Here is a 115,343-nt window from a genome sequence, read left to right on the forward strand (position 1 = left end):
GATATCCTCTATATGACAAGAGTACAGAAAGAACGTTTCTTCAACGAAGCAGATTACATCCGATTAAAGGATACTTACATACTGGATAACAGCAAGATGGCACTTGCCCGTCCGGATATGTGTGTCCTCCATCCGCTGCCACGAGTAAATGAGATTGCTGTTGAAGTAGATGACGATCCAAGAGCATGTTATTTCCGTCAGGTATTAAATGGTAAATATGTCCGTATGGCATTAATTGCCACACTGCTTGGTTTAGCATAGGAGGTACAAACAGATGAACATAGACAGTATTCAAAACGGTATCGTACTTGATCACATTGCCGCAGGCAAGGCACTCCAGATCTATAATGACCTGCATCTCGACAAGCTGGACTGCTCCGTAGCCATTATCAAAAATGTCAAAAGCCAGAAAATGGGTAAAAAGGATATCTTAAAAATAGATCAGGATATCGACATCAACCTTGATGTCCTTGGTTATATCGATCCGGATATCTCGGTTAATATTATCCGCGACGGAAAACTGGTAGAAAAGAAAAATATCGAACTTCCGGAACGTCTGGTAGGCATCAAGAAATGTACCAATCCACGTTGTATTACCTCAACGGAACAGGGTATCCAGCACATATTCAAGCTTACCGACAGAGCACACAGGATTTATCGTTGTATTTACTGCGAAGCAGATAAATAATTTTACTTACTATTTACTTTTTGCAAAAATATGCTATAATCTAGAAGTTATCTGTGCGGTAAAGCATCGAAAAAACTCACCGGCACGATAACCAGACTTTTTAAATATGCTGATTAATATTTAGAGGTGCAATTAGTATGGAACAATATGTGATCAAAGGCGGTCAGCCTCTTGAAGGAGAGGTAACAATTGCAGGTGCAAAAAATGCGGCACTCGGTATTCTTGCTGCTGCTGTTATGACCGACCAGAAAGTTATAATAGAAAATGTACCAAATGTCCGAGATACACGGGTTCTCCTGCAGGCGATCGAAGGTATCGGCGCAAAAGTCCGTTACATAGATGAGCACACAGTTTCTATCTGCGGAGCCTCCATTAATCCGAACAGCGATCTATGTGTAGATGACGAATTTATTCGTAAGATCCGTGCTTCTTATTATCTGTTAGGAGCACTGCTTGGAAAATATAAGCGCTCTCAGGTAGCATTACCCGGCGGCTGCGATATCGGAGCCAGACCGATCAATCTTCATATAAAAGGATTTGAAGCACTTGGTGCACAGGTTGATATTACAAATGGAACTATCTCCACTTATGCCGAAGAACTGATTGGAAGCCATATTTATATGGATGTTGCATCCGTTGGTGCAACGATCAATATTATGATGGCTGCAGTTCTCGCTGAAGGTAAAACCACCATTGAAAACGCAGCAAAAGAACCACATATTGTCGATGTTGCCAACTTCTTAAACAGTATGGGCGCAAATATCAAAGGTGCAGGAACTGATGTCATCCGTATCCGTGGTGTTAAAGAACTTCATGGTACTACTTATTCCATCATTCCGGATCAGATTGAAGCCGGTACATTTATGGTAGCTGCTGCTGCAACAAAAGGAAATGTTCTGATCAAGAATGTCATTCCAAAGCATCTGGAAGCTATCACCTCCAAGTTGAACGAGATTGGTGCTCACGTTATTGAATATGATGATTCTGTAAGAGTCATGTCAGATAAACGTTTGAAGTCTACTAATATCAAGACACTTCCATATCCCGGATTTCCGACTGATATGCAACCACAGATGGCTGTTACACTGGCTCTTTCAAACGGAACAAGCATCGTAACCGAAAGTATATTTGAAAATCGTTTCAAATATGTTGCGGAACTTACAAGAATGGGCGCTCATATCCGTGTGGAAGGCAACACCGCAATTATCGATGGTGTCGAATCCTTCACCGGAGCGAATGTTGCCGCTCCTGATCTCCGAGCCGGCGCTGCCCTTGTGATTGCCGCATTGGTAGCCGATGATTTTTCAGTTGTATCCGATATCAAGTATATCCAGCGCGGATATGAGAAATTCGACGAAAAACTTCAGTGTCTTGGCGCAAAGATTGAAAAAGTAGATACCGAAAAGGACATTCAAAAGTTCAAGTTAAAAATCGGATAATCCGATTACTGATATACCCAAAAATGGATTTTGCTTATATGCAGAATCCATTTTTTTTTACGATTTTTCATAGTTTTTTGAGAAAAAAGGGTTTTGTTTTTTTCAGATTATGGTAAACTGTTTTTCAAGAGCGTTTTCGCGTTCTTTTTATGTTTTGAACCCTGAAGGAGAATACACATGACAAACAAAAAGTCTTATACCGGATCGGGATACACCTGTATGTTTCTGCTTACAGCACTTATTTTCAGTCTCCTGATCTGCTTATTTATAAACAACGGCATGGCCGATGCTGCCGGAAAGGAAGGATATATCTCCGAGGGACGTACAAATGTCTACTTCAGAGAATCCCCCGGCGGAAATCCTGTTCAGGAAAACGGAAGTAACATTATGTTAAATGGGGGGCAGGCATTAAACGTCGTTGACACCTCTAACGGTTCCTGGTATAAGGTTACTCTGGTATATAACGGAACAACTTATACCGGATATGTATCTTCATCATTTATCACCCTCGGGAAAAAAGAAGATTCATCGGATACCGAAGCTACAACAGCAAGTGCCGGCGGTTCCGATTCCGACTTTGAAGCATATCTGACCAAACAGGGCTTCCCGGAAAGCTATAAACCACAGCTTCGTGATCTGCATGCCCTCCATCCAAACTGGACATTCAAAGCTATACAGACCGGATTAGACTGGAACACGGTTATCGACAATGAAATCAACAAAGCAGGCCAGATTAAAAATCTGGTTCAGGGAACCAGCGGAGCCCCTCATTATAACTGGCGTTCTACCACAGTCGGATATAACATCAAGACGGACAAATGGTCCTCTTACGATGGCTCGAACTGGTTTGCTGCTTCAAATGATTTTGTCACTTATTATCTGGATCCACGAACTTACTTATACGAGCGCTTTGTATTTGCATTTGAAAATCTTTCATATGAAGATACCCAGACCAAATCCGGCGTAGAATCGATTCTTTCCGGTACATTTATGTACAAGTCCAAACCATCCGGATACAGTTATACATATTCCGAGTTAATCATCAAAGCTGGGCAGGCAGTCGGTGTCAGCCCATATCATATTGCGTCCCGTATCAAACAAGAGGTAGGTTCATCCCTGAGCTCGGTTACTAACGGAAAACACGCTACATATCCGGGTATCTATAACTTCTATAATATCGGTGGCTATGACAGTGCCAGCGGTAATGCTGTAACAAATGCTCTGCGCTGGGCAGCGACCAGCGGTTCCTACGGAAGACCATGGAACAATGTCTACAAGTCCATTTATGGTGGCGCACAGTATATCGGCAACAACTACATTTTGAAAAAACAGAATACTTTGTATACACAAAAATTTAACGTTACAAATACATCCAACCTGTTCTCTCATCAATATATGTCAAATGTACAGGCTGTATCATCAGAAGCATCGAAAGTATTTAATGCCTACGCAGGCTCCGGTACCTTAAATGATGCGATCACTTTCAGCATTCCGGTCTATACCGATATGCCGGACACAAACACGGGGAAACCGGCAGACAGCGGCAATCCGAATAATTATCTGAAGTCTCTTACGATCGATAATTATTCACTGACACCGACTTTTGCCATCAACTCAACAAAGAAATATTCCCTGATCGTATCTGAGAACACAACCTCGGTTAAGATCTCCGCCACCCCGGTAAACAGCCATGCTTCTGTATCCGGAACCGGAAAGATCTCCCTGTCAAAGGGAACAAATACAGCTAAAGTTACAGTTACAGCACAAAGTGGTGCAAAACGAACTTATACCATAACTATAGTCCGCGGTAAGTCAACCGGAAACGGAGGATCTGATCCTGAATTTGACGGAGACTACATCATCTCCGACGAAACAATCAGCGGAGTAGCTCCATCAACTACTGTCTCCTCTTTCCTGTCAACTCTAGGATGCACAAACGGAACGATAAGCATTACAAATGCTTCCGGTAAGAAAAAGACATCCGGTAAGATCGGAACAGGTGACATTGTAAAGATCACAGTATCCGGTAATACAAGCACTTATAATGTTATTATCTTTGGTGATGTAACAGGTGATGGTGTGATCAATGCACTGGATCTGTTAAAGATTCAGAAACATATCATCGGCGCCTCCTCATTAAAGGGTGCATTCCTGCAGGCAGCCAATATCAAACGAAGCGGCGGTCTCTCTGCACTGGATCTGTTAAAGGTTCAGAAATTCCTGATGGGTGCTGCCAAGATTTCACAAAAATAAGCCTTTTACAAGGTTATGATAGGAGATATTACTATGAATAAGCTAAAAAAATGTACAGCGATGATTCTGGTTCTGATCATGGCTCTCAGCTGTTTTGTGTATGGAAATGCGATAAAAGCGCAGGCCGCTTCTACCCAGTTCTCCATTTCCCTTTCATCTTCAAGTGTATCAAAGGGAGGTTCGGTAACAGTAACCGTATCAGTAAGCTGCTCCGAAGCACTGGGTGCATACAGCTATTGCTTGTCCTATGATTCTTCCGTTCTGGAATACACTTCCGGTGACGGATATGGCGGAGGCGGTACAATTTCCTGTGCCGGATACGGTGACGGAAATATCAAATCTGCTTCTAACAGCTTTACATTTTCTGCTATCGCAAGTGGCTCTTCCTATGTAGGTACAGGAAGCTCAGACGTATATACCTGGGGTGAGGAAAGCTGCTCTGTCTCAAATGCCGGTGCTACGATCACTGTAACAGCAGCAGGTAGCGGCAACAACGGTGGAGATTCCACCACTCAGGCTGCAACTACACAAGAACAGGGTTCCACCGAAGCCGGAAGTACCGAAAGCGGAGAATCTACAGAAAGCACCGAAGAAACTTCCGAGGAGACAACCGAAGAAATGTCCGATAATTGTTTCCTTTCATCCCTTCAAATCACACCGGGCGAATTAAAGCCGGAATTTTCAAAGGATGTATATTCATATGAGACAACTGTTCCGGGTGAAACAACAAGTCTTGCCATCAATGCTTTACCGGAAGATTCCAAATCATCTGTATCTATTGACGGAAACGAGAACTTCGAACCGGGCAAGCAGGCACATGTTACGATAAAAATTACCGCCGAGACAGGCGACACCCACATTTATGATCTTACGGTAAATGTTGAGGAAATCGTTGATACACGGGCTGTTATCAATGTAAACGGAACCGATTATTATTTCTCTCAGGATTATAGCAAGATCAGTGTCCCTGAAGGGTTTGCCCAGTCAAAAGAAAAATTTGATGGCACCGATGTAATCTTATATACTTCTCCTAATGGTCAGATCAAATGTGCATATCTGACGGATAAAGATGGAAAAAACGGGGCATGGTACATCATTGATCTGAATGCAAAAACAGCAGTTCCGTTGATCAATGTGCAGTCGGCATATAAGAATTTTATTATTCTGGAACCATCTGACAACGTAAGCAAGCCGGAAGGTTACAGCTCATTCTCTTATGATTTTGGTGGAAACACCGTTACTGCTTACCATGTAACAGAAAATGATGAAGTTATCTTGGTATATGCTATGAGTCCGGATTCTGACCCAAGCTGGTACAGATACGATACCGTTGAGAAAACATTTGTCCGATATAATGCAGATCCTGTAACGGAAAAGCAGGAAGAAGCTGCATCAGACGGTTCATTCTTCGACCAGCATAAGGATAAGGTTCTGACAATCTGCATCATTGTCGTTGTAGTTATGTTCTTCCTTATCATCATCCTTGCATGCATGCTTGTACGTGTGATCCGAAAGGGTCTGCCTGAAGACGATGAGCCGGATGATCCGAACGATCCTGATAAAATGACCGATGAAGATATTGATACTGGCGCTATAGACGACGCCGGCGATAATGTCGAATCTAATGCCAACGAAGATATTCATGCAAATGCTATTGATAACGCCGGTGATAGTGTTGAGGCAAATGCCACAGATGATGCCGGCGATAGTGTTGAGTCAGATGCCACAGATGATACCGACGATAATATTGAGGCAGATACCACAGATGATGCCGATGATGCAAATGTTGATTCTGAGACATCAGAAACCAGTAGTGTTACCGACGTTGCAGACAACTCAGAAATTATGGATGACTCTGCTAAAGCAGACACTATAGACGATACTGCGGATTCAGACAGCTCCGAAGATTCCGAACAGCTTGTCTTAAACGAGTCTTCTGACAAGGATTCTATTGAGGCATCTTCGATCCCTGAGATTAAGGCCAAAACAGAACCTGCTGAAGCAGATACGACCGATTTACAGGCTACAACAGAGGAAGCGGTTGCTACAGATACCACTGAGGCAGAACAGCCTAAACCGGATGCAAATGCTTCTGTAAAAGAAACAGCCGCTGCTACTCACGATGGAATGACGGAATTAAAAGCAGAACCTGCTACCAAGGCAGAAAACATTACATCTACCAGATTAAGTGCTGATGCAAAGAAGGAACAGGAATTAACACCGGCAGAAGAGATCGTGAAGAAAGCTGCTCAGTATTCATCTATGAATACCGCAGACCTGTCAGAGGTATTCAACATGGCCGAAGCGATCATCAACCATGAAGATCCTAAGAAGAATGCCGGTTCCTTACAGTTCAAGCCGATCAAGCAGAACGCACCGGAGGATAAAAAGGAAAAATAAGATTTTAATAATAGCAAAATAAGACCTGACCAGAATTGTTTGTTATTCTTTATTAAGGTTTCTAATCACGTTTGCCTACCTTTGTTTCACTCAATTTTATATGCACATGTCTCTGCCGCGATAAAAACTTTTGCGGCGACGACATGGCACAAAATTGAATGAAACTCAGTCGGCTACACTATGGATTATGAAACCTTAATCAGAAATAACAAACTCTGTCAGGTCTTATTTTTATTTTTACAATAGCGCCAATATTAAACAAGCAAACGTGATTATAAACCTTATTCAAGAGCTGCAAACTTCCGACAGGCTTTTTATCTATACCTTTTATAAATATGCCTTTAGCATATCAACTTTGTCGAGCTTCTCCCACGGAAGGTCGAGGTCAGTTCTTCCAAAGTGTCCGTATGCTGCTGTCTGCTTGTAGATTGGTCTTCTGAGGTCAAGCATCTTGATGATACCGGCCGGGCGAAGATCGAAATGCTCACGAATGATCTCAACCAGCTTCTCATCGGATACCTTTCCTGTTCCAAATGTATCTACCATGATAGATGTAGGTCTGGCAACACCGATCGCATAAGACAACTGGATCTCACATTTATCTGCAAGTCCTGCTGCTACAATGTTCTTTGCTACATATCTTGCTGCATATGCTGCTGAACGGTCAACCTTTGTGCAATCCTTTCCTGAGAAAGCACCGCCGCCGTGACGGGCATATCCGCCATAAGTATCTACGATGATCTTACGTCCTGTAAGTCCACTGTCACCATTCGGTCCGCCGATAACGAATCTTCCGGTCGGATTAATAAAGAACTTAGTATCTTCGTCTACCATATCAGCAGGAAGAACCGGATCAAATACATACTTCTTGATATCTTCGTGAATCTGTTCCTGTGATACTTCCTCGCCATGCTGAGTTGAAAGAACTACTGCATCGAGCCTCTTTGCTTTTCCATTCTCATCGTACTCTACTGTTACCTGAGTCTTACCATCCGGTCTAAGATATGAAAGTGTTCCGTTCTTTCTTACTTCTGTCAGCTTTCTTGCAAGCTTATGTGCAAGTGCAATCGGATATGGCATATATTCCGTGGTCTCATTTGTTGCAAATCCGAACATCATACCCTGATCTCCTGCACCGATCGCTTCGATATCATCATCGCTCATCAGATGCTCTTTTGCTTCTAACGCCTTATCAACACCCATTGCGATATCTGCTGACTGTTCGTCAATTGCTGTGATAACACCGCAGGTATCGCAGTCAAATCCATATTTTGCTCTGTCGTATCCAATCTCACGGATCGTCTCACGAACGATCTTCTGAATATCTACATATGCTTTTGTTGTAATCTCACCCATTACAAGTACAAGACCTGTTGTAATAGATGTCTCGCAAGCCACACGGCTCATTGGATCCTGTTCCATCAACGCATCCAATACCGCATCTGAAATCTGGTCACAGATTTTATCCGGATGACCTTCTGTTACTGATTCTGATGTGAATAATAATTTTTCCATCATTTCCTCCTTGTATAAATACTGTCTATAGCTATAGCCATGCGTATTCGTTCACATGGCTTTCTGATTTTTCTTTTTTCAGGCAGGACGTCTCTACCTGATTTTAGGCAAAAGAAAAATCCGCTCTGAGCGGATTGATAAAATCAAACCTCTCATTGTTCGACGTCTGCATATTACAGACTCGCTCAGGAAGGCACCTTCCATACAGGTATTTCTTTCACCTGTTCCGGGGTTGCCATGGCTTCACAGTCCCTTATGACTCCACCATTCTGAATAAGAGCATTTATAAATATTTACTTGTATTCGAACTGCAATGCAGTTCAGAAACAGCTATACTCTAACTGATAAATCTTCATAAGTCAATAGGAAATTTATATTTTGCGACAAAAAATCAATAATTTTACATAGATCACAGCACTGTTTTTTAATTTTTAGCATTTTCTGGATAAAATAATATTTCATCTTAAAAAAGTTATACTATAAAATCACTCTGCCAAGCAGATATAAAATGAGCAAATGTGCCGGATAGAACACATAGAATGCATATTTAAGAACTTTATTCTTCCGACCATACTCTCCGTTATACAGACTGATCGGCAGGATCGCCAAAACAGCATAGAGCTGTCTTATTCCGTAAAATAGAAAATACAACACCGCCGATACGATCGCAAATCCCATATTCTGACGCAGTTTCCTGCTAAATGGATAATGTCCCGTCACAAGACCAGCATTTCTGAATGCATGTTCCGCTGTGCCATCTTGGGTCGAATAATACATTAATACGATCAGAAGGATACCGGCAATTCCATAATCAAAATGCAGCGCTTCTGCAACTACCATAATGACAACAATTCCGATGACTGCTCCCATCTGATTCCATTTTGCTACCTTTCCGAGATAAAGCACGATCAGCCCTGCTGCAAGCGTAAAGAAAATATTCTGCTTCTGCAGATCAAATACCTGTCCGGTCGATGCCAGATCAAATGGAACTTCCGAAATCAGCGCAAACAAAAAAAGCCGGATAAAATATTTTCTGATATCCGACGTATGTCTGTATCCTTCTACCAGCAGGAATGCAAATATAGGAAATGCGAGCCGTCCTACAGCCCGCATTATCCAGTTATTATTCATTAGAACAAATCCTACATGATCGCACAACATAAAAATACATGCCAGAAGCTTTAACTGATTTGAAGTTATCCCTGTCTCTGCCCTTTTATCCATGTTTTCCTTAAATTCTCTTACGAAGTGCCTTTGACAACTGATCCAGTTCCTCATTGTCTGACTGACCCGGAACCCATGTAACTGTAACCGTATCCTTAATGAATCGCGGTACAAGATGCATGTGAAAATGGAATACTGTCTGTCCTGCAGCAGCGCCATTGTTCTGAATAATGTTCAGTCCGTCAGGATTTAATTCCGCTTTCTGAGCCTTGGCAACCTCTGTCGCAATCGTAAAGATCTTTGAAGCAGTATCCGCGTCCATGCTATATATATCATCATAATGTTCTTTTGGTATAATTAAAGCATGACCTTTATTTGCAGGATTTACATCAAGTATTACTCTACATATGCTGTCTTCATAAACTGTTGCTGATGGTATCTCACCATTTGCAATCTTGCAAAAAATGCAATCGTCCTTACCCATAAAAGTTTCCTCCTTAATTGCTTTTTCCATTTTACTCCATTATGTGAGATTTTACAAGCTTTATGTGGTTTGGGTTCCACCAAGCCTATATAATTCATCTAATTTATCCGAATATTCTGTATTCATGATTCTGCGACACGCCTCTGCTAATTCATCCGGTGTCTCCCATACAAAAGGTTCCATGTCTCTTTACCCCGTAAATTATTTATATAGATAATATTTTATCTTTTTATTCTACATTTTTGTTGTAATAGACAATATATTATCCATATTTATTATATGATATCATCTTATTATTTTTAATTTATATTTATTCAAAAATAAAATATGCTTACAGCCTGTCGAATAAAAATGAAGCATATCATGTATTTTTCATGCCGATCCGACTGACTGTAAGCACATTTCATCAATAAAGCGTCTTATAAAATGTATTCTTTCTGTCATTTGCCTGTGGAAATTCTGTTCTTGCCAGTCTGACTCCCCCGGAATCAATATCTGCAACACGCAGCTTCTCACTAACCCGAACCGATATATCCCGTCCAAGCCAGTCATATACATGAGAGCCCGGAATATAGTGAAGCCCGTCTCCATCTCCGACCCGGTTGACAGCGATCACATATGCCTGATTCTCGATCGCCCTTGCTTTTAAAAGTGTTTCCCATTGTTCCGCCCTTGTTTCCGGCCAGTTTGCGATTACCATGACAGCCTCATACCGGTCTCGCATTGCAGAGAAAATCTCCGGGAAACGAAGATCATAGCAGATATATCCGCCTATCCGGATATCCTTTACCTGTGCCTGTACAAGCTTTTCTCCTGCCCGATATGCCTTATCCTCACCGCTATATGAAAATGGATGAACCTTAGCATAATCAAGCAATACATTTTCTCCATCCACAAGCACCAACCGGTTCTCGTAAGCCTTTTCTTTCATTTCATCATACACCCGGCTGCCATAGGCCATAACTGTATGAATATATCCAAATGCCATAGGCATCTTATATTTTTTGCTGTTCTCCATAAAAAATGAAACACTGTCAGGGATATTATCCGCATCCCCGCTTTCCCCATGTAACCATGGGCGCATCGTAAATCCTGTCAGTGTCATCTCCGGAAATACCAGAAGCTCTACTCCATTTGCACAGGCTTCTTCCATAACTTCAAGACAGCGTTCCTTTGCTTCTTCCCTATTCTCAAATCCAATATCCAGTTCCGTAACACCAACTCTAAGCATAGCCGCTGCCTCCTACCTGTTTTTCTTTATTATATTCTTATATAGTATATTTATATCTGCTTTTTTTCAACCCTTAAGCCTCCCGTTTCAATTGTCAACCTTAATGTTTGTTTTATGGTTGACAATTAAGAATATACCATCTATAATGTTATCCAGTGGGTGCCATTTAATAGTTGACATTCAATTTGTTATCTGGAAGCGGATAGCTTAGCCCTGCTATCCGCTTCATATTTTTGTCAATCCCCCTTAACCTCATCCAATCGAGGAATGGCACCCATTGTATGTATATTATTTATCAACAAGGAGAACACACAGATGAAAAACAAATTCACAACCGTGGAGATTACAATGATGGCTGTATTTGCAGCAATCTTATGCGTATCTGCATATTTAAGCATCCCAACTCCACTCCCAAATGCAGCTCACATTACATTATTGAACTTTATGATCATGCTCATTGCACTGGTATTTGAAGTCCGCGACTCAACGATCATCGTTGCCTTATGGATGATCCTCGGTGCAGTCGGTGTTCCGGTATTTATCGGCGGCGGCTCCGGTATCGGTTATCTGACAGGAGTATTTGGTGGATATACATTCTCATTTATTATCGTTACTATCTTTGCAGGTCTGACAAAGGGTAAGAAATATAATCGTATCCGTTATACGATCGTTGCTATTTTAACAGCAGCACTTATCGACATCATCGGTATGTTATGGTGGAAATTCAACGGAAACTTAACCTGGAAAGTTGCTTTCCTTTCAGGCTTTGTTGCATTTATTCCACTTGATCTTGTAAAAGCTATCATTGCTGCACAGATTGTTCCATTATTCAAAAAACTTATGCCGGAAGCAAATGCAAATACAGGAGCAAAAGAAGTAACCGAATAATTCTTCAATAATTACTATACGCAAATAAGCAGGAAACTTTTAAAGTTCCTGCTTATTTGCGTTTTTGTATTAATTAATATAACTCTACAGATTCCGGTGCAGCAGACGATGTTCTTTTCCCGCAAGGAAATGATCGTACAACTGACGGATTGCCGGGTTTTCCTCGGAGAAACGGACATTGGAGCTTGCGTCTGCATTGTACATACCTTCCATACGGCTCCGTCTGGTTCTTGGGCCTGCGCCGGATGGCTGACCGCCACCCATGATACATCCACGTCTGCACGCCATAACTTCAACGAAATCATAGCTTGCTTCGCCGGATCGGATACGGTCAAGCAACCGTCCTGCATTTGCAAGACCATGTACAACTGCGATCTTCACTTCTCTGCCATCTAAATCGATCGTTGCTTCCTTCGTTCCTTCAAATCCCCGGACACCTGTATAACTGATCTCACGGATCGTGTTATAGGATTTGTCCTCCGCAAGACGACGGAGCACCGCTTCCGTTACACCACCTGTCGTTCCGAAGATCTTGCCTGCACCGGAAGCCACGGAAAATGGTGCATCTGCGGATTCATTTTCCAGTTCGGTAAACTGCAGTCCCATCTGCTTGATCATCCGCACAACCTCTGTCGTTGTGATGACATAATCGGTATCCTGTCTGCCATCCGTGAAATTATCCGGTCGGAGGATCTCTCCCTTCTTTGCTGTACAAGGCATGATCGATACAACCATCGTTCTCTTACCATCTTCTTTATCTTTCTCTGCAAAATAATCCTTGATCACTGCCGAGAACATCCCCTGTGGAGAACGGCAGGTTGACAGATTATCTGCAAATTCCGGATATTTTTCTTCACAATATTTGACCCAGCCCGGACAACAGGATGTAAATAATGGCAGCTTCTCATCCGACGCAAGACGCGCCGCAAATTCTTTGGATTCCTCCATAACCGTAAGATCGGCGCCAAAGCTTGTGTCAAATACCATGTCAAAGCCCATGATACGAAGTGCTGATACCAGCTTGCCAAAACAGTTCTCGCCCTTTGGTATGCCGAAGTTATCTCCAACTGCCACGCGGACTGCCGGTGCGATCTGTGCGACCACCCGGATGGACGGATCTTCGATCGCATCCCAGATATCGGTTACATTGGTACGGATCGAGATCGCTGCGGTCGGGCAGACAACTGCACATTGTCCGCATCCTACACAGTCTGTCTCTGCAAGCGGCTTGTCAAATGCCGGCTGCACCTTCATTTTCGAACCACGGAATGCAAAATCGATAACACCAAGTCCCTGAATCTCATCGCAGGTACGCACACAGTCACCGCACAGGATACATTTATTTGGATCCCGGACGATAGACGGCGAACTCATATCGATCTTTTCTTCTTTTTTATTATTCAGGAAACGAACCGCATGCACACCAACCTTATAGGCAAGTGACTGGAGCGCACACATGCCATTCTTCTGGCAGGTCGTACAGTCTCTGCAATGAGAGGATAACAACAGCTCGATAATAAGCTTTCTGTACTGCTGCACTTTCTTTGTATTCGTATAGATCACCATGCCCGCTCTCGGTGTCTCGGAGCATGCCGCAAATATTTTTCCTCTGTCATCTTCTACCACGCACATACGACATGCGCCATAGATGGATAATTCTGAATGATAACAGAATGTCGGGATATCGATCCCCGCCTTTCGGATCAGAGACAGAACATTCTTCTCGCCCTCGATCGGCACTTTGATTGAATTGATCGTAATATAATCCATGTTCGTCTCCCTCCTTAATTCTCTGTATATACTGCATGGAACGCACAATTATCGATACATGCACCACACTTGATGCATTTGGCTGTATCAATGACAAATGGTTTCCGGATCTCACCTGTGATCGCACCGACCGGACAGTTTCTCGCACATTTGGAACAGCCCTTACATGCTTCCGGATCGATCTTATAGCGAACCAGTGCTTTACAGTTTCCGGTTCTGCATCGTTTGTCAACCACATGCTCGATGTATTCCTGACGGAAATTCTTCAGCGTACTGAGTACCGGCAGGGCTGCGCTCTTACCAAGTCCACAAAGGGCCGTGTCGGTGATCGCCTGGCCCAGTTCCTCTAACAGATCCAGATCCTCTAACGTACCATTTCCGGCAACGATCCGCTCTAGGATCTCAAGCATCCGCTTGGTTCCTTCACGGCATGGAACGCATTTGCCGCAGCTCTCGTTCTGTGTAAAGTTCATAAAGAAACGGGCTACCTCAACCAGACAGGTATTCTCATCCATAACAACCAGACCACCTGAACCGATCATCGCGCCTTTGCTCTTTAATGAATCAAAATCCAGACTGACCTCCAGATCATCCGTCACCAGACAGCCACCGGATGGTCCACCGATCTGAACTGCCTTTAATGGGATGTCATCCTTTAAACCACCGCCGATATCATACACGATCTCACGCAGCTTTGTTCCCATCGGTACCTCGATCAGTCCCGTATTCTTTACACTTCCGGTCAATGCAAATGCCTTGGTTCCCGGACTTTTCTCCGGTCCGATCGACTTGTACCAGTCTGCACCATTTAAAATGATCATGGACACATTTGCATAGGTTTCTACATTATTCAGAACCGTCGGCTTGGCAAATAAGCCCTGCTCTACGGTTCTTGGCGGCTTGGTTCTCGGCATTCCGCGCTGTCCCTCGATCGATGCCGTAAGCGCACTTCCCTCTCCGCAGACAAATGCCCCCGCGCCACGATTGATATGTATATGGAAAGAAAAATCGGAACCTAAGATATCCTCACCAAGGAAGCCCGCTTCCTCTGCCTGTGCTATCGCTGTCTTCAAACGGCTGACTGCCAGCGGATATTCTGCTCTTACATAGACATATCCCTCCTGCGCACCAACCGCATATGCAGCAATGATCATACCCTCTAACATCTTATGCGGATCGCCTTCCATCACGCTTCGATCCATGAACGCACCCGGATCTCCCTCATCACCATTGCAGACAACATATCGGATCTTCTCCGCCTGTCTGGCAACCTGCTGCCATTTGTATCCGGTCGGGAAACCACCGCCTCCACGTCCACGCAGATTGGAGTCACTGATGACCTGAATAACCTCCGAAGGCTCCATGGTAAATAACACCTTACGAAGTGCCTGATATCCACCGACCGCAAGATATTCATTGATATTTTCTGCATCGATATGTCCGCAGTTTTTCAGTACCAGTCTGGTCTGTTTCTTATAAAATGGAATTTCTTCCTGCTGTCTGTAGACAATACCATCCTTGTGATACATCAGACGCTCTACCGGTCTTCCGTGCAGGATCGTCTCGTTGAAGATCTCCTCGCAGTCTTCTTCCTTTACTTTTATGTAGATATAATTATATGGCTCGATTCGCACAAGCGGCCCCATCTCGCAGAAACCATGACAGCCGCTTTTCTTCACGCCGACATGACAGGATTCTTTTATAACTGTCTGTCCCGCTGCAGAATTCTCTGTTTTACTAATGTCTGTTTCAAATTCTTCTGCTATATCCGGCTTTTCCTGTTTCTCCGTCCCTGTATACTCTGCCTCCGGGACAAATTCTACCTTCACGCCCTCCGACTGCTTCGCCATCTCGCAGAACCGGTCGTATATTTTCTGAGAGCCACCCGCCAGACATCCGGTTCCTGCACAGACAAGGATCCTGTGCGAATCTGCATGCAACATCTCTTCTGCCTGTTTTACTGCTGCGTCAAGCTCCGATACATTTGTTATTCTATTCATCCGCACCCTCCTTCAATTCTGCTATCAATGCAGTTACCTTCTCCGGTGTCATAGCCGGATGAACAACATCGTTTACCGTCATGACCGGTGCGAGTCCGCATGCGCCAAGACATGATACTGTCTCTAATGTGAACATCATATCATCTGTTGTGTGTTTCTCTTTTGACAATCCAAGTTCTTTATACAATTGATTTAAGATATCCATGGATTTTCTGACATGGCATGCGGTTCCATCGCACACCTTAAGAATGAACTTTCCTTTTGCATCAAATGAAAAGTTCTCATAGAATGTTGCTACGCTATAAGCTTTTGCCTCTGTAATATTCAGTTTGTCCGCCACATATCGTAATAATTCCGGCGGAAGATACTTATATTCGCTCTGAATATCCTGAATGATCGGGATCAGAAATCTTGGCTCTGTCCCATATGCAGCAATAATCTTATCAGCCTCATCGTAGTAAGATTGTTCCAGCATGTATTACCCTCCGTGCTTTGCCCCATTGTTGGGAATTTTTATCAATACCTCATATATAGATGATAACATTTTTCAATAGGATTTGCACGAAGATTTTGGATTGAAAAATAAACCCCCGCCTGTCTCCGGCACGATGGTGGATAGTGTTTCAACTCATTGCACTTTCTATTCGGTTCGCACGCTTATTTGTCAGCAGTCGCCCAAACTCGCCTTATCAGGCTCAAACATGGGCTTGATGCTGACAGCTAGTGCAAACCTCATAACGAAAGTTCCACTGATGTTGAAAACACTATCCACCATCGTGCCGGAGACAGGCGGGGATTTTTATATTGCTAACATTTTACGATCAATAGTTTTTCACCCGGTGTTACCTCGTCGCTTTCCAGATGGTTGATGGTTCGGATGGAATCCAGGCTGGAGAAATATTCTTTGGCAATGGACCAGATACTGTCGCCTTCTTTTACAACATATCCAACCATACCCGGCATAGCTGCCTTCTTATTCCAATCGATCGGTAGGATATTCATATCGGTAATGACGTCCACAGAACCCGGTGCAAATACCGTAACATTCATATTGATCACCGCCTTGATCTCCACCTCATCGGAATTCAACATCTGGGCTGTAATCTGGTCAACGGATGGATTGATACGGATTGAATCCTGATTGACAAATGGTACGGATTCCACTTGATAATTGAATGGTATCGCCGTTTCAATCTGCTGTAACGGCTTGCTATCCTCCGCTGATACATAGAGTATTTCAGCTTTTACCGCACCTGATATATCAATGCTGTCCTCTCCTGCTTTTACCTCATCGATCTCAACTGTTCCGGTTGCATATACGATCTGCAGTATCTTCGGGAAGCTGCTCTTGATCCGCTCTTTATGTACGACCTTTGTCTTGGCATTATTTTTTATCTGAAGATTCTCAAATGGAAACTGTTCACAGATCGTTTCTACATTTGCCGACGGAGAGAACATATCCCCGATGATAGAAAGCTCCATATCTTCATAAATCTTCATATCTGTATGGAGATTATATTCAACCTGAAGCACGCGGTCCTCTCCGTCATTGTCGGCACGCACACCGACTTCTCCTTTTCCCATCGTGATGCGGTCATCCAGGATCATGCCTTCATTTGCTTCTTCGCAAGGGATCAGACCTTCAAATTCCCGGCTCTCATTCAGATACTGCATCGGTACGCCGGGCTCCTCCGCCAGATAGATTACAAACAGGTCCATCTGTCCTTTAATATTTATTCCCCCATCTACAACCTTTGTCTCGATGCCATAGAAGGACACCCGGCTCCAAAGCACCCGACCGATGTTTGGTTTATTGGCAGCGATCTCGAAATCTTCTTTTACCTTCAATATATCTTTTACAGATGCCACATTATTTGTAAATGGAATCTGCTCATTCCTGCATTCGATTCCCGATCCGTTTAACAGTCCGGTTGCCCCGGACAGCTCTACGGAATCCATAGCCCACAGTTTCATGCCAACCAGCCCGCGAACTTCAAATTTTCTTGAATTGATCATGGTTATGTACAGATCTTCCAGCACGCAGCTGACATCGACCTTATCACCGGCAAGTATGCCATCCATATTGATGGATTCCTCAAATGGAACATCACCCTCATAGGTTTCAAACCGAACATCTTCACCAACTGTCTGATACAGGACTTTAAATACAACTGTTCCTGATATCCGCACCTTATTCTCCAATGTCTCTACATCATCTAAAAGGACATTTCCTGTACTTGCAATGATCCGTTCCATATCGTCTTTTGCATCCGGTACATTAAAATCATCATTGATAGTAAACTGCGAATACTTAGAAGTCTTTAAAATCGTTGTACTGAGTTTATTTTTTACAAGTTCCATATGATACCCCCATACTATTTTCTAATTTTTAAATACAACCGGTGTCGTTGTCCGTGCGATCCGAAGAACTATATATGGATACGATACCGTATCCTTACTTACTGCATCTGATGGTGTCGCCGTCTGCCTAAGAACCGATTCGATGTAAATAGCATTTTCATCCATATACATCTTATCTACAACCACGCCAACATCATCCCGATTCTGCCTGCCGCTGCAAATCACAATATATGTGTAAGTGTTGTTTGAATATGTCAGATTAAACGGTTCTTCTTTTTTACTGTTAATGACGCTCAACAACTCCTCCGGCAGCATGGTGTCGTCACAGATATCGTAAGTCAGCGCTTCACCATCTTCTTTCACCTTATAAAAACTGCATCCAGCAAACAAACTCAGCCCAACTACCACAGTCAACACCCCTGCCAGAATACGCAGCCATCTTTGTCCTCTCATCTCACCGCTCCCTTCACAATGTCATTTTTCGGCTCTATCTTTACCCTTGTCAATCTCTATACCATTATTTATATGTCCTGCTTTGCAAGTCTATGCATGGAAATTTTGCCGGAGCTTTTAGCCTGTCTTTTCTCATTTTTTCTTATTAATTTATATTTCAACTAAAAAAGTCCGGATACAGCATTTCTGCCATATCCGGACTTCCACTAAAATATACATGTTATCTGTTCTGCTTATGTTCTTATCCTATAATTGCCTTGATTTCAGTTTCACTCATTTCGGTTACATCCATGATCTGCTCTAAGGAATAGCCTTTCTTATGCATTTTCAGAATAATATCAGCTCTTTCTTCTGATCTTCCTTCCAACTTTCCTTCTAATCTTCCTTCAGATCTTCCAATGACTTTGCCAGCGGCTTCGCCCTTGGCATATCCCATTTCTTCTACGCCTTCACTCAGATTACACATGATTTTCACCTCATCTCTTATACCGCGTCTGTCTACCGGTATGTCATACTCCTGTTTCATAAGCTTCAATTTTTGTTCTGCTGTCATTGTCTGCGACAATAGTGCTCCTAACAATCGATGCAGTTCATATCTTTCTTCCTTTGGTGGAATCTCCTTTGCCAGACCAATCATCACGATATTTGAAATATCCAGATTGCCCTTCCAGTCCTGATCACCAAGCAGATCATCTTTTACCATATGGATATGACTCAGACTGTTCTCTTTCATATTCATACAGATCCAGATAGAATACACCTGTTTGATCTCGTTATAATCGGAACCGGTAAATTCCCGCTCTTTCTGGGATGACACCAGTCTTGCCGTATAGAAGATTGCCCGATTTAAGATAAAATACTTTGTCGGTTCATTCTTCTGGGCTTCCAAATTAATGATCATTTTCGCCAGTCCATCCCGCATCCGTACATAGAAGATAATATCAAAATATATCTTTCCCTCATCAATTTCGGAACTTTCTGTATTCAGTCCGACAATCCGTTCACCGGTTCTGGCATCCACCGTTTCTTTGTTCGTTAATCCCGGTTCAACCGGAATCTGGCTGATATACGGTTCACCTTCAATCAATGATGCAACCGTATCTGCATCCATACCTTTAAATTCTTCTACTACCCTGATCAGTATATGCGCCAATATGATCTTCTGTCCAAGCAAGCGCTTGGCACTGGCATCATACTGTGCTTTCTGATCAGTTGCCTTGGAGGAATATACAATTTCGTTATCCATGTCCCATCTCCTTTCCCGATAGAACAGAATAACATGCATATTTTAGCTTTGTATATTGCCTCCGTCTCTCCAAGTTTGATTGTAACGGATATCAGAAAGGAAAACAAGTTTAACCATAAAAAAACTCTGCCTGCTATAGATTCATATGTTTCTATGTAAAAAAAAGAGTCGTCAATATGCCAGAGGAAATTAATAAAAGAATTTTCCTATAAATAAATGTCTGAGAATTTGGGCAACTGCTGGTTCATAAATGTGCGAACCGAATAGAAATATTGCGAGTCTTACTGTTTGTATGTGGCCTGAATAAGATGGTATAGCAAATAACAGAAAATCTCCATCAAGTAGTAAGATGAAGTCAGGAAAACAACATATAGGTTCCCGCCATCAACCCACACTGGACAGCCACAGGCAAACTGTTTATAATGGATTGTGTATGCGTATTTGTGCATTTAAGATGGAGAAAATGATATGAATTTAAGGACTTTAAGACTTTTAGAATATAATAAAATAGTAGAAATGCTGACCTCCTACGCGGCATCCCCGATGGCAAAACGAAAATGCGAACGCCTGAAGCCCCGCAGGGATCTGACACTGATCCAGACCCTACAGCAGGAAACAAGAGATGCTCTGATCCGGCTGAATACACAGGGCAACCTATCATTTGCCGGACTCCGTGATATCGGCGCTTCGATCAAGCGGCTGGAGGTTCAGGGAGCACTCGGCATCAAGGAACTGTTAGATATCGGAAGTGTCCTTGATATGGCACTATCCGCCAGACAATATGGCAGCGGCGATGATAACGAGGAAAAAGCACATGACAGCCTCTACTCCCGCTTCATGGAGCTTGTTCCGCTGGAACATTTAAGTCAGGAGATCCACCGCTGTATCCTGTCAGAATCCGAGATCGCAGACGATGCATCGTCCGGTCTGAAGGCAGTCAGACGGAACAAAAAACTGACAAATGAAAAGTTACATAACCAGTTGAACAAACTTGTAACCGACCAGAGCAAGCAGACGATGTTTCAGGATAACCTGATCACGATGCGTAACGGAAGATACTGTATCCCGGTAAAACAGGAATATAAGAACAGCTTTCCGGGTATGATCCACGACCAGTCTTCCAGTGGAAATACTGTATTTATCGAACCTCTTGCGGTAGTTAATCTGAATAACCAGTTAAAAGAGCTGGATAATCAGGAGCTGGCAGAGATCGAAAAGATTCTTGAGAACCTGTCGGCACGGGCAGCATCTGAATACGAAAATATAAAATTTGATTTCGAGACATTGACCGATCTGGACTTTATATTTGCCAGAGCGAATTTTGCAAGATCCTATAAGGGAACCGAGCCGATCTTCAATACGGACGGCATTGTGGATATCAAGCAGGGCCGCCACCCACTTTTAGACAAACATACCGTTGTTCCGGTCGACATCAGACTGGGTGAGGACTACAACCTGCTGATCATTACCGGTCCGAATACCGGTGGTAAGACCGTATCCTTAAAAACACTGGGTCTGTTTACTCTGATGGGACAGTCCGGACTTCATATTCCGGCACTGGATGGTTCCAGACTGAATGTATTTGATGATGTATTTGCCGATATCGGAGATGAACAGAGCATCGAGCAGAGTCTCTCGACCTTCTCCTCCCACATGAGTAATGTCGTATATATCATGAACCATGTGACACCGAATACGCTGTGCCTTTTCGATGAGCTTGGCGGTGGAACCGATCCGGTCGAGGGTGCTGCACTTGCAATCGCGATCTTAAGCAGCTTAAACGATCAGGACATCCGCTGCATGGCGACCACACACTACAGCGAACTGAAGTTATTTGCCATGTCGACTCCGGGCGTTCAGAATGCAAGCTGCGAATTCGATGTAGCAACACTGATGCCAACCTACCGGCTCATTATCGGTATTCCCGGCAAATCAAATGCATTTGCAATATCGAAGAAATTAGGTTTGTCCGACGATATTATTGAACGGGCAAAGACAAATATCGACAGCAACAAAGTTGATTTTGAAACACTGCTGTCCGATCTGGAAAACAGCCGAAAAGAGATTGAACGCGACAAAGCGGAGATCGCACGGTTCAAGGAAGAAGCCAGACAGCTTCAGGAACGCGCAAAGGCAAAGGATGATGAACTCTCTGCCAAGAAAGCTCAGATCCTAGCGGATGCAAGAGAAGAAGCGGCTGATATTCTGGAAGAAGCAAAGGAAATGGCGGATTCAGCCATTAAGAAATATAACAAATGGACAACAAATCCTCATAAGGCAGATGCGAGCACGATGGAGAATGAGCGAAAAAAGCTCCGTACCAAGATGGACGATTACCGGAAGATGACACCGGAAAAACGCAAATCCATGACCTCCCATCATACGGCAAAGGATTTCAAGGCCGGAGACACCGTGCATGTTATCAGCATGGATACAACAGGAACGGTTACTGCTCCTGCTGATTCAAAGGGAAATATCAAAGTTCAGATGGGCATCTTAAGCTCTCTGCTTCCTGCTTCTGATCTTGTGATCATCGAGACACCAAAGCAGAACAACGCTCAGGTATCGATCAACAATAAACGTGGAATGGGCAAGGCTTTAAATATTCAGCCGGAGATTAATGTACTCGGCATGACTGTAGCTGAAGCTACCTCATTAGTCGACCGTTATCTTGATGATGCCATGATGGCTCACCTGCACAAGGTAAGGATCATCCATGGAAAAGGCACCGGAGCACTCCGGAAAGGAATCCATGACTATCTGCGCAAGCAGTCATACGTCAAATCCTTCCGTCTGGGTGAATACGGTGAGGGTGAAGCCGGCGTTACGATCGTAGAATTATAAAACACACAACAACAAGGAGAACTATATGGACAAAGAAAAAATATTGATCGTTGACGATGACGAAAACATCGCCGAACTGATCTCCCTTTATCTGAATAAAGAATGTTATGAAACACAGATTGCCGCAGACGGAACTTCTGCCCTGGAAGCATTTGTCGAATTTGCGCCAAATCTCATCCTCTTAGATGTCATGCTTCCGGGCATGGATGGATATCAGGTATGTACCGAAATCAGAAAGCAGTCAAATGTACCGATCATCATGTTATCTGCAAAAGGTGAAGTATTCGATAAGGTTCTCGGACTTAAGATCGGTGCTGACGATTACATCGTAAAACCTTTCGATTCTAACGAACTGGTTGCCCGTGTCGGTGCATTGCTCCGCCGCTGCAACTCACGGACAGATAACTCCCAGAACTATAATCCGACAAATGCCGATCATATCGGCACCTATGTCGAGTATGATAATCTGGTCGTTAATATTTCAAATTATACAGTTACATTAGAGGGCAAAAATCTGGAAATGCCGCCAAAAGAACTGGAACTGCTGTATTTTCTTGCAAGCCGTCCAAATCAGGTATTTACCAGAGAACAGCTTCTGGACAAATTATGGGGCTACGAATATGTCGGCGACACCAGAACCGTCGATGTGCACATCAAGCGTCTTCGTGAAAAACTGACAGACAAATATAACTGGTCTATTTTCACAGTATGGGGAATCGGTTACAAATTTGAGGTTAAATAACCATGAAAAAAACCATTTTTGATAAGATTGTTGTTGGCTTTGTCCTGCTGGTCATTGCTATCTTCAGTGTTCTTGCGTTGTACACTGTCCATATGACTCAGTCAAGGCTTCTTAACAATACAGAGAAAAATCTGAATACCGAGAGTAAACTGATCATCGACACAACGATTCATGATTACCTGAATAATACGATCGATCAGTATACTTTCTTTGATCGATTGGATGATCATGCCGATACGATGAATGCTGAAATCTGGTTTTCCACACCGGACAATAATATTATTTATTGCTCAAATAAAGACAGTGTGGCTGCAAAGGATCTGATCATAACCGATTTTTATGAGCGTACGGAATTATTTACCAAAACGATCAAAACCGGAACCTTGAACGGATGCTTTAACACTAAAACGCTGAGTATCAGTACTCCGGTTTATCAGGATAATACATACGCAGGTTTATTATCGATCCACTTATCCCTGCAGTTCATTAAAGATATTGCGCAGAAAACATTTGCATCCACTTACATGCCGTTTCTCGTCATCGTTGTATTATCTCTAATCGCCCTTATGCTGATCTCGAATAGCACCTTAAAACCGATTCGTGAAATTATCGCAACATCCAAACAATATGCTGCGGGTAATTTTAATGCTAGAATCGATGTCCATACGGATAATGAATTTGGCGAACTGGCACGATATATGGAGGAAATGGCAGACGAACTGAGCCGGTCAAATGAATACCGAAGATCATTTATCTCTAATATCTCCCACGACTTCCGTTCCCCTCTGACCTCCATCAAGGGATATATCGAAGCCATGATCGACGGAACGATTCCGCCGGATAAGCACGAGAAATATCTCCAGATCGTTCTGAGCGAAACTATGCGTCTTACCAAACTGACACAAGGGCTTCTGGAACTTAACAACTTTGATTCCTTTGACCTTCAGCTTGATAAATCGAATTTTGATATCAAGAGCATCATTCTTCCTACGATCAACACCTTTGAAGGCCGTTGTCAGGACAAAGGCATTTATCTGCACGCGATCTTCCATACCGACAATACCATTGTCTATGCCGATCGAACAAGAATCCAGCAGGTTATCTATAATCTGGTTGATAATGCGATCAAATTCACCCCGGAGGGTCGCCAGATCACGGTTCAGGTCACGGAAAAATCTGATAAAGTCTATGTCAGTGTCAAGGATGAGGGTGTGGGAATTCCACCGGAATCGATCAAGAAAGTTTTCGACCGTTTCTATAAGACGGATCCGAGCCGCGGAAAGGATAAGACCGGAACCGGTCTCGGACTTGCTATCACAAAAGAGATCATCAAAGCGCACGGCGAGAACATTACCCTCACCAGTAAGGTTGGCGAGGGAAGTGAATTCATCTTCTCTCTCCCTATGCAGAAGGAAATGCAGGTTCCGATCAAAGCCGTGCATGTGAAGAAGGAAGAAGCCGATACACAATATATCTCCAATGGAAAGTTCCGTATTAAGAAGGACTAACCAAAGCCCCACCCGTTCTTGCCACTATGCTGGGTAGGAATTGAAACATCAGTGAAACTTTCGTTATGAGGTTTGCACTAGCTGTCAGCATCAAGCCCTTGTTTGAGCCTTATAAGGCGAGTTTGGGCGACTGCTGACAAATCAGCGTGCGAACCGAATAGAAAGTGTAGCGAGTTTCAACTCCTACCCAGCATAGTGGCAAGAGCGGGTGGGGCTTTATTTTATGTCTTACTCATAATGTCTCCATTAATAGGAGGCATTATTTATATCTCTCTGCCATCTCATTTACAGCATTGCGGATGCGTTCACGGAGATCTGCAGGCTCTATGACTTCCACGCTGGTTCCGTACTGCATCGCCCAGTGGAACATGGCATTCTGGCTGCAGGTCACACGGATAAATGCCTTATTGGCATCTGCCTCAGGATTAAAGTTATCTGGATAATTGTTCTGAACAAATTTTGGTGACAACACTTCAAAGTTCTTATCAAACCAGTCTACAATATCACCCATATTCCCTTTCTGAACCTTTAATACAATCGTAGCTGCGGAATCACTGAACATGTAGAGATGTTCCGCCATATGCTGTGGCAGATTCAGTCCATGCTCCATCCCTTTTACCAGACTTTTATCCTTGACCTTTTCATCCAGTATCTCAATCTCCGTCATACGGTCGATCCGGTAATTCGACAGATTGTCATATTTATCATAATTGCAGATCAGATAATATTTGCCCTCATTTGCAACCATCTGATATGGATTTACAATATACTTCGTATCCTTTCTTGGATGAAGATGTTTATCGATACCATAGGTGTTATAGAGAAATGCAACCTTCTTGCCCTCACTGATCGCATCATCGATCATCTCAACATTTAACATGGTCTGACGGTTATCGGTATGTGATAACCCCGGCAGATTGCACACATGCTGTACCTTCGCACTGAAATACACATTCGAAAGCCCCTTGATCTTCTCGATCAGCTCCTGTGCCTGATTTCTCGGTATCGTCTTTGAAAATAAGATACTGTCGATCAGCATTCGAAGTTCTGCATCATCAAATTCGTGATTGTAATACCAGTCCTTTGTCAGGATCTCGGTCTCTCCGTTTTTATTTTCACGTTCAATCTCCGTACATTCCAGATTATAACCAAAATCCACCAGATTCATCAGATTGCTCTTGACAGATTTCCGGTCAACCTTCATTCCATATTCGGTTTCCAGTTTCTTTATGATATCCTTCTGATCCATTGTATGTTCGGAATCCGTGTATTTCCGAAGAATCTCAAGGATACAGATATTCATCATTTTCTTTCCATCTACCATGTATGTACTCATAAATACTCCTTTTTACCACTCATAATGGTGAAGCTGTCCCTTCGTCTCAAGCTCCGGAAAACCCTGCTGTCTGAGTGCCTCATATAACACGATTGCTACAGAATTTGCCAGATTCAGGGAACGGATCTCCGGGAACATCGGAATCCTGACTGCTGTTTCCTTATAGTCTAACAGAATTTCCTCCGGGATTCCCGCGCTCTCTTTTCCGAACATGATATAGGCATCTTCCTCATAGTTTACATCCGTATATTTCTGTTTAGATTTGGTCGTTGCCATATAGATCTTTGCGCCCGGATTCTTTTTAAGAAAATCATTAAAATCATCATAGATCGTTACATCTAATTTGTCCCAATAGTCCAAACCTGCACGCTTTAACTGCTTCTCGTTGATCTGAAAACCCAGAGGCTCGATCAAATGAAGTCTTGCACCTGCTGCCACACAGGTACGTCCTATATTTCCTGTATTTGCCGGCATCTCCGGCTCATGAAGTACGATATTTAACATGTTTTTCTCCTTTTTTATATAGCTGTATATTCGTAAGCATCGCTCACTTCTTAACCAAGCTTATATCCTTCATTTTTTACAATTTTAAAAATATCTCGGTTAAATCTCGGTTAAATCTCGGTTAAATTGTCTCGACAACACTAATTATCAAACAAATTATTTGGGTTAAAATCAGGATTTTAACCAAGCCCTACTTAAGTATCCAATTAGATATTTGTTGATTATCCGAATCTAATTGTATAATATTGCTCTTTTTCATTGCTGTTAGAATATTATGAATCTTATTTTCCTTCTGTTTATCAGACAAAGAATCCGGTAATTTTTCCCACAATAATAACTTAATATCTCTACGTTTTGCCTTATGATATTTTTTCAAATACTCAACAATCAAATCTTTATAATATTTGTCATTAAATCCTTTATTCTTGATATAGCCTGCACTATCATCCATACTTTTTGATGCTGACGCTGATAAAAACAAACTTGTAATTCTTCCCTCAACCAATTTTGCAGCTCTTAATTTATCTACATCCGCTTTATCAAGTGAAAGTCCCTTCTGAACTCGATCCAAAAGAAATACCGTCTGTAAATCCAGGTCCTGATGATCATATAATATATGCATGTAATTATCATCTAATATTTTTCCATAAACAGTAACCTCAACCTGAGTTCCTGATGAAATATTATAATCTGGCATAGGAAAATATTTCGCTTTTTGAATATTAAATGCTCTTCTGATACCTAAAGTTGCAGTATCAATCATATGAAACACAACCATCGATTCAGCTAATAACTGATTTCTGTAAAATGGTGGATTATAGCTCACTTCCAATACATTTTCAATCTTTTGCGGAATAAAATCTCCAGGGTTTGTAAATTTAATTTTATCCTCAAATTCATTTACATATATTCTCCCACCAAGTTGATAATTTGTGTGTGCAATACAATTATTTAACAACTCTCGAATAAGCCAACTGTTATATTGTTCCGTTTCCATAGGAAAAAGGGTCAATTGATTCGGCATATATCTGTATGTAAGATTACGCACCTTCGAAAACACCTTATCTACAACATTTATAAATGGTATCTTAAATATTTCATAATCCTTATCACTTCCATCCGCACCATATAATCTCCACATAATACTTGGAGCAGATGTCATTAAATAATCATAATCTGCTGACCCAAGTAACAACATGCCAGCATTCGTAACCTTACCACCAATCAATAACTTTACTTTCGTCAAGAACTCTTCATCTGTCATTTCATCGACTTCTTTTGATATGTGTTCCTGATTCATTTTCTCTTTATACTTTTCTCTAGCCAAATTAATAGCCGTTTTATCTAAATTATCAATAGTGGCTACTTCAATCACCTGTTTTGACCAGTCTTTTCTTTCCTGTGATCGAATTGCATCAATCTTATATTGTTTTAATGGAACAAGACTCTCACCCGAACGCTCATAATAATTGGTACGCCAATCTGTAGGAATACCCGTTGCTGCGGCTGGAACTTTAAACATTAACACCCTTAATCTTTTACCATTTACAATAGGAAATATCTCTTTAATTTCATAAAAAGTCATTCCATTTGTAATATCTCTTGATATCTCATACTTAAATTTTTCAAGAAGACTCTGTTCCCCCTGCTTGTATGCAGTTCCAACAACATGTTTTATCTTATCTCGTTCACTTACACCAAAAATTAGCCATCCGTACTGTTGCTGCTTCAGATTAGCCTCATTACTTAATGCTGAAAAATATCTTCCTATTTTATCCGTATCATAATTACTTTTTGCTTCTTTAAATTCAACCGTTTCATACTCCCAACGTTCCATCAAGTTCTCAAGTATTTCATAGTATTCAATATCTTTAACATTCTTCTCATAATGAAAAAAAGCCATTTCACCTTTAACCCCCTATTACAAATTTTCACATTCTTCCCTTATGATAATACCACAACAAGTGGTCAAAACCATTTCTACTAATTTTTTCATCTGCTGCATTCCTAATCATATCAACAGCATTTCTATACTGCTTATAATCACGGAGATCATACCGCTCAGTAATATTAAAATAAACCAAATACATTGGTAAAACTGTTCTTAAAATATTATCATATATTGAATAATTATCCTGATATTCTGTATTTTCAAATAAATAAAAGCATGCGTAATGACAAAATTTACTCGCAAAGGACAAATTTGTTCTTGCCCTAAACTTGGCAGATGTTACTCTTGCAATTTCATGAACTAACTTCATGTCTTCATATTCCGGATTTCTCAAACATTCAATCAGTTCTGAACAATCAAATGCGCAAATACGCCTTACTATTTCTGTTCTTCCACATTTATCAGCATTCAAATGTGTACTGTTTTCTCTATCTACAGCCTCAACTGCACCTTTTATTAATTCCTCATAAGTATAATTTACTTCTTTATTTTTAATTAGAACACTTTTCAACATGGTCATCCAGTATGCTGATGAGCCACCATATACAAGTTGATTCTTTCTATCAAATTTAGGTCCCGCCGATATATCTGTTGATTTTATATAGGCAGAATCATTACGTATCATAGCCTCTACAATAGCGACATTATCCGTTGTTAATTTAACAAGTTTTTTGTTATTATAAGTAACCTCTTCAAACATTTTTGTCTTTGCAATTCTAAGCTCTTTTTGAATAATATTACCCATACTATATTTCTCCTTTATATCCCCATATAGGCTATATGGCTAGTCTTAAATATATTGTGAACTAAACTATGGTGTCAAAAAGCTTTCCTCTCCATCGTGGATGATCACGCGATCATGTCCGATTGTTGTTCTGCCGATCACAGCAGCTTCAAATCCGGCTTCATACAGACGATCGCTTAACAATCCACCATCTGCCGTGACAAATAATGCCGCTCCGCATCCATCGATCCGGTATGGATCATCCCCGGTAAATTCACAGATCTCGATGGTTTCTTGCATGATCGGTATATGGTCATGGCTAATCCGAAGCCCGACATTTCCAGCCTCTGCCAGTTCCCATAATGCGCCATATACTCCTTCTGTTGAGATGTGGCGTACGTATATACTGCCACATGCCATCGCAATATCTCCTTGATCCTTCACAAGTAATAACCGGTCAAATTGCTCTGCTGTGCGAAGGTATTCCTCAGAATATCTGGTCAGAAGCTCTTCTTTTCTTTCCCTGACCCGAAGCAGGGTTCCAAGGATGCCGGCCTGTCCACACATAACGATATCCATATCCGGCTTGATCTTTGCATTTTTCTCGCCCTGCGATATCCTTCGTCCATACATCGTTACAGTTACCGCAGGCTCCTTGAATATCCCGCTGATCGCGGTATCTCCATACACAACATCCATGTGAAACTCCTTCGCAAGATCAGAAAGCTCCCGCAGAATCTTTTTCATACGCTTCTCATCATTTTCCGGCATCATGACCGTATCTGTAAGTGCAAATGGCTGATACCCGCCAAGCCGTAATTTATTATATTGTTTGATAACATCCGAAGTCACCGTCCCCAGTGCATTTGCAAGGCAGAGCCCTTCCGTTACTGCAAGCTCACTATCCAACAACACAAGCCGGCTATAGTCATCTCCTATGCCGGCTTGTGTTATGTCAGAATGTTCCTGTTTATTCAACGATCTTAAGATTGACCGCTTCTGCTGTATAAATCGAAACTTTTCTTTATTCATCCCTGATACCTTTTAGAATGCATATGCAAGCATACCGATTACCATAGCTGCTACCAGGATTCCAACTATAATTGCGGATGCTACCTTTTTACCCTTTGAACTGCTTAAATTGATCATTTCCCATTTCTCCTTTATATTTTAAACTTATAATTTTCTGATATTACCTGCCCACACATCAGATCTTTTTCCGTCTTATGCAGGACATCATGTATAGATTAACGCTGAATTTTCACTTTGTCCAGATATAATAGCATTATTTTATAGCAATTTAGCATTTGTGCCAGATTCTGCCAACTGCTTATTCCGTTACATTTGCCGATGGGCACACACGGTTCAGCGCGCATTCGGCACATTTTGGTCGTCTGGCGATACAGATCGTTCTTCCAAGTGTAATGATCTGAATATTATATAAGATCCACTGTTCCTTTGGAAGCTTTTCCATAAGCTCATGCTCGATCTTCACCGGATCATCACTATCTGTCAGCCCAAGCAGCCTGGAAATACGTTTTACATGTGTATCAACGACGATACTTGGCTCGTGGTAGATATTGCCACGAATCACATTTGCGGTCTTTCTTCCAACACCGTCTAATTTCGTCAGGCTCTCGATATCACTCGGCACTTCTCCGCCATATTCACTGATGAGCTTCTTTGCACAGCCAATTATATTCTTCGCTTTATTCTTATAAAATCCGGTCGAGTAAATATCCTTTTCCAGTTCCTTGATATCTGCATCGGCAAATGCCTGCAAGGTCGGATATTTCACGAACAGATCTTTTGTTACGATGTTTACTCTGGCATCTGTACATTGTGCCGACAGCATCGTTGCGATCAGAAGCTGCCATGCATTTTCATGATTCAGATAACACTTGTAATCAGTTCCGTATGTCTCATTCAAGATCCGGCAGATCTCAGCGACCTGCTGCTTTTCTTTTTTTGTCATGCTACATTACTCCTGTTTTCCTGCCAGATAGTTGATAAACTGCTGTGCTGTACGGCCGGAGATTCCACCATGCGACAGCTCCCATTTGTTTGCTTCCGCACACAGTTCTTCCTCTGTCATATGAATGCCGTTCTTCTCTGCCAGACCTACAACGATCTGGAAATATTCCTTCTGTGACGGCTTGCTATAATTGATCGTAACACCAAAACGATTGACCAGTGACAGCTTCTCCTGCATTGTATCGCTCTTGTGCATACCATTGTTATTCTCAAGATCGGTACGATCTGTCCATGTCTCACGGATCAGATGACGACGGTTCGATGTTGCATAGATCAGGACATTATCCGGTTTGATCTCCAGACCGCCTTCGATGACTGCCTTCAGATATTTGTATTCTGTCTCGAATTCCTCAAAGGACAGGTCATCCATGTAAATGATGAATCGATAGTTTCGATTCTTGATCTGGGAAATAACCTGTGACAGATCCTGAAACTGATGCTTATAAATCTCGATCATACGAAGTCCCTGATCGTAATATTCATTTATGATCGCCTTGATCGTTGTTGACTTTCCGGTTCCGCTGTCGCCAAATAACAGCGCATTATTTGCCTTACGTCCTGCAACAAAGGCTTCTGTGTTCTCCACGATCTTCTGTTTCTGGATCTCATATCCGATCAGATCATCCAGACGAACATCCTCTGTGTTATTGATCGGAACAAACTGCATATCTCCATTTGTCGGATGAACGATACGGAATGCCTTGTTCAGTCCGAACATTCCAACACCATATGCCTTATAGAAATCCGTCACGATCTTGAAGATATCATTTTCATCCTTTGCCCCTTCGATCGCACGGCTGATATCCTGTACCTTTGTGCTGACATTCTTATTATACATACGTTCTTTCTTGCCGATGGCTTTATAATTATTCACGATCGTGAAGCAGTCAATATCCAACGCTTCCTCGATCTCAGAGAAATCAAAATCAAACAGCTTCTTGAAGATCTTGAAATCATTTTTTGCAAAATAATTAACGGTTCCGTCATTAGCACCCACTTTTTCACTCGTCATAGAGAATGAATTCTCATTTGTGATAAGGATAAATGCCAGATAATTGTGCCACAGATTTGTGTCAAATCCATAATCGGTAGCAAGATCCAGCAACCGCTTGATCTGGTCGTAGATCCTTGCAACCAGCTCCGCATTCGGACAGTCTCCGCGATCAAAATCCTCAAATATCCCGGACAGCTTCATCAGAATACTGTTTTCACCCAGATTTCTATATAATACTAATTTCGCTATATCTCTGTACATCTTAAATTATCCTTCTTTCTTCATTTGTCTATATAAACAGGCATTTGCCCTGTTTTATCCAGCTCGTTTCTCTCAGGCATTTTCCTTGCTTCTTTTCTCTTTCATGCGTCTGGACTGTCGTCTCTGCTGCCGCTTCCGGGGTTTCTCCCTCCAGCGATCATCCGACGAAGCGTAAGGTTCTCCGTACTTTTCCCATGCGACTCCCTTTTCCCGCAATCTCATAAGTACGAATTCCTTCACCAGTGCATATAAGACAGAGGATAATGGTACAAATATCAGCATACCGAGAATTCCCATCAGATCTCCGCCAATGATAACGGCAACCAACACCCATATAGATGGAAGTCCGACGGACCCGCCCACCACATGCGGATAGATCAGATTTCCCTCGACCTGCTGCAATACGATAAACAGGATCAGAAATACCAATACCTTCTTCGGATCGTCAACCAGAATGAGAAATGCACCGACACCACATCCAATAAATGCACCAAAGACCGGAATCAATGCCGTTACCACAATCGTAACACTGACCGTCAGTGCATATGGAATACTAAGGACGCTCATGGATACAAAGAACATCAAGCCCAGAATACATGCCTCCAGACACTGTCCGGTTATAAAATTTGCAAATGTCTCATCTGCCATAACGCAGGTCTTGATGATCTTATCTGCTGTTTTCTCTTTAAATAACGCATATATCAGACCCTTTGTCTGACGCTTCAAGTTCTCCTTCTGTGCCAGAATATAGATTGCGAAAAATAATCCAACCACAAAATCGACTATACCGCTGACAACAGAGGTTGCAAAATTAAATGTTGATGACAACAGGCTTCCGCTTCCATTCTTTATCAGATTGATCGCACTCTCACTCACCTTATCCCATGCAATATCAATCTCCATGATCCGGTCAACGATATCCGGATACCCCGCTGCCAGATTCACCGCCCAATTCTTAATTGCCTCCATCGTAGACGGGAACTGCTGTCCGATCGCTGTAACTGTCCGGCTGACCTCCGGTATCAGCATCGTGATCACAAAAGCAATCACCAAAACGACGCAGATAATGGAAAGCACCATACAGACCGGTCTCCGGAACCGATACCATCTACTTTTTTCATTTCGGAATAACAGATTTTCAAATCCCTTCATCGGCACATTCAGAATGAACGCAATCGCAAATCCAATCACGAACGGCATAAGCAACCCGATGATCCATGTACCGCAGGCATAGATTTTATCAAAACGAAATACGCAAAATACGACTAATACAGTTATAATGATCAGTTTTATGAGCTTTTTCATATTCGAATTATTCAGTTCCAAATTCAATTTCCTCTGCTTTCTTTTTACATTTTTTTGAGCAGGCACATAGAACGTGTCTGCTCAATCATGCCAAGACCATTTATTCCGGCAGATTAATGTTTCCAAATACATCACCTATGGAATAGGTCATATTCTCTTTTGGTTTATAAGCATTCATAATCGGAGCCATGATCTTCTCAAACTTCTCCCTGTCCTTTGAAAGAACGAATACTTCTGCTGTATTTCTGGCATCCCACAATGCATCATGCTCTTTTCCCTGAAAATCTTCTCCCAGATAGAATACCGCATCTGACAGTGCCAGTCTTCTTCTGGTTCCAAGCATACGTGCAAATTCCTTCTGGAAATCCTTCCATTTGGATGCAAGCTTCTGTGCATCCGGGTTATTGTAGGATTTTAACTTGCGTTCCCGGTTGAACTGCCGCAGATCATTCTCACTCCATGCATAGATCACATCCGCGCTTAAGCCCCATGCAATGAACCGATCCATCGCAATCGCAAAATCCGGTGCATCGTCTACCATCTCATTTGTGATCCCGGTAAGATTTGTTATTCTGGATGTCACAGGCGTAATTCCCGGCTTTACATAAGTCTTGAATGAATCAATCTCCTTATATGTATCGTCCAGCTTAACAGCTCCTATTTCAATTATTTCATTTTTGCAAATTTTTAATTCATCGGGATGAGAATTATCGATCTGATTCATCTCAAAATCCACAAATATATACTCCATGTGTCACAACCTTCCTACAGCTGTCTTCCGGATGAAAGCCACCTGCCGAACATGGCTTCCACCATCACAATCTTACCTTAAAGCATACCATTCACAGTCAAAAATGTCTATCTTTTTCTTAGTGGAGATTTTCTGTAAATGCCCTGTTAAAAATTGTAGCTGTCTCGGCTTTATTTACCGTAACTTAAAAGATTTCGGATAAATAAAGCTGGGACAGCTACAGTTTTTTACAGGATATCTATTCTCCATAGCCAAAAACATTATTCATTATAGCTATTTCCTACCTGTTTTTTACACATATGAATCGCCACAAGTATAAACGGCAATGAAAATACCCCTGACAGTACATCGGAGATTCCCTGTGTAAGAGCCACGCCTGTTTCCTGAAAACACATTGGAAGAAGCCAGATCAATGGCAGGAAAAAGATTCCCTGTCTGGTGGATGATATGAGAATGGCTTTTCCGATCTCCCCTATTGCCTGAAATAACATACCGCTGACCAGGCACACCGCCATAAATGGCAATGATACCGCATGCATCCGAAGGGAAAGCACGCCCAGATCAAGTGCTGCATTTTCACCAAATAACGAGATGATCGGAGATGCAAATATCCACACAAGAACACCTGCAACAGCCGATGCGATGATCTGGCTTAGAAGTGTAAACGTGATTGCCTTTTTTACCCGGTCATTTTCCTTTGCCCCATAGTTGTAGCCAACCACCGGCGCAAATCCCTGACCATAGCCAACCATAACAGCAAACAATATGGCAAATACTTTATTCGATACCGATATTGCAGCAACCACATCATCCCCATATTCTCTCGCCGCCCGGTTCAGCAGGATCGTTGCTACGCAGACCAGCCCCTGACGGAAGAAAGACGGAATACCTGTTCTCGTAATATCGGCTGCCGTCTGCCTGAACGGCTTCCCTTTCTGCCCCCTGAATCCGATCACGCTTTTCCCGCTCAACATTACGATCAACATAATAGCAAGGCTTACGCTCTGCCCACAAAATGTCGCAATTCCAGCTCCGCGGATTCCAAGCTCCAAACCCGACACCAGAATCGGATCTAAAACTGCATTTAAGACAGCACCGCTTCCAATTCCAACTAACGCCCAGACGGGCATTCCTTCCGCCCGCAGAACATTGTTGAGTACATACGACACACACATGACCGGAGCTGTAAGCAAGATCCAGAATCCATAGTCTAATGCAAATGTCTCGATCGTATCCGTCGATCCCAGAAAATCAACCAGCGGTTTCTGCCACAGGAAACCTGCTCCCATCAATATAAGCCCGGCAATCAGAGACATTAAAACCGCAACCAGTGCATCTCTGCCTGCCTCCTGTTCCTTCTGCTCGCCTAAAAATCGGGATATTCTGCTACCTGCACCCATGCCAAATGTATACCCTACCGCCTGTATCATGGCAAGCACCGAAAATAAAACCCCAACTGCCGCAACTGCACTGTTTCCAAGATCTGAAACAAAATACATATCCACGATATTGTATGTCGTTCCGGCAAGCATACTGACAACGGTCGAACAGGACAGCCGCAGAATAAGAGAAGGCACAGGAGTCTGTGTCATTTTCACATGATTCTCCTGTGCCTTATCCTTCGTATTGTCAGTTTTACCTTGAACACTATTATTTTTCATATGCAGACATCCTGCCTTATAGCCGTAGTAAGAAACCGACAAATAAATATTTCTGTATCCATCCAAACTCTGATACCAAAATCATAACAATCTTTTATATCATCCGGATATTGATGCATTATTTCAGAAATTCAGCCACTTCCTCGATCTTATTCTGTGCATCATACACGCCCAGATCGTACATTGCCTGAATCTTCTTATCATCCTTTTCCGTTCTTGATATATCGATCTGTACACTCGGACGGATAATAAGAACCTCGCCCTTCTGTTCCAGTTCAGCCAGCTTCTCCAATGTCTTATTATAATACAAATGCCTCATGGCTATTCGTTTCACATACTCCGGATATTCCTTATACCGGATTGCTTCCAGCTTCAACATGCTGTCTTCTTCCTTGACATAGCCTTCCGGTCTGGTTAAAACTACGATATCTTTTCGATATCCCATTCTCCGGAACTGGAAGATTGGAATGCTGTCTGCCGTTCCGCCATCCAATAACTTCTTGCCATCTACTTCTACAATCTGTGACACGATCGGAAGTGATGCTGATGCACGAAGCTTGTCCATATCCTTTCGAAGATCCGTACATTCCAGATACTCCGGCTGCCCGGTTTCTACATTTGTACAGCATACATAAAATCTCGTTGGATTCTCCTCAAATGCATCATAATCGAATTTGTATAATTCATTTGGTAGCCGATCATAACAAAAATCAACTCCAAATAAATTTCCCGTTTTCAACAATGACTTCAAACTCATATATTCCTTATTGTTTCGGTATTCCAAACTGTATGCAATATTTCTTCCACGCTGCTTGGACAAAAAGGATGCTCCATGAATAGCTCCCGCCGATACGCCGATCACGCCATCCACTGTAATATTATGATCTAAAAATACATCCAGTACGCCAGCAGTATAGATGCCACGCATGCCACCGCCTTCTAAAACCAATCCTGTCTTTGTCATATATCTTCAACTTCCTTTCAAAACGAATTTGCCATCTTTTGTTTTTACTATGATAACGCAAATCTGGATTTTAGCAAGAGGAATTTTGTGGATTATAATATTACATAAAAAACAACATCAACATGCTAGCCATAAGACTACCTTCGGATAATCTTATTTTTAACACATTGATGTTGCTTTTATATGTTCTCTATTCGATTATTTATTACTTATTCTTCACCCAGATATTTGTCGATGCTGACTAACTTTACACAAAGAACAAAGATCTTTGAAGCTGCTTCCATCTCCTCAACAGATGGGAAGGATGGTGCGATACGGATATTGCTGTCTTTTGGATCTTTACCGTATGGATATGTTGCACCTGCGCCTGTCAGAACAACTCCTGCATCCTTACACATTGCTACGATCTTCTTTGCACAGCCCTCTAATGCATCAAATGAAATGAAATATCCACCAACCGGTCTAATCCATGAACCGATCTCAAGTCCTGCAAGCTCCTTATCGAATTCATTCAGAACTGCTTCAAACTTTGGTCTTAAGATATCTGCATGCTTCTCCATATGAGCCTTTATGCCATCGATATTCTTAAAGAATCTTGTATGACGAAGCTGGTTGATCTTATCATGTCCGATTGTCTGAACAGTAAGCTGCTTCTTGATAAATTCAACATTTCTCGGAGATGTTGCAAGTGCTGCTACACCGGAGCCAGGGAATGTAATCTTGGAAGTAGAGCCAAACATGTATACCATATCCGGATTTCCGGCTTTCTCACATTCATCTATGATATTTAAAATCTTTGCCTGCTTGTCCTTATATAAATGATGGATGCAGTATGCGTTATCCCAGTAGATTCTGAAGTCTTCTGCTGCAGGCTTTAATGCTGCAAAACGTCTTACTACTTCATCTGAATAAACGATTCCTGTTGGATTTGAATACTTTGGTACACACCAGATTCCCTTTACTGCAGGATCGTTATTTACATATTTCTCTACAAGATCCATGTCCGGACCATCCTCTAATAAAGGAATATTGATCATTTCAATTCCGAAGAATTCTGTGATCTTGAAATGTCTGTCATATCCCGGTACAGGACAAAGGAACTTCACCTTGTCCAGCTTACACCATGGAGTAGAACCATTTACACCATGTGTCATGGAACGGGATACTGTATCATACATTACATTTAAGCTGGAGTTACCATATACGATGATATTCTCTTTCTTAACTTCCATCATATCTGCCATAAGCTGACGGCACTCACCGATACCATCCAGATCACCATAGTTTCTGGTATCGTTTCCTAACAAAGTTCTCATATCCGAAGAACTATTGATCTCATCCAACATTCCCATCGACAATGCAAGCTGTGAGAATCCAGGCTTACCTCTTGCCATGTTCAGACTCAGACCTTTTGCCTGTTCTTCCTTATACTCCTCCAAAAGAGCGGCTTTTAAAGTCAATAATTCATCTTTACTCATATCTTTGTATTTCTTCATTCTACATACCTGTGCCTTTCACTTATTCTATTCCGGTTAAATCAGTTATGTCCTGTAAAATTCCTATTAGCTATTTTAAAACATTTTTCAAAAAAGGCAAGCCTATAATTGAAAATTCTTGTCTATTTCGTTTTAAATATCAACTATTTTATTGAATTTTCTTTATTTTATTCAGTTTTTTCTGCAAAAATCGTATTTTTCTCCATTATTTTCATATATGACTTGTTTTCATTAAGTAATATGCAAACAAAATGACACCGGTCAGACTCTTTCCGACCGGTGCCATCTTATATGTATTTACGAATTGATACTTTTATAAACGTTCATCCTAGTATATGGAACTAAAATCCAGATACCACTTTCCAGCTCGCTTATATACATACATTGTGATATCTTCTTCGACATCATCATCTTTGCCTTTTACCTTAATGGTAGCTTCTACACGTGCAACCTGACTGACCTTGATATCGTATTCATCTTCATAGTCTTCCTTCTTATCTTCCAGCTTGCTGCCCTTTAACTTCTTAACCTTCTTGAACTTAACCTTGATACTCTTTACTTTACCAACCTGATTCTCCAGAGCCTCGCCTGAATATTCCATAACGTCGTCTAACTGTTCGATCATATCTTCTTTGTCGATATCATTTTCATCCTTAATATATTTAATGATCTTCTTATCGATCAGCTTATACATCTTCTTACCGCTCTGCTTTTCTACTGCATTTACATAAGCCTTAATAACTGCCTTTGGGCTCTGTTTGCCGTGGCTGGCAATTCCACCGATAATGTTAAAGATCAGAATCAATGCAACAACTGCTGCCGCCGCAATAATAACGATCTTCTTATTATTCACAATCGCATTCTTTACCTTATCAAATCCGCTGCCTGCCGGCTTATTACCCTGTGGCTGCTGTCCATACTGTCCACCATATGCCTGCTGGTTTGGATCATAATACTGCTGTCCGCCGTATGCCTGCTGGTTCGGATCATAATACTGCTGTCCGCCATATGCCTGCTGATTCGGATCATAATACTGCTGTCCGCCGTATGCCTGCTGGTTCGGATCATAATACTGCTGTCCGCCATATGCCTGCTGGTTTGGATCATAATACTGCTGTCCGCCGTATGCCTGCTGATTTGGATTCATATTCTGAGCTGCTCCATCCGGCTGTCCGGCATTCATGCCATTTTGCTGATTTCCATTCATATTCTCGTCCATGTTACTCTCCTTTATAATTCAGACTAAATTTCATCTGACAGCCTCATCTGCCAGATAGCCCATCGATAACACAATATATTCATTATCGACAAAATTTATTCTACCATCTAAAATCTCAACAGACAATATATTTCTAAAATTTTTGCTAAAGAAATGTCACACTTGTATATGCTCCAACCCCCAAATTCAGATACAACATTTCTGCTCTGTCTGGATTTCCACGAAAAAAAGAGATAACATAACTGCTATCTCTCTTTTCTTCGGCAATCTCCTACCAGTCATTCAGGCTCTCCATCTTGTCGAGCTGGTTCTGGATCAGTGAAACTACCATATCTCTTATCTCATAGGTCTTCATATCTGCAAATGTCTCATATGGGATCGGTGGCAGAAAATGAAGCTGTGTAATAACCTTTCGGAAAGATTTTCCTTCGAATGGTTTAAATGAATCATATAATACAACCGGCACGATCGGGCATTTTGCCTTCTGTGCGATCTTGAAGCTTCCCGGCAGGAAACCTCTCAGAGAATTATGGTTATGGTCATATCCGCCTTCCGGGAAAAGAATATATCGTCTTCCCGCTTTGACCTCTGTCGCAACGTCATTAATTACCTGAACCTGCTGCCTGAGATCGGTTTTATCCAGACGCTTTGCCTTTAACAGCTCACACAACTGCGTGACGATAAACAAATGTGATCGCTTCGCATCCATTACATATGTGCATGGCTTTTCATGTACGCTTATAACACCAAGTGCATCGTACTTGCCCTGATGATTTGCAAACATGATATATCCGCCTTCTGTCGGCAGATTCTCCATGCCGGATGCAACCGTCTCGATACGCCCTCTTTTCTTTACATGCTCGATCATAACCTGTGCCATTCTGTAGCATGTCTCCTCATCATATTTCTCACCATGTCTGGCATAATATGACATCTTCGGAACATAATACAAAATCAGAAAAAAACAGGAAATGATCACTATAAAAAATCTAACCATCTACCTAAATCCCCTGAATTTACAACTCTCTGTCCAAAAGTACTGCAATATCCAACAACTGTTTTTTTGATCCGGTGCGATCCGCACCGGATCCGGCCATTTATAAATCTCTACCCGTTACCTTTAATCGCATTAACGCTCTGGAAAGAGATGCTTCTGTCTGTTTGTACTCTTTCAGACTTTCCTTCTGCCTCAAACGCTCTTTCGCACGTTCAAGTGCCTGTTCAGCACGGACTCTGTCGATATCCTCCGGACGCTCTGCAGAATCCACCAGCATCGTTACACGGTTATTTACGATCTGGGCAAATCCTTCCCCGACAACACCAAGGATCTTCTTTCCATCCGGTGTATCAATTCGGATCTCCCCGATACTGGTTGCAATGATCATATTCTCATGGTGAGGAAGGACTGCCATCTCACCATCTTCCAAAGGCAATACAAACTTCGTAACCTTATCATCAAAAAATACTTTATTACTTGATATGACTCTCAGGTAAAATGTATTCATGTCTGTCTGCCTCCTTTATCCTACTGTCCCTTTGCGGCTTTTTCTTTGACTTCTTCGATTCCGCCTACGTTAAAGAATGCCCACTCAGGATATTCATCCATCTCACCGTCTAAGATAGCCTTAAAGCCCTTTACTGTTTCTTTAAGAGGTACATATTTTCCCGGAACACCTGTAAAGTTCTCTGCTACATGGAATGGCTGTGATAAGAACTTCTGCACCTTACGTGCTCTTGTAACCGTAATCTTATCTTCCTCTGATAATTCTTCCATACCAAGAATTGCGATGATATCCTGTAATTCTCTGTATTTCTGAAGAATCTCCTGAACGCCTCTGGCTACATTATAATGTTCTTCGCCGACAACGTCCACCTCCAGAATACGGGAATTGGATTCCAGAGGATCAACAGCAGGATAGATACCCTGTTCTACGATCTTTCTGGAAAGAACGGTTGTCGCATCCAGATGTGCAAATGTAGTTGCCGGAGCCGGATCTGTCAAGTCATCGGCAGGCACATAAACTGCCTGTACGGAAGTAACGGATCCTGATTTTGTAGAAGCGATTCGCTCCTGCAATTCACCAAGCTCATTTGCCAGAGTTGGCTGATAACCAACTGCGGATGGCATACGTCCAAGCAGGGAAGAAACCTCTGATCCCGCCTGTACAAAACGGAAGATATTATCTATAAATAATAACACATCCTGATGATTTACGTCACGGAAATATTCTGCCATCGTAAGTCCTGTTTCCGCAACACGCATTCTTGCTCCAGGTGGCTCGTTCATCTGTCCAAACACTAAGGCTGTCTTGGACAATACCCCTGACTCTTTCATCTCTGTCCAAAGGTCATTACCCTCTCTGGAACGCTCACCGACACCAGTGAAGATAGAATATCCGCCATGCTCTGTTGCTACATTCTGGATCAGCTCCTGGATCAGAACGGTCTTACCTACACCGGCACCACCGAACAGACCAATCTTACCACCTTTGGCATATGGGGCAAGAAGATCGATAACCTTGATACCTGTTTCGAGAATCTCAACAACAGGGCTCTGATCCTCAAATGACGGAGGATCTCTGTGGATGACCCAGTGCTCTGTATCTGCCAGATTCGGTCCACCGTCCAGAGTGTCACCGGTTACATTAAATAATCTGCCAAGGGTATCTGTACCAACCGGAACCTTGATTCCTGATCCTGTCGGAACAACCTCCATATCTCTGGATAAGCCCTCGCTTGCTGCCAGCATGATGCATCTGACGGTATTATTTCCGATGTGCTGTGCAGCTTCCATTATGCATTTCTTTCCATGATTATCAACTTCCAGAGCATCCTTGATGTTTGGTAAATCATTATCCGGAAATTCTACGTCTACAACAGGTCCCATGACCTGTACTATTTTACCGTTTTTCAAAACATCAGACCTCCTATTTCTTATTCTGCAGAGCCTTCGCACCACCAACTACCTCGGTAATCTCCTGCGTGATCGCAGCCTGTCTGGCTCTGTTGTATTTAATACTGAGATCAGCTAACATATCTTTCGCACTTCTGGTTGCAGAATCCATTGCCATCATTCGGGAATTCTGTTCACTACAGAAGGATTCAACCAGTGCTCCATATATGAAACCTGTAATATAATTCGGAACAATTCGATCCATGACCGCTCTCGGAGAAGGTTCAATGATGATCTCCTCATGATAGACATCCGCCTGTGAGATCTTGAAATCTATCTTTCTGAACGGAAGAAGCTGGATCATCTCCGGCTCTGCCGTTACACTATTTATCATCTTCGTATAAATGATATAGACTTCATCGATCTTACCGCTTTCATAGTTTTCCAGCATCTTATCCGCAATAACCCTTGCTCTGTGAAGACTTGGGTTCTGTGCTGTATACTGGAAATGAATATCAACCGGCACATTCTTCCTTGCAAAATAATGTCTTCCCACCTGTCCGACAACATATAATTCGCTGTCCGGGTGATTTGCCAGTTCTTCTTCTGCGATCTTAATGATATTATGGTTATATGCACCTGCCATGCCCTTATCGGCTGTAACCACAATATAACCTCTTTTCGGATTTTCCTTCTTTTCATCGTCTTCATTTTCGAAATAAAGATGATCCATATCAGGAAGATGTCGTAACAGTCGTGCCAGAGAAACCTGTAAAGTATAGAAATACGGTTCCGTATTCTCCAGATCCTTCTTCGCTTTTTTCAGTTTGGAAGAAGAGATCATGTACATGGCATTTGTGATCTTCATTGTATCCTTAATGCTTTTTATTCTGTTTTGGATTTCTTTGGTACTTGCCAATTACTCCACCCTCTTCATAAACTCTTTTCCTGCTTCAAGAATATGTTCTTTCAGATCATCTGTAAGAACCTTTCCTTCTTCAATCTCTTTGATAACATCCGGTTCTGCATCCTTGAAATATGCAAGCATATCCATCTGTGTCTGCTTTACTTTCTTGATATCTACATTTAAGAACAGCTTATTTGTTGCTGCAACCAGTGTAATAACCTGCTCTGCCATACTAAGCGGATGACATAACGGCTGTTTTAACAACTCCATCAGTCCCTTACCATAAGTAAGCTGCTCCTTTGTATTCTCATCCAGATCGGAACTGAACTGGGTAAATACTTCCATCTCACGGAACTGTGCAAGATCGATACGAACGGTACCGGTTGCTTTCTTCATAGCCTTGGTCTGCGCTGCACCACCGACACGGGATACAGACAATCCTACATTTACCGCAGGACGCATACCGGAGAAAAACAGATCACTCTCAAGGAAGATCTGACCATCCGTGATGGAGATAACATTTGTAGGGATGTATGCAGATACATCACCTGCCTGTGTCTCTATAATAGGAAGGGCTGTGATCGAACCACCGCCTAATGAATCCTTTAACTTACTGGAACGCTCAAGCAGTCTGGAATGCAGATAGAATACATCACCGGGATATGCCTCACGTCCAGGGGAACGTCCAAGTAACAGGGACAGTGTTCTGTATGCTACTGCATGCTTTGACAGATCATCGTATACGATGAGCACGTCTTTTCCCTTATGCATAAAATATTCTGCCATCGATGTTCCTGCATATGGTGCTATATACTGAAGCGGTGCAGGATCACTGGCTGTTGATGCTACAATGATCGTATAGTCCATTGCATCGTTTTTCTCAAGTGTGGAAACAATCTTTGCAACGGTGGATGCCTTCTGACCGATCGCTACATAGATGCAGACAACATCCTTTCCACGCTGGTTGATGATCGTATCAAGTGCGATCGAAGTCTTACCGGTCTGACGATCACCGATGATCAGCTCACGCTGTCCTTTACCGATCGGGAACATGGAATCGATTGACAGGATACCGGTCTGAAGTGGTTCATTGACCGACTGTCTGTCTGCGATACTTGGTGCTTCCTGCTCAACCGGCATGTAATCTGCCTCTTTGATCGCTCCCTTACCATCAATTGGTGCACCCAATGCATTGATGATTCTTCCAAGGAATTCTTCACCTACCGGTACGCCGGCTCTCTTACCTGTTCTGGTAACCTTTGTACCTTCTTTTATTCCGGTATCTTTTCCGAACAGGATACATCCGATCTCGGTTCTTCTGATATCCTGTACCATACCCTTGATACCATTTTCAAATACTACAATCTCACCATACATGGCATTATCAATACCATATATCGTTACTATTCCATCTCCTACCCAGATGACAGTTCCTACTTCTTTGTCCCGGGTGTCGAAGTCAAAATTCTCTATCTCACTTTTCAGTATGGAGATAATATCTCCTGAACTTATTGAACTCAAATCTTATCACCTCGTAACCAATCTTTGTGTAAGCCGCTTACATCTGCCTGCCAGACTCCAGTCATATTCCTTATTTCCGACCTTAATAATAAAGCCTCCAATCAGACTGTCGTTCTTCTCCAATGTCAGTTCCACATCTGAGGTCTTATATTTCTTTTTCAGAAAATCTTCAATCCCCTTCTTCTGTGCCTCCGTTGGAGGTGTCACATAATAAAGGGTTGCAAGAAGGACATCCGCCTTCTTCTTTATAAGAACTCTGTATTCTCTGCATATCTCAAAGAACTGATCAAAATCAGAATTGTTGCAAAGTACCTTTAAGAATTTTACCGTAGTCTTTGAACCGTCGAATATCTTATCGATGATTTCTGATTTCTTTTCTCTGCTGACAACCGGACACGTAAGTGCCTCCTGTAATTCAGGATTCTCCCTGACAACTGCTTCCATGTCTGAAAGCTCAGCCGCATCAATATTCAGCTCGCACAAAACTTCAGCATAATTAATTGCTTTCTGTGTCATGGGCCTCACCTGCTTTTTCTATAAACTCATCATATAGTGACTGATTTTTCGCGTCATTTGAGTCTTCACCCAGAATCTTAGCCGCTGCCGACATTGCAAGCTCTGCAACCTGAGATTCCATATCGCTCAAAGCCTTTTCACGCTGTACTTCTATAGTTTTTTCCGCATCCTTGATCATACGGTTTGATTTCTCGCCTGCATCTGCCACAATCCTGTTATATTCATTCTGTGCAGCCTGTCTGGATTTATCCCGCATGGTATCACATTCATCCTGAACACCTGCGAGAGTATCTTCATATTGCTGCTTCAGTTTCATGGCATCATCCTTCGTCTGATTGGCATTCGCGATCGAGGATTTGATCATCTCTTCACGTTCTGCCATGATCTTATTGATCGGACCGATCAGGAATTTCTTTAACAGAAGAAACAAAACTATAATATTAATTATGGTTATGGCTATGGACGAGACACTTAAATTTATCATTTAATGACCTCCTGCCTTTCTGTCTGTTTTCGTTATCCGACAATTACGATTCCTTAATATCTATTATGATATAGTGTCGCAATCATCATATTCTTATAAATATTATTTCAGAAGAAGAATGATCAAAAGACCAATTACCAGACCGTAAACGGCTGTTGCCTCTGCAAGTGCTCCACCGATGATCAGAAGCTTTGTGATCTTACTGTCTGCTTCCGGCTGTCTTGCTACTGCTTCTACTGCCTTTGATGTTGCGATTCCAAGTCCGATACCTGCTCCAATACCTGTTAATACTGCTATAGCAGCTCCAATTGCGATTACTGTATTCATAATTATTATCTCCTTTTCATTTTCCTTATTTTAATCTTAGTCTTCTCCCAATCCTTCCTGCATGTAGAGTGCAGTTAAGAATGTGAATACAAATGCCTGAAGTAAGCCATCAAAGATATCAAAATAAAGGCTTAACGGAATAGGCACAATGACAGGCGCTACCGCCTCAATTAATTTCATTACAACAAATGCACCTAAAACATTGCCGAACAATCGCATACATAACGACAATGGTTTTATTACAATCTCCATTACATTTATAGGTGCTACTATTGCTACCGGCTCTGCAAAGCTCTTAAGCCAGCCTTTCGGTCCCCTGCTTCTGATACAGACAACCTGAACCATGACTATACTCATGATCGCCAGTGCTGCTGTTACGTTCAGATCCTTGGTTGGTGGTTTAAATCCAAATATACCTGCGATATTTGCCATTCCGATATACAAAATGACAGTGATCAGATACGGTATATATGCCTTACCTTTTTCTCCCATAACGTCACTAAACAGATTATTAAATGTCGTAATGATCGACTCCAGAGCAAGCTGTTTCTTTCCCGGATTCTCAACTTTCAGATTCCGGACAAGTATAACGGACAACAGAACAAGTACCGCCATAATGATCCATGTTACCACGATTGATTCCGAGATCGGGATTCCACCAAAAATTGGAATGGTAAAGAGAGTCTCGCAATTCAGCTCCTCTGTTAACTTTTCTGCAAGGTCACCCGTAGGTCTTCACTTCCTCTCATGTAATTTTTTCAAAGGGCATACTAACTGTTAAGGATATTTATTACTTCTCTTGCATCACTCTCGGAAAATCCTTTTACCGTATTCTCCGTATTGATCCAGTAATCAGCAAGTCCAACTCTGTCCCAGTCTGAATCCATGTCATCTAAGATCACCAGCCTGTCCACATCGTGTTGGTCTACATAGTCCTTAACCTCAAAGCACCGTCCATAATCCTCATACTTGCCGGATATATGTTCCTGCGGCGGAGTTACATCGGATATAACGAGACCTTCCTCCTTAAGCTTCAGGATCAGCTCCTGTGCTCTCTCGTCACATACCGGATCTTTCATAACCTCTTTCCGCCAGTTAAAGATCGCTACCAGCTTCGCATCTGTTGCCTTTACAACATCTGCAAGGTTTTTTACATTTTTTCTGTCAACGGTTTCACCCGGATTGTTACAGATGAATTTGTTTGAATTTAACACACCGTCAATGTCGAAAAAAATGGCTTTCATTTGAATTTCCTCCTGCATTCTTCCATGTGCTTCCAGTTGTCCTTTAAACAACAACGTATTATAGCACACCATTTTTTATTTTTCACCTTTTATTAATTTATTAATAAAAAATATATTTCTAAACTTTTTATAAAAAAATCATAACTGATTCTACTCTGTAAAGTAAAATAGCCCCATCCTTTTCAGGCTTTCTTCTGTTTTTTACGTTGTCTATAAAACAGAAGAAAACTCTTACCGGAGAATGGGGCTTTATTTCTGAATATCTATGTTCTATTCAGCCCCACCTGTAATGATCCATGGTGCCGGCTGAGCAACAAATACATTTTCTTTATTTGTTTTGGATACGTTGATCTGTAACGCTTCCATATTCTGAATACCGAATTTGTCAAAAATCAGCTTGGTCTCTGCAAGGATACCAAGATCTAATGTGTAGATAACAAACTGCATCTGCGGATTGATCGCAAGCAGGCGTTCAATATCAGATTCCAGATAATGATTCGCAACGATAAATGCAAGTCTTGGTACCGGAATCTTACTTAAGGATTCTTCGCTCATATCCGGAATGATCTGCACGTTATGAACTCCAAACTTCTCAACATTTTCCTCCATAGATCTTCTGGAACCGCTGTCCGGCTCTACTGCAATGATCTGACCTTCGCTCGCTGTGATCGCAGCTTCGATAACGATACTCTCTGCCATCAGAGCAAGAATCGTGTCATGAGTATCTACACCGAGAATACTCATGATAACCGCGCGGATCTCATTGCATACATAATGAACCGATCCCTTTGTAAACAGATCATTCTTCATACCGTACCGTACGGATTCTCTGGTCTTCTCGTTTACGATAAATATAACCGTCGGTTCGGATATCTTCTTATTAATAACATTCTTGAGCTTTGCATTTGTAAGTTCACTTCCCGGCTCTGTTCCTTCGCCAATCCAGATATCATATTCGCCAAATCCCGCTTCCCATAATGTATAGAAGAGATCTTCATGACTGGCATCAGTATAGATCAGAACCCGCTTATGTGTATCAATCGTTGGCACGACATTTTTCTGTCTGCCGCAGATATTAAGCATCTTTATCTTCTCCGGGCTGACATCCATCTTATTTGCAAAGAAGCCAAGCCAGTTCAACATGCCTGAATTACTGAACGTATTTTTCATTGTTTTCTACCCCACTTTTCTATCGTATTTTCCAATCAGATAACCTTCTCCAATCGGATTGTCGTTTTCTAAAACAGTCTTTATAATTATACAATTTTTCTCGTTAACTGTAAATTCTTTTGTGCGTTTTTCACACATCTATCCACGAAGTGTTTCATCAATTCCGAGTGCGATCGCATTCACGATATCTTCAAACCGGTAATCAAACAGATAATTATCCTTATCACTGTCAATAAATCCAGTCTCGATCAGAATTGCCGGCATCGTTGTCCGGCGCAGAACAGCCAGATTCTTCCGTTCCTCAACTCCCAGATTCTCAAATCCGATCTTTGCAAGCTCTGCATCCACATTTTCTGCCATTTCATATGCAATCCCTGATGTATTATAAACCAAGGTTTCCACCCCGCTATATTTGTTCGGATACGGTGCAGCATTCCGGTGCAGGGAGATAAAATAATCCGAACCGCTCTCATTTCCGATCTGTGCTTTTCTTGTCGGTGAATCATAGACATCTGTCGTTCTCGTAAATTCCACGTCATAACCAAGCTCCGACAACGCATCACCGAGTGCCAAAGCCAGATTCAGGTTGTCATTCTTCTCCGTTCTTCCATTATAAGATGCCCCATTGTCAAATCCACCATGTCCGGCATCGATCATTATTTTTATAGCCATAAAAAACCTGCATACTCTGTTTGCTACAGTATATGCAGGTTTCTTGTTATATGTACTTAATTAAGCCAATACTTTCTTGATGGCTGCGAGCAGTTCATCATATGTCTCATAAGCCGGAAGATCAGGATTATCTGCTTTGATCTGATCGGTACTCTTAAAGAGGAATCCGGCCTTGCTTGCACGGATCATTCCAAGATCGTTGTGGCTGTCACCACTTGCGATCGTATCATAACCGATAGACTGAAGTGCCTTTACGGTTGTGTATTTGGATTTCTCACAACGCATCTTAAAGCCTGTGATCTCTCCATTTTCTGCTACCTCTAATGAGTTGCAGAAGATTGTCGGCCAGCCAAGCTTCTTCATAAGTGGGCTTGCAAACTGTGTAAATGTGTCACTGATAATGATAACCTGTGTCATGGAACGAAGCTCATCTAAGAATTCCTTTGCACCTGGGATCGGATCGATCTTTGCGATCGTTTCCTGAATCTCTTTTAAGCCAAGTCCATGTTCTTTTAATATACCAAGACGCCAGTTCATTAATTTGTCGTAATCCGGCTCATCTCTTGTTGTTCTCTTTAACTCCGGGATTCCGCTTGCCTCTGCAAATGCGATCCAAATCTCCGGTACTAATACGCCTTCCAAATCCAAACATACAATGTCCATTTCGGGTTCCTCCTGTTATCTACATTCTCGCTTCATTATAATATACCGCCTGCCATTCTGCAATACCTTTGCCAGCAGAAGGACTGACAGGGTTATATTGCAACATGACCATCCATATAAAAAGATTCGCTTCGTTTCCTACTCGATACATATGCCTGATACGCTCATGCTCCTGTGCAAACTCGTCCTTCGGACTCAGACATGCACCCGCATTCGCTGGCAATATGTATCTCATCACGGAAACTACACTTAATATCTTTTCTATATGGGTAGTCATATTGCAATTATTACCCTGTCAGTCCTTCTTGCTGTATTTTTTATATATTCGAATGGCATATATTAGTTTCTACAACCAGCCGCACCCATATACAGGAATTGCCTATATTCCACGTTTTATTCTTCTACCAATATACGCAGAAAATCCTGCATATTTGTAAGATACAAAATTTCTCGGATATCAGCTGCAATGCTGCACTGGCTTCCTTGTTTGATAAGATATCCGGCTTTTTTCTGTTATGAGATACATATTGCCGGCGAATGCGGGTGCATGTCTGAGCTCGAAGAGCGAGTTTGCACAGGAGCATGAGCAGATCAGGTATATGTATCGAATAAGAAAAAAGCGTATCTTTCAAACAAAGAAGCCAGTGCGGCATTGTAGCTGATATTCAAGATATTCCCCCCACAAATATGCAGGATTTTCCCTCTTATTAATCAGAAGAATAAAATCTTGTGGCCCTGGTCGATCTGATAGTAGGAGATTTTGTGCTGTTGGGCAAATTCCTTCTCTGTCTCCGTCTCACCATGAAGATTGGAGCGAAGCATCCATGATAACAGTATGCCTGCTGCAACCAGACCGCCACAGACGAGCCCTTGTATAACAGAAAATAGTTTCCATACGGACAAAAAAATATTTATCGTATCCATGTCTTATCCTGCCTTTCTTTTACATATTCCTTCGTTGTATCGGAGGTCAGTCGTTCTTTATCATGCTTATACTTTCTATATTTACGGAGATTTTTGGTAAAAAAACCTGCTGCCAGCACAAAAGGCAACACAACAAAATGTCCGCCAAATTCAGAAAAGAACCCATAACCACTTATAATTCCCTGATTCACTTCGGTAAATAAAATCACCCCAATTGTACAGCATATCACTCCAAGTATCACAGCATCCGAGATAAAGCTCCGCTTATTGACCGGAATATTTCCAACTACCTTTCCGGTCTGCCCATTTACCAGAATCGTATAAAGCTCATGTTTATACCAGAAGGTCATGAACCATGCAGGAAGGAGTGCATACTCAATTTTATCCACGCTGTACTGTTCAATGCTCCTCTCTATGTAAGTCGTTCCTGTATCTTCTATCATCGCTTTGTCCATCGCAGCACTGATTCTCTGATGAATCTCCGGTGCCGCTTCTCTGGATGGTACATCATATCGATCTGCATAGAATCCCGACAGGTAAGATGGATCAAATGGTTTCATTTCCGTCATATAATATGGTTCCAGTCGACCGGATAGCCGATCATCTAATTTTCTGGATGCATCAAATGTAACCCGGTCAAAATTACCATATGCATCTGCATACATATCGGTTCTTTGATTTATCCCCGCAGAAAAGCTTCTCTTCTCTGATTCATATTTCTGATTCTGAAATGATCCCGGATACATACCTACCTTCTTCGTTGTCTGCAGCATCGAATAAAAGGATTGATCTCTGTCTGCTCCGGCATTAAAGATATTTGTCGGCTCTTTCTTCTCTTCATCACTTGATACTAAATGCAGATTGGCCTTTTTTCTCATATATGCTGTATACAGCCAATATGGAATATAGATTCCACGGATCTTGTCAATCTTCGGATGCTTGATCTCTCTTGGCACATATCTGCCTGTACCAAATCTCTCTTTGATCGCATCCACTGCCTGCTGTTCCGTTATGGAAAATGGAATGATATAATCCGGCCATACTTCCTTCGATTCACGGTCAAATATAACCGTCGGCTGTCCACAGAACGAACAAAAAGTTGCCCGCTCATTTCCATGGATCATAATCTGTGCTCCGCAGGAAGTACAGCGGAATATCTGAACCGACATCAGTCGTTCTCCCTGCATCTCTCCCCGGTCACCTGTATAAGCAGTGTCTTGTGCCTGCTGCTCTGATTTTTCTGATATATCTTCTGCTTCCGTCCGTTTTGATGCAGCCGATATATCTTCCGGTCTGTTATTCCGCATCTCAAATGCCAACAGATCTGCATCCCAGTCAGGATTGATCTGGATTTCCTTCTCTCCATGCCACTTCTGATCTTTATCAAGACCAAACCACAGATCATCAAATGATCGTTTTCCGTCTTCTTTTTCCTCTGTATCCGAATCAGCATCTTTTAACGTCATCCGAAATCTACGTTCACTTGTTTGACCACATTGTGTACATTTCATTTTTCCGAGATCCGGATCATATACCAGCACACCCCCGCATGCCTCACACTTATAGATCATATGTTTCTCCCCTTGAAATTCATCAAATTTTATTATGATATTTTAAGATGTTTCTATTATCCTTTCATGCACGCTTTCACCATTTCCCAGCAAGAAATCTAGTTTCCATATAATCCGCGTCATGTTAAAAGTTTCCATAAATACTCGATTCATCTTTAATTTAATTAATATTTTTTCGATACAGGACTCGTTGCCTGCTCCAACCATATACGTTCTTCCTCCGTCAGATGTGGAGCAATCTTCTCATACACATTCTTGTGATATTCATTCAATCGTTGGAGCTCACGATCTGTCATCAGTTCCGGTATCAAAGCTTCGGTGTCAAACGGAACCCAGGTCAGCGTTTCAAATTCCAGAAATGTTCCATTTGCTTCCGCTTCTTTCAAGAATACCTCCGGAAGCTTGCCTGTCGGTTTCCCTACTTTCTTACAAAGAACCAGATTCTCATGACGGATACCAAACCTTCCTTCTATATATAAGCCCGGTTCATCTGATGTGATCATACCTTCTTCGAATACTGCTGTCGGTCTGCGTTCTTCCATGATTCGGAAGTGTATCCTGTTTGGTCCTTCGTGTACATTTAACAGATATCCGACTCCATGACCGGTGCCGTGATTGAAATCCAGGCCATACCGCCACAGTGGTTCACGCGCCAGATAATCGAGATTCTCACCACGCGTTCCATGCTTAAATCTTGCTGCTGCCAGATTCAGATGTCCGATCAGCACCAGTGTATATGCCCATTTCTCTTCCTCTGTCAGAGTTCCGAGCGTGATCGTTCTGGTGATATCAGTCGTTCCCTCCATGTAATGACCGCCACTGTCTACTAATAAGAAGCTCTCCGGTTTTAATTCGACATTTGTCTCCTCTGTCGGTTCATAATGTACGATCGCGCCATGTGGACCATATGCAGATATCGTTTCAAAGCTCGGCTCGATATACCCCTTTTGCTCTTTTCGAAAAGACTCTAGCTTCTCTGCTGCCGAAAGCTCCGTGATTGTCTCTGTTCCGATATGATGCTTGAGCCAGTAGATAAATTTCGTTACAGCAACTCCATCCTTAATATGCGCATTCCGTTCATTTTCACACTCTACTGAATTCTTCTGTGCTTTCATCAACTGAACAGCAGACGGTTCATCGAACACTGATATACCATCCGGTATACAACTTCTTAATCTATAATTGGTCTGGCAGCCATCCAGCAATACCGTCATCTGCTCTTCCTGTTTATGCGTATGAATAATCTCCGGCAACCGCTTCAGATCCGTATAGATTTCATTATACGGATAAATCGTAATTCCATCAACGACAAGTTTGCGGATGATTTCATTGTTTAAAATCGCATCATTGATATATAAACGGCAGGCTTCATCTGCGATCAGCATATATGACAGGAATACCGGATTACAGTCTATATCATTGCCCCGCAGATTCAGAAGCCACGCGATCTCGTCCAGCGCAGAGATCACCCGGACATCCGCGCCTGCGGATCTTATTGACGCTCTGACACGCGCAAGCTTATCCGCACGGGTTTCACCTGTGTATGAAAACGGTAATTCAAATACCGGCTCATGTGACAGCTCCGGTCTGTCCGCCCAGAGTTCATCGACCAGATCCAGGTCACCATTTAAAGTAACCTTTTTATCGCCCAGTTTGCCAAGCATCCTGTCAGCAAAATCCAGACTGACGGTTCTTCCGTCAAATCCTACAACCTTTTCCGGTTCCAGATGGTCGTACAAATATTCCTCGATCGTTGGAACGCCCGGCTGTCCACTCTTCATCAGTTCGATCGTACTGCCTGCAAGCTGTGCTTCCGCCTGAATGAAATACCGTCCATCTGTAAACAATGCCGCCGTATCAGGGAGCACAACCAGTATTCCGGCAGATCCTGTAAACCCGGACATATATTCTCTTTCCCTGAAATATGCTCCAACATATTCGGACGCATGAAAGTCATCCGTTGTGATCACATAAGCATCTACGCCTGTTTCATTCATTTTCTCACGCAGCCCTGCAAGCTTCTCTGTTGTCGTCATCATATTCACCTTCTCATGTTCTATATATTCAGATCTTTTTTATGTGTTCAAACAATGTTCTGTATATTTGCAACGATCAAAACCATATCTCTGTCTAAAGTTTCCGATTACTAATATCAAAATATCCAGACATACACATGGTCGTTCACGAATGTCTAATCGACCGGTTTCAGGTAAATTCCGGAAAATGCCGGAAGGTCAAATCCGAAATCTCCATTTACACCTTTGATCGTCTTTTCTGTATCTTTTGTGCTTCCCCCAAATTTATTCCAGTCACTGTTGATTAGTACCTTCATTGTATCACCATTTCCATAATTAAAGTGATAATTTTTATATACAAGTCCCGACAGGTTTAATACAACGATCACCTTATCTTCATTTACTTCACGCTGAAAGATATAGACAACATCATTTTCCTTACCGCAAAGGATCCATGCAAATCCGTTCGGATCATCATCCCATGCAGATAATGCCGGCTCTTTCATATAAATCTTATTCAGTGCTTTCATGTACTGGTGGAAGGAATCATGGTTCGGATATTTCAAAAGATCCCAGTCCTGCTCGCGCTTCTCATCCCATTCACGGAACTGTCCGATCTCATTTCCCATAAAGTTCAGCTTCTTGCCCGGATGCGCATACATATAAGCATATAATGCCTTTGCCTGTGGGAACTTTTCTTCATACATACCCGCCATCTTCTGAATGATCGTTGCCTTTCCATGTACAACCTCATCGTGTGACAAAGGAAGCAGATACCGTTCGTTATAGTTATACATCATCGAGAATGTCAGGTCATGATAATGCTCGCCGCGGACAAATGGAAGTGTACGGAAGAAATTCAGTGTATCATTCATCCAGCCCATATCCCATTTGTAATCAAAGCCCAGTCCACCATATTTTGTTTCTTTCGTTGTACCCTTAAAGTCTGTCGAGTCTTCGGCACACAGGATGATCGAAGGATGACGATCCTTTAACCCCTGATTCATATTCCGGATAAAATCAACCGCCCGGTCATTTACACCACGGCTCTCATCGCCCATCCAGTAGATGATACGGCTGATCGCATCCATACGAAGTCCGTCAAAATGATACTCTGACAGCCAGTAATTCGCCGCAGACTGTAAGAAGCTCCGCACTTCTCCTTTGGAATGAATGAAGTTCATGCTTCCCCACTCACTGTATCCCACATCGTTGCTTGGATATTCATACAATGCCGTGCCATCATATCTGGCAAGTCCATAGCCATCAAGTGCGAAATGAACCGGAACAAAATCAAGAATTGTGCCAATATTATGCTGATGCAGAATATCGATCATTTCCTTCAGGTCATCTGCTGTTCCATATCTGGATGTCGGACTGAAAAATCCGGTATTCTGATAGCCCCAGGACTGATCGGACGGATGCTCGGAGAGCGGCATGAACTCTACATAATTATATCCCTGCTCTTTCACATATTCCGCAAGCATCGGAGCGATCTCCTTATAGGTATACCAGCTCTCCTCTACCCGGTTGCTCTCTGCGATCTCCTCCGGTGTCAGCGGATTTCCCTGTTCATCAAAGACCGGTTTTGTGCGCCAGGAACCCAGATGAACTTCATAGATGTTAAGTGGACTTCCCTGACATACACTACGGTTCTTCATCCATTTGGCATCATGGAAACGATAAGTATCCATATCCCGGATAATGGATGCAAATGCCGGACGCAGCTCCATGCCGAAGCCATACGGATCACAATGCTCCATGCTGCTGCCGTCTCTGTGATAGATCTTATATTTGTACATCATGCCCGGTCTTGCTTCCGGCACAAATACCTTGAAAAAGCTGCCGTCATAACAGCGTTCCATGACCGTCTCGTTCCAGTCGTTGAATTCACCGATCACATTTACCCCCAGTGCATTCGGTGCATATGTAACAAATTCCACACCACTGACAACTGTCTTCTTTCCTGTGATCTCTTTCTTCACATGCGCCCCTAGTTCTCTATATGCATCAAAGCTTCTTCCGGAATAAAATTCGTAAATGTCCATACTCTTCTCCTTTGTATTTATACAGATGATTCCTGCACGGGCAGTTTGACCTTACCAACTAGTGGCATTTGAAGCCGCCGGTCCTTAGATGGCGCATAAGCGGCATCTTAGTACCGCTGCAGGCTGAAACGAGCGAGAGCGTCCACATGTTGGCAAGGTCGAACTGCCCGTGTAGGAATCATCTGTTTTGTTTCTTTATTGACTATAGTAAATTTATAGATTAAAATAGACATGTTTATTATATGAGATTACAAAAGCTGACACCATAGCCAATAATTGAATAACGTCAATTTATTGACCATAGTCAACAAATAGTAAATCAGGAGATCGCAATGGATTTAAGAATACAGAAAACCAAGAACAGCATTTTCAGTGCTTTTATAGAATTACGTGCGGCAAAACCGCTCGAAAAGATTACGATCCGGGAGCTGACCCAGAAAGCAAATATCAGCAAACAGACATTTTATCTTCATTTTAAAGATATCTACGATCTATCGGAATATCTGGAAAATGATGCGATCACGTCACTGGTTGCAGACATTCCAAATCCGGATCTTATCATCACAGATCCGGCTGCCGCAGCCAGACTGCTCTGTACCGCATTTATCACACAGGGACATCTGTTCAACATTCTTTTCCCGGATGATGACAGAAGCTGTGGTGTGCTCACCAACAAACTGGAAGCCCGCATTAAGGAACTGATCTTTATCACGCATCCGGAATTCAAAGACAATCTGGAGAAAAATATCACAATTTCTCTGCTGATTCAGGGAAGCGTACATACTTTCTTAAAATATAAGGAAGAAGATACCGAGCAGGTGATCGAGATTCTTGCCGATACCATCGGAAGGATTGCCGACCATTCTTAATATATTAACGATAAAGAGCTGCCACCAGTATATACGCCTATTATTCCGCAAAGCACTTGCGTTCTATTTTCACGTAACAGTACTAAACTCCCTGCGTCTGAGCTGTGTATATGGCTTTGATGCCCGTATCTTTTTTACGGTTGACAGATCTGCGTCTACATATACGATCTGCTCTGTATCATCAGCTTTTGTAAGAACATTTCCATGCGCATCAACCACGATCGATTCTCCGGAAAAGTGCATCTCATCCTCTGCCCCGACACGATTACACATAGCAGGCATAACACTGTTCTGAAATGCCTGAACACGCAGCTCCCACTCAAACATCTCGGAAGGTTCTGCCTTTGTATTAACTGTCGGGATCAAAATAAGAACCGCACCTTGCCAACCCACGCATGCTATTGTATAGTTAAAATAACAATTTCTTGGAAATGGGGAATGATTGTGAATTACTCATTTACAAACGGAAAATCTTGAACGGAACAAAAGATATGCAGATACAGGAAGGGCTCTGTATTCTGGTACAGGAAGGAAAAATTACGGATATGATCGTTACCGCAAAGAATCCTCTGGAAGATCTGCGTGCTCTGCGCAATCTGGAAATGGTTGTCACAGGCGGCACGATCATCGATCATCCAAAGATCAAAAAAAGAAAACAGGTAGAAGCCGAGCTGGACAAATTCCTGTAGAGCATATGATTTCTAATCATTCCTCAAATATTTTGACCTATACTCTACCGCTTCATTGCCTTGAGTGCAGCTTTTTCCTCCGGTGTGATACGGAAGGATTCCTGCATCTTCTGGATTGCTTTGTTAAATGTGAAATCATCCAGATGGTTATTATTTAAAAATACCTTCGTCGGCTCCGGACATTTTACATAGGCTTCTGCAAGTCCCCATGCAACACCCATTTTCAGATAATAGCCATCATTCTTCATATGATCGTATGCATATAACACCTTATCAATATAGGCATCATTCAGATAATAATTCAACATCATAACTGCTACAAACCGCAGTTCAAACTCACGATTTCTCTCGTTAGCAGGCTTGCCATCGATTACTCCCTGCTCGTCCAGATATGGCATCAGGAAATCCCACACTTCCTGCTGATACTGGTTTGCAATCTTAAACGTATTACAGCAGGTATCGCAGATCGACCAGTCATCGATCTTTGGTATGAACCGTCCCATGTATGTGAGAATGTCGTCGATCTTTCCTCTGGCATAGCCAAGCACAATGCCCTGTAGCATGACTTCTTCAAAGGTATCATCCCTTGCGCCATCCAGATACTCCTTCCAGTTTACAGACGCGATCTCTTTCGCCATTTTGCGCAACACCGGAATCCGAACGCCGATGATATTTCCTGCTCCCGGTGACAGACTCGCTGTAAATTTTCCATATTCAACATCCATATTTTTATACAACTCATCCCGTACCAGATCGTGAACTGTATATTCATTCGTATCTCCCATTTTTTCTCCTGCACCTGCGCCCATATCGTTTAAAATTTAAATACCTTGCCGACCTCCGGTGTATAGCCATCCAGATAAGAAAGGATCTCATCTGTATCTGTCATCACCTGATAGATCTCGTTTGTTACATGGTTCATAAAACCCTTCTCGACACATTCATCCATCATCTGAAACAAAGAATCAAAGAATCCATCCTTGTTATAGACGATGATCGCCTTGCCATGCCGTCCAAGCTGCTTTAAAGTCAACACCTCAAAAAATTCCTCAAATGTTCCGATTCCACCCGGCACCATGATAAATGCATCACTCCGATCCTCCATGATCTGTTTCCGCTCACGCATCGTCTCTGTCCGGATCAGCTCTGTACATTTGTCATATATGATGCCGTCCACATTAAAAAATGTCGGTGCAACGCCAACGATCTCACCATTTCCGGCACTTGCTCCTCTGGCGGCAGCCCCCATAAGTCCTCTTGCACCCGCACCAAATACTAATGTGTGTCCTCTCTCTGCCAGCTTCTTTCCAAGATTAAAAACCGCATCCATGTATGCCTGATCAATGTCATTGCTGGATGCACCAAATATACATATATTCATACTGCTACTCCATTTTCCTTTTATCACTGTTCATCGCTCTGCGAGCGACCTTATCCTATAGTATGCTATAGAGTTCACTGAAATTCAAATTATATTCTTATAAACCAGTCCAGTTCTTCCACCCGGTCGAGATTCTCATCCGAATGTTCGATCTCTCTGGAATACCGGTACACCAGTTCGATCAGATCAGCCATCTCTAACTTCTCACTGCACTTTATCCATCTGGCGAGAAGCAGCAGGAAGATTACTGTCACATGTCCCACCGCGGAATCTATTTTACCAAGAATATTCCCATCATAGACCGCACCTAACAAATAGATCGAAATAAAATAAACAACGATCTGCTCCAGCACGATCTCAAGTGAAGGCAGGCTGCTGTTTCCCCACCATGACAGAAATCGTTTCTTATTCTCTGTGAAACCGGCTTCCCCCAGATCAAACAAAAGCACTTCGGATTCCACCAACACATCATCCCAGTCCTGATATAACAGCTCCAGCTCCTCTGACAGGAATCTCATATGCTTCCGGAACAGTTCATATTCATCTTTCACGCAGACTTTATCTGTATCCTCACATTCACCCCAGTCGATCAGATCCCCTTCTTCATAATGTCTCTGTGCGGAAGCACCGATCTGCAATACTTTTCTGATCCTTGCTTTCAGACTTTCTTCCCGGTTCTGGGTAATCTTCAAAATCTCCTCCCGGATATCCTCAAGATTGGAAAACAGGAAATAATCATAATCCTCAAATACTTCTTCCTCATCGTCTTCTTCACAGACAAATGTTACCGGATCTGTCTTCTGCATCAATATCCTTGCCACCTCCGGGCAGGAAAGCGATAATGAAATCTCTCTTATATTTTCAAATTCTTCCGTATGCCTTGGATATTCCCGACAGGTTGTGCATAAGCTGTCTTTTCCCATATGCTTATACATATCACACAGTCCATCATCCCGCAAAAATGCACATTTGCCCTTCCGGTTATGTCCGAATACGCCTTCTTCCCACTGTATATTCCGATGAAGTGTCTGCCTGTATTCTCCTGCGTAATTTCGATATTTTTCCAGTGATTCATCATCAATCACGATCTGCCAGTCAGAACAGCAGGTGTCCGGGCATTTGTCCGCTATACATCTAAACTTTTTATAATAATCCGGATAAGAATAAATCATATCTCTGCCTCACAAACATTTATTTATCGTCACTGAGAATGTTACTCTCCCATGTTCCCTTATGCCGGTGCCGAAATGCCAACGATCATTTTATCCTTCAATCAAATGATACGAAATCTGAACACGGCAATTTCTATTATATTAGACCTGCATAAATGAATCAAGCTCACAATCCATAGAAATTATTGACAAACGATAATTTTAATGATATTTTGAAACTGTAATTATTGTTTTTCGATAATTTTTAGATAAAATCAGCTATCAGAAAGGATATAACCATGAATCAGATTTTTACAACTCCGTTTGAATGGATCGCAGTATGGCTTCGAAAGCTTTCATTATCCGGAAGCTCCGGTAACTGTATCGCGATCATACTTTATATCATTATCTGCTGTCTCCCGGCAATCGCATTTCTGCTTCTTTGTCTGAGGAAAAAGAAGATCCGTGCAGACTATCTGTTACTCGTATGCTCTGCTGCCCTCTTTATCGGCATTTACCTGATGATAAATCCGGGGCTTATGACCCCCTATTTTCGTTATTCGATACCTATGATCGATCTGGCAATATCGACAACCCTGTGGTCCATCTTTATCTGTTACATCATTCTCCGGGTTCTTGCCATGATCCGGCATGCAAATGAGATCAATCTGGCAAAGATCGCTCAGGTTTTCATCATTCTTGTAATGATCATAACAATCATTAATATCTGTTTCATAAAGCTTCCAAAACTATGGGCTTCTGCAGATCAAACAGGTCCCGACCTGTATTCCCGGATCATATCATCAGAAGATGGTGCTGTTATGCTTGATAATGGCAGCATGGGATCATTTCAACCTGACCGCATTCCGTTACTCCTCTGCGACCTGGTTCCATCCCTGTTATTCATCTGGGTATTGATCGCATCTTTCCGGCTGTGTCGTTCTCTGAAAGACAATCATTTCACCGATCAGACGATCCAGGATGCAGGGGCACTCTCCCATCTGTGTGTAAGAGTTCTCTGCATTACGGCAGTACTTGAAGTTGTTCGGAACATCCTGCAGCTTCTTATGCTTCCGTCACTTTCAGATACGACCTTTACCGTATCTCTTCCTATTATAGAGATACTTCTGACCGTAACGGCATTTATCCTTGCAAAGAAATTCGAGACAGCACACACGCTGGAAGAAGAAAATGAAGCATTCATTTAATACGGAGGTTTCATATGGCAATTAAGATCAATCTGGAAAAAGTCTTAAAAGAAAATAATATGACTTCTAAAGAATTATGCAAAAAGATCGGCATAACCGAAGCAAATCTTTCCATTTTGCGAAGCGGAAAAGCAAAAGGTGTCCGATTTACAACCATCAATAAAATATGTTACTACCTGCACTGTGATGTAGGCGATATTCTGTCATTTGACGGAAATCTTGATGAGGAGGAAGAAGCATGAAGAAATTTTTATCTATAAGTATACTGACCCTTTTAGTTCTGACTGTCCTTTCCGGCTGTCAGCTTGCAAAGAAAGAAAATACCCCATCTGCAGTTACCAAGCATCTGGTTGGTATCTATTGTACAGCAACACCTCTGGATGATCAGGAAGAACCGACTTCCTGCACATATGATCAGAAAACAGATACTTTCAAACCGAATAATCCCGATATCTCCGGCTGCTATCTGGCTGCAATTAAAGTTGATGTATCCAAAGAAGAAGGAAATTTTTATTATTCGTTCTGTTCCGATATGATGGCTGAACCATCTATAAACATTTCCGGTTCCGATGGAACGAGCACTACCTCCTATGAGTCTTCATCCCATACACTAATCGGTCAAAGCAATTATATGTATCCACCCGATGGTACCACAGAAGCTTCCTTATCCCTTTCCGGCACTCTCTATGTTGATCCGGACAAAACAGATTATTCCACAGATTCAGATCTTTATTATATCTATCTGAATCTAATCTATCAGAAAGAAAATGGTGATCTCTTTATAACACCCGGCTCTCCTGTTTCAATCATGAACGAAGGCGAATCAACGACTCAATCCTTCTCTGAAAGCTACACAGAATCGGGCATCGATTCCAATGCCACTACAACGAATACGATCTCCCTTACGGTACGATCCATTTCTGATCCTGTAGACAGCTACACCTTCTATGGTATGTCCGATGACAATACCGTACTTTGGAGCGACACACAAAAAGCAGCCACCCTCACCGATGAACCGATATCCTTAAAAGGTGCTTCCTATCTGCTCATAAAGGAAGTGTCCACCAAAGGCATCGTATCCTACGATGTCCTTGCTCATACGGATGATGACGCAGAAACCACAGATCCTGACTACCGCAACCGCTATATCGCAACCGACAGCTTTTACTATCAGCCTTCAGAGATCCATATAGTGAAATAGATGGACGAAAAATATAGCCGGCTGTCCGGCTCAGATACTTTTCATTCCGCAAGACGCTCCCGCTCTATTCTCATGTAACGGTACTAAGCTCCCACTTCCGTGGATCGCTAAGAACCGACATTTGAATAGGCTTGCTTCATGAAAATATCTGTTGCCGAACAGCCGGCTATATTTTTCTGTCTTTGACTCTTCCACAAACAGAAAACACCACGGTATATACATTTCAAGAAACAGAACTCAGGCTGGGCTTGTATCTATTATTACGCAAAACGCTTTCGCTCTATTCCTCGGCGTAGCGGTACATAAGGCTGCACAAGGCGCAGCCTAAGTACCGACGCTCGGAAAGGTTTGCTTCATAATAATATAAGCCCAGCCTGAGTTCGTCACTTGACCATACACCGTGGTGTTTTCGTCTGCTACTTTAAAGTCTCTCGACAACCTTGTTGAGGACCTCAATCTCTTTGGCCTTTGCGGTCATGATATACTTCTCAAAACGATCAAGGCAGTTCACATTTCCTGTGATGGATGTCTTGATCAGAAGGTTTCTTGCTGTCAGCATATTGTTGACAACCTCCATGTACTCGTCAAGAATCTCATTATCATAAGCCAACACACCTTTTGCCATCATATACTTCAGGCGTTCATTCATCAGAACCTTATGATCGTATAACAGGTGAAGTGCACGGATATCAAAATCAGGCTCATCTCCTGAAAGCTGCTTTTCGATCTGCTTATATACTGCATCGTATACATTTACACCGAATACTGTATCTGAGAAACGATTTCTCATCATACGGAAATGATTCTTGGAATCCTTTGCGTCCAGATATTCAACCAATGTATCCTTAATATATGCCACATCCAGATCATAATACATCTCAGCGGTATTCTTCTGGATCACATATAAACCACGTCTGCCTTTATAATCATCCTTAAACATATGATCTTCGGATGCTGTTATGATATCGTAACCCCGTTTAACATCCTCAAAGGATACAGTTGAATAAGAATAATGCTCACCAAACGTAAAATCACCAACATGAAATTCTTCCTTATCCTTATCATAGCCAAAGATAAATAACTCATGTGGGAATTTGTAATCTGCACCGGAATCGCACAGAATCTTTGCCTCGTCAAATACACCATAGACATATCCGTTCAGGTCGATCGTTTTAATAATGAAGTTAATGATATCTCCACAGTAGCTCTCTACCTGCTCTTTTGTCATCAGTGAGAACAGAAGATATGGACACTCCTTCAAAGAACTGCTTCCCGGCATCATATCTGCCAGAAGCATCTCATCTCCTGTGAAAATCTCCTCAATATTATAACATCTAAGCTGGATGTAATTGCTGAAGATCCAGTTCTTAGCCTTTTCGTCATCCCCCAGAATTGAGAATAATGTTGCATGCCACTGCCATGATGTAATCATTGGGTAGCTGACCGGCAATATCTTTTTATTGCTCATGATTATACCTCCCTTATCTTCTCTAGTTCAACTTGGCTGCAACAGCGGCAACCACATCATTCATATCATAATACAAACCCAATGCGAGTTCTGAATCCTGAAATTCAATATTGAAATCATTTTCAAGTTCTACGATCAACTGAATAATCGATACAGAATTAACCCCATATTCTTTTGTCAACTCGGCTGTCATGTCAAGCTTGCTGATGTCAATCTCCGGCATAACACAAGCTACAGCCTGTAAAACCTTTGCTTCCAAATCCTTTCTGTCCATTACTGACCTCCTATCTGATATTTTGGAACCCGAAAAATTATATCGTCAGGTTCTTTTTGTTAATATTTACCAAATACCGTTATAAACATTGTATATGTTTTAACATTTTTTTCAATAACTTCTTACTTATATTAATAGATTTTATTCTTTCCCTGCATCCAGAATCAACTGCCGGACTGCCTCAACTGCGGTCTTTACTGCCATGTCCGTATCGTATGCCAGTGGATTCTCAAGTCCCGCTGCTTTTCGCTCCTGATTTCCAACCACCAGATAACAGGCTCCGACCTTCACACCCAGATAAGCCCCTACGATAAATAACGCCGCGGACTCCATCTCGGACGCCAGACAGCCCATCCGCTTCCATGCCTCCCATTTGGCTTCCAGTTCATAGGACACCGGCTTGGTTCCCGGCTCATGCTGTCCATAGAAGGAATCCTTGCTCTGAACAACTCCGGTATGGTATCGGACTCCCGTCGTCTCGCAGGCTTTTGTCAGTGCCTGAATGACCGGATAGCTTGCAACAGCCGGATATTCGATCGGAGCATATTCCTTTGATGTACCCTCCATCCGAACAGCACCGGTTGCCACCACGATATCTCCTCCCATGATATCTAACTGCATCGCGCCACAGGTTCCAACCCTTATAAATGTATCTGCGCCACAATGCACCAGTTCCTCCAATGCAATCGCTGCTGATGGTCCGCCGATACCGGTCGATGTTACACTGACCTTCTCGCCCTCCAGATATCCGGTATATGTCACGAATTCCCGGTTGTCCGCAACCAGCTTTGCATCATCCAGATAAGCTGCGATCTTCGCTGACCGCTTCGGATCCCCCGGCAGGATCACATATTTTCCGATCTCGTTCTTCCCGGTCTTTATGTGATATTCCCGTCCTGATTCTTCCTGATAGATCATACTTCCACCTCCGTTTCTGTCTGCTTTTGTTCCGATCAATCCCTGTTTTTTTACAGCTATTTGTACAAAAGCAGATACATATCAACTGCTATTTACCTGTATTATACCGAAAATATACACCAAAATCACCAATTTCTCCTATTTTGTACAAATTTTTCATAGCAATTTGTAACACCATTACAGTTTTACTACATATAAATGAATATCCTTAACTAAAAAATGACGATTTTTGAATTTCTTTAAGCTGAAATTTCTATTCACTTTAAAAAATTTTAGAAATTGGTAATAATTTTGCTTTTTGTTCACACTTTCATAATTTGACTTTAGCAAAAAAAAGGATTATAAATTGTTCAACAAATCAAGGAGGCGAGTTTTATGGCTAAATCAACTGACATTAAAGTAAAATTAAGCAGCGTTGATGAAGTAAAGCAGTTTGTAGATGTAATGAGAGGATATCATGGCGATGTCGATATATCAGCTACAAACAAAAACTATATGGTAGATGCAAAATCTATTCTTGGTGTTATCAGTCTCGATCTGAGAGATGAATTAACCGTAAAATTCTATGATGGTATTTCCGATTCATATATGTCAACACTGAAGCCTTTCATTGCTGAACCAGCAGTCGCATAAGGCAACTTACATTTAATAAAAGGAATATACGACAAACAGGAGCTATAAGAGCAGTCGTAAAAAAGGATATCCGGTCACAATATTCGGATATCCTTTTTTTCATTTTCCTGCATTTTTTTGTGTAAAATAATAATCTCTTATCTGTTTTATATATTTTAAACGCACGGAGGCAAGTGTGCGTAAAACTCTTATTGACGTAGCCGGGAAACCATCATAAAATAAGTGCAGTTTCCAGTATAGTAGTAGTGTACTGCCACATAATATCAACAGTCTATTCTATAAGAAACAAATATAAAGAATGGTTTGGGAAATACAAATGAACTTATTAACTATGAAAAATATCCACAAGGCGTATACAGATAAAGTGCTTTTCAAGGGAGCTGATTTCTCCGTCAACAGTGGTGATAAGATCGGTGTAATCGGAATCAACGGAACCGGAAAATCAACCTTATTGAAAATGATCGCAGGTTTAGATACCTGTGACGCAGGGCTTGTAGTGCGTGGGAACAACATTGTTGTCAATTATCTTCCACAGAGCCCGACATTTGACGACAATGAAACAATATACGAACATGTTATAACCGCCAACAGCACGGAAGAAAATAAATGGAGCATTGAAGGTGATGCCAGAGCAATTCTTGATCAGCTCGGCTTTAACGATACCGGTATTCCGGTTTCCACCCTCTCCGGCGGTCAGAAGAAAAAAGTTGCACTTGCTGCCGCTCTGCTGTCCAACTGTGATATTCTGGTCTTAGACGAACCAACGAACCATCTGGACAACGATATGACGGAATACCTGGAAGAATATCTGAACAATTATAAAGGTGCACTGGTCATGGTCACTCATGACAGATATTTCCTTGACCGTGTAACAAACCGGATCGCAGAGATCGATAAAGGATACATCTATCGTTATGAAACAAACTATGAAGGCTTCCTTGCCCTTAAGGCAGAACGGGAAAATATCGCTCTGGCCACTCAGAGAAAACACCAGACAATCCTTCGTAAAGAGCTTGCATGGATCCAACGCGGCGCAAGAGCCAGAGGCACCAAACAAAAAGCACATATTAAGCGATTTGAAGTTCTATCCGCCGAGAAACCGATCGAGATGGATAAATCCGTAACCTTAAATTCGATCACGACCCGGCTAGGGAATAAAACGATCGAGCTGCACGACATATCAAAGAGTTTTCCGGGAATGTCTCATCCATTGATTGAGCATTTTTCATATAACTTTTTAAGAACCGACAGGATCGGTATTACAGGTCCAAATGGCTGCGGCAAATCCACACTGATGAAACTGATCACGGGTATTCTGGAACCGGACAGTGGCTATATCGAGGTTGGAGAAACGGTAAATATCGGTTATTTCTCTCAGGAGAATGAACCTTTAGATGATAATAAATGTGTATTGGAATATGTAAAGGAAAAGGCAGAATTCATCCGAACAATTGACGGATATATGCCTGCTTCTACCCTATGCGAAGAATTTTTATTTGACTCGACCCTTCAGTATCAGAAGATCGGTAAATTATCCGGTGGTGAAAAACGAAGACTCTATCTGTTAAAAGTACTTGCCGGTTCTCCGAATGTTCTGATCTTAGATGAGCCTACCAATGATCTGGACATATCAACTCTTTGCATTCTGGAAGATTATCTGGACTCATTCCCCGGTATCCTGATCGTTGTATCGCATGACCGTTATTTTCTGGATCGTGTTGTCAGACGTTTATTCGTCTATGACGGAACAGGACACATCAACCAGTTCGAAGGAAGTTATACCGATTATTATCTGGAACATGGTTCATTTGCAAATTCAGCGAAATCTGTAAGTGACACTGAATGTGCAGGCAAAGCAAATATTACGGCTTCACGAAAGAATACACCATCAGTCACAGAAAGATCAGATGCTTCCAAAAAAGAAGCTGCACCAAAACGCACAAAGACCAAATTATCCTTTAATGAGCAGCGTGAATATGACAATATTGAAAACGATATCATGATCTGCGAAGAAAAGATAGACGGATTAGATCGTGAGATTGCAGCTGCCGCAACTGATTTTACAAAGCTGAATCACTTGATGGCTGAAAAAGAATCGGCTGAAATGAAGCTGGAACACCTGATGGATCGATATGTATATCTGACCGATCTGGTGGAATCCTTCAAAAAGTCGCCGGAGGATCACGCGTGATCACAGATCAGGCGCTCTCTCATTTCAGACTGCATCCGATTCTTATATAAAAAGCACACATTGTCTGATAGTATATTTTATATATACTTCTTCAGCCAACGTGTGCTTTTCTTACATCTGCTTTCGAACTACTTTATATTCATCATCCAACTGGAAATACGGACAACTTTCATATGAACTGGTTATAAATCTGGCATAATCATCCTCATCCATATTCACCATACACTCTGAAAAATCATCTTCATCATCATACACGTAATGTGCACATAAATCACAACTTGATGCTCCCATATCAGCACTCCTTCTGTAACATACTCATTATTTTTACTCTATGTTTAGTCAATATTACACATTTTTCATTCCCATTTCAAGCGTTAGTCCGAAATCTATTGGGCAGGCTTACAGAAAAGCGTTTTTTACTGGTAATAATTTCCACTCTGTGGTAAAATGACAAAGTATAAATTTATAATCTTTTCATCGTAAAAGATATGGATCGGGGTGTGTTTATGAGAAAGAAATTACTACTATTTCTGATGACAATTATCCTTGTATTACCGAATATGACCATACTTGCCGCGGATAATACAACGGATGATACGACAGAAGAGACCAATACCTATGCAGATATTGATACAACGAAGTATTATTATAACAGGTTTGACAATGATGCATACAAAAATGTATATAATCAGCTACAAGAAGCAGCTACCGCCTACCACGAATCCAATCAGAATGCGGAGTATCGTGAATCAGGCGAAACTCATTATTACAAAGCATTCACGATTAATGTAACCAGTAAAAACTGGGAAGTTATTGGCGCATCTGGTATGCAGAGTGTTGTAAATGCAGTTCTTGCAGATAACCCAATGTATTTCTGGATGTCACCTGATTTCAAATACAATGCTAAATCCTTAGATGGCGGTTCGGTTTGCTATGAAGTACAGATCATCTGCTATGATGATTATGCAAACGGGAATACCCGGGAGATTATCCGAAATAATGCAAATATTGTCATCTCCAATTATGCAGATAATTTAGATAAAGATCTTCCTGACTACCAAAAAGAATATCTGATCCATAATGCAATTATTGATGATACTTATTTTGATACGGAAAGCGAAGCTTCTCATTCCGGAGATTCATGGTGCTACAGTTTAGACGGAGTATTTAACTCCAAACATAAAAGTGCGACTTCATTTGGATATGCTAAAGCATTTAAAGCCGTTATGGACTATCTCGGTGTTAAATGCATCTATGTAGAAGGAAATGTGACATCATCTTCTGAAGAAGACAAGGATTCTGAAACCTATAATTCCCACGCATGGAACATGGTATGTCTTGATGATGGCTGGTACATTGTCGATCTTGCATATGATGATCCTGAGACAACGTCCGGTAAAAATGTCCTGATCTACGATTATTTCAATATTACAAGTGAACAGGCAAATAATCTGACGCCAGCATCTGACTGGCTGCCGGGAATCCCAACCTGTAAAGGAACAATGCACAGTATAAACAGTATCCAGTCAACTCTGGAAAAGGAGAATATCTGGCAGGAAGATAATTACAATCTTTTTGATAAGATTTTGGATCGTTATGGCTTATCTGTTGTTCTGATCAGTATCGGTGTTATCTTATTATTGATCATCACTCTGATCAAACATATCCATAAGCGTCACCGGAAGAGACGTGTAGAAAAAATCAAGAATACAAAGACGATCGCTATCGATCAGTCCGAACTGGACAACGAACTTCGTCGTCCACCATTATCATAATATATAAAAAAATATCAGGAGCGCAGAGCTATGGTCACAACCAGCCTGATGGTATATTGACATTAACGAAAATTTCGTTATGAAATACATATTGCCGGTAGATACGAGTGCATGTCTGAGTCCGAAGGACGAGTTTGCACAAAAGTATTTACCGGCAATATATATTGAATAGAAATTGCAGTACGTCAATATACCATCAGGCTGGTTGTGACCATTGCTCTGCGCTCCTGATATCTTTTTTATTTCAACTTTGGCATATAGTAGAATTTTGTAGTTGTATCTCTGGTCTTATCTTTTACTTCATTTTTCAATTCAAAGCCTGCCTTATCAAATAATTCACTAAATACCGGATGATAATATGCGATCCAGATATCACGGTTTCTTGTCTTCTGACTTTCCTTGATTTTCTCTATAACCTGCTCAAAAACGCTTCTACCAAAAGGATTGTAGAAATAGAAAACATCGAAATCAGCATATCCGTCAAAATCCACAGCATTTGCATTTATCAATCTTACATCCATTTTTAAAATAGACATATTCTTCTTTGCGATACCTAACAAGTGCTTATCCAGATCCAGACCGGCAACCTTGCCATATCCGCTTTCAACCGCACATTTCATACAGATTCCTTTTCCGCATCCTACATCAAGGAATGAACATTCACTTGGATTGACCGGGATGGCCTTCAGCATACGTTTCATGTCTTTCTCATCTGTCATACTGTAGCCATGAAATTCTGCTACATTTTTCTGGATATCTCCGACATAGACCATACTGAAATCGAGACCACGCATTCTTTCTTTTATATAGTTAATTGAAAATCTGATCCATCTCTTAGTGCGCACTCCAAAACTATAGTTACTCATTTTAATTCTCCTTTGTTTTGCTTTTTATTTATCATCCATTTATCCGATCAACATCTTCAGACCGTATAACACCAAAAGGTGAAGCGGGTAAAAAAGATAATATCCATACTGTATCCATTTGCTTTTCTTACCAAGCTTGCCGTTGTACATCAGCAACAATGGGATTGCCAATAACGATACCAGTCTGATCCATGGTATTCCGTGTGAACTTATAACCCAGAACTCTGCAAGGTAACACAACGTAACGATAAAAAACGCTGTATATTTCTTCCGGTTACTATCTCTGAATACACCAAATGCCATTATCCACAGAACGATAATACAATTCAGATTGCCGGGGAATGACAAAATGCAGCAAATACCGACACCGAACAGTCTTAAGATCAGTGGTATTTCTTTCTTATTAAATATCACTAATGCCAGCAAACCTAAAAACAGACACCACATAATACTTGTCACTTTCCAGAACTCATATGGTGAATATCCAAATGCCAGTGCATGAGGTATATGTGAGATCAAGGTTGCTACAAACAAACGCATCAAATACTTTTTGATATTTGATGTGTGATAGTATCCTTCTACTATCATGAAACACATAACAGGCGCTGTTATTCTTCCTACCGCATACAAGGTCCAATGTAGTGCGTTCTCTGTTGGATAGAACACAATCGTCGCATGCTGTATGACCATGGCTATTACCGCGATCAGTTTCAGGGTATTTGCATTCAATCCGGTATTCTTTTGTAAATTATCTGCTTTCATTTTCTCCTCCGCATTTTTCACTTATATGTTGTAATACTACACATATACAGGAACTTTTCTTCCTGCCATTATACAGTTATAGTTCCTGTTTGTCAATTTAAATAAGAAGTATAATTCCTATATATAGATTACAAGGAGGTAATTCTGTGATAATATCCGATTTTCATGTGATAGGAAACAAACTGCTTCAATTCAGAAAGAAAGTACATTTGACACAGATAGAAGTTGCTGAATTAGCAGGATTGTCAGATCGAACCTATGCTGATATTGAACGTGGAAATGTAAATATGAGACTTGATACTTTGCTGAGAATATGCAGCGTACTTCATATAACGCCAAATGATATTTTGACAGAAGAACCGCCGGCATTTCAAGAATATAAAGATGAGATTCTATCGCAGTTAAATGACAGCCCGCCTAAAGTGCAGGATACCGCACTTAAGCTGCTGAACATCTATATGTCATCTATAGAATAAAAAAATCAGGAGCGTGGGGCTACAGCCGCAACCAGCCTGATGGTATATTGACATTAACGAAAATTTCGTTATGAAATGCATATTGCCGGTAGATACGGGTGCATGTTTGAGTCCGAAGGACGAGTTTGCACAAAAGTATTTACCGGCAATACACATTGAATAGAAATTGTAGTACGTCAATATACCATCAGGCTGGTTGTGGCTGTAGCCCTGCGCTCCTGATATCTTTTTAATTTCCTATAATTAACCATGAAGTCAGAATTCCCAGCAGACGTTCGTCCGGGTGTCCTGTCTCGGTCAGGAAGATCAATCCGATACGTTCATGATCTCTCCTGCTTTCTTCATAGTATTTTTTAATATTGGATACCTTTTCGTCATATGCGACAAATCGGAAGCGTTCTGATGGGTGTTTCTCCAATTCGATATATTCCTGCAGATCTCGAAACCGAGTTTTCTCATCGATGTGGCAGTTTGTATCACCCAGCAGATAAGGAAAGATACAGTTATCACTGAAATCTCCCACCACTCTTTTATCCTTTAAGATTGGCACATGGGAAATATTTCTGTCATTCATGATCCGTATAACCGGCATAACCGGATCATCCAGAGATCGCCATACCAGATCATTAAATGGTACTGCGATATCCATACACCGTACAGGATTCTTGATGCGATCCAGAACCATATCCAGAAGCTCAATCATTTTCTTCCCCGGCTGCACGGCGAATTCCTCATCCAAGCGTTGGTTATGCTGCAGAAGATTTCGAACCTCTCGACAGTAGTTAAGTTCAAATCGAATATCTTTGAACTCACTTCTCTTTTCCAGCTTTGCAACCGCCGAACCATCCGGCGGAAGCTTGAATTCATTGATTGCCGCATTCTCAAGTTCCTTATATTTGTCTAAAAATAACTCTGTATTATCCATACGATACCCCTCCAAAAGAATACTATAGCGTCTCTGCCACCAATGATTATTCCTGTATATTGTAATTGAAGTAGGAATAGCCGCCTATCTCCATCCATGAACCATTGCTCTGGATTGACTGGATCAGATTCTCATCTGCCTCGATTCTGGTGCAGCTGTTATCAGCACCTGCTTCATATACATTATCACTTCCGATCAACACATAACCGGTTGTATCATCTTTTTCCATATAATATACACCGCTGTCTGTTACAGCACTGCTAAATTCCCGGTTATATTCCCTTACCGCCAGCGCCACAGCCCTCTGATCATCTGTAAAATCAAATACACCGATCGTAATCGTCTTGGATGCTGAATTATTTCCCCAGTCAATCACGCGGAGAGTATACTCTGCATATCCGCCTTCACTGGTGTCTATTTCCTGATCGATCGTGAGCTTTTCTGCCAGATTCGGTTCAGAATCATTTACATTATAATATTTCAACAGATCGACCATCTCCCCTTTGAGCACGCCAATTTTCTCAGGTCCCGTTATATCCGGGAAATCATGATCCACAACCTCTATCGTAACTATATTATGTTTCTTTAGCCTGCCGCATCTAACTGTATATTTCACCTTATAAGGTCCGACCTTATCCGGCTGAAAATCAGCTTCATCACATTCTACTGTTGCTTTATCATTTACCGGCTGCACATAATTCTTTATATCAAACGGTGTTCCAAGTGCATATTCACTTCCTATCTTTGTCACCTTCATATAGCGATTCTGCATGATCTTACTGACTGTAAATACCAGAATGATTCCGACAACAACTGCCATTATCACTATAAACTGATTTGCCGTCATGCCTCTGCGTCTTTTTCTACCCGAGGATGGCCGCCTGCCGTTTTTTGCAGTGTTTTGATTTGCTTTCTTTTTTCCTGCTGCATTTGAAACTCGCTTTTTTTCTCCCATTATCATACTGCTCCTTTTCTTTTATACATCAATATCCCTTTGTTTTTAAATCATGAACCAGCTTCACATAAAATTCCCGGACATCAAATCCCGGAATATTTTCCCGGTTTAGATCGATCACATCTCCATGCGAGATTCCACGCTTCCCCTCCACTGTCAGGTATTTGAAATCTGCTCCCCATGGGAATGATTTTTCGCCTACCAGTCCATCATTTGCTCCATCAAAATATTTTACCAATCGATATGTATAATTCAGCGGAAATCTGCCATTTCCTGCCACATTCTGCCTCGAACCAACGCTCTGATATAACACGCCCTGTGCATCATGTAATTTATCATTTAGGGCTTTACATGCCGAAGCTGTCAGATCTTTTACTCCCAACAGAAAATCCGGCGAATCATCGCCCAGTTTTTTAAATACTGCATTATACGCTTTTGCCACGCTCTGCTGCTCTTTTTCCGGAACAATATTTAACAGATAATCTGCAAATTCACATCCCCGGTGCGGTGTATTTATCGTTGTTAGTGATGCAACATACCGATCTGTACCAAGTTCTGATAAGGCATAGCGCATATCCAGACCACCTTTTGAATGTGCGATCACATTTACTTTTTCACAGCCCGTTTCAGTTACGATCTCCCGGATTCTTGCATCCAGCTCCTGCGCACATGCCGGAACCGATGCTGCCGACTGGTGATTGCCATAAAAAAGAACTGCACCATTTGTCTCCAGTTCCTTTGGAATTCTTCCCCAGTAATTTAACAATTTGAAATCCCGGAAGAAGATACCATGCACCAGCAGAATCGGGTATTTTGTTTTGCAGATCTGCTCTTTATTCCGTTCCCGATTCAATCGAACCTTATCATTTTCAAATGAAACCTCTCCTATCGTCAAGCGAAGTATCTTCCCAAGTACGACCAGATTTACAACCGGTATCATGCCACATACAGCTCCGATCCCTCTCCATTTGATACCAAGCTGTTCTGACGTCAGATATATCCGGATCATTCCATTCCAGAACACAACTGCTTCCACAAGAATCGCTGTCAATATATGAAATACCCACATTTTCCCATTTGTCGGTATATATTCAGCCGGAAGAACTTTTGCCATACATAAAACGGTATATATAATTGTAAGCACTGTGGATACACAGAATACAAATAGCTGCATACAGCCGTTTCTGCATTTGCTAAGTCTTGGTGTTTCCAGTTTTCCGCACAATACCGTCGGTATTACACAGACCATCCCCGTAACAAGCCATGGAACAATATCGTACAACACGCTATTATAAACTCTGCCTGACAATACCGTACAGGCAGCAAGCCCGACTGCAAGGCTTCCAAAGACTGTAACAACCGCCAATCTCCCTTTTCTCATGTATATCCTCCGTTTTATACACTCTCCTTTTTTGTAACCATACTAATTATACCAAAGCATGTGCTGCCTTGCTACAATTATTTCATTGCATTCTCTATAAAAAAATGCGATAATGACTTTTAGTATTATCCTATTCACAGGAGGAAATTGAAATGTCAATTAATAATATCGGCCCTTTCACAAAGAGCCATCTGGATATGTGTATCAAAAACAATAGCATTGACGATGCCTTATATGAAAAATATGGTGTAAAACGTAGTCTCCGTGATTTAAACGGTATCGGTATCAATGCCGGAATCACGAATGTCTCTCTCAGTAAATCATTTACAACAGATGAAAACGGCAATCGTGTTCCATGTGCTGGAGAGCTCTACTATCGTGGTTACGAAATTCATGATCTGATCAAAGGATTTTTTCTGGATAATCGTTTTGGTTTTGAGGAATGTACATATCTCCTGTTATTCGGCGTTTTGCCGGATGAAAAGGAGCTTCAGAACTTCAAGCAGGTTTTAAATATCAGTTATGATCTGCCGCATCATTTCATCCAGGATGTGATCATGAAAAGTCCGACTGCCGATATTATTGCAAATATGACAAAGAGTACACTGGCTCTTGGTTCATACGATAAAAAGATGGGTGACAACTCTCTGGAAAATGTATTACAGCAGTGTATCCAGTTGATCAGTATGTTCCCTCGTCTGGCTGTTTATTCCTATCAGGGATACCGCCATTACGAACTTGGCAAGAGCTGTTATATCCATAAGCCGCTTCCTGAATTATCGTTTGCCGAAAATATATTAAGTACCCTGCGTTCCAATCGGAAATACACCCGTCTGGAAGCCCGTGTACTGGATCTGGCACTGGTACTTCATATGGAACACGGCGGTGGAAGCAACTCAACCTTTACAACGCGTGTTGTAACCTCTTCCGGTTCCGATACATATGCAACAATGGCTGCTGCCCTCTGTTCCTTAAAGGGACCTTTAAACGGTGGCGGTGACTATCAGGTTATGGGTATGATGAAAAATATCCGTGACAATGTATCCGATATCACAGATGAGGAAGAAGTTGGCGAGTACATTCGTAAGATCGTCAACCGGGAAGCATATGACAAGACCGGTATCGTATATGGTATGGGACATCCATTCTATTCCATATCCGATCCCCGTGCTCTGGAATTCAAGAAATATGTAAAGCTTTTGGCAGCCGAAAAGGGTATGGACGAAGAATATGCCCTTTATGAGATGATCGAGCGTATTGCACCTGAGATCATTGCCGAAGAACGTAAGATCTACAAAGGTGTTTGTATCAATATTGATTATTACAGCGGACTTCTCTACAAAATGTTAAAGATTCCTGCTGAGATGTTTACTCCGTTATTTGCAATCGCACGAGTAGTCGGTTGGAGCGCACACCGTATGGAAGAGCTTGTTAATTCCTACAAGATCATCCGTCCTGCCTACACCAGCATTGCAGAGATTAAAGAGTACGTTCCTATCAACGAACGATAATATAAAAGAGACTGTAGCAGCTTACAGCTAATCAGTCCTGTCCAGGTGACTTTGAAACGAAATGGAAAATAGCATTACATATTATTCCGCAAGGCGTTTGCACTCTATTCTCACGTAGCAGTCCTAAATTCCCCACCTAACGGTGGCTCATTAACGACTGACGTGAGAAAAGGCTTGCTACATAACAGTAATGCTATTTTCCATTTCTGCTTAATCTGGCATTATCTGGACAGGACTTTATTAATTGTATGCTGCTACAGCCTTTTCTCTCTGTCGTTCATCTATCTCGATCCTATATTGTTATGAAGCAAACCTTTCCGAACGCCGGTACTTAGGTTGCGTCTTTTGCAACCTTATGTACCGCTGCGTTGAGGAATAGAGCGAAAGCGTTTTGCGGAATAACAAGTATAGGATCGAGATAGTTAGACGCAAGCCCTACCACTCGAGGACGATCGCGCCATAGGTTAAGCCGGCGCCAAATGCTGACATTGCAACCTTGTCACCACGTTTTAAGCCGCCATCACGCACCAGACTGTCGAGCATGACAGGTACACTGGCAGCACTCATATTTCCGGTATATCCAAGTGTCATCGGGAACTTCTCGATCGGCGCTTTTAACCGCTTTGCTACTGATTCGATGATACGGACATTTGCCTGATGAAGAACGAAATAATCAATATCATCGGCTGTCATATCTGCCTTTTCCAATGCTTCGAGCAGGCACTTCGGGCACTGTCTGACTGCGAATTTGTATACTTCCTGTCCATCCATATGCAGATAATCATGTTCGATCCCGGCTTCCGTAAATATATTGTGAGTACGTCTGCTCTCGCAGTTCAGAACCATTCCCTTCTTACCGATCGATCCCTGTACTACACTGATAATTCCCTTGTCGGATTCTTCCAGATACGCTGCACCTGCTCCATCTCCAAACAACACGCAGGTCCCACGATCGTTCCAGTCGAGGATCTTGGATAATGTCTCCGCACCAATTACCAGTGCATTCTTAACAAAGCCTGTCTCGATGTACATTTTTGCCACATTGAGTGCAAATACAAATCCTGAACATGCAGCATTTACATCAAATGCAATGGCATTGTCTGCACCAAGTTCCGCCTGAACCTGACATGCGGCACTCGGTGTATAATAATCCGGTGTTACTGTTGCAAGCACGATCAGTTCTACATCAATTGCTTCTTTTCCTGCCATCTCCAAGGCTTTCTTTGCAGCCTCTGCTGCCATTCCTGCAGTCGTTTCATGTACTGCGATTCTTCTATTCTTAATTCCGGTTCGGCTGGAGATCCACTCGTCCGAAGTATCTACATATTTCTCAAGGTCTGTATTTGACACATTTTTTTCCGGTAAAAAGCTTCCGGTTCCCATTATTCTTATTGGCATAGGTTTTCCCCTTTGTATTTTTTTATTGTTATATATCCCTCATTTTAGGCTTGTTTTCATTCGGTCTATATATCTTCCTGCATTGTTTAATCCCGCTTAGTATAACATAACATACCAATTCCAGCAATTCCCTGTAAAGAATCTATGTGCATTCCTTTTATAAGTCGCTTAGGTCTATTTCATATATCATCTGATCTGGCTCTTTTTCCTGATGAAAAAAGATGACCATATACCAGGGCAGATATGTGATCCCATTCTCTGACTCTATATTTCCTTTTGAAAAGACAACCGACTCTTTAAATTTCCAGTTTTCAACCTGTAATGCACGATCCAACGCTTTATGTTTATGGTAATCATTTCCAGATTTTACTTCTACAAGCTCAACCGACAAACCTCTTTGTAATACAAAATCTAACTCTCCAATCTTTTTTGAATCATAATAATTCAAATGAAAGCCACCTGCCTGAAGGTTCTGTGCAAACGCATTTTCAAGAATACTCCCCATATTAACATCCACGTTTCCCATTAGCAGATCGAACTGAACATTTTCCATACAAGCCGCACACAGCAACCCGACATCACCCATATACAATTTGAAAAGATTTCTCTTTTCGCTTAACTGCAATGGCGGCTGAGGTTCTGCTACGTTATAACATGCCAGTGCGACTCCTGCATCTGTCAGCCAGTTAAAGCAATCCTCGTATCGTAACATTCTGGCATCCGGATGGATACTACTAAGTTTAAATCTGCGATTTTTTTCATTTAACTGGGATGGAATGCCATCATATATTGCTTTGATCTTTGCTTTCTCATTCTCTGATGCGTATTTTGCAATATCCAATCGATATAAATCCAAAATACTTCTCTGGTTCATAACAACCTTTGCTATATCATGTGTATCTACATAAATCTGTACATTCTCCGGCATTCCACCTACCACAAGATAACTATAAAACAGCTTGCTTAATGTTTCATGTATGGAATCTGAAACCTTCGTTGTATTATCATAACACCCTTTCAAATATTCAAATGTTGATGACTGTATACCATTTGCCCACATGTACTCCTCAAAATCAAGAGGATACATCTGTAATATCTGTTCAAAACCAACCGGATATGAACTGATTTCTTTATACCGGACTCCCAACAGCGAACCTGATTCTATATAATCAAATCTTCCATCCTCCACAAGAAATTTTATTGCGGCTCTTACCTGTGGGCATTCCTGCACCTCGTCAAATAAAATCAATGTCTTTCCCGGTTCCAGACGTGTCTGTAGATAAGCTGTCATATTCGTTATGATTGTTTTGACAGTCAGCTTTCCATCAAATATTTTAAAAGCATTTTTATCGGTTACAAAATTAATTTCTGCAAAATATTCATACTCATTTGCTCCAAATTCACGAATTAATGTTGTTTTTCCAATTTGCCTTGCACCAATTACACATAATGCTTTTCCTTTTTTACTATTTTTCCACTTCAACAGTTCCTGATATACTTTTCTTTGTAACATTTCTTTCTCTCCATAAAATAAACATTATATATATTATTGTAACGTTTTTCTTTGTTTTTGCAAGGCAATTTGTAACGTTTTTCTTTATTTTTTACATGTTTATATAACATATTTCGCATTCATTTGTATATTTCGGTAACATTTTTCTCATTTTTACAGGTCGATTTGTAACGCTTTTCTTCATTTGCAAAATTACTCTATAAATTAAAAAACCGGTGCTTTTACGCAGTTACGCAAAAGCACCGGCTTTTTTGGGGTCTTATATGATTAACATTTCCTTTCAGAGGAATGCGTGTGTTACTTTGCTATTCCGTCTGTACAGAGAATAGAGCATTTTATCCTTCGATTGAAATATATTTACTTTCTTCAACCTTTGGCTTCTCTTCTTTCTTTGGTACGCTGATCTTTAAAACACCATCTTCAAATTTTGCCTTGATGTCTTCCTTTTCAACTGCCTTACCAACATAGAAGCTACGGCTGCAAGAACCACAATATCTTTCACGGCGGACATATTTGCCTTTCTTGTCCTGATCGCCTGTTTCTTTCTTCGTTGTACCTGTGATGGTCAGATAACCATCCTTCAATTCTGCCTTTACATCTTCTTTCTTGTAACCAGGCATATCAATATCCAGTTCAAATGAACCTTCGGTCTCTTTTACATCTGTCTTCATAATATTAGCAGGCTGTGTATAACCTGTTGTCACTTTATAAGGACGTGCAAAATCATCAAATAAATCATCAAATAAATTTTCTCCAAAAATACTAGGCATCAACATAAGTCATTCCTCCATTCAAATACATACATTTTATTCTTTTGTGTGCTGACCATTGTCAGAACACGTAATTGTTATTTTTCCGGAACTCCAGAACCTCCATCAGTCTCTATCTGATGTCCTCTCCTTCGTTCTGATTATGTTATACCACTTGTATTAGCACTCGTCAATAGCGAGTGCTAATAATTTTTGTGAAAAATCTGTGAAGTCTTGTAGATTATTCTCCTGCACACATTCCCCGCTCTGCCTTAAGCTTTTCATTTGCCGCTTCCACATTCATTCTGGAAAGTATAAGCAGGATTAGTATATCAAATATCAACGGCAGCCACAGATACATGAACTGCATCATATCAAGAGCCGACTGTGGCTGAACCGCCATCGTTCCTTTATAACCGGACAGTTCAAGGAGCCAGCCGACAACCGCCGTTCCGATTCCTCCTCCGATCTTTACACCAAGCGAAGTACAGGAGTACATAGTTCCGTCAACCCGCTTTCCCTGTGTCAGGTAGGTATATTCGGAACAGGAAGCAATAACCGCATTCATATCTCCCTGCCAAGGTCCCTGGCCTAGCGCTGCAAGAGCTGTAAATGCCAGCATAAGCGGGATGTTTCCAATATAGCCGGCAACAACAACCAAGGCTCTGCCAATAACCGCTATGATATATCCTCTAAGGTTCAGCTTATACATGCCCTTCCATTTGCCAACCAGCGTCGGTGTAAATATCAGTGCTATAATGAGGGGAATATTTACTGCCCAGGCAAACTGCCCGAACAGATTCTTATTCTTAAGAACCCATGTCATATAGAACAGACCCGCACCGATCATGGCACTGTAAAGCTGCTGCAAGATGTAAGTTCCACAGATCATAATATAATATTTGTTCTTAATAAGGAGCTTAAATGCCTGAACCAGACTATACTTCTCCTCGGTTTTCTTCGGCTCTCCATCGTTTAATTCTTCCTCCGGAAGCTCCTTCACAGACAGACCGGAGATCGTATTTACCACAAGACCAACTATCGCATAGATGATTGCTACTAATCTCCATGCCGCCGCATCTCCACCGCACCAGTCCACGAATCCGACCGTGATCGTCTGGATCAAAAGGCTTGTTGAAAATGCAAATATAAACCGATAAGAACCCATCTGAACTCGTTCTTTGCTGTTCTTTGTGATCAGTGAGGTAAGTGCCGAATACGCAATATTATTTGCCGTGTAAAACACACCATTTAACAATGTGTATGCAATGAAAAACCATGTATACTGTGCAGCCTTACCCATACCGGCTGGAACTGCAAAACATGCAACCAGCGTGATTGCACAGCCAATATATCCATAGATCATCCATGGTCTTGCCTTTCCCAGTCTGCTGTGTGTCTTATCAATCAGGGATCCGAAAAATACATCCGTAAATCCATCGAATAATTTGGATACCGCGATCAGTGTGCCGACAATGCCTGAAGCAAGTCCGACCGTATCCGTCAGGTATACCATGACAAAGGATGTCAGAAACGCATATACCACATTTCCCGCGATATCTCCCGAACCATAACCTACTTTATTATACCATTTTAAATATTTCTTCTCTTCCATCCGTATCTCCTCCTAATTAACCCCTCACAAACGGTACCAGCGCGAAATCAAACCGGAACTCATTTTCACTGAACCTGTATTCATCCGAAACAACCGGGCCACAGCTGTTCGAACCGATTCCATTCTGTGCATGATCAATACAGAGCACCGTACTGTCGGCTTCCGTAAGCTCATAATTGTGTTTCGTCTGCGTAAGCACTTCCTGAGTGTAATAAGAGGCATTAAATGAAAATGTATGTTCTGCTGCAACAGCCATTCCATATCGTTGATTTGTCAGTTCCACATAATCACAGTCATAGTGGCTTCCATTCTCCTGCGGCATGATATAGTCCTCATGAAGCTCCTGCACAGAACTTCTGAACAAGCCGTGGCTGGCAGCCCTGTGCTTGTCGCGGTAGCTTTCCTGTGGTCCCATGCCATAATAGGCAGCCTCAGAAAGCTTCTTATCCAGAAACATTCTTATACCAAATCTTGGAAGATCCGGGAGTTCTTCATCTTTTACTGCTGTTATTCCCGCAGCAATTCTGCCTGCGCCATCTATTTTCCACATAATCTCTACATCGATCAGCTTTTGAACGGTTGGAGCTACCACACCTGCATGGCACATAATCATTACTCCGAATTTGTTCTGAAGGATCTGTTCACTATATGCTCTTGTGTATGCCTCATCATAATGAGCCTTCTCCCATTCTGCCCGGATATACATATCGTTATCTGTAGGCGCACGCCAGATGTTAAGCTCCATTGGATGATTCAGATATTCCCTGCCTGCATACTGAAGTCCGCTGAACAAGCCGGTACGCTTATCCAGCCGATATGTGAAGCCATCACCATTTAACACGATCCATGCATCGTCTTCCTCTACCCTGATATCGGATACTGCCACATCCGAAGCCGTCCATTTGGCAGCTGTCTGGTTTCTTCCATCTTTATTCTCAAGCAGAAGTTCATCAAAGCCCAATACATGACCCGCAGAAACTAACGGAAGCTCTTTCTTTAACTGATAAGAAAGCTTCAGATATACTCTGCCTGCCGTAGGAACATCGATATCAAGCCCCACGGTGCAATCACTGTGCGGAGCAGCCGAAGCACCCACTACCTTGCCCTTCTGAACACTTAAGCCATCCTGAGTTACCTCATAACAGATATCCACAAAATCCTGAATATCATCAAAATCCATATAGTTATGAAGGGTAAGCGTTCCTCTCTCCTGATCAAATGACCGAACTCTGACCGGGCGGTAGACATTTTTGTATTCGAGCAGTCCGGTATGCGGGGTTCTGTCCGGATACACAAGACCATCCATACAGAAATTACCATCATGTATCGCCTCTCCATGATCTCCGCCATAGTAATACTTCGTCTTTCCGTTTTCCGCTTGATCATGCGCAACTGCATGGTCGCACCATTCCCATACAAATCCACCGCACATGCGGTCATCACTGTGGATCATTTGGAAATAATCTTCAAAATCTCCGGGACCATTTCCCATGCTGTGGCAGTATTCAACCAGCAGAAATGGTTTGCTTCCGTCCTTTTCCAGATATTCCTCGATCTCTGACAGCGCTGGGTACATACGGCTGTACAGATCCAGATTCTCATAATTATAGGTCACATCATAATTTCTGTATCTTGCACTTTCATACTGGGTAATACGGGATGGATCATACTGCTTCGTCCATGCAAGTGCCTTTTCAAAATTGCAGCCATATGCACTTTCATTTCCCATCGACCACATCACGATACAGAAACGGTTCTTATCTCTCTCGACCATCCGCTTCACCCGGTCAAGAATAGCCGCCTCCCATTCCGGATTGTCTGCAATCTTCTCATTCCACTTTTTGAACCGGTTGTAGTCAGTATCCTCTTTGCGATATAACATATATGGGCCATGTGCTTCTATATCCGCCTCGTCGCATACCATGAAGCCATATTTGTCACACATCTGATAAAAATACGGTGCATTTGGATAATGACTGGAACGGATCGCATTGAAGTTGTGCTGTTTCATAAGGGTAAGATCCTTTTTTATCTTCTCCACATCCACTGTAAAGCCGGTTACCGGATCAGAATCGTGCCGGTTGACACCGCGGAATTTGATCTTCTGTCCATTGAAGTAAATAACTTTATCCTTTATCTCTATCGTTCTGACAGCGATATGATCAACGATCGTCTCATTTTCACTCTGCAAAATGAGGGTATACAGATATGGATTCTCGGTGTTCCAAAGTGTCGGCTGTATAATCTCAAATGTGAAAGCTCCGTCATGCTCTGCCTGTTCTTCCGCTACAACCACACCATTCCTGTCTTCGATCGTAACCTTAACCGCTGTCTCCTGATAAAAGCTCAGATCGAGCTTCACCTCAGCCTTTTCCTTTAAAACAGAGGTCGTGATACGGTAGTCGCGAATGGCGCACTCCGGTCTTTTCAGAATATATACATCATGGAAAATTCCACTCATCCGAAATTTATCCTGATCCTCCAGATAAGAACCGTCACACCATTTCATAACAAGGACAGCGATCGTATTTTCTCCCTCTTTTAAAATGTCTGTCACATCAAACTCACCGGTCATATGGGATACCTGACTGTATCCGACATATTCCCCATTTATCCACACATAGAAGCAGCTATCCACACCTTCAAAATTCAGAAATGCCTTTGCCGCATCCACATCCTTTGCATAAGAAAAGGTATGCACATAAGCTCCACACGGTATATCCTGTGGGACATATGGTGGGTCAAATGGAAATGGATAGCGGATATTTGTATACTGGTGTGTATCATATCCTGCCATCTGCCATACGCCCGGAACCTCGATCTCGTCAAATGCTCCGGTGTCATATCCCATCTCATAAAAAGCATCCTTCACATCATAAATACTTTTAAAATATTGGAATTTCCATTTTCCATTTAATAACTGTAACCGATCTGATCCTTCTCTGTGCTCGACCAGATCATCCATCCTACAGGAAGCCGGTACATAGTATGCCCTTGCAGGCTGTGTATTTTCATGTAATACATTCAAATTCTCATAATAACGTGGCACTATCATAAGTAATCCTCCCTTATATGTACTTTTTTGTTTTCAACTATTCTTATGTTTTTGATATTATTTGCAAATATTATCTTGTTATTTCGTTTTGTCTGTATTTATCATACACTTTAACAGCATTTCTGTCTATGAACCGGAATGGACAGAATATGGACAAAATGATACAATATCAATAAATCTTTTTATACTACAATCCTACAAATAAAGGAGAGCTTCATCATGTATATAAATACCGGATACCTGAATCATTCCTATCTTGATTTCAAGGACAAGCGCAGACCGCTTATTGTCGGAAGCTGCGGAACATACCGCTTAAGTGGCGACCCGAAGATGCCTACCTATCGTCCTAAGGGCAGACAGGACTACCAGATCATCTATATCGCATCCGGGCTTGGACATTTTCATTTTGATAAAGCTGAGAATGAGACGATCGTTCCTGCTGGCAATATGGTACTCTACCGCCCGAAGGAACTACAGAAATATGAATATTACGGTGCAGATAAAACAGAGGTTTACTGGATTCATTTCACCGGCTCCGATGTGAAGAATCTTCTGAGGAAATATGGATTTAAAGATAACCGGAGAGTATTCCCTGTCGGTTCCTCTCTGGAATATGAACATATATTTAAACAGATCATCCTGGAGCTGCAGCGTTGTCAGGATGATTATGAAGAAATGCTGGCTTTACTGCTGACCCGCCTTTTAATCGTATTCAAACGGGAGCTGTCACGCGAACATATCCTGAAAAATGAATATCTGGATCGTGAAATGGACTATGCAGTTTCCTACTTTAATGAAAACTATAATAAAGACATCAGCATAGAACAATATGCCGAATCAAGAGGAATGAGCGTGAGCTGGTTCATACGGAATTTCAAGAAATACACCGGCATGACCCCAATGCAGTTCATCGTGTCCCGCCGGATCAACAACGCCCAGCTTCTCTTAGAACAGACGAACTATTCCATAAATGAAATAGCCAGGATCGTAGGATATGATGATCAGTTATATTTCAGCCGGCTGTTCCGGAAACAGAAAGGCTTCTCTCCCTCTCAATATCGGAAAAGAGGGATAGAAGCTATTAAATAAAAAACAAATATTTCTCTACTTCGGTCAGGGAATCCAGAATGACATCCGACAGCTCCTGCATTTCTTCCGTGACCGGTGCAAGATCCGGCACCATGATCGGATGCAGTCCCGCTGCATGTGCAGAACGGATACCATTATAAGAATCCTCTATGGCGTATGCCTGCTCCGGCATCACATGGATCTGTCTGCATGCTTCCAGATAGATATCTGGCTCCGGTTTGCTCCGCTTTACCATATCCCCGCAGATTACCCGATCGAAATACGGAAGGATACCTGCATCCCGAAGCTCCTGTTCGACAACTGCCTTTCTGGTAGACGATGCCAGCGCAACCTTTCTTCCATTCTTCTTTAATGTCTGCAACAGACCGGTAACTCCCGGCTTCATCGGAAGCTTTCCTCCCGCCGCCTGTTCATGGAACAGTGCCGACATCTCTGCCTTATACTCATCATAAGGGAAATCTGCTCCATACACCCCAAGCATCAGTTCCTTTGTCGCATCCTTATTCAGTCCCAGACATTTGTGACAGGTGTCTTCTATGTTTTTGATTCCATATTTATCTGCAACGACCTGCCAGCACTTTATAACCAGCAGCTCCGAGTCGAATATAACCCCATCCATATCAAATATAACCGCTTCAAATCGTTTCATTGTTCTCACCAAACCTTTTCAATATTTTACTCATTCCAGTAATCTAATGTTTCCTGCTGCACAGTCTCAATCCCAAACAATTTCCACATAAAATCTTCTCTTTCATGATAAAGATTAACTATACGAATACATTCATCCTCTATACGATAAAATACATAATTATGAGAAATAAAAAGGAACCGATAATCTGTATCTACACCAAACATCTGTGAAACTGCCGGTCCCTTTTTTTCATTCGTGCCAAGCTCCCTTATAGCATCTGTTATTTTCTTAACTATTTCTATTGCTTTGTCCGCCCCATAACTTTGTGTAATAGCCTTTTTTAATTCTCTCAGCTTGTCTGCTGCGTCCGGCGTATATTTTATTTTTTTCAATCACGCACCCCCAATTCTTTCTCAAGATCATCTGCATCAATCCAGCCTTCCGCATCCGCACGAGCTTCTGCACGTTTCAAATCAAGCATTACCATAGCCAATGCCTGTTCTTTTAGTGCTTCCTTACTGTTCGTAGTCACGATAAATGGCAAACCCTCGACATTCAAGGACTGTTGAATAAATGTATTAAAAGCATCTGTCAGTGTCATACCTGTTTTTGCATAAATATCTTCAACGGCTCTCTTTATCTCAGAATTCATTCTCACCTGAAAGGTCGAATCCTTTGGTGCCATTGCAACATTTAAATTTGTGTTCATATCATACACCTCCTTTGTTTCAACATATCACAGCTTTTATCATCTGTCAATACATTGTCATTACGTCATCATTGCAGATTAAGTTTTATAATACACGATGTAATTTTTCCTATAACACAACAAAAAAAACAGACAAATATGTAAATCCTACATACTTGTCTGTTTTTCATTCGATCGGCAACAGATAATTACTGCGCCTTTGCTGTTTTCTTCTTCTCTACTGCTTTCTTATTGTTCTTGCCATTCGCAGCATCCTTCTTCTTACCAAATCCGGTCTTGAAGTAGTACCACAATGGACCAGTTACACAGATAGAAGAATAAGCACCGATTACGACACCGGCCATCAGAGTAAATGCGAACTCTTTGATCGCTGCTACACCCATTACATATAATACGAAGATCGTAACAAATGTTGTTAAGGATGTATAGATATTTCTGGTGATCGTCTGATTAATACTTAAATTAACAATCTGCTTGTAATCTTTCTTTGTTCCTGCATTTGCGATATTCTCACGGATACGGTCGAATACGATGATCGTCGCATTGATCGAGTAACCGAAGATTGTCAGCATACATGCGATACAGGTATTACCAACGGATAACCGAAGTAAGATATACAGAACAAATACCATAGCTACATCATGGCAAAGGGCTAATACCGCACTTACACCAAACTTCACATCCTTGAAACGGATTACAATGTAGATCAGCATCAGAACGGCTGCAAGTGCTACAGAAAGGAATGCATCCCTTGTCATATCGCTGCTGGCTGAACCACTGATATTATCGGAATTTGTTACTGTCGCACCGAGCTTCTCGCTGAGTGCAGCTGTTACCTTTGTCAACTGAGAATCATCACCCTGAGTCGTAAGCTCTGTGGTCTTGAATACGATCTCATTTGTACCGGAAACAGTCTGAACAGAGATATCTGCCTCACTGATGCCTGCTGCCTCAGCGATAACAGGAACAATGTCCTTCTCTGCCTCAGATAATGAATATGCTTTGTCAAATTCTGCTGTGATTGATGTACCACCTGCAAAATCAATACTTAAATTCAATGCACTTCCCTTTGTCTTTGCAAAGATCGGCATAAAACAGAAGCCGATCACGATGACAAGAACAGAAGCGATAATACAATATTTACCACCCTTTACGAAGTTGACCTTGCCTGGCTCTTTTGCCTTGCCAAAGAACTTCACATCATTTACACCAAGTGTAACAAGTGCATTTAATACAAGCTGTGAAACAACAAGTGCTGTGAATACGGATAATACGATACCGATTGCCAGCGTGATCGCAAATCCCTTGATCGTACCGGTTCCGAAGATACCAAGCACAAGTGCTGCGATCAGGGTTGTCACGTTACCATCGATGATCGCTGATAACGCATTATGGAATCCGGCTTTTACAGACTGCTTAACAGAAGCACCTGTTGCCAGTTCTTCTTTAATACGTGTAAAGATAACGACGTTCGCATCGACCGCCATACCTACAGAAAGGATGATACCTGCAAGACCCGGAAGTGTCAATGTAACATTGAACAGGTTCATAACAAGTAAGATCATAAATGTATAAAGTGTCAATGATAATGATGCGATCAGACCCGGAATTCTGAATACGCAGATCATGATAATGAAGATACAGATAATACCAATGATACCTGCTTTGATCGTTGTTGATACTGCTTCTGAACCAAGAGTTGCTCCGACGATATTAGAACGTACCTGCTTCAGTGTCAGTGGCAATGCACCGATACGGATCGTAGTAGCAAGGCTGTCTGCCTCTTCATATGTTGAAATGCTGTTGATAACAGCGTTTCCGTCTGTAATTGCCTGCTGTACAGTTGGTGCACTTACAACTTCACCATCATATACGATATAGACGATCTTTCCTACATTTGCTGTTGTTACATCTGCAAACTTCTGAGCACCTGCTGTTGTGAATGACAACTGTACTACATTGTCATCACCGGTCTCTGTAGAATCAATCTTGGCATCTGCACCCTTAATATCATCACCGGTAAGAGCTGGAGTATAATCCTTGCCCTGTGACCATAATTCATAATTCTCAGGATCTAAGAACTCTAACTTACCTTCGATACTCAGGTCTTCCAGAATTGCATCTGCATCTGTTACACCCGGAATCTCGGCAGTGATCTTACCATTTCCCTCTGAATATACGTTATGCTCTGTTGTATGGGAATCAATACGTTTCTGCAGCTTATAGATCGTATCCTGAACATCTGCATCACTGTAATCCTCATCCTGAATCTCATAGGTTACACTTAAGCCACCCTTCAGATCAAGTCCAAGGCTGATATACTTTGCTTTTCCTCTGTCGCCTACACCAAACAATGCAACGTAGATGGAACCCGCAAGCACAAGCAGGAACAGGATCAATACCCATATGGCTTTTTTTCTTGCTTTCTTCATCTTATTTACCTTTGTCCTCCTTATTGATTTTCTTCTTCATCTGCTAATGCGGCTTTGATCATGATCGCACATTCGATACGCTTTTTCTGAAGTTCACATCCGATATCATACGCATCTAATATATTCCCATGGAATTTATATGAGTTCGCCGCACAGCCACCGCTACAATAGAATCTTGCAAAACAGTCCTTACACTTGTCCTTTGCATAGACATTGCAGAGCTTAAACTCATCAACAAGTTCCGGTTTCGTAATACCTTCATTTACATTTCCGATGCAGAACCCATCCTCACCGACAAACTGATGGCACGGATAAAGGTCGCCCCATGGTGTAACTGACAGATATTCTGTACCTGAACCACACCCCGACAGACGTTTGGCCACGCATGGTCCCCCTGTCAAATCTATCATAAAGTGGAAGAAATTGAAGCCCCTTCCTTCTTTATGTCTTTTGATCATCTCTTTTGCAAGGATATCATACTGATCTAACAGATACGGAATATCCTCTTCCTTTATCGCATAAGGCTCGTCCGGCAGAGATACAACCGGCTCAATGGAGATCTGGTCAAATCCAAGATCTGCCATGTGTAATACATCCTTTGAAAAATCCAGATTGTTATGCGTATAAGTGCCTCTTACATAATAACTCTTTCCGGCACGCTTCTTTGCAAATTCCTGGAACTTTGGAAGTAACAGATCATAGCTTCCCTTTCCATTTCTGGTCGGACGCATGTAATCATGAATCTCTTTTCTTCCGTCGATGGATAATACGACATTTGCCATCTCTTTATTGGCAAATTCCATTACCTCATCATTTAACAACACACCGTTTGTTGTCAGTGTGAAACGGAATTTCTTATTATGCTTCTCCTCCAGGCTTCTTCCATATCGAACGGTCTCTTTTACGACATCCCAGTTCATAAGTGGCTCACCGCCGAAGAAATCGACCTCAAGATTTACACGGTTACCGGAATTGGCAACGAGGAAATCCAGAGATTTCTTTGCTATGTCAAGTGGCATCAGACCTCTGTCACCCTTGTACTCACCTTCTCCTGCAAAACAATATCTGCATGCAAGATTACAGTCATGTGCAATATTGATACACAGAGCCTTTACCACTGTTTTTCTCTTTTTAAAATCAATGATATAATCTTTGAATATGTCTTCTGTAAATAGTGTTCCGTCTTCTACCAGGCCGGTTACCTCGTCATAGGCTTCCGATACTTCATCCTTATCATAGGATGGCAGCAATTCCATTACCTGCTCTTTTGTATGATTTTCGTAATTTGCAATAATATCATACACAAGGTCATCCACTACGTGAACAGACCCACTACATACATCGAGTACGATATTATATCCATTACTTTTGTACTGATGTACCATACAAATTCTCCCATCTTGTGAATTAATTTTTCTGACACGCAACGAAAGAGGACTGCCATTTGTTTGACGGTCCCCTTTGTGGTTGTCTGTCTACAATGATCTCTTACTTGTTCTCAGCATTCTCACAGCTCTGATTTCCGACTGTGCATGATGTCTTACAAGCTGACTGACATGATGTCTGGCATTCGCCGCATCCACCTTTAACCATTGTGTTCTTCATTGTTCTGTTTGTGAGTGTCTTTATTCTCTTCATAGGTACACTTCTCCTTTTTATGTCATATAGCGAAATTATAACACAACATGCTTTAAAGTCAAAGTATTTTTACGAAAAACTTGTCTCTAACCTAGCATTCCGCCAAGCATTCCGGCTGCGAGACACAGGATCACATTCGTTAATGTTCCTCCGGCAGAGATGTGGATCGTACCGTTCATAATGAAAGATACAATACCGATCACCAGCACATAGCACACTCCGAGCATCAATCCCCAGATATACTTTTGCTCCTTCACCATCTTGCCGGTAAGAAAACCGCCAAGGAACACAGAGATGCCATGAATGATGATAATACTCAGATGAATCGCCGTTTCACCCAGCCCCAGCTTGTACATGAGGAGTGCCGTTACAAGCAGCAGGATCGCTGTTATTATGTAAGATACCGCAAGTGCCTTTAACAGGCTGAAAATTTTCTGTCCTGTAATCATAGAAAAACCTCCTGACACTACTATATGCCGAAAGGTTTCCTTTCATTCCAGAGATCAGCCTCTATTCTGCTATATCGATCATTTTCAGATGTCATTTTCGAAGTCAAACTGCTTCATCAGTCTTCAAATAATTCCGTCAGTTCAAATATATCGTTGCTGATACGGTCTGCTTTCTTCTTTGTTTCCTCATCCGGCTGGATCAGATCGATCACCATAAGGGTATACAGTCCTGCATCGTGGGAGGCTGTCACACCATTAATGGAATCCTCTACTCCAACTGTCTCCTCCGGCTTCGTACCAAGCTTCTCACAGGCTTTCAGATAGATGTCCGGGTATGGTTTTCCACGCTCGATCTCATCCCCACAGATCACATCATCAAAATACGGAAGCAATCCGCTTCGAATCAGTTTATCCTCTGCCCGTTCCCGATCCGTCGAGGTTGCAACCGCCATCTTGATTCCTCTTGCCTTTAAAGTCTTTAGTGTCTCGATCACGCCATGCTTTAATTCAACGCCATGCTCATTCAGATATGCTTCGACCATATCCACTGTGCGTTGTCTGAATGCAAGATAGTCAAAATCTTCGCCCATTTTTTCTTTCATCACATGCGCATTTGTCTTCTTGGTTCCACCTGCCATCCGGTCACAGATCTTCGACATCTCATTCTCCGGGATACCGATGGACAATCCATTCTTCAACCAGCACATTCTGTATACCTTCTCGGAATCGATCAGGACTCCATCCATATCAAATGCTACCGCTCTTAATGCCATTTATGTCACCTCATTGAAAGACCACGCCTGTTTGGGCGTGGTCCCTTTCTTTCTATGTTTTAATTTACTGCTGTGCTTTCTTGCGCTTTCTGAGTATGATCCAGATTATGATTCCTGCAAGAATAAGAACTGCAAGAATGATCAGAATGATAACAACCGGTGAAAGCTTCTGTCTTAGCTGGAAGGAGAATACTTCTCCCGTCTCAGCATCAAAAGTTGATGATACGTTACCGGCCGCATCTGCTGCTGTTACCTTCACTTCATATTTTCCATAATCAGATACCTGGAAGTCATATGAATTTGTATCCTTATACAACGTTGGATCAATAGTCTTGCCATTGATCACAATCTCCGTGATCGTATCATCCGGGTCTTCCAGTCCGATCGACATTGTAAATGGATTTCTTACAACGCTCTTATCGTCCACACCACTTATAATGATTCGAGGTGCAGTTCCGTCATAGGTGAAATCAAATGTATTCGTAGTCTTATGTCCGACCTCATCTGTTACTTCAATCATCATCGTATGATATCCGTCTGTCAGATCGGAGAAATCAACGAAGTCGATTCCATCCAGCTTAACACTTGCTGTAAATACAGAAGTATCATTTACAGTCCAGAATGCATCATAGCCTTTATCCTTGATATCCGAGAAATCTTTGCTGTTCAGCAACAGATCTCCATTCTCATTTCTACGGGCTGCAAAGCCTTCCATCTTCTCTGTATTCTCAACCGATGGCGGGGTATTATCTACCGTGAACGCCATACTGTAATCCTTTGCCTTATTACCAATCGCATCCTGTGCTGAGATCTCAACTGTATAGACACCATCATCTTCAAACCGCTGGCTGCCTCTGCTGACCTCAGAACTGCTGCTGAAGTTCTTAAAGTAGCCGGATGATACATCTTTACCATCCTTATGAACGGTGATCGATACTTTATTTGTAGCAAAGAATGTCTCCTTTACTTCCAGATTCATATCTACATAGTCTTTTGAATCATCAGAAGCACCACCGACGATCTGGTATTCGCTTATATTTGACTTCTTGCTGTTTACTGCCGTTACAAATAACTCAGGCGCATTCTTATCTACCTTGAATGTCTTCGTTACGGCAGCCGCTGTATTGCCAACCATATCCTTTGCATTAAATGTGATCGTATATTCACCATCTTCTGTAAAGGAATATGTAGCTGTATGTGGATTACCACTTGAGAAATTGCCTGTATTCAGTGTAGCTATATTTGTTGTTCCTGCTCCGTCTGTCTTCTTTGTGATAGTTGCCGTAACATCTGTACTGCCAAGTGACGAACCATCATAAGAAAATGGGAATGCCTCATTTACGGAAAGAGTCGCTGTACAATCCGTTGTCTGAGAATCCGCAACACCTGTAATTGACAGAACCGGTGCGGTCTTATCGATTCGGAAGGTTACATTTTCTGCAATCTTCTTATTTCCGGCTTTATCCTCTGCAGATACGGAAATCTCATAATCACCTTCATCGGTAAATACAAGATCCGGATTTGCGGTAGTTGTCTTCCAGATTTCTTTTCTGTAATCCTTATTATATACAACTGCTCCGGAAGCATCCTTCCTTATCACATGTACGATGTATTCTTTTCCTTTATAATTATCTGCAATATTTACATTTAAGGCTACATTCCCATTGTTCAGCTTGCTTACGGTCGCTATACCGATCGTCGGAGCCGACTTATCAACAATGAAGCTAACCTTATCTTCCGCAAGGTTTCCGAATGCATCCTCTGCTTTAATCTTCAGGTTATAGATGCCTTCTGCATTTCTCTTAACCTCGAATGTACCATCTGTACCATTTAAGACAAATACATCATCCGCATCTCCGTTCACAGATTTATTCTTATCAGAAACTGTTATCTTATGCTTCTTTTCAAACTGCTCTTTTACATTGATCTTGAATCTTACGCCCTTGTTATAATATCCGTCATTCTCATCCGGATAAGGTGTGATCGTAATCTCCGGTGCTGTTCCATCCACTTTGAATTTGGATGCATTCTGATCATAGATCACTTCATTTCCGGCCTTATCTTTTCCGACCACTGTGAAATAATATGAACATGCCTTGCCATCCATCTCATCACAATTAGCGGTTGCCGTCAGCTCATTTGCACTGGTCTGCTTTACTTTAACGGTTTTCTTCTTATACTTTGTGCCATTGTAGTATTTATAATGCTGAATAACAGTGAAGTCATCCTTATCAAGTGCCTCATTATCTGTAATTGTGATCGCAACCTCTGTACCTGTCGACAAACCATCTTCCGGCACACCATCAATCTCTGCCTCCGGTCTTTCCTTGTCGATCGTGAACTGCATCTCGGTTACGGCATCTTCATTGCCTGCTCCGTCTACTGCAACGACAGTCCAGTCATAGAAGCCTGCCTTGCTTGCAGAGAATTCAAATGTCTTCTCACACAGATCGTCAAGTGTATATGTCTTGATCGCTTTCTTCTTATAATCAGAAGCCTTTGTTGCAAGATCATAGTCTTCTGTATTCAGAAGATATACAACCGTTCCAAGTGCAAATTGCTCTTTTACATTTGCTTTAAATGTAACCTTATCATTGTAATAATAATCTTTTTCCTCTGATACGATATCCGGTGTTACTGATATCTCCGGATTCATATCATCGTAATAGAAGGTCTTACTTGTTGTGCTTGAAACATTCCCTGAATTATCAGTTGTTTCCACATTGAAATAATATTTCATCGGCTTACCGTCAATAACCTCACAGGAATTAACAGTTGCCTTTGTTGTCTTAATATCTGTATTTTCCGAAAGAACAGTTAGCTGTCCCTTTGTACCGTCATAAGTTTCATAGTATTCAGTAATCTTTACCTTATCAGCGCTGATTCCATAATCATCTTTTACATTGATCGTGATCGGATGTTTTGAATCATTTCTGTATATTCCATTGTCAGGAATACCGGTAAAGCTGATATCTGCAGGCTTTCCGTCGATCACAAAATGACAGGTCGCTGTATTCACATTTCCGACTTCATCATATGCGTATACTGTCACTTCATACGTGCCGGCTTCACTATATGTAAATGCTGCAGATGCATTCTTACTTGCTGTTACCTGCTGTTCCTGCTCAGCAACTGCCTTTCCATCGCAGATTGCTTCCGCGTTAAATGATGTAATGAAATGGTTATCCTCCGCTGATGCACTTACCGTAACCGCCGAACCATTCCAGTAGCTCTTAAGATTCAGACTTCCGTCATCTGCCATATCGGCGATCGCAACGCGATCAGGGCTAATGCTGTCGATCTCAAACTGATATGGAATACCTTCATCAGAAACATTCTTTGATATACCGTTTCCAGCCATATCATCGATATAGAATGTGATCGTATATGGCTGATTCTCCTGAATACCTGCTGTCAATTCAAACGTCTGCTCTAACTCTTTTTTCGGATCCGTCGATAAGTTTTCAGACACGATCTCCTGTCCGTTCTGATCTGTAATCTTATAACTCCTGATTGCAATGCTGTCCTTTGCAGCTATCTTGATCTTAGGAACTGTAGTTTTTGAATAATAATATACATTATCGATACCGGCTTCATAGTCTACAAATTCCATCGTTGTAACAGATGGAGCACTCTTATCGTACGCGATCGTACAGCTCTTTTCTGTTGTATTTGCATCACTCTCAAGATCTATATAATGATGCTTTGTCTTGATATTGAAAGAATAGACTCCTTCTTTTTGTAATGTATAAATAAGAGTAAGGGTTGTATTTATACCGGAACTATTCTTCGCAATCGTCGGTGTGATCTGTTCACCTGTAGTACCTGTTACATCCGAATCCCTTCTTACCACATTACTGATCACATCGTTCTGATCAAGATCAAGTCCTGTAACCTTGTATGTTACTGTAACATTATTGCCACCTGTATATACAAGATCGGAGAGATCTAACGGTGTACCATCCGCATTTGCCGTAATTTCGTCCGTAAGTGTTTCATTATTTACGATAACCGTAAACTTCTGTGCAGCTTCATTTCCGGCTTTATCTGTGACAGTCACAACGACATCATATACGCCTGCATCTGCAAGTGTCAGAGTGTTGTCTGCCGCTAATGCTTTCTCACTTCCGTTTACTGTAACCTTTGTACTTGCTACGCCACTTCCTGTTCCGACATCGTTTCCCGGATCTGTAGCTGTAACAGTCAATGTCTCTCCTGTTGCCCCGCTTACTACATATTTCTCATCCTGTGCTACAGCTGCATTCTTAACTGCACTCGTTACTGTTACTACAGGCTTTGTTGCATCCAGATTAAATGTGACATTTTTGATGCTGTCCAGTTCCATACGATTCGTTACTGCATAAGAGATTGTATGTACACCATCTTCCAAATCTACTGTATCACTATCCCAATCTGTATATGTATAAGTATATTTATTTCCATTTGCGGATACTTCTATATTCCTATCAAACGGTGCGCCATCAAATGTTGCTACAACAAAGTCAATCGGTGAATGATTTTCTTCTGTCTTTACATTCTTAACTGCAAGTCTGCTATACCATCTATCAGAATTATAGCTGTATGAACCAAGGCTTGTAGATGCGGATACTGATGTTCCCTGATATGTGTTTACAACACCACTTACGAAATCCGGTTCATCATCATCGATAAATACGATCGCACCGTTTTCGTCAAATGTATATGTAGAGACTTCTGTATAGTCTGAATCGCATACACTGATCGCAACTTTATAATCTTCTCCGGTTGCTGAAGACTTCGGAATCGATACACTTGCTTTATAGCAGCCTGCATCTACATCCTCTGTCATATCTGCTTTCTGCCATTCTCCCCATACAGCACCATTTGCCAGTCTGTATTTCAGGGTCAGCGGCATAAGGCTTCCATCTACTGTCTCCTTTGCAGAGACAGTTACTTTGATCGAAGCATCTACCTTATTCAGAAGTTCCTGAATCTTGTCTCCAACCTTCTTTACCGTTGTATTCTCACTTGCTGTTACATCTGTAATCTGAACTGTCGTTGGATAAAGGATCTTTACAGCCGATACACCAGACTCTCCGCCGCGGTTTGTAACCGTGAATTCATAAGTTCCGGCTTCATTAACTGTTAATGCATAATTACCATCGTCATCTGCATCTATGATCGTCTCTGCACCACCATCCACAGTATAAGCTACCTTTGTGATATCAGCAGGGTCTTCTGATTCCTGACGGATATATGTATCATCTGTACCATCAGCAATCGCCAGCTTAATATTGACAGATGATCCCGGTTTTGCATAATAATAACCTGTTTTAGCGATCAGCTCATCGCTCTCTGTTACAGACGCCTGAATCGTCGGAACCGGTACTGCCGGAACCGGATCATTACCTTCGTCACTATATACGGCAACGATACCGGCAAAGTCATATATGCCCTCTTCCTTCGTTGTCTTATATACAGCGAACCGGTACTCATCATCCACCGTTTCAACCTTTACTTTTTTGATCTTGGACGCTTTCTTTGGTGCATCCTTCTCATCTGCATCACAGGAAGTTGCTACCTTCTGATCCTCATTAGCATCGTCAGCATCGAGTGCTTCCATCAGATAGTCGCCCTTAAATGTAACTGCCGACTCTAACGGAACCGTAATCTCAATCTCCTTAACACTGTCAATCTTAACGCTTCCGTCTTTTGCTTCTTTATACTTTACTTTCTTTGGAATATAATCTTCCAGATCAATGACCTCTTTTGAGAACTCATCTTTCGCCGCTATTCCAAATCTGTTATCTATCGCCACCAGTGACAACAGCATAACAGCCGTCATGACCAACGCGATCAATCGATGCAAATACTTATTCTTTTTCATATTGGTCATTCCCTCCTTATATTGATTCATCTGTATGTACTACGACGATATCTGTTACTATCTTGAAACCTGCACGATCCTTTATTTCCGGCTTCGTTCCATGAACCGCCTCATTTAAAAGAACGTTCGTTGCTTCTTCATCCGATGTCAGAACATTAGTTGCTTCCTCATCATCCACCGCTGCCAGAATATCGGTTGCTCCTTCTGCATCATCTTCCATCATCAGAACATCGGTTGCTCCCTCCATATCATCTTCCATCGTCAGAACATCGGTTGCTCCCTCTGTATCATCTTCCATCGTCAGAACATCGGTTGCTTCATCTGCATCATCTTCCGGCGTCAATACGTCAGTTGCCTCATCGTAATCTACATCCGCCGATAATATATCGGTTTCTCTCTCGTAATCATCCGGTTCTGTTAAGATATCTGTCTCTTTCTCGTAATCATCCGGTCCCTGTAAGATATCTGTCTCACGCTCGAACTCATCCATCCGGCTCTGCTGTTCTTTCTTAAGCTCATTGACTGCCTTTTGATACCGTTCATTACCTTTCTTTTCCAGTTCTTCTGAACGGGAGGTCTTCCGTTTGATATCTCTTACCTCGATCTTTCCGGTACTATCCTTAGACTTGATCGCGTCCTTCTTGGAAGCACCGCTTCCCTGAACACTCTCATATCCCTTTTCCCGGATCTCCCTGATCTGCTTTCTCGCGGTACTTCCGGACAGATCACCGATCACCTTTGGTATATCTAACTTTACAAACAAAATAACTGCAACAACCGCAAATACAACTGCAAGAGCTATGCCACCGAATAACATTATATTGCATATAGTTTCATTCATTGTTATCACCCTCACTCTCACTTAGCAGCTGCTGTGCCATCAATTACTCCGGCAATTGCAGAATTCACGATTAACGAGTTCCATTCATTGTTACCACGATTTGCAAGTATATTAATCTTCTTACCTGCATTGTAAACTGCCTGTACCTTGGATATTCCTTCACTTCTCCACTTCTTTGGATTAGATCCGTATTCTCCCGAATATCTGTCGTACAGATAATTCAGATGACTTACATATATGTCTGCCGCAAAATCCTCTGTACCCATGCTGTCTTCTGCCGTCTTATATATCTTTTCAGCTGAATCATAATAATCTTTCTTACCGCTAGAAACTGCAAGTGCTATATATGTCTCAGCTTCTTCCTTCATATATTTGACATAAGATTTCTTTGTATTGTCAGAAATATTCTTGTCTGTAATATCGATACTTGCAAGATAACGATTCAATGCGTCAACTGCTTTCAGATAGAAGGATTCCCTCTGATCATCAGTTGTTGCATTTTCTGCTTCATAGGAATATACCGAATACAGGATCCTTGCGTACTGTGCTGTATAATACTTTACGTTTCGATCCTCAGGGAACGCATTTGATAATGCTGTACTGTTCTCGTCCAGTTTCTCATTTGCTTCCTGCAACAGGGCAATCGTCCGTTGTGGCATATCGTCTGCTTCACTTCCAAGATTATCAACATATATTGAAGCGATATTCAGATAATTCACATATTTACTTGTATTGGTATCTTCCAGATTGCTGCTATTATATTCTTCAAAATTAAACAGGTTCTCTTGGCTGTTCGCAAAGTTGGAATTCTTCTTGATCTTATTCTCACAGATAGCGGAATAATAAGATGCCTGTGCAGCTTCATCCGGGAAGTTCTCTTTATCGTTTACCTGATTAAAATACTGCATTGCAGCTTTGTAATCCTGAATTTCATTGTAATAAAGGATTGCTACCTCATAAACAACATCATCCTGAACCTTATCAATATACTTGGTTACATACCGCACACCAAGCTTAGCTCCACTGTCCATGCCTTCGGATGATGTCTTCTCAGCATCTTGTGTGGCATCGTAATAATAAGCATATGTATCTAACAAACCAAGATATGCATCTGAAGATGTCTCATCCAATGCGATCGCATCTTTATAGATTTTGATTGCATTATTTACATCATTATCCTGTAATGCATTCTCTGCCTCTAAGATCTTATTGCTGTAATTCTGTTCCTTGATCTCATTCTTCTTCACGCCGCCGATCACTGCACATGCAACAGATGCCAATGACAATCCACCCATCGTACAAAACATGATCAGTTTCTTCTTTGCCTTTGCCCGGTACTCATTATCCAATTCATTGTAATGATCCAGCGCATACAGTAACTCTGAACAGGACTGATATCTGTCATTTGGATTTGGCTGACAACATTTGATAATGATCTGCTCAAGTCCTGATGAAAGCATCGGATTCCACTGTCTGATCGGCTTGATCTCATACGGCGGTTCACATGGATTCTTTCCGGTTACCAAATGATATAATGTCGCACCCAGATTATAAATATCTGTTCTTGCATCTGTATTATAGATACCATGTCCCTGTGCATCACCGAACTGTTCCGGTGCAGCATAACCCCTTGTTCCAAGGGCTGTCGTATCTGCATTATTCTCTATTACATATTCCTTTGCTGTTCCGAAATCAATCAATTTCACAGATCCATCCGGCTTTAACATAACATTGGATGGTTTCATATCTCTGTAAATAATAGGTGGATTCATAGAATGCAGGTAATCAAGTGCACTGGCAAGTGCGCGTCCCCACTCAATTACATCCGACTGCTCCTGCGCTCCCTCTGCCTTCAGGACTTCATTCAAAGGTTTTCCCTCAACAAAATCCATGATTACATAAATCGTTCCATTTTCATTTATGATGTCAACGATTCGCGGCAAAACCGGATGATCTACATTTTTAAGAATATTTGCCTCTCGTTCAAGACCCTTTAACAGAGTCTCAACGCTTTTGGAACCATCATTTTTGATCTCCTTAACCGCCCACTGTTTATTCAGTCGATTATCCATCGCCAGATAAACAATTGACATTCCACCCTGACCAACTTTTTTCAGTATTTCGTATTTTCCATCTAATACTGTACCTAATTCTGTCATCTTATCTCCCCACTACTCTGTCTTAATTAACAATACCGTGATATTATCAGTTTCCTTTCTGTACTTATCCAGTTCTGTAAGGAAAGCGCAACCCTCACGCATGGCATTTTCATCCAGCGCCGCTTTCGGTCCGATACGATCCAGCATCTCATTCTCTGATATCTTATGTCGGAATCCGTCTGAGCATAACATGTAGCAGGCATTTTCTTCGATATATCCTCTGATAAAATCAGGCTCTACCACAGGTGATGCACCGATACATTGTAATAAAATACTTCTTCTGCTGTCCTTCTCTGCCTGCTCCGGTGTCAGTCTTCCGGCAGCAACCTCACGCGCTACAAGCGTCTGATCCTTCGTAAGCTGTGTGACCTCTGTTGTTAATTCATATACACGACTGTCTCCTACATGGATAATGTAGTAATGTTCTCCATACATCAACATTGCAGACAGAGTGGTACCGATCATGATCCCCTGTGCTTCTCCGTATGCTTTTAATTTCTCATTTTCATTAATTGCTATCATATCCCACTGTTGTTTCAATATGGAAGCATTAAATGTTCCGGAAATCACCAGTTCCGGAAAATCCTTCTCGAACCAGTCGCAGTATGCACATATCACTTCTTTACTGGCAAGCTCGCCTTTTGCAAGTCCTCCCATACCATCACAGATAATTGCAAATACCGCAGATCCCTTCGGCGTCTCTGCAATCTTAATTGCCAGAGAATCCTGATTATTTTTCTTTTTTATTCCTACGTCTGTGTAATACGCTGCTTTATACTTCATACTTCTCTCCTGCTCTGTTGTCCCCACGCTTATCTTATATGATATACAAATTCTTCATCTCCCAATGAAACCTTTGCATTGTTTGTTAAAAATACATTTTCCTGCCCTGCTATATTTTTTCCGTTTACATATGTACCATTGGTTGACTGATTGTCTTTAATATAGCTGACACCATTCTTTCTCTCGATAATACAATGGATTCTGCTGACATCTGAATTATCGGTTACAGTATAGTCTGCCTTTGTTGTCGATCTTCCGATTGCAAATTCCGGCTTATTTATATAGATTTTTTCATTTGTTGCTGTTCTTAACAGATAAGGCACCGGTGCCTGTGGCTTCGGCGCATCTGTCTTCTGTTCCGGCATCGGTGGTACCGGTGCTGCCTCCGGCTTCTTCTCCGGCATCGGTGGTACTGGTGCTGCCTCCGGCTTCTTCTCCGGCATCGGTGGTACCGGTGCTGCCTCCGGTTTCTTCTCCGGCATCGGTGCTGCACCATTCATCGAAGATACCGGCGGTACTATCGGCTTGCCGTCCGGTCCCATCTGCATTGGCATCGGACGATTCGGCATCGGCTGACCGTTTGGCATCGGTGCTACCGGCTTGCCGTCCGGTCCCATCTGCATTGGCATTGGGCGATTCGGCATTGGCATTGGGCGATTCGGCATTGGCTGACCATTCGGCATCGGTGCTACCGGCTTGCCGTCCGGTCCCATCTGCATTGGCATTGGGCGATTCGGCATTGGCTGACCGTTTGGCATCGGTGCTACCGGCTTGCCATCCGGTCCCATCTGCATTGGCATTGGGCGATTCGGCATTGGCTGACCGTTTGGCATCGGTGCTACCGGCTTGCCGTCCGGTCCCATCTGCATTGGCATTGGGCGATTCGGCATTGGCTGACCGTTCGGCATCGGTGCTACCGGCTTGCCGTCCGGTCCCATCTGCATTGGCATCGGGCGATTCGGCATCGGCTGACCGTTCGGCATCGGTGCTACCGGCTTACCGTCCGGTCCCATCTGCATTGGCATTGGGCGATTCGGCATCGGCTGACCGTTTGGCATCGGTGCTACCGGCTTGCCGTCCGGTCCCATCTGCATTGGCATTGGGCGATTCGGCATTGGCTGACCGTTCGGCATCGGTGCTACCGGCTTGCCGTCCGGTCCCATCTGCATTGGCATTGGGCGATTCGGCATTGGCTGACCGTTTGGCATCGGCATCGGACGTCCCGGCATCGGCTGACCGTTCGGCATCGGCATCGGACGTCCCGGCATCGGCTGACCATTCGGCATCGGCATCGGACGTCCCGGCATCAGCTGACCGTTCGGCATCGGCATCGGACGTCCCGGCATTGGCTGACCGTTTGACATCGGAGATACCGGCTGTGACATCTTAGCCTGATTCTGCATGACTCCGACACGACTTACCTTATCAGCTGCCGTTTTATTTTCTTTTACTTCCTGTTTTTTCTCTTCTTCGATGTGGATACCCATATCAAGCAACAGATTATCCACATACTTCTTCATATCACTGATAGAAAATGTTCCTCTGCGATTTGTGAATGAAATTAAACGTGCAACATAATTATCTCTATCCATCTCAAAATAAGTTGCATCACAGATAATAGCTTTTACGAAATCCCGGACTTCATTCAGATCTGTTATCTCTTTATCAACTGCAGCGACGATAAAGGAAACCTCCAATGTCTCAGGATTGACAAATATATACTGAATATCCTTAGCCACATAGCTCAGGGATATCATATTCATTCCAAATGTTTCAAGCGCAGACAATACATTATACAACAATGTAAGCATCTGTTTCTTATTGATCTCTTTTTTCAGAAACTCTGTCATCTGCATCCGTTCACCGATCTGATATACAAATGTTCTCTGTCCTTCTTTTTCCTCAAGTGTATATGGAATGATCTGTGGAAATCTTCCGGACATACCCATATCCACTTTTGTATCAACAACATCTGCAGCATCTAGCAGATACTTGCATGTATATTCCTCGCCGGTTCTTGTAAGTATTACTTTGTTTTTCTTCATAACCCTTTTCTCCATTCTATCTTGTTATACACCAAAAGCAGGTATTGCTACCTGCTCGTGTTCACCCCTCCCCGAGGTGATAAATTTATTAACTTAATTTGAAAATAAAATCTTCTCCGCCGATCGTGATCATAGCATCATTCTTCAGTTTTACTTCCTGACCTTCCTCAAGCTTCACACCATCTACTAATGTAGCATTGGTTGCTTTGTTGTCTTTCAGGTAGCAGCCATCATCTCTCTGATAAATGATCGCATGAACTCTGCTGATCGCACCATTTCCGTCGATTCGGAAATCAACACCACGATTTGCTTTACCAAGCTTGAATACCGCTTTGTTAACCATCACACGTTCTTTCGTGTTTACTCTAATAATATATGGCATCGCCTTTGGTATGCCCGGTGCAGGCTTCTTCTCTTCCTCAGGTGTCTGATCCTTTATAACACTCATTCCACCTGTAAGCTCTACTGTGGTTCCGGTTGATGAACTCTCCTCCTCCGGCTTCTCCGTAGGCACAACCGGTGTCGTGAGTGTCTCAGGTTCTTTTGCATCTGCCTCATCTACATCACCTGCGCCTCTGATCTGCTCTGTCGGATTATCAACTGCTTCATCTATTTCCGTCTCATCTACTGCCTTCTGTATGATCTTAGCACGATTGATTCTAATATTCTTTATTACCGGTGGATTCTCGATCAGATTATCAAGATCCTGTGTATCGATCAGAACCGGTTTTTCTTCCTTCTTCTTTTCTTCTGCCATAATCTCAGTTACACCCTCTGCTGTATGGGCAACTTCCTTTATGTCAAATGCCTGTTCTGACTCCTCAGCTTCGGATGCCAGCATCTCTGTCATACCTTCTGCTTCTCCGTCATCCTCAGGAGTCTCTATCTTGATCTCTGTTGCAGCTTTGATCTCACCCGCAGCTTCTTCCGCAACTTCCGTCTCCTCTGCAATTTCTTCCGATTCATCGTCTTCAATCTCTGTATCTTCGTCTAAAGTAAGCTCCTCAAGATTGCTCTCATCAAAGACATCCATATTTACCGAGCTTCCGATACTGTCAGTATTCTCATTCAGATCCAGATCCTTGAATATCGTATTCTCCTCAGTAGGTTCTTCATCGTACATCTCAAGTCCATCATCATCGTCGTCAAACAGAATATCCTTGAACTCAGGAAGATCATCCAGTGATGTATCTGACTGCGGAACTTCAACTGACTGTGATACTTCCACACCTGAATCACCGACATCCATAAATTCTTCTTCCACCTGCATACCTGCAGATTCCATTAACTCTGTCAATTGCCCGACAAATCCCCTGATCGTGAACTTCTCTACATTCAGCATATTTATAAGCTTAGCAACATAATTACAATCTTCATCGTCCGCATATGTTGCATTCAGAATCAGGCCTTTTACAAAAGCCTTAAATTCCGCATTTGCTGCCACATCCGATCCTACCGGAATACAGATCATCTTTACATCAAACGTTACAGGATTTACATATGTAAAATCCTTATTCAGAATAACATATGAAACAGGGATTCCCAGATCACGCATATTCATAATTCCTGATGCAACCCCTCTGATTATACCCAGCATCATCTCTGCATGTACCGTGCCTGAAAGGAGTGCTCCAACTGTTGTTCTGTCCGTTATATTGTATGTAAGATAATCATTCTCATCATCTTCTTCATAAATGATATCAATGAGTTCTGCAATTTTATTATCATCAAGGTAATCAAGCAACTCTTCATCCAGATCTGTCTCATCATCCAAAACATAAGACAAATACTTTTCAGAGCCTATATTTCTTACTTTGAAATTCACTTTTCTCATCAAACAATCCTCCTATCACACGTTCTGCTGTGCATATAAGGTAACAAATTATCCCATTGTTCATGCATACTCTATAAGTATATATAATTTCACCATATATCGCAAGTCTTTTTAAAAAGAAATCGGCAATCTGCCCAATACATTACTGCGTATTAATATGTTCATCATATGTGGATGAGAAGATATGGCTTCCATCTCCGGCATCACTGGTATGATAATACAGATAATCGTTCTCATCCGGATATAATACAGCCTCTATCGATGCCTGACCCGGATTGCAGATCGGTCCTACCGGAAGTCCGGTATTTTTATAAGTGTTGTATGGTGATTCGATCTCCAGATCATCATAAGTAACCTCTGACTTATCATACATTCCGTCTGTCAGAGGGTACAGAACCGTCGGACACATCTGAAGCATCATATCGATCTTTAAACGATTATAGATAACACCTGCAATGATCGGTCTCTCACTGTCAATCTTTGCTTCACGTTCCACGATTGATGCCATGATCAGGATCTGATAATCTGTATATCCAAGATCTGCTGCCTTGGCACTGTATTCTGAGGTATAAACGCTCCGGAATTTTTCCAGCATCGTATCAATCAGACTTGCCGCAGTCGTATCTTCATAAATATCATAGGTTGCCGGAAACAGATATCCCTGAAGGTCGTACTTCGCACCATCTGTATTCATGTCTCCGGTACTGAACGGGATCTGATGATTTCCGTTCTTTACTTCATTCAGGAATTCCTCCGAGCTGCAAATATCCTGCTCCTCACATTTTGCTGCGATCTGTTCGATACTGTATCCTTCCGGTATCGTCAGTGTATCAACAACTTCCTTGACAGGTTCTACATAACAAAGTTCTTCTATCATCTCGAGTGTACTCATTCCGGTGTTCAGTGTAAATGTACCGGGCTGGATCCGTCCTCTGTATTCTGATTCTTTCACTCGTAATACAAATGCATATTCATACTTGATCAGTCCGGCGTCATGCAGGATCGCTGCCACCTTCTTTGACGATGCTCCTTCCGGAATCTCGATCGTTACATCTGTTCCCGATGCGCTCTCCGTCCCCTTGTACTCATCCATAAAGCCATCATAGACATTTTTAATCTTTAATCCGCCTATCACAACAAGGGCAATAACGACGACCAATACAATAATTACCTTAATACCTTTTCCGTTCTTCACTCTGCGTTTCTCCTTTTTCTGTTTGTAACTTTTTATTCCCCAATAAAAAATATACCCCAACCCAAAACAATGCATCCAACATTGACTTTGTAAAGCCTGTAATGATATGATAGCCTCATCATAAATGAAAGGATGCGATTTATTTTGGCAAATCCAATAGTAACAATTACAATGGAAAACGGTGATGTTATAAAGGCTGAGCTGTACCCGGACATTGCTCCTAATACAGTTAATAACTTTATCTCACTCGTAAAAAAAGGCTTTTACAATGGTTTGAACTTTCACCGTATCATCAATGGTTTCATGATTCAGGGCGGATGCCCGGAAGGAACCGGAATGGGCGGACCAAACTATAGCATTAAAGGTGAATTCTCACAGAATGGCTTCAAGAACGACCTGAAGCACACTGAAGGTGTTCTCTCCATGGCTCGTTCCATGCGACCGGATTCTGCAGGTTCCCAGTTTTTTATCATGCACAAGGCCGCTCCTCATTTAGACGGTGCATACGCTGCATTTGGCAAAGTAATCGAAGGAATGGATGTTGTAAATAAGATTGCAACAACCCGAACAACTTACGGTGATCGTCCTGTAAAAGAACAGAAAATGGCTTCCGTAACTGTTGACACATTTGGTATTGATTACCCGGAACCTGAAAAAGCCTGACTAAAATTCAGTATAAACTAAAACAGCCATTTTGGGAACAAATATTTCTCCAAAATGGCTGTTTTTTTTGCTTTTTTCTATAACCCGGCACAACGATTCTCAACCGTCTCAGGTGAACTTATTTTTCGTTCAGATCCACATTCCAGAAGCCGTCTAATGTAGCAAAATAATCATCCGGTGTCTCTGCCCTGCGGATCAGTTTGGTACTGCCGTCTTCACAGAGGAGAACCTCTGCGGATTTCAGCTTGCCGTTATAGTTATATCCCATTGCAAAGCCATGTGCACCTGTATCATGAATTACCAGAATATCTCCCATATCGATCTTTGGAAGCATACGATCAATCGCAAATTTATCATTATTCTCACACAGCGAACCTGTTACATCGTATTTGTGGTCGCATGGTTCATTCTCTTTACCAAGAACTGTAATATGGTGATATGCACCATACATGGCAGGCCGCATCAGATTAACTGCGCATGCATCTACACCGATATATTCCTTGTGTGTATGTTTCTCATGAATCGCTGTTGTGATCAAATGGCCATAAGGAGCCAACATGAATCGTCCAAGCTCTGTGTAAAGAGCTACGTCACCCATTCCTGCAGGAACCAGGATCTCCTCATATACCTTTCTTACGCCTTCGCCGATCGCAAGGATATCATTCGGCTCTTTATCCGGTGTATACGGAACGCCTACGCCGCCTGACAGATTGATAAAGTCAAGCTTTACGCCTGTCTTTTCCTTAATCTCAACCGCTACCTCAAATAAGGTTCTTGCAAGAACCGGATAGTAGTCATTCGTCACTGTATTGCTTGCAAGAAATGCATGCATTCCAAATCTCTTTACACCTTTGCCCTTCAGGATACGATACGCCTCAATGATCTGATCCTTGGTCATACCATACTTGGCATCTCCGGGGTTGTCCATGATTGTTGTGGAAATAGAGAAGGTTCCACCCGGATTATATCTGCAGCAGATCTTCTCAGGAATTCCTGCTGTCTTTTCAAGGAAGTCAATATGTGTGAAATCATCCAGATTGATCGTTGCACCAAGCTTCTTAGCAAGAACAAATTCTTCTGCCGGCGTATCATTGGATGAAAACATGATCTCGTCTCCGGTAAATCCCAGTTTATCTGACATCATAAGCTCTGTCAGTGATGAGCAGTCCGTACCGCATCCCTCTTCCTTTAAGATACGAAGAATAGTAGGATTTGGAGTCGCCTTTACCGCAAAGAACTCCTTAAATCCCTTATTCCATGAAAATGCCTGATATAACTTTCTTGCATTTTCTCTGATTCCTTTTTCGTCATAAAGATGAAATGGTGTTGGGTATTTCTTAATCATCTCATCAACCTGTGCTTTTGTTACAAATGGTGTCTTCATGATTATCTTACCTTCCTGTTGTATTTTGTGATTCCGACTATATATTTAAGCACACACATCTGAGTTTGTAAAGAACACATATCAGATTCTGCTTTCTCTATCTGTATAATGCCACGATCTGTGATCTCTTTATGCATTATTCTCGGCTGCAACAAGGTTATCGCTCTTATGCTTCTTACGAAGGAGCGGCTTCTCGATCTTACCGGTTGCATTTCTCGGTACATCCTCAAAAATAATCCTTCTTGGTCTCTTATATCTTGGAAGTTCCTTACAAAATTCATTGATTTCATCTTCGGTACATTCCATGCCATCCTTTGTCTCAATAATTGCCGCTGTAATCTCACCGAGTCTCGGATCCGCAAGTCCGATAACAGCTACATCCTTGATCTTCGGATATTTACTTAAGAAATTCTCAATCTGTACCGGGTAGATATTCTCACCACCGCTGATGATGACATCCTTCTTACGGTCAACCAGATAGATAAATCCATCTGCGTCCTGTTCCGCCATATCTCCGGTATACAGCCATCCGTCTTTTAATGTCTCAGCCGTTGCTTCTGGATTCTTATAATAACAGGTCATAACACCGGGACCTTTTAATATCAGTTCTCCGACATCTCCCTGCTTCACATCTTTACCATCTTCATCTACAATGCGCACCTGCCATCCATATCCCGGAACGCCGATCGCACCGACTTTATCGATATTCTCAACACCCAGATGTACCGCGCCCGGTCCGATAGACTCTGACAGACCATAGTTCGTATCATACTGATGATGCGGGAAGTATTCTTTCCAACGTTTGATCAGGCTCTGTGGAACCGGCTGTGCTCCGATATGCATCAGTCTCCACTGATCCAGCTTATAATCCGATAATTTTACTTCACCTGATTCTAATGCCAGCAACAGATCCTGTGCCCATGGTACTAACAGCCATACAATGGTACACTGTTCATCTGATACGGTCTGAAGAATAGTCTTTGCATTAACGCCCTTTAACAGAACTGCTTTTCCGCCTGTGATCAGACTTCCGAACCAATGCATCTTTGCCCCTGTATGATATAAAGGCGGAATACATAAGAATACATCATCCTTTGTCTGTCCATGGTGCTTCTGTTCCACCGTAGCTGCATGCATCAGGCTCTCATGGTTATGTAAGATTGCTTTCGGGAAACCCGTAGTTCCTGATGAAAAATAAATTGCCGCATCGTCGCTGTCCTTGATATCTCTTTTCTCAAAGGTACTGGAACAGTTTGCCGTAAGCTTATCATAGTCCTCTGCAAATGTCGGACAGTTACCGCCTGCGTATAACAAAATACGCTTCTCTGCAATCTCATCTACAACTGTTTCTACTCGTCCGATAAATTCCGGACCGAATACCAGAACATCCACATCTGCAAGCTCTACACAGTATTTGATCTCCTCTGCATCATAACGGAAATTAAGCGGTACTGCCAAAGCTCCTGTCTTTAATGCTCCAAAATAGATCGGAAGCCATTCCAGACAGTTCATCATCAGTATACCGATCTTATCTCCTTTCCGGATTCCTCTGGAGACCAGAAGATTTGCAAAACGATTTGCTTTCTCGTTAAATACATTCCACGTGATCTCTCTTCTATACTGACAGGTTGGATTCGCCTCGATCAGCTCATATTCTCTCCATGTTACTCTCCTTGTCTCTGTGACATCAGGATTAATCTCAACCAGTGCTACGTCATCCCCGAATTCTCTGGCATTTCTTTCCAGATAATCTATAATCGGCATTTCCATATTCCTCCATACATTGTAACTTTTTCGCTCAAACGCTTTAACGCGTTAAACATCCATACCCTTTAGTATACTCAATCTCCCTTGAATACACAAGCAGTTTTTTCTATATCTCAGGATTCATAGCCGCTTTTATAAAATCGATGTAATGATTCATGATGATATTTCCACAGAAAAGTGCGATCGCAAGCCCCACGCTTAAGAACGGGCCAAATGCAAAATGGTCGTTTTTACCATGACTTCTGCGAACCAGACAGATCACACCATAGATTCCGCCAAGGATCAAACCGATAAAGAAACCGACCACTGTTGCTTTCCAGCCAAGCAAGAAGCCGGCAGCGAACATCAGCTTGATATCTCCGCCGCCAAAGCCTTCCGGAATAAACAGAACGATCAGATATAAAGGAAGGCTGATACAGATCATTCCGATCAGTCTGGATACGATCGTAACCTCATCCATTGCAAGAAACTCAGATCCCGGAACTGCATCCGACACGAACTGAAGGATCAGAGATACCACGCCCATCACAAAGATAATGACATTCAGCATAAATGGGATCTCCATGGTATCCATATCTATAAAGGTCACTACGGTAAGAACTGCCAGAAACAGAAAATAAATAATCCCCTGTAATCCCATACCGAAAAATCCGGTAAATAAAACCGCTGCCACACCGCCAAATATAACAATCCCTGCATTTCTGAATTTTCCCGGTTCGTGCAACCGCTCTAACTGCTGCTTCTCCGGTATCCGGTAGATCACCTTTGTCAACAGATAGAAAATCGCCATACCTGCAATAAAAAATCCGAGGCAGACTGCCACCCTGCCAACTGTTCCTGATATCTCCAACCACGCCATATGTTTATACCCCTTTCACCTTTCATCTGTTTATAACTGCCTGCAAATCATCATTTCTATCTCTCATGAATAATTCCGGCATGAGCTTTACAACTGTTTATTTCTATCGCATAACCACATTATATACTTCACGCTTTGGAACGCCACGGTCTGCTGCCGCCTGTTTGATCGCGTCCTTTTTCGTCATGCCCTGTTTCTCATACATAGCGACATGTTCCTCTATCGTCATCGAAAGGAACTCCTGCTGCCTCTCTGCTTTTGCCGCAGCCACATCCATTCCCTCGATCACCATTACATATTCGCCCCTCGGTTCATGCTCTTCATAATAATTGATTGCCTCTGACAACACGAACTGCTCGATTGTTTCATGCCGTTTCGTAAGTTCCCGGCAAAGTGTAATCTTCCGGTCGCCAAGTGTATCAAATAATTCCGCAAGTGTCTTCTGTAATCGGTGTGGTGCTTCATAGATCACCATCGTTCTGGTCTCATCCTTTAACTCTGCAAGAACCTCTGCCTTTTCTTTCTTATCCTGTGGCAGAAATGCTTCAAATGCAAACCGTCTGGTCGGCAGTCCCGATGAGATCAGTGCCGTGATACAGGCGCATGCCCCCGGTACTGCTGTTACCGTCACTCCTGCCGCAAGTGCCTGCCGTACCAGTTCCTCACCCGGATCTGAGATCCCCGGTGTTCCGGCATCCGTTATAACTGCAATATTTGTTCCTGTAAGAAGCTTGTCCACCAGAACCTTTGCTTTATCATATTTATTAAATTCATGGTAACTGGTCATCGGTGTTTTTATCTCAAAATGATTTAACAGCTTGATACTGTTTCTCGTATCCTCTGCTGCGATCAGATCCACCTCTGACAGTGTGCGTACCGCCCGGAATGTCATATCTTCGAGATTCCCGATCGGCGTAGCGACCAGATATAATATACCTGCCATGTAGATTCTCCTGTTCTGTCTGTTTTATTTCTTTGCTTCCCCTTCATATGTATCGAGAAGCTGCTCCGTGTAAACACCCGGTTCTTTATAGACGATCAGCGGCGGCTCGATCTTGATTCTGGAATTACCGCCCTTTACGCCCTCTACGATCACCATATTCGGTTCTTTATCAATATATGGATGAATAAGCTGCATCCGTTTCGGTTCCAGTCCATTTGCCAGCAGCCCTTCAAAAATCTCTGCCAGCCGGAACGGCTTATGTATCATATAGAAGCTGCCACCCGGTTTCAGCAGATATGCCGCTGCCTCTATCACATCTGAAAGCGTCACGCAGATCTCATGTCTGGCAATATTCTTCGGCTCGTCAGGATTTGTCAGTCCATGATTCCCGCTGATATACGGCGGATTCGATGTAACGATATCAAAAGAGGCCTTCCTGTAATTACAGGAGACCTCTCTGATATCTCCATGATCGATTCGAACCTTCTGTTCCAGATCATTTAATCTGACACTCTTTCCTGCCATCTCTGCACAGGCATCCTGAATCTCCAGACCGACAAACTGACAGGTTCCGTCAGGCGGTTCCTTTGCTGCCAGCAGGATCGGTATAACACCGGTTCCCGTTCCAAGATCCATGTACATGCCATCCCGTCTGTGCTTTACAAAATTTGCCAGCAGTACAGCATCCATGCCAAAGCAGAACATATTGGGATTCTGTATGATCTGATACCCCTTGCATTGCAGATCATCTATACGTTCATCAGGGAGAAGATCAATCATCAAATTTGGATTTTCCTCCCTTATCTTCCAGCGCCTCCAGTGCTTTATATTCCTCGTCACTGATACGCTCTGTATTTCTTCGTTTCTTCGGTTTGAACTTCAGTTCACTGACCGGATACTCCATAACCTCTTTATTATCATCCTTATCCGTAACCACGATCCTTACTTTCTGACGAAGTACGCTTACAGATAAGACTTCACCCTTATTTCCATCCACTGTCCGAACAAAATCTCCGACATTTGGAAGCTTCTCATTCAGATACTCATATGTGTCCTGTTCATGTTTCAGACAGCACATCAGTCTTCCGCATACTCCGGATATCTTTGTCGGGTTCAATGACAGATTCTGTTCCTTTGCCATCTTGATCGATACCGGAACGAACTCTGACAAATGCTCA

The 115,343-nt window shown here is 42.0% G+C and carries 100 protein-coding genes, 1 pseudogene and 1 riboswitch (2 of these 102 cut by a window edge); of the genes and pseudogenes, 21 read left to right on the forward strand and 80 right to left on the reverse strand.

Features of this window, described 5'->3' with window-relative positions; translation table 11 throughout:
• The 5 genes from pyrB to LK416_10295 all read left to right on the forward strand — a co-directional run.
• Positions 1-261, forward strand: partial view of an aspartate carbamoyltransferase gene (pyrB, locus tag LK416_10275; GenBank protein ID UEA74041.1) — the 3' portion only. Its footprint begins 654 nt before the window's first position; the window shows 261 of its 915 coding nt (coding positions 655-915); its start codon lies off the left edge, out of view; it ends in the stop codon at positions 259-261.
• A 13-nt stretch (positions 262-274) separates the two neighbouring features.
• Entirely contained in the window at positions 275-688 is a 414-nt protein-coding gene (locus tag LK416_10280) for an aspartate carbamoyltransferase regulatory subunit (GenBank protein ID UEA74042.1), read from the forward strand.
• A gap of 137 nt (positions 689-825) precedes the next feature.
• The gene (locus LK416_10285) at positions 826-2,127 is read left to right on the forward strand and encodes a UDP-N-acetylglucosamine 1-carboxyvinyltransferase (GenBank protein ID UEA74043.1); all 1,302 of its coding nucleotides are present in this window, start codon (positions 826-828) and stop codon (positions 2,125-2,127) included.
• Positions 2,128-2,304: 177 nt separating this feature from the next.
• On the forward strand, positions 2,305-4,380 hold the full coding sequence (locus tag LK416_10290) for a dockerin type I domain-containing protein (GenBank protein ID UEA74044.1): 2,076 nt from the start codon (positions 2,305-2,307) through the stop codon (positions 4,378-4,380).
• A 33-nt stretch (positions 4,381-4,413) separates the two neighbouring features.
• The gene (locus LK416_10295) at positions 4,414-6,780 is read left to right on the forward strand and encodes a cadherin-like beta sandwich domain-containing protein (GenBank protein UEA74045.1); all 2,367 of its coding nucleotides are present in this window, start codon (positions 4,414-4,416) and stop codon (positions 6,778-6,780) included.
• A 327-nt stretch (positions 6,781-7,107) separates the two neighbouring features.
• Here the strand turns inward: LK416_10295 and metK are convergent, their stop codons facing one another.
• From metK to LK416_10315, 4 genes are all read right to left on the reverse strand, one after another.
• Entirely contained in the window at positions 7,108-8,295 is a 1,188-nt protein-coding gene (gene metK, locus LK416_10300) for a methionine adenosyltransferase (GenBank protein ID UEA74046.1), read from the reverse strand.
• 149 nt (positions 8,296-8,444) lie between these two features.
• A riboswitch (SAM riboswitch) is annotated at positions 8,445-8,575 on the reverse strand.
• 197 nt (positions 8,576-8,772) lie between these two features.
• Complete coding sequence (locus tag LK416_10305) at positions 8,773-9,519, reverse strand: conjugal transfer protein TraX (protein ID UEA74047.1); 747 nt, start codon at positions 9,517-9,519, stop codon at positions 8,773-8,775.
• 7 nt (positions 9,520-9,526) lie between these two features.
• Positions 9,527-9,943, reverse strand: coding sequence for an HIT family protein (locus tag LK416_10310; protein UEA74048.1), 417 nt, complete (start codon positions 9,941-9,943; stop codon positions 9,527-9,529).
• A gap of 406 nt (positions 9,944-10,349) precedes the next feature.
• On the reverse strand, positions 10,350-11,174 hold the full coding sequence (locus LK416_10315; GenBank protein UEA74049.1) for an amidohydrolase: 825 nt from the start codon (positions 11,172-11,174) through the stop codon (positions 10,350-10,352).
• A gap of 315 nt (positions 11,175-11,489) precedes the next feature.
• Here LK416_10315 and LK416_10320 point away from each other — a divergent pair, with 315 nt between their 5' ends.
• Positions 11,490-12,062: a biotin transporter BioY gene (locus tag LK416_10320; GenBank protein UEA74050.1), complete on the forward strand. Its 573-nt coding sequence runs from the start codon at positions 11,490-11,492 to the stop codon at positions 12,060-12,062.
• An 84-nt stretch (positions 12,063-12,146) separates the two neighbouring features.
• On the opposite strand, the gene LK416_10325 is transcribed toward LK416_10320, so the two are convergent.
• From LK416_10325 to LK416_10350, 6 genes are all read right to left on the reverse strand, one after another.
• Entirely contained in the window at positions 12,147-13,832 is a 1,686-nt protein-coding gene (locus tag LK416_10325) for a [FeFe] hydrogenase, group A (protein UEA74051.1), read from the reverse strand.
• Positions 13,833-13,846: 14 nt separating this feature from the next.
• A complete protein-coding gene (locus LK416_10330; protein ID UEA75909.1) occupies positions 13,847-15,775 on the reverse strand; it encodes a 4Fe-4S binding protein in 1,929 nt (642 codons plus the stop codon).
• A 49-nt stretch (positions 15,776-15,824) separates the two neighbouring features.
• Positions 15,825-16,307 carry an NAD(P)H-dependent oxidoreductase subunit E gene (locus LK416_10335; GenBank protein UEA74052.1) on the reverse strand — a complete coding sequence of 161 codons (483 nt, stop codon included), beginning with the start codon at positions 16,305-16,307 and terminating at the stop codon, positions 15,825-15,827.
• 332 nt (positions 16,308-16,639) lie between these two features.
• Positions 16,640-18,193: a DUF3794 domain-containing protein gene (locus LK416_10340; protein UEA74053.1), complete on the reverse strand. Its 1,554-nt coding sequence runs from the start codon at positions 18,191-18,193 to the stop codon at positions 16,640-16,642.
• A 21-nt stretch (positions 18,194-18,214) separates the two neighbouring features.
• Entirely contained in the window at positions 18,215-18,646 is a 432-nt protein-coding gene (locus LK416_10345; GenBank protein UEA74054.1) for a protease complex subunit PrcB family protein, read from the reverse strand.
• Positions 18,647-18,887: 241 nt separating this feature from the next.
• Entirely contained in the window at positions 18,888-19,892 is a 1,005-nt protein-coding gene (locus LK416_10350; protein ID UEA74055.1) for a hypothetical protein, read from the reverse strand.
• Positions 19,893-20,360: 468 nt separating this feature from the next.
• Between LK416_10350 and LK416_10355 the strand changes: the two genes are divergently transcribed.
• The 3 genes from LK416_10355 to LK416_10365 are packed head-to-tail and all read left to right on the forward strand — an operon-like array spanning position 20,361 to position 24,986.
• The gene (locus tag LK416_10355; protein ID UEA74056.1) at positions 20,361-22,736 is read left to right on the forward strand and encodes an endonuclease MutS2; all 2,376 of its coding nucleotides are present in this window, start codon (positions 20,361-20,363) and stop codon (positions 22,734-22,736) included.
• Between the two features lie 25 nt (positions 22,737-22,761).
• Positions 22,762-23,478 (forward strand): response regulator transcription factor, encoded by a 717-nt coding sequence (locus tag LK416_10360; GenBank protein ID UEA74057.1) that lies wholly within the window; start codon positions 22,762-22,764, stop codon positions 23,476-23,478.
• A 2-nt stretch (positions 23,479-23,480) separates the two neighbouring features.
• Positions 23,481-24,986, forward strand: a complete 1,506-nt coding sequence (locus LK416_10365) for a HAMP domain-containing histidine kinase (protein ID UEA74058.1) — start codon at positions 23,481-23,483, stop codon at positions 24,984-24,986.
• 259 nt (positions 24,987-25,245) lie between these two features.
• On the opposite strand, the gene LK416_10370 is transcribed toward LK416_10365, so the two are convergent.
• The 31 genes and pseudogenes from LK416_10370 to glgB all read right to left on the reverse strand — a co-directional run bounded on the left by LK416_10370 (position 25,246) and on the right by glgB (position 57,141).
• The gene (locus LK416_10370) at positions 25,246-26,322 is read right to left on the reverse strand and encodes a WYL domain-containing protein (GenBank protein UEA74059.1); all 1,077 of its coding nucleotides are present in this window, start codon (positions 26,320-26,322) and stop codon (positions 25,246-25,248) included.
• A gap of 12 nt (positions 26,323-26,334) precedes the next feature.
• A complete protein-coding gene (gene trmL / locus LK416_10375) occupies positions 26,335-26,826 on the reverse strand; it encodes a tRNA (uridine(34)/cytosine(34)/5-carboxymethylaminomethyluridine(34)-2'-O)-methyltransferase TrmL (protein ID UEA74060.1) in 492 nt (163 codons plus the stop codon).
• A 190-nt stretch (positions 26,827-27,016) separates the two neighbouring features.
• Complete coding sequence (locus LK416_10380; GenBank protein UEA74061.1) at positions 27,017-28,729, reverse strand: putative DNA binding domain-containing protein; 1,713 nt, start codon at positions 28,727-28,729, stop codon at positions 27,017-27,019.
• 28 nt (positions 28,730-28,757) lie between these two features.
• On the reverse strand, positions 28,758-29,522 hold the full coding sequence (locus LK416_10385; protein UEA74062.1) for a hypothetical protein: 765 nt from the start codon (positions 29,520-29,522) through the stop codon (positions 28,758-28,760).
• 66 nt (positions 29,523-29,588) lie between these two features.
• A complete protein-coding gene (locus tag LK416_10390) occupies positions 29,589-30,533 on the reverse strand; it encodes an AIR synthase family protein (protein UEA74063.1) in 945 nt (314 codons plus the stop codon).
• Between the two features lie 298 nt (positions 30,534-30,831).
• Positions 30,832-31,476, reverse strand: a complete 645-nt coding sequence (gene nth, locus LK416_10395; GenBank protein ID UEA74064.1) for an endonuclease III — start codon at positions 31,474-31,476, stop codon at positions 30,832-30,834.
• A 6-nt stretch (positions 31,477-31,482) separates the two neighbouring features.
• Positions 31,483-32,790 carry an ATP-binding protein gene (locus tag LK416_10400; protein ID UEA74065.1) on the reverse strand — a complete coding sequence of 436 codons (1,308 nt, stop codon included), beginning with the start codon at positions 32,788-32,790 and terminating at the stop codon, positions 31,483-31,485.
• Positions 32,791-32,862: 72 nt separating this feature from the next.
• On the reverse strand, positions 32,863-34,116 hold the full coding sequence (locus LK416_10405) for an AI-2E family transporter (protein UEA74066.1): 1,254 nt from the start codon (positions 34,114-34,116) through the stop codon (positions 32,863-32,865).
• 79 nt (positions 34,117-34,195) lie between these two features.
• Complete coding sequence (locus LK416_10410) at positions 34,196-34,846, reverse strand: exonuclease domain-containing protein (GenBank protein ID UEA74067.1); 651 nt, start codon at positions 34,844-34,846, stop codon at positions 34,196-34,198.
• Between the two features lie 260 nt (positions 34,847-35,106).
• The gene (locus tag LK416_10415) at positions 35,107-36,507 is read right to left on the reverse strand and encodes an MATE family efflux transporter (GenBank protein ID UEA74068.1); all 1,401 of its coding nucleotides are present in this window, start codon (positions 36,505-36,507) and stop codon (positions 35,107-35,109) included.
• Between the two features lie 463 nt (positions 36,508-36,970).
• Positions 36,971-37,471, reverse strand: a pseudogene (locus LK416_10420) (patatin family protein).
• Between the two features lie 209 nt (positions 37,472-37,680).
• A complete protein-coding gene (locus tag LK416_10425; GenBank protein ID UEA74069.1) occupies positions 37,681-38,967 on the reverse strand; it encodes an aminotransferase in 1,287 nt (428 codons plus the stop codon).
• A gap of 328 nt (positions 38,968-39,295) precedes the next feature.
• Positions 39,296-40,186 (reverse strand): hypothetical protein, encoded by an 891-nt coding sequence (locus LK416_10430; protein UEA75935.1) that lies wholly within the window; start codon positions 40,184-40,186, stop codon positions 39,296-39,298.
• A gap of 271 nt (positions 40,187-40,457) precedes the next feature.
• Positions 40,458-41,183: a 1-acyl-sn-glycerol-3-phosphate acyltransferase gene (locus LK416_10435; protein ID UEA74070.1), complete on the reverse strand. Its 726-nt coding sequence runs from the start codon at positions 41,181-41,183 to the stop codon at positions 40,458-40,460.
• 100 nt (positions 41,184-41,283) lie between these two features.
• Complete coding sequence (gene atpC, locus LK416_10440) at positions 41,284-41,691, reverse strand: ATP synthase F1 subunit epsilon (protein ID UEA74071.1); 408 nt, start codon at positions 41,689-41,691, stop codon at positions 41,284-41,286.
• 20 nt (positions 41,692-41,711) lie between these two features.
• Positions 41,712-43,100, reverse strand: a complete 1,389-nt coding sequence (gene atpD / locus LK416_10445; protein ID UEA74072.1) for a F0F1 ATP synthase subunit beta — start codon at positions 43,098-43,100, stop codon at positions 41,712-41,714.
• Positions 43,101-43,113: 13 nt separating this feature from the next.
• Positions 43,114-43,998, reverse strand: a complete 885-nt coding sequence (gene atpG / locus LK416_10450; protein ID UEA74073.1) for an ATP synthase F1 subunit gamma — start codon at positions 43,996-43,998, stop codon at positions 43,114-43,116.
• The gene (atpA, locus tag LK416_10455; GenBank protein UEA74074.1) at positions 43,999-45,507 is read right to left on the reverse strand and encodes a F0F1 ATP synthase subunit alpha; all 1,509 of its coding nucleotides are present in this window, start codon (positions 45,505-45,507) and stop codon (positions 43,999-44,001) included. It lies immediately after the preceding gene.
• Positions 45,508-45,513: 6 nt separating this feature from the next.
• A complete protein-coding gene (gene atpH, locus LK416_10460; protein ID UEA74075.1) occupies positions 45,514-46,023 on the reverse strand; it encodes an ATP synthase F1 subunit delta in 510 nt (169 codons plus the stop codon).
• Positions 46,004-46,507, reverse strand: a complete 504-nt coding sequence (gene atpF / locus LK416_10465) for a F0F1 ATP synthase subunit B (protein UEA74076.1) — start codon at positions 46,505-46,507, stop codon at positions 46,004-46,006. Before atpF ends, atpH begins: the two co-directional genes overlap by 20 nt.
• A 102-nt stretch (positions 46,508-46,609) precedes the next feature.
• Complete coding sequence (gene atpE, locus LK416_10470) at positions 46,610-46,834, reverse strand: ATP synthase F0 subunit C (protein UEA74077.1); 225 nt, start codon at positions 46,832-46,834, stop codon at positions 46,610-46,612.
• A gap of 36 nt (positions 46,835-46,870) precedes the next feature.
• Positions 46,871-47,530, reverse strand: coding sequence for a F0F1 ATP synthase subunit A (locus tag LK416_10475; GenBank protein ID UEA75910.1), 660 nt, complete (start codon positions 47,528-47,530; stop codon positions 46,871-46,873).
• A gap of 74 nt (positions 47,531-47,604) precedes the next feature.
• On the reverse strand, positions 47,605-48,078 hold the full coding sequence (locus tag LK416_10480; protein ID UEA74078.1) for a hypothetical protein: 474 nt from the start codon (positions 48,076-48,078) through the stop codon (positions 47,605-47,607).
• A 270-nt stretch (positions 48,079-48,348) separates the two neighbouring features.
• Complete coding sequence (locus LK416_10485) at positions 48,349-49,248, reverse strand: Precorrin-6B methylase 2 (protein ID UEA74079.1); 900 nt, start codon at positions 49,246-49,248, stop codon at positions 48,349-48,351.
• Between the two features lie 138 nt (positions 49,249-49,386).
• Positions 49,387-49,920: an N-acetylmuramoyl-L-alanine amidase gene (locus LK416_10490; GenBank protein ID UEA74080.1), complete on the reverse strand. Its 534-nt coding sequence runs from the start codon at positions 49,918-49,920 to the stop codon at positions 49,387-49,389.
• A gap of 60 nt (positions 49,921-49,980) precedes the next feature.
• A complete protein-coding gene (gene thrH / locus LK416_10495) occupies positions 49,981-50,583 on the reverse strand; it encodes a bifunctional phosphoserine phosphatase/homoserine phosphotransferase ThrH (protein ID UEA74081.1) in 603 nt (200 codons plus the stop codon).
• A gap of 19 nt (positions 50,584-50,602) precedes the next feature.
• Positions 50,603-50,806, reverse strand: coding sequence for a hypothetical protein (locus LK416_10500; GenBank protein UEA74082.1), 204 nt, complete (start codon positions 50,804-50,806; stop codon positions 50,603-50,605).
• Positions 50,807-51,294: 488 nt separating this feature from the next.
• On the reverse strand, positions 51,295-51,507 hold the full coding sequence (locus tag LK416_10505) for a hypothetical protein (GenBank protein UEA74083.1): 213 nt from the start codon (positions 51,505-51,507) through the stop codon (positions 51,295-51,297).
• Positions 51,495-53,078: a zinc ribbon domain-containing protein gene (locus tag LK416_10510; protein ID UEA74084.1), complete on the reverse strand. Its 1,584-nt coding sequence runs from the start codon at positions 53,076-53,078 to the stop codon at positions 51,495-51,497. Before LK416_10510 ends, LK416_10505 begins: the two co-directional genes overlap by 13 nt.
• A gap of 164 nt (positions 53,079-53,242) precedes the next feature.
• Positions 53,243-55,114, reverse strand: coding sequence for an aminopeptidase P family protein (locus LK416_10515; protein UEA75911.1), 1,872 nt, complete (start codon positions 55,112-55,114; stop codon positions 53,243-53,245).
• 155 nt (positions 55,115-55,269) lie between these two features.
• The gene (glgB, locus tag LK416_10520; protein ID UEA74085.1) at positions 55,270-57,141 is read right to left on the reverse strand and encodes a 1,4-alpha-glucan branching protein GlgB; all 1,872 of its coding nucleotides are present in this window, start codon (positions 57,139-57,141) and stop codon (positions 55,270-55,272) included.
• A gap of 332 nt (positions 57,142-57,473) precedes the next feature.
• On the opposite strand from glgB, the gene LK416_10525 reads away from it, so the two are divergent.
• Positions 57,474-58,010, forward strand: coding sequence for a TetR/AcrR family transcriptional regulator (locus LK416_10525; protein UEA74086.1), 537 nt, complete (start codon positions 57,474-57,476; stop codon positions 58,008-58,010).
• Between the two features lie 69 nt (positions 58,011-58,079).
• Here LK416_10525 and LK416_10530 read toward each other — a convergent pair whose 3' ends face one another.
• Positions 58,080-58,376 carry a carbon-nitrogen hydrolase family protein gene (locus tag LK416_10530; protein ID UEA74087.1) on the reverse strand — a complete coding sequence of 99 codons (297 nt, stop codon included), beginning with the start codon at positions 58,374-58,376 and terminating at the stop codon, positions 58,080-58,082.
• Between the two features lie 125 nt (positions 58,377-58,501).
• On the opposite strand from LK416_10530, the gene LK416_10535 reads away from it, so the two are divergent.
• The gene (locus LK416_10535) at positions 58,502-58,699 is read left to right on the forward strand and encodes a hypothetical protein (protein UEA74088.1); all 198 of its coding nucleotides are present in this window, start codon (positions 58,502-58,504) and stop codon (positions 58,697-58,699) included.
• A 44-nt stretch (positions 58,700-58,743) separates the two neighbouring features.
• Here the strand turns inward: LK416_10535 and LK416_10540 are convergent, their stop codons facing one another.
• From LK416_10540 to fliB, 3 genes are all read right to left on the reverse strand, one after another.
• Positions 58,744-59,484 carry a DNA alkylation repair protein gene (locus LK416_10540; protein ID UEA74089.1) on the reverse strand — a complete coding sequence of 247 codons (741 nt, stop codon included), beginning with the start codon at positions 59,482-59,484 and terminating at the stop codon, positions 58,744-58,746.
• A 29-nt stretch (positions 59,485-59,513) separates the two neighbouring features.
• A complete protein-coding gene (locus LK416_10545; protein ID UEA74090.1) occupies positions 59,514-60,080 on the reverse strand; it encodes a TIGR00730 family Rossman fold protein in 567 nt (188 codons plus the stop codon).
• 89 nt (positions 60,081-60,169) lie between these two features.
• Positions 60,170-61,252 (reverse strand): flagellin lysine-N-methylase, encoded by a 1,083-nt coding sequence (fliB, locus tag LK416_10550; GenBank protein ID UEA74091.1) that lies wholly within the window; start codon positions 61,250-61,252, stop codon positions 60,170-60,172.
• Between the two features lie 278 nt (positions 61,253-61,530).
• On the opposite strand from fliB, the gene LK416_10555 reads away from it, so the two are divergent.
• Genes LK416_10555 through LK416_10565 form a run of 3 tightly spaced genes read left to right on the forward strand, consistent with a single transcriptional unit; the run spans position 61,531 to position 63,640 of the window.
• The gene (locus tag LK416_10555) at positions 61,531-62,439 is read left to right on the forward strand and encodes a DUF2975 domain-containing protein (GenBank protein ID UEA74092.1); all 909 of its coding nucleotides are present in this window, start codon (positions 61,531-61,533) and stop codon (positions 62,437-62,439) included.
• Between the two features lie 14 nt (positions 62,440-62,453).
• Positions 62,454-62,681, forward strand: a complete 228-nt coding sequence (locus LK416_10560; protein UEA74093.1) for a helix-turn-helix transcriptional regulator — start codon at positions 62,454-62,456, stop codon at positions 62,679-62,681.
• Complete coding sequence (locus LK416_10565; protein ID UEA74094.1) at positions 62,678-63,640, forward strand: hypothetical protein; 963 nt, start codon at positions 62,678-62,680, stop codon at positions 63,638-63,640. Before LK416_10560 ends, LK416_10565 begins: the two co-directional genes overlap by 4 nt.
• Before the next feature lie 421 nt (positions 63,641-64,061).
• Here LK416_10565 and LK416_10570 read toward each other — a convergent pair whose 3' ends face one another.
• The 3 genes from LK416_10570 to udp form a co-directional block, all read right to left on the reverse strand.
• Entirely contained in the window at positions 64,062-65,108 is a 1,047-nt protein-coding gene (locus tag LK416_10570) for a hypothetical protein (protein ID UEA74095.1), read from the reverse strand.
• A 22-nt stretch (positions 65,109-65,130) separates the two neighbouring features.
• The gene (locus tag LK416_10575; protein UEA74096.1) at positions 65,131-65,382 is read right to left on the reverse strand and encodes an acyl carrier protein; all 252 of its coding nucleotides are present in this window, start codon (positions 65,380-65,382) and stop codon (positions 65,131-65,133) included.
• A gap of 141 nt (positions 65,383-65,523) precedes the next feature.
• Positions 65,524-66,300, reverse strand: coding sequence for a uridine phosphorylase (gene udp, locus LK416_10580; protein UEA74097.1), 777 nt, complete (start codon positions 66,298-66,300; stop codon positions 65,524-65,526).
• Between the two features lie 375 nt (positions 66,301-66,675).
• Here udp and LK416_10585 point away from each other — a divergent pair, with 375 nt between their 5' ends.
• The gene (locus LK416_10585) at positions 66,676-66,933 is read left to right on the forward strand and encodes an HPr family phosphocarrier protein (protein ID UEA74098.1); all 258 of its coding nucleotides are present in this window, start codon (positions 66,676-66,678) and stop codon (positions 66,931-66,933) included.
• Between the two features lie 316 nt (positions 66,934-67,249).
• Complete coding sequence (locus tag LK416_10590) at positions 67,250-69,124, forward strand: ABC-F family ATP-binding cassette domain-containing protein (GenBank protein ID UEA74099.1); 1,875 nt, start codon at positions 67,250-67,252, stop codon at positions 69,122-69,124.
• Positions 69,125-69,235: 111 nt separating this feature from the next.
• On the opposite strand, the gene LK416_10595 is transcribed toward LK416_10590, so the two are convergent.
• On the reverse strand, positions 69,236-69,415 hold the full coding sequence (locus tag LK416_10595) for a DUF6472 family protein (GenBank protein ID UEA74100.1): 180 nt from the start codon (positions 69,413-69,415) through the stop codon (positions 69,236-69,238).
• A 215-nt stretch (positions 69,416-69,630) separates the two neighbouring features.
• Here LK416_10595 and LK416_10600 point away from each other — a divergent pair, with 215 nt between their 5' ends.
• Positions 69,631-70,899: a transglutaminase gene (locus tag LK416_10600; GenBank protein ID UEA74101.1), complete on the forward strand. Its 1,269-nt coding sequence runs from the start codon at positions 69,631-69,633 to the stop codon at positions 70,897-70,899.
• A 239-nt stretch (positions 70,900-71,138) separates the two neighbouring features.
• Here the strand turns inward: LK416_10600 and LK416_10605 are convergent, their stop codons facing one another.
• Both LK416_10605 and LK416_10610 read right to left on the reverse strand, forming a co-directional pair.
• Positions 71,139-71,765 carry a class I SAM-dependent methyltransferase gene (locus LK416_10605; GenBank protein ID UEA74102.1) on the reverse strand — a complete coding sequence of 209 codons (627 nt, stop codon included), beginning with the start codon at positions 71,763-71,765 and terminating at the stop codon, positions 71,139-71,141.
• A 39-nt stretch (positions 71,766-71,804) separates the two neighbouring features.
• Entirely contained in the window at positions 71,805-72,527 is a 723-nt protein-coding gene (locus LK416_10610; protein UEA74103.1) for a conjugal transfer protein TraX, read from the reverse strand.
• Positions 72,528-72,673: 146 nt separating this feature from the next.
• Between LK416_10610 and LK416_10615 the strand changes: the two genes are divergently transcribed.
• Entirely contained in the window at positions 72,674-73,003 is a 330-nt protein-coding gene (locus LK416_10615; GenBank protein ID UEA74104.1) for a helix-turn-helix domain-containing protein, read from the forward strand.
• A gap of 229 nt (positions 73,004-73,232) precedes the next feature.
• On the opposite strand, the gene LK416_10620 is transcribed toward LK416_10615, so the two are convergent.
• Genes LK416_10620 through LK416_10630 form a run of 3 tightly spaced genes read right to left on the reverse strand, consistent with a single transcriptional unit; the run spans position 73,233 to position 76,264 of the window.
• Positions 73,233-73,928: a hypothetical protein gene (locus LK416_10620; GenBank protein ID UEA74105.1), complete on the reverse strand. Its 696-nt coding sequence runs from the start codon at positions 73,926-73,928 to the stop codon at positions 73,233-73,235.
• Positions 73,929-73,974: 46 nt separating this feature from the next.
• Positions 73,975-74,883 (reverse strand): hypothetical protein, encoded by a 909-nt coding sequence (locus tag LK416_10625; GenBank protein ID UEA74106.1) that lies wholly within the window; start codon positions 74,881-74,883, stop codon positions 73,975-73,977.
• Positions 74,884-74,911: 28 nt separating this feature from the next.
• Complete coding sequence (locus tag LK416_10630; GenBank protein ID UEA74107.1) at positions 74,912-76,264, reverse strand: triacylglycerol lipase; 1,353 nt, start codon at positions 76,262-76,264, stop codon at positions 74,912-74,914.
• Between the two features lie 152 nt (positions 76,265-76,416).
• Between LK416_10630 and LK416_10635 the strand changes: the two genes are divergently transcribed.
• On the forward strand, positions 76,417-77,775 hold the full coding sequence (locus LK416_10635; GenBank protein UEA74108.1) for a citrate synthase: 1,359 nt from the start codon (positions 76,417-76,419) through the stop codon (positions 77,773-77,775).
• A 435-nt stretch (positions 77,776-78,210) separates the two neighbouring features.
• On the opposite strand, the gene LK416_10640 is transcribed toward LK416_10635, so the two are convergent.
• The 5 genes from LK416_10640 to LK416_10660 all read right to left on the reverse strand — a co-directional run bounded on the left by LK416_10640 (position 78,211) and on the right by LK416_10660 (position 86,105).
• Entirely contained in the window at positions 78,211-79,173 is a 963-nt protein-coding gene (locus LK416_10640; protein UEA74109.1) for a ketoacyl-ACP synthase III, read from the reverse strand.
• A gap of 157 nt (positions 79,174-79,330) precedes the next feature.
• Positions 79,331-80,686, reverse strand: a complete 1,356-nt coding sequence (locus LK416_10645) for an ATP-binding protein (GenBank protein ID UEA74110.1) — start codon at positions 80,684-80,686, stop codon at positions 79,331-79,333.
• Positions 80,687-81,021: 335 nt separating this feature from the next.
• Positions 81,022-81,462 carry an Hsp20/alpha crystallin family protein gene (locus LK416_10650; GenBank protein UEA74111.1) on the reverse strand — a complete coding sequence of 147 codons (441 nt, stop codon included), beginning with the start codon at positions 81,460-81,462 and terminating at the stop codon, positions 81,022-81,024.
• A gap of 214 nt (positions 81,463-81,676) precedes the next feature.
• Complete coding sequence (locus LK416_10655; protein ID UEA74112.1) at positions 81,677-83,050, reverse strand: MFS transporter; 1,374 nt, start codon at positions 83,048-83,050, stop codon at positions 81,677-81,679.
• 16 nt (positions 83,051-83,066) lie between these two features.
• Positions 83,067-86,105 carry a DUF4981 domain-containing protein gene (locus tag LK416_10660; GenBank protein UEA74113.1) on the reverse strand — a complete coding sequence of 1,013 codons (3,039 nt, stop codon included), beginning with the start codon at positions 86,103-86,105 and terminating at the stop codon, positions 83,067-83,069.
• 219 nt (positions 86,106-86,324) lie between these two features.
• Here LK416_10660 and LK416_10665 point away from each other — a divergent pair, with 219 nt between their 5' ends.
• Positions 86,325-87,194 (forward strand): AraC family transcriptional regulator, encoded by an 870-nt coding sequence (locus LK416_10665; protein UEA74114.1) that lies wholly within the window; start codon positions 86,325-86,327, stop codon positions 87,192-87,194.
• On the opposite strand, the gene LK416_10670 is transcribed toward LK416_10665, so the two are convergent.
• The 15 genes from LK416_10670 to mltG form a co-directional block, all read right to left on the reverse strand.
• On the reverse strand, positions 87,187-87,843 hold the full coding sequence (locus LK416_10670; protein ID UEA74115.1) for an HAD family phosphatase: 657 nt from the start codon (positions 87,841-87,843) through the stop codon (positions 87,187-87,189). The two genes, LK416_10665 and LK416_10670, sit on opposite strands and share 8 nt — an antisense overlap.
• Positions 87,844-87,869: 26 nt before the next feature.
• The gene (locus tag LK416_10675; GenBank protein ID UEA74116.1) at positions 87,870-88,217 is read right to left on the reverse strand and encodes a type II toxin-antitoxin system RelE/ParE family toxin; all 348 of its coding nucleotides are present in this window, start codon (positions 88,215-88,217) and stop codon (positions 87,870-87,872) included.
• Positions 88,214-88,534 carry a type II toxin-antitoxin system RelB/DinJ family antitoxin gene (locus LK416_10680; protein UEA74117.1) on the reverse strand — a complete coding sequence of 107 codons (321 nt, stop codon included), beginning with the start codon at positions 88,532-88,534 and terminating at the stop codon, positions 88,214-88,216. Before LK416_10680 ends, LK416_10675 begins: the two co-directional genes overlap by 4 nt.
• A gap of 188 nt (positions 88,535-88,722) precedes the next feature.
• Positions 88,723-90,966 (reverse strand): protein translocase subunit SecDF, encoded by a 2,244-nt coding sequence (locus LK416_10685; GenBank protein ID UEA74118.1) that lies wholly within the window; start codon positions 90,964-90,966, stop codon positions 88,723-88,725.
• A gap of 20 nt (positions 90,967-90,986) precedes the next feature.
• Complete coding sequence (gene scfB, locus LK416_10690; GenBank protein UEA74119.1) at positions 90,987-92,351, reverse strand: thioether cross-link-forming SCIFF peptide maturase; 1,365 nt, start codon at positions 92,349-92,351, stop codon at positions 90,987-90,989.
• A gap of 103 nt (positions 92,352-92,454) precedes the next feature.
• Positions 92,455-92,604, reverse strand: coding sequence for a six-cysteine ranthipeptide SCIFF (gene scfA / locus LK416_10695; protein ID UEA74120.1), 150 nt, complete (start codon positions 92,602-92,604; stop codon positions 92,455-92,457).
• An 86-nt stretch (positions 92,605-92,690) separates the two neighbouring features.
• On the reverse strand, positions 92,691-93,053 hold the full coding sequence (locus LK416_10700; GenBank protein ID UEA74121.1) for a TIGR04086 family membrane protein: 363 nt from the start codon (positions 93,051-93,053) through the stop codon (positions 92,691-92,693).
• 116 nt (positions 93,054-93,169) lie between these two features.
• Complete coding sequence (locus LK416_10705; GenBank protein ID UEA74122.1) at positions 93,170-93,826, reverse strand: HAD family phosphatase; 657 nt, start codon at positions 93,824-93,826, stop codon at positions 93,170-93,172.
• Positions 93,827-93,890: 64 nt separating this feature from the next.
• Positions 93,891-99,692 (reverse strand): Ig-like domain-containing protein, encoded by a 5,802-nt coding sequence (locus tag LK416_10710; GenBank protein UEA74123.1) that lies wholly within the window; start codon positions 99,690-99,692, stop codon positions 93,891-93,893.
• Positions 99,693-99,708: 16 nt separating this feature from the next.
• Positions 99,709-100,533, reverse strand: a complete 825-nt coding sequence (locus LK416_10715) for a hypothetical protein (GenBank protein UEA74124.1) — start codon at positions 100,531-100,533, stop codon at positions 99,709-99,711.
• A gap of 17 nt (positions 100,534-100,550) precedes the next feature.
• Positions 100,551-102,692: a serine/threonine protein kinase gene (locus LK416_10720; protein UEA74125.1), complete on the reverse strand. Its 2,142-nt coding sequence runs from the start codon at positions 102,690-102,692 to the stop codon at positions 100,551-100,553.
• 12 nt (positions 102,693-102,704) lie between these two features.
• A complete protein-coding gene (locus tag LK416_10725) occupies positions 102,705-103,475 on the reverse strand; it encodes a serine/threonine-protein phosphatase (GenBank protein UEA74126.1) in 771 nt (256 codons plus the stop codon).
• Between the two features lie 29 nt (positions 103,476-103,504).
• A complete protein-coding gene (locus LK416_10730) occupies positions 103,505-105,520 on the reverse strand; it encodes an FHA domain-containing protein (GenBank protein UEA74127.1) in 2,016 nt (671 codons plus the stop codon).
• An 88-nt stretch (positions 105,521-105,608) separates the two neighbouring features.
• On the reverse strand, positions 105,609-107,354 hold the full coding sequence (locus tag LK416_10735) for an FHA domain-containing protein (protein ID UEA74128.1): 1,746 nt from the start codon (positions 107,352-107,354) through the stop codon (positions 105,609-105,611).
• A 142-nt stretch (positions 107,355-107,496) separates the two neighbouring features.
• Positions 107,497-108,549, reverse strand: a complete 1,053-nt coding sequence (mltG, locus tag LK416_10740; GenBank protein UEA74129.1) for an endolytic transglycosylase MltG — start codon at positions 108,547-108,549, stop codon at positions 107,497-107,499.
• Between the two features lie 144 nt (positions 108,550-108,693).
• On the opposite strand from mltG, the gene LK416_10745 reads away from it, so the two are divergent.
• Complete coding sequence (locus LK416_10745; GenBank protein ID UEA74130.1) at positions 108,694-109,212, forward strand: peptidylprolyl isomerase; 519 nt, start codon at positions 108,694-108,696, stop codon at positions 109,210-109,212.
• Positions 109,213-109,330: 118 nt separating this feature from the next.
• Here LK416_10745 and LK416_10750 read toward each other — a convergent pair whose 3' ends face one another.
• From LK416_10750 to LK416_10775, 6 genes are all read right to left on the reverse strand, one after another.
• Positions 109,331-110,599: a diaminopimelate decarboxylase gene (locus LK416_10750; protein ID UEA75912.1), complete on the reverse strand. Its 1,269-nt coding sequence runs from the start codon at positions 110,597-110,599 to the stop codon at positions 109,331-109,333.
• 126 nt (positions 110,600-110,725) lie between these two features.
• Positions 110,726-112,360 (reverse strand): acyl--CoA ligase, encoded by a 1,635-nt coding sequence (locus LK416_10755; GenBank protein UEA74131.1) that lies wholly within the window; start codon positions 112,358-112,360, stop codon positions 110,726-110,728.
• A gap of 109 nt (positions 112,361-112,469) precedes the next feature.
• Positions 112,470-113,222 (reverse strand): A24 family peptidase, encoded by a 753-nt coding sequence (locus LK416_10760; GenBank protein UEA74132.1) that lies wholly within the window; start codon positions 113,220-113,222, stop codon positions 112,470-112,472.
• Positions 113,223-113,325: 103 nt separating this feature from the next.
• Positions 113,326-114,165, reverse strand: a complete 840-nt coding sequence (gene rsmI, locus LK416_10765) for a 16S rRNA (cytidine(1402)-2'-O)-methyltransferase (protein UEA74133.1) — start codon at positions 114,163-114,165, stop codon at positions 113,326-113,328.
• 24 nt (positions 114,166-114,189) lie between these two features.
• Positions 114,190-114,948 (reverse strand): tRNA1(Val) (adenine(37)-N6)-methyltransferase, encoded by a 759-nt coding sequence (locus tag LK416_10770; protein ID UEA74134.1) that lies wholly within the window; start codon positions 114,946-114,948, stop codon positions 114,190-114,192.
• Positions 114,938-115,343, reverse strand: the 3' end of a protein-coding gene (locus LK416_10775; GenBank protein ID UEA74135.1) for a stage 0 sporulation family protein. The gene runs 503 nt beyond the window's last position; only the last 406 of its 909 coding nucleotides appear in the window; the start codon falls outside the window, past its right edge; it ends in the stop codon at positions 114,938-114,940. The genes LK416_10770 and LK416_10775 overlap by 11 nt, the downstream gene beginning before the upstream one ends.

This window comes from Lachnospiraceae bacterium GAM79 (assembly GCA_020735665.1).
In the GTDB taxonomy this organism is placed as follows: domain Bacteria; phylum Bacillota; class Clostridia; order Lachnospirales; family Lachnospiraceae; genus Coprococcus.

Excerpts from the sequence above, each read along its gene's own strand:
- LK416_10280 (UEA74042.1), top strand. The coding sequence starts at position 275 with ATGAACATAGACAGTATTCAAAACGGTATCGTACTTGATCACATTGCC.
- LK416_10285 (UEA74043.1), top strand. The coding sequence starts at position 826 with ATGGAACAATATGTGATCAAAGGCGGTCAGCCTCTTGAAGGAGAGGTA.
- LK416_10290 (UEA74044.1), top strand. The coding sequence starts at position 2,305 with ATGACAAACAAAAAGTCTTATACCGGATCGGGATACACCTGTATGTTT.
- LK416_10295 (UEA74045.1), top strand. The coding sequence starts at position 4,414 with ATGAATAAGCTAAAAAAATGTACAGCGATGATTCTGGTTCTGATCATG.
- metK (UEA74046.1), bottom strand. The coding sequence starts at position 8,295 with ATGGAAAAATTATTATTCACATCAGAATCAGTAACAGAAGGTCATCCG.
- LK416_10305 (UEA74047.1), bottom strand. The coding sequence starts at position 9,519 with ATGGATAAAAGGGCAGAGACAGGGATAACTTCAAATCAGTTAAAGCTT.
- LK416_10310 (UEA74048.1), bottom strand. The coding sequence starts at position 9,943 with ATGGGTAAGGACGATTGCATTTTTTGCAAGATTGCAAATGGTGAGATA.
- LK416_10315 (UEA74049.1), bottom strand. The coding sequence starts at position 11,174 with ATGCTTAGAGTTGGTGTTACGGAACTGGATATTGGATTTGAGAATAGG.
- LK416_10320 (UEA74050.1), top strand. The coding sequence starts at position 11,490 with ATGAAAAACAAATTCACAACCGTGGAGATTACAATGATGGCTGTATTT.
- LK416_10325 (UEA74051.1), bottom strand. The coding sequence starts at position 13,832 with ATGGATTATATTACGATCAATTCAATCAAAGTGCCGATCGAGGGCGAG.
- LK416_10330 (UEA75909.1), bottom strand. The coding sequence starts at position 15,775 with ATGTTGCATGCAGATTCGCACAGGATCCTTGTCTGTGCAGGAACCGGA.
- LK416_10335 (UEA74052.1), bottom strand. The coding sequence starts at position 16,307 with ATGCTGGAACAATCTTACTACGATGAGGCTGATAAGATTATTGCTGCA.
- LK416_10340 (UEA74053.1), bottom strand. The coding sequence starts at position 18,193 with ATGGAACTTGTAAAAAATAAACTCAGTACAACGATTTTAAAGACTTCT.
- LK416_10345 (UEA74054.1), bottom strand. The coding sequence starts at position 18,646 with ATGAGAGGACAAAGATGGCTGCGTATTCTGGCAGGGGTGTTGACTGTG.
- LK416_10350 (UEA74055.1), bottom strand. The coding sequence starts at position 19,892 with ATGGATAACGAAATTGTATATTCCTCCAAGGCAACTGATCAGAAAGCA.
- LK416_10355 (UEA74056.1), top strand. The coding sequence starts at position 20,361 with ATGAATTTAAGGACTTTAAGACTTTTAGAATATAATAAAATAGTAGAA.
- LK416_10360 (UEA74057.1), top strand. The coding sequence starts at position 22,762 with ATGGACAAAGAAAAAATATTGATCGTTGACGATGACGAAAACATCGCC.
- LK416_10365 (UEA74058.1), top strand. The coding sequence starts at position 23,481 with ATGAAAAAAACCATTTTTGATAAGATTGTTGTTGGCTTTGTCCTGCTG.
- LK416_10370 (UEA74059.1), bottom strand. The coding sequence starts at position 26,322 with ATGAGTACATACATGGTAGATGGAAAGAAAATGATGAATATCTGTATC.
- trmL (UEA74060.1), bottom strand. The coding sequence starts at position 26,826 with ATGTTAAATATCGTACTTCATGAGCCGGAGATGCCGGCAAATACAGGA.
- LK416_10380 (UEA74061.1), bottom strand. The coding sequence starts at position 28,729 with ATGGCTTTTTTTCATTATGAGAAGAATGTTAAAGATATTGAATACTAT.
- LK416_10385 (UEA74062.1), bottom strand. The coding sequence starts at position 29,522 with ATGGGTAATATTATTCAAAAAGAGCTTAGAATTGCAAAGACAAAAATG.
- LK416_10390 (UEA74063.1), bottom strand. The coding sequence starts at position 30,533 with ATGAATAAAGAAAAGTTTCGATTTATACAGCAGAAGCGGTCAATCTTA.
- nth (UEA74064.1), bottom strand. The coding sequence starts at position 31,476 with ATGACAAAAAAAGAAAAGCAGCAGGTCGCTGAGATCTGCCGGATCTTG.
- LK416_10400 (UEA74065.1), bottom strand. The coding sequence starts at position 32,790 with ATGTACAGAGATATAGCGAAATTAGTATTATATAGAAATCTGGGTGAA.
- LK416_10410 (UEA74067.1), bottom strand. The coding sequence starts at position 34,846 with ATGGAGTATATATTTGTGGATTTTGAGATGAATCAGATCGATAATTCT.
- LK416_10415 (UEA74068.1), bottom strand. The coding sequence starts at position 36,507 with ATGAAAAATAATAGTGTTCAAGGTAAAACTGACAATACGAAGGATAAG.
- LK416_10425 (UEA74069.1), bottom strand. The coding sequence starts at position 38,967 with ATGAAGAAATACAAAGATATGAGTAAAGATGAATTATTGACTTTAAAA.
- LK416_10430 (UEA75935.1), bottom strand. The coding sequence starts at position 40,186 with ATGGACGAGAATATGAATGGAAATCAGCAAAATGGCATGAATGCCGGA.
- LK416_10435 (UEA74070.1), bottom strand. The coding sequence starts at position 41,183 with ATGGTTAGATTTTTTATAGTGATCATTTCCTGTTTTTTTCTGATTTTG.
- atpC (UEA74071.1), bottom strand. The coding sequence starts at position 41,691 with ATGAATACATTTTACCTGAGAGTCATATCAAGTAATAAAGTATTTTTT.
- atpH (UEA74075.1), bottom strand. The coding sequence starts at position 46,023 with ATGACACAGAAAGCAATTAATTATGCTGAAGTTTTGTGCGAGCTGAAT.
- atpF (UEA74076.1), bottom strand. The coding sequence starts at position 46,507 with ATGATAAATTTAAGTGTCTCGTCCATAGCCATAACCATAATTAATATT.
- atpE (UEA74077.1), bottom strand. The coding sequence starts at position 46,834 with ATGAATACAGTAATCGCAATTGGAGCTGCTATAGCAGTATTAACAGGT.
- LK416_10480 (UEA74078.1), bottom strand. The coding sequence starts at position 48,078 with ATGAAAGCCATTTTTTTCGACATTGACGGTGTGTTAAATTCAAACAAA.
- LK416_10485 (UEA74079.1), bottom strand. The coding sequence starts at position 49,248 with ATGAAAAATACGTTCAGTAATTCAGGCATGTTGAACTGGCTTGGCTTC.
- LK416_10490 (UEA74080.1), bottom strand. The coding sequence starts at position 49,920 with ATGGCTATAAAAATAATGATCGATGCCGGACATGGTGGATTTGACAAT.
- thrH (UEA74081.1), bottom strand. The coding sequence starts at position 50,583 with ATGGACATTGTATGTTTGGATTTGGAAGGCGTATTAGTACCGGAGATT.
- LK416_10505 (UEA74083.1), bottom strand. The coding sequence starts at position 51,507 with ATGGATACGATAAATATTTTTTTGTCCGTATGGAAACTATTTTCTGTT.
- LK416_10510 (UEA74084.1), bottom strand. The coding sequence starts at position 53,078 with ATGATCTATAAGTGTGAGGCATGCGGGGGTGTGCTGGTATATGATCCG.
- LK416_10515 (UEA75911.1), bottom strand. The coding sequence starts at position 55,114 with ATGACGACAACAGAGAAGCTTGCAGGGCTGCGTGAGAAAATGAATGAA.
- glgB (UEA74085.1), bottom strand. The coding sequence starts at position 57,141 with ATGGACATTTACGAATTTTATTCCGGAAGAAGCTTTGATGCATATAGA.
- LK416_10525 (UEA74086.1), top strand. The coding sequence starts at position 57,474 with ATGGATTTAAGAATACAGAAAACCAAGAACAGCATTTTCAGTGCTTTT.
- LK416_10535 (UEA74088.1), top strand. The coding sequence starts at position 58,502 with ATGCAGATACAGGAAGGGCTCTGTATTCTGGTACAGGAAGGAAAAATT.
- LK416_10540 (UEA74089.1), bottom strand. The coding sequence starts at position 59,484 with ATGGGAGATACGAATGAATATACAGTTCACGATCTGGTACGGGATGAG.
- LK416_10545 (UEA74090.1), bottom strand. The coding sequence starts at position 60,080 with ATGAATATATGTATATTTGGTGCATCCAGCAATGACATTGATCAGGCA.
- fliB (UEA74091.1), bottom strand. The coding sequence starts at position 61,252 with ATGATTTATTCTTATCCGGATTATTATAAAAAGTTTAGATGTATAGCG.
- LK416_10555 (UEA74092.1), top strand. The coding sequence starts at position 61,531 with ATGAATCAGATTTTTACAACTCCGTTTGAATGGATCGCAGTATGGCTT.
- LK416_10560 (UEA74093.1), top strand. The coding sequence starts at position 62,454 with ATGGCAATTAAGATCAATCTGGAAAAAGTCTTAAAAGAAAATAATATG.
- LK416_10565 (UEA74094.1), top strand. The coding sequence starts at position 62,678 with ATGAAGAAATTTTTATCTATAAGTATACTGACCCTTTTAGTTCTGACT.
- LK416_10570 (UEA74095.1), bottom strand. The coding sequence starts at position 65,108 with ATGAGCAATAAAAAGATATTGCCGGTCAGCTACCCAATGATTACATCA.
- LK416_10575 (UEA74096.1), bottom strand. The coding sequence starts at position 65,382 with ATGGACAGAAAGGATTTGGAAGCAAAGGTTTTACAGGCTGTAGCTTGT.
- udp (UEA74097.1), bottom strand. The coding sequence starts at position 66,300 with ATGATCTATCAGGAAGAATCAGGACGGGAATATCACATAAAGACCGGG.
- LK416_10585 (UEA74098.1), top strand. The coding sequence starts at position 66,676 with ATGGCTAAATCAACTGACATTAAAGTAAAATTAAGCAGCGTTGATGAA.
- LK416_10590 (UEA74099.1), top strand. The coding sequence starts at position 67,250 with ATGAACTTATTAACTATGAAAAATATCCACAAGGCGTATACAGATAAA.
- LK416_10595 (UEA74100.1), bottom strand. The coding sequence starts at position 69,415 with ATGGGAGCATCAAGTTGTGATTTATGTGCACATTACGTGTATGATGAT.
- LK416_10600 (UEA74101.1), top strand. The coding sequence starts at position 69,631 with ATGAGAAAGAAATTACTACTATTTCTGATGACAATTATCCTTGTATTA.
- LK416_10605 (UEA74102.1), bottom strand. The coding sequence starts at position 71,765 with ATGAGTAACTATAGTTTTGGAGTGCGCACTAAGAGATGGATCAGATTT.
- LK416_10610 (UEA74103.1), bottom strand. The coding sequence starts at position 72,527 with ATGAAAGCAGATAATTTACAAAAGAATACCGGATTGAATGCAAATACC.
- LK416_10620 (UEA74105.1), bottom strand. The coding sequence starts at position 73,928 with ATGGATAATACAGAGTTATTTTTAGACAAATATAAGGAACTTGAGAAT.
- LK416_10625 (UEA74106.1), bottom strand. The coding sequence starts at position 74,883 with ATGGGAGAAAAAAAGCGAGTTTCAAATGCAGCAGGAAAAAAGAAAGCA.
- LK416_10630 (UEA74107.1), bottom strand. The coding sequence starts at position 76,264 with ATGAGAAAAGGGAGATTGGCGGTTGTTACAGTCTTTGGAAGCCTTGCA.
- LK416_10635 (UEA74108.1), top strand. The coding sequence starts at position 76,417 with ATGTCAATTAATAATATCGGCCCTTTCACAAAGAGCCATCTGGATATG.
- LK416_10640 (UEA74109.1), bottom strand. The coding sequence starts at position 79,173 with ATGCCAATAAGAATAATGGGAACCGGAAGCTTTTTACCGGAAAAAAAT.
- LK416_10645 (UEA74110.1), bottom strand. The coding sequence starts at position 80,686 with ATGTTACAAAGAAAAGTATATCAGGAACTGTTGAAGTGGAAAAATAGT.
- LK416_10650 (UEA74111.1), bottom strand. The coding sequence starts at position 81,462 with ATGTTGATGCCTAGTATTTTTGGAGAAAATTTATTTGATGATTTATTT.
- LK416_10655 (UEA74112.1), bottom strand. The coding sequence starts at position 83,050 with ATGGAAGAGAAGAAATATTTAAAATGGTATAATAAAGTAGGTTATGGT.
- LK416_10660 (UEA74113.1), bottom strand. The coding sequence starts at position 86,105 with ATGATAGTGCCACGTTATTATGAGAATTTGAATGTATTACATGAAAAT.
- LK416_10665 (UEA74114.1), top strand. The coding sequence starts at position 86,325 with ATGTATATAAATACCGGATACCTGAATCATTCCTATCTTGATTTCAAG.
- LK416_10670 (UEA74115.1), bottom strand. The coding sequence starts at position 87,843 with ATGAAACGATTTGAAGCGGTTATATTTGATATGGATGGGGTTATATTC.
- LK416_10680 (UEA74117.1), bottom strand. The coding sequence starts at position 88,534 with ATGAACACAAATTTAAATGTTGCAATGGCACCAAAGGATTCGACCTTT.
- LK416_10685 (UEA74118.1), bottom strand. The coding sequence starts at position 90,966 with ATGAAGAAAGCAAGAAAAAAAGCCATATGGGTATTGATCCTGTTCCTG.
- scfB (UEA74119.1), bottom strand. The coding sequence starts at position 92,351 with ATGGTACATCAGTACAAAAGTAATGGATATAATATCGTACTCGATGTA.
- scfA (UEA74120.1), bottom strand. The coding sequence starts at position 92,604 with ATGAAGAGAATAAAGACACTCACAAACAGAACAATGAAGAACACAATG.
- LK416_10700 (UEA74121.1), bottom strand. The coding sequence starts at position 93,053 with ATGATTACAGGACAGAAAATTTTCAGCCTGTTAAAGGCACTTGCGGTA.
- LK416_10705 (UEA74122.1), bottom strand. The coding sequence starts at position 93,826 with ATGGCATTAAGAGCGGTAGCATTTGATATGGATGGAGTCCTGATCGAT.
- LK416_10710 (UEA74123.1), bottom strand. The coding sequence starts at position 99,692 with ATGAAAAAGAATAAGTATTTGCATCGATTGATCGCGTTGGTCATGACG.
- LK416_10715 (UEA74124.1), bottom strand. The coding sequence starts at position 100,533 with ATGAATGAAACTATATGCAATATAATGTTATTCGGTGGCATAGCTCTT.
- LK416_10720 (UEA74125.1), bottom strand. The coding sequence starts at position 102,692 with ATGACAGAATTAGGTACAGTATTAGATGGAAAATACGAAATACTGAAA.
- LK416_10725 (UEA74126.1), bottom strand. The coding sequence starts at position 103,475 with ATGAAGTATAAAGCAGCGTATTACACAGACGTAGGAATAAAAAAGAAA.
- LK416_10730 (UEA74127.1), bottom strand. The coding sequence starts at position 105,520 with ATGAAGAAAAACAAAGTAATACTTACAAGAACCGGCGAGGAATATACA.
- LK416_10735 (UEA74128.1), bottom strand. The coding sequence starts at position 107,354 with ATGAGAAAAGTGAATTTCAAAGTAAGAAATATAGGCTCTGAAAAGTAT.
- LK416_10755 (UEA74131.1), bottom strand. The coding sequence starts at position 112,360 with ATGCCGATTATAGATTATCTGGAAAGAAATGCCAGAGAATTCGGGGAT.
- LK416_10760 (UEA74132.1), bottom strand. The coding sequence starts at position 113,222 with ATGGCGTGGTTGGAGATATCAGGAACAGTTGGCAGGGTGGCAGTCTGC.
- rsmI (UEA74133.1), bottom strand. The coding sequence starts at position 114,165 with ATGGCAGGTATATTATATCTGGTCGCTACGCCGATCGGGAATCTCGAA.